The following is a 110,951-nucleotide window of genomic DNA, read 5'->3' on the forward strand; positions in this document are numbered from 1 at the left end:
GCCTGGCCCAGGCCGACTCGCCCACCAACCTGCTGTGGCGCCTGCAGAACCGCGCCGCGCCCAAGGCGGTGGCCGACGACCGCAGCCTGACCGACCAGGTCGACGAACCCACCTTCACGGACATCACGCTCGACGTCCGCTTCTAGTTTCCAGAGCCACTCCTTCCGACATGTCCCGCACCCTCCAGCTCGCCGAACAACTCATCTCGCGTCCCTCGGTCACTCCCGACGACGCGGGCTGCCAGCAGATCCTCGGCGAGCGGCTGGCGCAACTGGGATTCACGCTGGAGACCATCGAGAGCGGTCCCGCCGACTTCCGCGTGACCAACCTTTGGGCCGTGCGCCGCCCGGCCAACGCCGCCGCTGCGACAAAGACGCTGGTGTTCGCCGGCCACACCGACGTGGTGCCCACCGGCCCCGTCGAGCAATGGACCAGCCACCCGTTCACGCCCACGCACCGCGACGGCAAGCTCTACGGCCGCGGCGCCTGCGACATGAAGACCTCGGTGGCCGCGTTCGTCACCTCGATCGAAGAATTCCTGCAGGCCGTGCCGCAGCCCCGCCTCACCCTGGCCCTGCTGCTCACCAGCGATGAAGAAGGCCCCGGCGTCGACGGCACGGTCGTCGTCTGCAACGCGCTGGCCGCGCGCGGCGAGGTCATCGACTACTGCATCGTCGGCGAGCCCACGGCCGTGGAACGCTGCGGCGACATGATCAAGAACGGCCGCCGCGGCACCATGAGCGGCAAGCTCACGGTCAAGGGCGTGCAGGGCCACATCGCCTATCCGCACCTGGCGAAGAACCCGGTGCATGCCGTGGCCCCCGCGCTGGCCGAGCTGGTGGCCATCAACGCCGCCGGCGGCTGGGACGCCGCGAGCAACCCCTATTTCCAGCCGACCAGCTGGCAGATCAGCAATTTCCACTCGGGCACCGGCGCGAGCAACGTGATACCGGGCAGCGCGGTGATCGACTTCAACTTCCGCTTCTCGACCGAGTCCACGCCCGAGTCGCTGCAGCAGCGCGTGCACGCCGTGCTCGACGCGCACCAGGTCGACTACACCCTGGCCTGGACAATCGGCGGCCTGCCCTTCCTGACCACGCCGGGCGAGCTCGTCACCGCCGTGCAGGGCGCCATCCGCGACGAGACCGGCATCGAGACCGAGCTGTCGACCAGCGGCGGCACCAGCGACGCGCGCTTCATCGCCAAGATCTGCAGGCAGGTGGTCGAACTCGGCCCGGTGAACGCCAGCATCCACAAGATCGACGAGCACATCGACGTGGCAGAGATCGAGACGCTGAAGAACATCTACGTGCGCACGCTGAAGCAGCTCAATGCTGCGCTTGCCGCATGAACACCGTCATCGAGCTCATCGAATCGGGCGCGAAACAGCTCGAAGCCGCCGGCGTGGCTTTCGGCCACGGCACCGCCAACGCCTTCGACGAAGCCGCCTGGCTGGTGCTTTGGCGGCTGAAGCTGCCGCTGGACGACATCGACGCCGTGGCCGACACAACCGTGTCGCCCGCCGACGCAGCAAAGGTGGCCGCGCTGATCGACGAGCGCATCGCCAGCCGCAAGCCCGCCGCCTACCTCACGAAAGAAGCGTGGCTGCAGGGCGTGCCTTTCTACGTGGACGAGCGCGCCATCGTGCCGCGCAGCTTCATCGCCGAGCTGATTGCCGACGGCAGCATCGACTACTGGCTCGGCGAACACACCCGGCGCGTGCTCGACCTGTGCACCGGCAACGGCAGCCTGGCCGTGCTGGCGGCCCTCACCTATCCGGACGTGACCGTGGACGCAGCCGACCTGTCGACCCCGGCACTCGAGGTGGCGGCCATCAACGTCACCCGCCACCAGCTGGATGCACGCGTCACGCTGATCGAATCGGACGGCCTGAAGAACCTGCCAGGCCCTTACGACCTGGTGCTGTGCAACCCGCCCTACGTCAACAGCGCCAGCATGGCCGCGCTGCCCGCCGAATACCGCGCCGAGCCCGAACTGGCCCTGGCCGGCGGCACCGACGGCATGGATTTCGTGCGCCAGCTGTTCGCCGACGCGCCTTCGCGCATGAGCGAACAGGCGGTGCTGGTGCTGGAAATCGGCAACGAGCGCGACTACTTCGAGGCGGCATTCCCGCAGCTCGAGGTGGTGTGGCTCGAAACCTCGGCAGGCGAAGACCAGGTGCTGCTCGTGACCCGTGCGGCCCTGGCGTCGCTCATCGCGCCATGAGGGCCGGTGCCGGCGTGCGTTAGCTGCGCCAGTCCCGCCCCTTTCAGCCGCTTTCTCGCAGCAACTGGCTGCGAATCCCCATTTACCGGGCGATTCCCCCGCGCCTATGCCCCTTTTCGCCGAGCCGAAGGGGCCGGGCGGGATAATCGCCCCTACGGTTCTTTTTCATGATTACTCTCAAAAACGTCATTCTTCGCCGCAGCGCCAAGGTCCTGCTCGACGGCGCCACCGTCACCCTCAACCCTGGTGAAAAGGTCGGCCTGGTGGGTCGCAACGGCGCCGGAAAGTCGACGCTGTTCGCCCTGCTCAACGGCACGCTGCACGAAGACGGCGGCGACTTTTACGTGCCCAAACAGTGGCGCATGGCCCAGGTGGCGCAGAACATGCCCGAGACGGACGAGTCGGCCACCGACTTCGTGGTCGGCGGCGACACCCGCCTCACCGAGCTGCGCGAGGCGCTGGCCGCCATCGAGGCCGCCTACGCCGAGAACCCTGACGACGCCGACATCGGCATGCAGCTGGCCCACGCCTACACCGACCTGGCCGACGCCGGCGAGCACGACGCCGTGCCGCGCGCGCAGGCGCTCATCCTGGGCCTGGGCTTCAAGGCGCACGAGCTGGACGAGCCCGTCAACAGCTTCTCGGGCGGCTGGCGCATGCGCCTGCAGCTGGCCCGCGCGCTGATGTGCCCGAGCGACCTGCTGCTGCTCGACGAACCCACCAATCACCTGGACCTGGACGCCCTGGTCTGGCTCGAAGCCTGGCTGCAGAAGTACCCCGGCACCATGATCGTCATCAGCCACGACCGCGAGTTCCTCGACGCCGTGACCGACGTCACCCTGCACATCGCCAACGCCCAGCTCACGCGCTACGGCGGCAACTACAGCAAGTTCGAGGACATGCGCGCGCTGCAGATGGAGCAGCAGCAGCAGGCCTTCGTCAAGCAGCAGGACAAGATCGCCCACCTGCAGAAGTTCATCGACCGCTTCAAGGCCAAGGCCAGCAAGGCCAAGCAGGCGCAGAGCCGGGTCAAGGCACTGGAGCGCATGGAGCGCGTGGCGCCGCTGCTGGCCGAAGCCGACTTCACCTTCGAGTTCAAGGAGCCCGGCAACATTCCCAACCCGATGCTGTCGATCACCAACGCGAGCTTCGGCTATGAGATCGAGAACGAAGAGCCCAAGACCATCCTGCGCGGCGTGAGCCGCTCGGTGCTGGCCGGGCAGCGCATCGGCATCCTGGGCGCCAACGGCCAGGGCAAGTCGACGCTGGTGAAGACCATCGCGCGCGAAATGGGCGCGCTGGCCGGCCAGGTGACCGAGGGCAAGGGCCTGAACATCGGCTACTTCGCGCAGCAGGAACTCGACGTGCTGCGCCCGCAGGACACCCCGCTCGAGCACATGGTGCGCATGGCGCGCGAGCTCGGCAGCAATGCCAAGGAAGCCACGGGCGAGCAGGCCCTGCGCGGCTTCCTGGGCAGCTTCAACTTCAGCGGCGACATGGTCAAGCAGCCCGTGGGCACCATGAGCGGCGGCGAAAAAGCCCGCCTCGTGCTTGCGATGATGGTGTGGCAGCGCCCCAACCTGCTGCTGCTGGACGAACCCACCAACCACCTGGACCTGGCCACCCGCGAGGCCCTGGCCGTGGCGCTGAACGAGTTCGAAGGCACGCTGATGCTGGTGAGCCACGACCGTGCGCTGCTGCGCTCGGTGTGCGACGAGTTCTGGCTGGTCGGCCGCGGCGTGGTCGGCGACTTCGACGGCGACCTGGACGACTACCAGCGCTACCTGCTCGACGAAGCCAAGCGCCTGCGCGAAGAAGCCAAGGTCGCCACGCGCGAGGCCGTCTCGGCCGCGGCTGCCGCAGCCGCTGCACCGGTGGCCGCCCCCGCCGCGCCGCAGCAGCGCAAGCAGGACGCGCAGGAGCGCCAGCAGCGCAGCGACCAGGCCAAGCCGATCAAGCGCGAGATCGCCCAGATCGACGAGCGCCTGGCCGCCGCCGGCACCGAACGCGCCGCGCTCGAGGCCCGCATGAGCCAGCCGCTGCCTTCCGCCGAGATTGCCGAAGCCGGCAAGCGGCTGAAGGCCCTGAACGACGAAATCGGCCGTCTCGAGGAGCGCTGGCTGGCCCTGTCGGACCAGCTCGAAGCGCTCGCGGCCTGAACCTGGAACCTGAAAGGGGCACCGGATGCCGTCTGCCATCGAACTGGCCCAAGGTGACGAGAAGCTCGTCGCCGCCGTGCACCGCGCGCGCCGCCTGATCGGCCGCAAGGCCCTCATGGCGGCCGCGGCCAGCGCCGTTCCCCTGCCCGGCGTCGACTGGATGGCCGACGCGGCGCTGCTCTCGCGGCTGGTGCCGCAGATCAGCGCCGAGTTCGGCCTGTCGGTCACCCAGGTCGAACGGCTCGCGCCGCACCAGCGCGAGCGCATCCAGAAGGCCGCCACCACGGTGGGCGCCCTGCTGGTGGGGCGGCTGGTCACGCGCGACCTGCTGATCCGGTTGGCAAAGCATGCGGGCGTGCGCCTGACCGCCAAGCAGGCGACCAAATACGTTCCCATTGCCGGGCAGATCGTTTCGGCCGCCCTCGGCTATGCCGCGCTGCGCGCGCTGGGCGAGCAGCACATCAAGGACTGCGTGCGCGTCAGCGCCACTCTCGCCTTAGCGCCGCCCGAACCGCACGCGAGCGCCTGAGCGCATCGTCGTCCAGCAACACCAGCGCCACCTGCAGCGCTCCGGCCAGGCCGAACACGCCCGCGCCCGCGAAGGCCGGCCTCGCGGCGCACAGCCCGTAGATCAGCGACGCGGCCGACAGCAACGCCAGCAGCACGCACAGCATGCGGTCGAGGCACAGCCCCGACGGCAACGAAAGGCGGCGCACCGCTTCACTCGCCGGCCCGCTTGCGCGGCGTGTAGACCCGGGCCGGCTGCACGACCTGGCCCGTCACTTCCTGTTCGTAGACGTTCAGCAGCGCCAGGTAGTGGCGCGACATCACATCGCGCACACGCCCCAATCCGATCTTGCTGACGGTGGGCTGCGGGATTCCAGTCCTCGCCTCGATCTGCTTCTGCGTGAGCCCCATGGCTCTCAGCGCCTGCACCAACTCGCGTGGTTTCACGGCAATTTCCTCCCTGTTTTTCATATTCTAGAGTCCACGCCGAATATTCATTTGAGCTTAAATCCCCGCGCATGGAGAGCATTGCCAGCCGCGCCCTCGCAGCGCGCAAATTCGCGAAGATGACGCAGAAGCAGGCGGAAGCCGTGTCGGGCGTCAAGCAATCGAGCATTTCGAAGATCGAGCGCGGCGACACCAGCCGTTCGATGAGCGTGCTCGCCCTGGCGCGCGCCTACCGTGCCGACCCGAACTGGCTCGACACCGGCGACGGCCCCGCGCCCTGGGACGAAGACCAGGTACGCCCCGCGCGCGACCGCGCCGACGAGCCGCCCGGCCCCTACCGCGTGACCCGCACGCCCCCCGCCGGCCCTTCGTACAACCCGCGCACGCCGCAGACCGTGCCGCTCATCGAATGGCCGGACGCCGCACGATGGGACAGCCGCGAAGTGTCAGACCAGCCCCGGGCCGAGCGGTGGATTCCGTGCATTGCCCACCATAGCCTCCAAACCTACGCGCTGCGCATGCGCGGCGACAGCATGACCGCGGCCAGCGGCCACCTCAAGAGCTATCCCGCAGGGTCGATCGTCTTCGTCGACACCCAGCTCAAGACGCCGGCCGACGGCGAGCGCGTCATTGCCAGGCTGGAAGACAGCGGCGAAGTCACCTGCAAGGTCTACAAGGAAGAAGACGGCCGTCGCTGGCTGCTGCCGCTGAACCCGAAGCACGAGCCCATACGCACCGCTTTCACCGTGCTGGGCACCGTCATCGGCAAGTGGGAAGACGAAGACTGAATGCGCGAGCGGCGGGCAAAAAAAAGCCCGCACGAAGGCGGGCTTCAAGGTGACCTGCTGGAGGAGGGAGGATCAGAGGATTGCAGGCCACAGGGAGAAACTTGAATATCGCTTGCGAACCTGCTTGCAACCTGACCTCGCTCAAAGCTAATTCCAGGCTAATTCTTCTCCCGGGCCGCCTTACTTGGGCAGAAGCACCTTGTTGACCACGTGGATCACGCCGTTCGACTGGTAGACGTTGGGGATCGTCACCGTGGCGGTACCGCCCTTTTCGTCGGTGATCATGATCTTGCCGCCCTTTTCCTTGGCCACGAGCACGCCGCCGGCCACGGTCTTCAGCTCGGCGGAACCCTTGCCGGCCTTGATTTCCTTCTTCAGCTCGGCCGCGTCGAGCTTGCCCGACACCACGTGGTACGTCAGCACGCCGGTCAGCGCGTCCTTGTTCTCGGGCTTGAGCAGGGTGTCGACGGTGCCGGCCGGCAAGGCGGCGAAGGCGGCGTTGGTAGGCGCGAACACGGTGAACGGGCCCGGGCCCTTGAGCGTGTCGACCAGGCCCGCGGCCTTGACTGCGGCCACCAGCGTGGTGTGGTCCTTCGAATTGACGGCGTTGTCGATGATGTCCTTGGTCGGCAGCATCGGCGCACCGCCCACCATGACCGAAGCCGCGATGGCCGAAACGGCACCGGCGGACATGGCGAAGGCGAGAGTGACGGCTGCGAGACGATGAAGTTTGCGTTGCATGGAAATGCTCCAGGTTGTTGAATGGACCCCCGTGAAAATCGCGGCGGCTGCGATCAGTACGGCGCCATGTGCACAACAGATTCGGCCGGCGGGACAAAAAAGCCGGCCGAGCCCGTCCGCACTTGACACCGCTGCGAAGCATTTCGCGCCGTGTAATACCAATTTCGTCGCGCCGGCCTCGCGGCAAGAAGCGATTGCTGCGAGATTCACGAAAGAGTCAGGTCTCCCGGCGTTTCCGGGTGTACAACCGCTGCCCCATGCCAAATCAAGAAAACAAAGCGTCGGAGGATCACCCCATCAAGCCGCGCGCGGTCTCCGTGCGCCGCCTCGCGGGGTGGCCCGTTCAAGGTGCCGTGCTCGGCACCGCCTTGCTGCTGAGCGCCTGCGCGGTCGGCCCGGACTTCAAGACCCCGGAGTTGCCCGCCGCCGCCCAAGGGACTGACTACACGCCCGCGCCGTTGCCCTCGCGCACGGCCCAGGCCGACGGCCCGGCCGGACAGGCGCAGGAGCTGGTGGCCGGCCGCGACATTCCCGCCCAGTGGTGGGACGTGTTCCGCTCCGAGCCGCTCGACCAGCTCATCCGCGCCTCGCTGGCCCAGAGCCCCACGCTCGCGTCGGCGCAGGCCGCGCTGCGCCAGGCCGAGGCCACCTACGAGGCCAAAACGGGCAGCCTGTGGCCGCAGGTCTCGGCCCAGCTCGGCGTGCAGCGCGAGCGCGCTTCCGAAATCACCAGCCAGGTGCCCGGCGGCCAGTTGCTCACGCTGTACAACGCCAGCGTCAACGTCTCCTACAACCTCGACGTGTTCGGCGGCACGCGCCGCCAGATCGAGGGCGCCCAGGCCGCCGTCGACACGCAGCGCTACCAGGTCGAGGCGGTGTACCTCACGCTCACCTCCAACCTGGTGACCACCGCCATCCGCGAGGCCTCGCTGCGCGCGCAGCTGCAGGCCACGCGCGAAGTGCTGCAGGCGCAGACCGCGCAGCTCAACGTGATCGAAAAGCAGTTCGACACCGGCGCGATCCCCAAGTCGATCGTGCTGCAGCAGCGCACGCAGGTCGCGCAAACGCAGGCCACGCTGCCGCCCATCGAGAAGGCACTGGCGCAGACCCGCCACCAGCTCGCGGTGTTCGCCGGCCGGCTGCCGTCCGAGGCGGGGCTGCCCGAGTTCGACCTCGCCAGCCTCTCGCTACCGCAGGCGCTGCCGCTGTCGCTGCCCTCCGAACTCGCGCGCCAGCGGCCCGACGTGCGCGCCAGCGAAGCGCAGCTGCACCAGGCCAGCGCGGCCGTCGGCGTGGCCACCGCCAATCTCTATCCGCAGATCCAGCTGAGCGCCAGCTACGGCAACAACGCGCTGCGCGCGCGCGACCTGTTCACCGGCCCGACCACGCTGTGGAGCATCGGCGCCGGGCTCACGCAGCCGATCTTCAACGGCGGCGCATTGCGGGCGCAGCAACGCGCCGCGGTGGCGGCCTACGACTCGGCGGCGGCGCAGTACCGCAACACCGTGCTCGGCGCCTTCCAGAACGTGGCCGATGCGCTGCGCGCGCTGGAGCTCGACGCCATCGCGCTGCAGAACCAGGCCGCGGCCGAATCGCTCGCCAGGCAGTCGCTCGACTTGTCGACCGCGCAGTTCCGCGCCGGCGCCGTGAGCTACGTCACGCTGCTCACCGCGCAGCAGGCCTGGCTGCAGACGCACACCGCGCTGGTGCAGGCGCAGGCTGCGCGCTATGCCGACACCGCCGCGCTCTTCCAGGCGCTCGGCGGCGGCTGGTGGAACCGCGCCGAGCTGGCCAACGCGACCCTGGCGCCGACCGTGCCCGCCGCGCCCGCTGCCGCTGCCGCAACCGCGGCCCCCGTCCGGAACTGACCCCATCGACCCCGCGGCGGCACCACACTCCCCTGCCACCGCGCCCCAACCCCTCATCCATAACTCGAAGAGAAGCCTACCCATGACCCGGAGAATGATCATCATGATCGGCTGCGTGCTGCTGCTGGTCGCCGCGCTGGCGCTCGGCAAGTTCCTGCAGATCCGCGCGCTGATTGCGGCCGTGCCCAAGCCGGGTCCGCAGACCGTGTCGACCGCCGAAGTGCAGAAGCTGCAGTGGCAGTCGCAGTTCACCGCCGTCGGCACGCTCAACCCGGTGCGCGGCGCCGACCTGAGCACTGAAGTCGCGGGCCTGGTGCACACCGTGCACTTCAAGTCGGGCCAGGACGTGAAGGCCGGCGCGCTGCTGGTCGAACTCAACGCCGATTCCGACATCGCCCTGCTGCATTCCGCCGAAGCCGCCGCCGCGCAGGCCGCCACCGTGCTCAAGCGCGACCAGGCGCAGCTCGCGGTGCAGGCCGTGAGCCAGGCGCAGATCGACGCCGACACCAACGACCTGAAGGCCAAGCGCGCGCAGGTCGAGCAGCAGGCCGCCGTCGTGGCCAAGAAGTCCATCCGCGCGCCCTTCGCGGGCAGACTGGGCATCAGCGCGCTCAATCCCGGCCAGTACGTGAACGCCGGCGACAAGCTGGTCACGCTGCAGACGCTCGACCCGATCTACGTCGACTTCACGCTGCCGCAGCAGCAGCTCGCAGGGCTCGCGGTCGGCCAGGTGGTGAACCTCACGGTCGACACCTTCCCGGGCCAGACCTTCAGCGGCAAGATCAACGCGATCAGCCCCAAGGTGGACGCCGCCACGCGCAACGTGCAGGTGCAGGCCACCATCGCCAACCCCAAGCAGGTGCTGCTGCCGGGCATGTTCGCGAACGTGAAGATCGACATCGGCGGCATACAGGAATACCTGACGCTGCCCTCCACCGCCGTGACCTACAACCCCTACGGCTCGACCGTGTACGTGGTGAAGCCGGCCGATCCGCCCAAGGCCGGTGCACCGGGTACGCCCGGCACGCCTGCACCGGCGCCCGCCACCGACGCCTCCGGCAAGCCCCAGCTCGTGGCCCAGCAGATCTTCATTGAAACCGGCCCGACGCGCGGCGACCAGATCGCCATCGTCAAGGGGCTGCAAGCCGGCCAGGTGGTGGTGAGCAGCGGCCAGAACAAGCTGAAGAACGGCACGCCGGTCACGGTGGACAACAGCGTCAAGCCATCCAACGACCCGGCGCCGACGCCGCAGGAAAAGTGAGGCCCCGCGCATGAACTTCACCGACATCTTCATCCGCCGGCCGGTGCTGGCGATGGTGGTGAGCCTGCTGATCGTGGTGCTGGGGCTGCGTGCGCTGGCGGGCCTGCCCGTCAACCAGTACCCCAAGACCGAGAACGGCGTGGTCACCATCAGCACCGCCTACTACGGCGCGGACGCGGCCACGGTCGCGGGCTTCATCACGCAGCCGCTCGAAGCCGCCGTGTCGCAGGCGCAGGGCATCGACTACCTGTCGTCCTCCAGCAGCCTGGGCGTGTCGACCATCACCGCCACGCTGCGGCTGAACTACGACTCCAACCGCGCGCTGACCGAGATCAACACGCAGGTCAACTCCGTGCGCAACCAGCTGCCGCCGCAGGCGCAGCAGCCGGTGCTCACGGTGGCCACGGGCCAGACGACCGACGCGATGTACATCGGCTTCTACAGCGACACGCTGCCAAACAACAACGTGACCGACTTCCTGGTTCGCGTGGTGCAGCCCAAGCTGAACGCCATTCCGGGCGTGCAGACCGCGGAAATCCTGGGTGCGCGCACCTTCGCGCTGCGCGCCTGGCTGGACGCGCAGAAGATGGCCGCCTTCGGCGTGACCGCCACCGACGTGAGCGCGGCGCTCTCCGCCAACAACTACCTGGCCGCCGTCGGCCAGAGCAAGGGCCAGATGGTGAGCGTGCCGCTCACGGCCGGCACCTCGCTGCACAGCGTGGACGAGTTCAAGCAGCTGTCCATCAAGAGCAGCAACGGCGCCATCGTGCGGCTGCAGGACGTGGCCAACGTGACGCTGGGCTCGGAGAACTACGACTTCAACGTCGCGTTCAACGGCGTGCGCTCGGTGTTCATCGGCATCAAGGTAGCGCCCGAGGCCAACATCCTGGACGTGGCCAAGCAGGTGCGCACCGTGTTCCCCGACCTGCAGTCGCAGCTGCCCTCCGGGCTGACCGGCAAGATCGTCTATGACTCGACCGACTTCATCAACACCTCCATCAGCGAAGTGATCAAGACGCTGGTCGAGGCGCTGGTGATCGTGACGGTGGTGATCTACCTGTTCCTGGGCAGCTTCCGCGCGGTGGTGGTGCCCGTCATTGCGATGCCGCTGTCGCTCATCGGCACCTTCTTCATCATGCTGGTACTGGGCTACTCCATCAATCTGCTCACGCTGCTGGCGCTGGTGCTGGCGATCGGGCTGGTGGTGGACGACGCGATCATCGTGGTGGAGAACGTCGACCGGCACATGCGGGAGGGCAAGTCGCCCATGCAGGCCTCGCTGCTCGCGGCGCGGGAGCTGGGCGGGCCCATTCTTGCCATGACGGTGGTGCTGGTGGCGGTGTACGTGCCCATCGGCTTCCAGGGCGGGCTGACCGGATCGCTCTTCACCGAATTCGCATTCACGCTCGCGGGCTCGGTGGTGGTGTCGGGCATCGTGGCGCTCACGCTGTCGCCGATGATGTGCTCGCGCTTCTTCAAGCCCGAGCAGGACAGTGGCAAGTTCGCGATGAAGATCGAGCACATCTTCGAGCGCGTGCACCACCGCTACCAGCTCATCCTGCGCAGCGTGCTCAAGACCTGGCCGGTGATGATCGTCATGGGCGTGATCCTGGTGGCACTGCTGTTCGTGATGTTCAAGATGTCGAAGTCGGAGCTTGCACCCGAGGAAGACCAGGGCATCGTGCTGTCGCAGGTGGTGGGCGCGCCCACGGCCACCATCAACCAGATGCAGACGTACGCGGACCAGATCTTCAAGGTCGCGCACGACACGCCCGAGTACGCGCAGCTGTTCCAGCTGACCGGCGTGCCCAGCACCAACGCGGGCATTGCCGGCGTGCTGCTCAAGCCCTGGGACGAGCGCACCCGCAGCGCACACGACATCCAGACCGACCTGCAGAAGCGCTGGAACGGCATTGCCGGCGCCAAGGTGGTGGCCTTCCAGTTCCCGGCGCTGCCGGGCGCCTCGGGCCTGCCGGTGCAGTTCGTCATCAAGACGACCGAGCCCTTCGAGAACCTGAACACCCTCGCGCAGCAGGTCATGGACAAGGCGCGCGCCGACGGCAAGTTCTACTACATCGACGCCGATCTGAAGATCGACCTGCCGCAGGCCACCGTGGTGGTCGACCGCGACAAGATCGCCACGCTGGGCATCACCCAGCAGGACGTTGGCAACGCCATGGGCGCGGCGCTGGGCGGCGGCTACGTCAACTACTTCTCGATCTCGGGGCGCTCGTACAAGGTGATTCCGCAGGTGCAGCAGGTCGACCGGCTCAACCCGTCGGACGTGCTCAACTTCTACATCAAGACGCCCAACGGCGTGGTGCCCGCGAGCACCGTGGCGAGCCTGAAGTACTCGGTGCAGCCGGAGACGGTCAACCACTTCCAGCAGCTCAACTCGGTGACCATCCAGGGCGTGCCCAGCGGCACCCAGGGCGAGACGCTGGAGTACCTGCGCGGCGTGGTGCAGCAGCTGGCGCCCAGCGGCTATTCGGTGGACTACTCGGGCCAGTCGCGCCAGTTCGTGCAGGAGTCGGGCAACTTCGCCATCACCTTCGTGTTCGCGCTGATCATCGTGTTCCTGGCGCTGTCGGCGCAGTTCGAGAGCTTCCGCGACCCGGTGGTGATCCTGGTGTCGGTGCCGCTCGCGCTCTTCGGCGCCATGATCTTCATCTTCTGGGGCTTCGCCTCGATGAACATCTACACGCAGGTGGGCCTGGTGACGCTGATGGGCCTCATCAGCAAGCACGGCATCCTGATCGTCGAAGTGGCCAACCGGCTGCAGAAGCAGGGCCTGAGCAAGCTAGACGCCATCGTCGAGGCGGCCGGCACCCGGCTGCGCCCGATCTTGATGACCACGGCCGCGATGGTGTTCGGCGTGCTGCCGCTGGTGATTGCCTCGGGCGCGGGCGCCGCCGGCCGCAAGGCGATGGGCATCGTGATCTTCAGCGGGCTGTCGATCGGCACGCTGTTCACGCTGTTCGTGGTGCCTGCGATGTACCTGGCCATCGCGGCGCGGCACCAGAAGGAAGAAAAGGAAGAAGAAGGCACCGCCACTGGCGCACCGGCACTGCCGGGCAGCGTGGCACCGGAGGCCTGAGCGCTGCGCTCATCCATTCATCCGGCATGAAAAAGCCCGTGGTCGAGAAGACCGCGGGCTTTTTTACTTCAATCGCAGCGGTAGAAGACCTCGCCCTCGGAAACGCGCCTGGCCGGGTCTTCCGCCCCCTGGTTGGCCAGGAAGCGCATCGGCGCGCCGAAGTTGCGGCAGTAGTTCTCGGCATCCTGCGCGGTCGGCGACTTGAAGACGCCGTTGCCGAGCGGTGTGTAGCGAGGGGCCGTGCGGGTGACGCACCCGGCGGCCAATGCAGCGGCCAGGGCGATGACGGAAAGAGAAATGAAGCTGCGCATCGGAAAGGTCAGTGGCCGCACGACGAGCCGGCCGAAGATGAGGAACGGGCGACTGTAGCCGCTTCCTCAGCCCGCGTAGCGCTTTTCGAGCGCGTCCAGCTCGGGCTTGCGCACCAGCCGCTGGCGCTCGGCGAAGGGCACGACCAGTGCCGGGTCTTCGTCCACGCGCCGGGTCTCGCGCAGCACCGTCAGCGCCTTCTGCATGCCGGCGACTGCGCCCTGCAGCGCCGCGTTCGCGTACAGCACGATGCCGTAGCCCAGGCCGGCCAGCTCCTCGGCGCCGAAGATCGGCGTCTTGCCGCCGATCACCATGTTCATCAGTTGCGGCTTGTTCAGGCGCTGCGGCAGCGAGCGGATTTCGTCGGCCGTGGTCACGGCCTCGACGAACAGGATGTCGGCGCCGGCCTCGCTGAACTTCTGCGCACGCTCGATGGCGGCATCGAAGCCCAGGGTGGCTGCTGCGTCGGTGCGGGCCATGATGAGCAGGTCGGGGTCGGTGCGCGCATCGACGGCGGCCTTGATCTTGTTCACCGCTTCCTCGGTGGAGATCACATCCTTGCCCGAGAAATGGCCGCAGCGCTTGGGCGCCACCTGGTCTTCGAACTGGATGCAGTCGGCGCCGGCACGCTCGAGCACGCGCACCGTGTGGCGCACGTTGAGCGCGTTGCCGAAGCCGGTGTCGGCATCGACGATCAGCGGCAGGCCCACCGCGTCGCGGATGCGCGCCGTGTGGTCGGCGATTTCGTGCAGGCCCATGAAGCCCTGGTCGGGCAGGCCGAACCACATGTTGGTGACGCCCGCGCCGGTGACGTAAATGGCTTCGAAGCCCAGGTCTTCGATCACGCGCGCCGACAGCGCGTTGAAGGCACCCGGCACCAGCACGCCTCGGCGCGCCTCGGCCAGGGATCGGAGGGTCTTGCGAGTCGACATCGGTTTTTCCTGTGTATGAGTCGGTGAAAAAAGATCAGGAGGCGTCGCCGGGTATGCGGACCCAGCCTTCCATCAGCACGCGGGCGCTGCGGCTCATGACGGCCTTGGTCACTTGCCATTCGCCATCGACCTTGTTCGCCTGCGCCCCCACGCGCAAGGTGCCCGAAGGATGGCCGAAGCGCACGGCCTCGCGTTCGCCGCCGCCGGCCGCCAGGTTCACCAACGTGCCCGGAATGGCGGCGGCCGTGCCGATGGCCACGGCCGCAGTGCCCATCATGGCGTGGTGCAGCTTACCCATGGACAGCGCGCGCACCAGCAGGTCGACATCGCCCGCGCTCACCTGCTTGCCGCTGGAGGCGGTGTAGCCGGCGGGCTTTGCCACGAACGCGACCTTGGGCGTGTGCTGCCGGCCGGCCGCTTCGTCGATGTGCTTGATGAGGCCCATGCGCACGGCGCCGTGGGCACGGATGGACTCGAACTTCGCGAGCGCGGCGGGGTCGCCGTTGATCGCGTCCTGCAGTTCGGTGCCGGTGTAGCCGATGGCTTCGGCGTCGACGAAGATGGTCGGGATGCCGGCGTTGATCATCGTTGCCCGCAGCGTTCCCACACCTGGAACCTCCAGATCGTCGACCAGTTGGCCGGTCGGGAACATCGCACCGCCCGCGCCCTCTTCTTCCGCCGCCGGGTCCATGAATTCGAGCTGCACTTCGGCCGCCGGGAAGGTCACGCCGTCGAGTTCGAAGTCGCCTGTTTCCTGCACCGCGCCGTCGGTCATGGGCACGTGCGCCACGATGGTCTTGCCGATGTTGGCCTGCCAGATGCGCACCACGGCCACGCCGTTGCGCGGCACCCGGCCGGCGTCGACCAGGCCGTTGCTGATGGCAAAGGGGCCGACGGCGGCCGAAAGGTTGCCGCAGTTGCCGCTCCAGTCGACGAAAGGCTGGTCGATCGACACCTGGCCGAACAGGTAGTCCACGTCGTGGCCCGGCCGCTCGCTCTTCGAGAGGATGACCGTCTTGCTCGTGCTCGAGGTGGCGGCGCCCATGCCGTCGATCTGCTTGCCGTAGGGGTCGGGGCTGCCGATGACGCGCAGCAGCAGCGCGTCGCGTGCCTTGCCGGGCACCCGGGCCGCGTCGGGCAGGTCTTGCAGGCGGAAGAACACGCCCTTGCTGGTGCCGCCGCGCATGTAGGTGGCGGGAATCCTGATCTGTGGTGCGGAAGCCATGATGCGTGCAATTGTCGGTTCAGGAGGCTGCGGAGGCAGGCACGGTAGAGGCCAGGAAGTCCTGCGCGAAGCGCTGCAGCACGCCGCCAGCTTCGTAGATCGACACTTCCTCCGCGGTGTCGAGGCGGCATGTCATGGGCACTTCGAGCCGTTCTCCGTTGCGCCGGTGGATGACGAGCACGAGGTCGGCGCGCGGCTTGCGGTCGCCTTCCACGTCGTAGGTCTCGGTGCCGTCCAGGCCCAGTGTCAGGCGGTTGGTGCCGGGCTTGAACTCCAGCGGCAGCACGCCCATGCCGATCAGGTTCGTGCGGTGGATGCGCTCGAAGCCCTCCGCCGCGATGGCTTCAACGCCCGCCAGCCGCACGCCCTTGGCGGCCCAGTCGCGCGACGAGCCCTGGCCGTAGTCGGCCCCGGCCACGATGATCAGCGGCTGCTTGCGCTGCATGTAGGTCTCGATGGCTTCCCACATGCGCATGACCTGCCCTTCCGGCTCCACGCGCGCCAGCGAGCCGGCCTTCACCGTGCCGTCGGCGTTGCGCACCATCTCGTTTCTGAGCGTGGGGTTGGCGAAGGTGGCGCGCTGCGCGGTGAGGTGGTCGCCGCGGTGGGTGGCGTAGGAATTGAAGTCTTCCTCCGGCAGGCCCATCCTGTGCAGATACTCGCCGGCCGCGCTGTCCATCATGATCGCGTTGGACGGCGAAAGATGGTCGGTGGTGATGTTGTCCGGCAGCACCGCCAGCGGACGCATGCCGCTGAGCGTGCGTTCGCCGGCCAGTGCGCCTTCCCAGTACGGCGGTCGGCGGATGTAGGTGGACGCGGCGCGCCAGTCGTACAGCGGCGTCACCTTCTCGCCGGTGTCGGGCTCAATGGCGAACATCGGCTCGTACACCCGGCGAAAGTGCTCGGGCTTGACGCTCGACTTCACGATGGCGTCGATTTCCTCGTCGGCGGGCCAGATGTCCTTCAGGCGGATTTCCTTGCCGTCGATCACGGTGAGCACGTCTTTCTCTATGTCGAAGCGCACCGTGCCGGCAATGGCGTAGGCCACCACCAGCGGCGGCGAGGCAAGGAAGGCCTGCTTCGCATACGGGTGGATGCGCCCGTCGAAGTTGCGGTTGCCCGAGAGCACCGCCGTCGCATACAGGTCGCGCTCGACGATCTCCTGCTGGATGACGGGGTCCAGCGCGCCCGACATGCCGTTGCACGAGGTGCAGGCATAGGCCACCACGCCGAAGCCGAGCTTTTCCAGCTCGCCCATGAGGCCCGCTTCCTGCAGGTACAGCGTCACGGCCTTGGAGCCGGGCGCCAGCGACGACTTGACCCAGGGCTTGCGCGTGAGGCCGACGCGGTTGGCGTTGCGCGCCAGCAGGCCGGCGGCGATCACGTTGCGCGGGTTGCTGGTGTTGGTGCAGCTGGTGATGGCCGCAATGATCACGGCGCCGTCGGGCATGCGGCCCGGCTCGTCTTTCCACGGCGCGGCGATGCCGCGGGCCGCGAGATCGGTGGTGGCCACGCGCGCATGCGGGTTCGACGGGCCGGCCATGTTGCGCACGACCGTGGAAAGGTCGAACTGCAGCACGCGCTCGTACTGCGCGTCTTTCAGCGCATCGGCCCAAAGGCCGGTGTGCCTGGCGTAGGTCTCGACAAGCCGCACCTGCTCGTCGGCTCGGCCGGTGAGGCGCAGGTAGTCGATGGTCTGCTGGTCGATGGCGAACATGGCCGCCGTGGCGCCGTATTCGGGCGCCATGTTCGAGATGGTCGCGCGGTCGCCGAGCGTGAGGCTCGAGGCGCCCTCGCCGTGGAACTCCAGGTACGCCCCCACCACCTTCGACTTGCGCAAAAACTCGGTCAGCGCCAGCACCACGTCGGTAGCGGTGATGCCCGGCTGCGGCCGGCCCGAGAGCTTCACGCCGACGATGACGGGCAGGCGCATCCACGAGGCGCGGCCCAGCATCACGTTCTCGGCCTCCAGGCCGCCCACGCCGACGGCGATCACGCCCAGCGCGTCGACGTGCGGCGTGTGGCTGTCGGTGCCGACCAGCGTGTCGGGGAAGGCCACGCCGTCCTGCGCATGCACCACGGGCGACATCCGCTCCAGGTTGATCTGATGCATGATCCCGTTCCCCGGCGGGATCACCTCCATGTTCTTGAAGGCCCGCTTCGTCCATTCGATGAAGTGGAAGCGGTCTTCGTTGCGCCGGTCCTCGATGGCGCGGTTCTTCTCGAAGGCATCCGGGTCGAAGCCGCCGCACTCCACCGCCAGCGAATGGTCGACGATGAGCTGCACCGGCACCACCGGGTTCACCTGGGCCGGGTCGCCGCCCTGCTGTGCAATGGCATCTCGCAGCCCGGCCAGGTCGACCAGCGCGGTCTGCCCGAGGATGTCGTGGCACACCACGCGCGCCGGGAACCACGGGAAATCGTGTTCCCTCTTTCCATCGACGATCTGCGTCAGGCTTTGCCGGAGGATGGACGGGTCGCAGCGGCGCACGAGGTTCTCGGCATGCACGCGCGAGGTGTAGGGCAGCGTGGCCCAGGCGCCCGGGCGGATGGCCTCGACGGCTTCGCGTGCGTCGAAATGGTCCAGCGAAGTGCCGGGGAGGTTCTTGCGGTATTGGATGTTCATGGGGCGGCGCTCGGGCCCGCACAACGCGTGCGGACTCGCTTTTTTCTCTTGTCTCTTCTTCTCTTTTTACTTCCGATCCTGGATCGGCGCGAACTTCAGGTCTTCCGGCCCGGTGTAGTTGGCGCTCGGCCGGATGATCTTGTTGTCGATGCGCTGCTCGATGATGTGCGCGGCCCACCCCGAGGTGCGCGCGATGACGAACAGCGGCGTGAACATCGCCGTGGGCACGCCCATCATGTGGTAGCTCACGGCGCTGAACCAGTCGAGGTTGGGGAACATCTTCTTGACCTCCCACATCACGCTCTCCAGGCGCTCGGCAATGTCGAACATCTTGGTAGAGCCGGCCTCTTCCGACAGCGATTTCGCCACGCCCTTGATGACCACGTTGCGCGGGTCGCTCACGGTGTAGACCGGGTGGCCGAAGCCGATCACCACTTCCCCGGCCTCCACGCGGCGACGGATGTCGGCCTCGGCCTCGTCCGGCGCGTCGTAGCGCTTCTGGATCTCGAAGGCCACCTCGTTGGCGCCGCCATGCTTGGGCCCGCGCAGCGCGCCGATCGCGCCGGTGATGGCCGAGTACATGTCGGAGCCGGTGCCGGCCACCACGCGCGCGGTGAAGGTGGAGGCGTTGAACTCGTGCTCGGCGTAGAGGTTGAGCGATGTGTGCATCGCCCGCTCCCAGCTCGCCGAGGGCTTGCGGCCGTGCAGCAGGTGCAGGAAGTGCGCGCCGATCGAGTCGTCGTCGGTTTCCACGTCGATGCGCTTGCCCTGCGTCGACCAGTGGTACCAGTACAGCAGCATCGAACCCATCGAAGCCATCAGCCGGTCGGCGATGTCGCGCGCGCCGGGCAGGTTGTGGTCTTCCTTCTCGGGGAGCATGCAGCCCAGCGACGAGACGCCGGTGCGCATCACGTCCATCGGGTGGGCGCCGGCGGGCAGTTGCTCCAGCGCTTCCTTCAGGCTCGCGGGCAGGCCGCGCATCGACTTGAGCTTCGCCTTGTAGGCGCGCAGTTCCGCGGCCGTGGGCAGCTTGCCGTGCACGAGCAGGTGGGCAATTTCCTCGAACTCGCAGACCTGCGCAATGTCGAGAATGTCGTAGCCGCGGTAGTGCAGGTCGTTGCCGGTACGCCCGACCGTGCACAGCGCGGTGTTGCCGGCGGTCACGCCGGACAGGGCCACGGATTTCTTGGGCTTGAAGCCGGGGGCGGCGGGGGTTGCGATGTCGTTCATGCTGCTTCCTTTTCTGGATTCGGGTGTGCTGGATATGCCTTGGGTATGCGCCTGGGCCGTCCGCTCTTGTCGACGACGACCATCTCGAAAAAGGAGCGCAGCGCCTCGCGCGGCGCCTGCCCCAGTTGCTCGAAGGTGCCGGCGACGCTGACCGTGAGCGAACTGCGGCCCTGCCGGCTGACCCATGCGCGCAGCCGCAGCACGCTGCCGACCGGCACGGGTGCCAGGAACTGCGCGTCGCCGCAGCCGGCCATGACCACGTCGGCCTGCGCGAAAGCCCGTGCCGCCAGGAAGGCCGCCTTGGACATCAGCATCAGGGCGTTGCCGCCGAACAGCGTGCCGTAGTGGTTGGCGTGCTCCGGGAACACGATTTCGGTGAGTTCGAGCGCTGTGTCCCGGTTTGTCATGGTTCGCAATTTACGCAAATGCACACCCATAATGAAGGCCTGAATTGGCCAATCATTGCGAATGAGAAACCCCTTTTTTGCAAATCTTGCGAATACTCAGCTTTCGCAAAACGGCGCGCATTCCGAAGGAACCTCACGATGAGCAAGACATTCATGGGCGTGCGGCTGCGCAAGCTGCGCGCCGAACGCGGCATGACGCAGGTGGCGCTTGCCCAGGCGCTGGGCCTGTCGCCCAGCTACCTCAACCAGCTGGAGCAGAACCAGCGGCCGCTGACCGTGGCCGTGCTGCTCAGGATCAGCCGCACGCTCGGCGTCGACGTGCAGCAGTTCTCGGAAGACGAGGAAGCCCGCCTCGTCTCGAGCATGCGCGACGCGCTGGCCGACAACCCCGGCGGAGAAGCCGTCGCCCTGCCCGAGCTGCGCGAAGTGGCCTCGCAGATGCCCGCCGTGGCGCGCGCGCTGCTCGCGCTGCACCGCCGCCACCAGGAAGCCATGGAGCGCCTGGAGATCATGGCCAACGAACTCGGCGACGGCCGAGGCGAGCTGACGAATGCGCGCCCCATGCCTTTCGAGGCGGTGCGCGATTTCTTCTTCGCGCACCAGAACCACTTCGAGGAACTGGACCTGCTGGCGGAAAAGCTCGCGGACGAAGCGCGCGGCCACGGCGGCTCGCTGTCCGAATGGCTGCAGTCGCGGCTCATGAATCAACACGGCGTGCGCGTGGTGCCCACGGACGACGACGCCATGGACAGCCAGCGCCGCTACGACCCCGCCAGCCGCGTGCTGCGCCTGTCGGGCAGCCTGGAGCCCGGCCAGCAGTCGTTCCAGCTGGCGACCCAATTGGCATTGCTGGAGCAGACGAAGCTGATCGAGTCGCTGCTGGAGAGCGCCAACTTCAACGACGCCCCGACGCATGCGCTGGCCCGCATCGGGCTGGCGAACTACTTCGCCAGCGCCGTGCTGCTGCCCTACGGAATTTTCCTGAAGGCCGCGGAAACCCTCCGCTACGACATCGACCTGCTGGCGCGCCGCTTCGGCGTCGGCTTCGAGACCATCTGCCACCGCCTGAGCGCCATGCAGCGGCCCGGCGCACCCGGCGTGCCGTTCTTCTTCATTCGCGTGGACCGCGCCGGCAACATCTCCAAGCGGCAGTCGGCCACGCACTTCCACTTTTCAAAGACTGGCGGCACCTGCCCGCTGTGGAACGTGTACGAAGCCTTCGCGCAACCCGGGCGCGTGCTGCGGCAACTCGCGCGCATGCCCGACGGGCGCACCTACCTGTGGGTGGCGCGCACGGTGTCGCACGGGCAGCGCGGCTTCGCCTCGCCCAGCAAGACCTTCGCCATCGGCCTGGGATGCGACATCCGCCATGCGCCGCGGCTGATCTACGCCAAGGGCCTGGACCTGACCGACCAGGACGTGCCCACCCCCATCGGCATGGGCTGCAAGGTGTGCGAGCGCGTGGCCTGCCCGCAGCGGGCGTTTCCGTTCATCGGGCGGGCGCTGGACGTGAACGAGAACGAAAGCCGGTTCACGCCCTACGCGGTGGCGGATACCTGAGCCTCCAAAAAAGCAGCCCGCACGGAGGCGGGCTGAATGGCCCCCATCTCGCAAAGGGCCTGTGGAGGGAGGTGCCCGTCGGAGGAATCAAACGGGCAGCGCGATGATCGCGGCCAATCTGGGAGACTTCGTGGAGGACGCCTGCGCCGGCGGCTATTTGCGGTTCGCGGCTCTTGTCGGCATCGCGACCCGCACTTCGGCCACTTCGGCCACTTCGGCCACTTCGGCGGCGCGCGCCCGCAGCTGGCCGCAGCCGCCGTCGACGTCCTGCCCCGCCGAATTGCGCAGCTTGGTCAGGATGCCGCGCTCGTGCAGCGTGCGGGCCATCTGCTCGCAGCGTTCCCACGACGGCCGGCTGAACGCCACGCCGTCGATCGCGTTGAAGGGAATCATGTTCAGCACGCAGTACTTGCCCGAAAGCAGCCGCACGATGCCATCGATCTCGTCCTGCCCGTCGTTCACGCCTTCGAGCAGCGTCCACTGGTACTGGATCGGGTAGCCGGTGGCCCGCGCATAGCGCTCGCCTTCGGCGACCAGTTCTTCGGGCGTCATGTTCGGCGCGCGCGGAAGCAGCTTCCTGCGCAGCTCGGCCTTGGTGGTGTGCAGCGAAAGCGCCAGCGCTGGCCTGACGCGCTCCTGGAGCAGCCGCTCGAACACGCGTGGATCGCCAACGGTGGAGAACACCAGGTTCTTGTGGCCGACGTTGCCAACCGTGCCGAGCAGCTCGATGGCTTCCAGCACGTTGTCGAGGTTGTGGGCCGGCTCGCCCATGCCCATGAACACCACCTTGCGCACCGGCCGGCGCATTCGCGCAAGCGCTACCTGGGCAATGATCTCGGCGCTGCCCACTTGCCGCAGCAGGCCGTCGCGGCCCGTCATGCAGAACTGGCACCCGACGGCGCAACCGACCTGCGACGAGACGCAAAGGCCGTCGCGCGGCAGCAGCACGCTTTCGACGGTCTGGCCGTCCGCGAGCGCCACCAGCAGCCGCTCGGAACCGTCGGCACCCGGGTGGACTGCATGGATGCGCGCCAGCCCCTCAAGTTCGGCTTCGATGGACGGCAGGGCTTCCATCAGCGACGACGGGAAAAAGCTCGCCGGCAGGCGCCTGCCGCTGTTGCGCGGCAGCGCATGGGACCACAACCGCAGGATCCGCTGCTCGTGGCTGGGGCCCGCGCCGGCTTCCCGGAGTCGTCGTTTCAGTTCGTGGATTCGCATGCAATGTGGGGGGCTGTAGGCCCCGGATTGTGCCCGGCGGGCGCAGCGCGCCGCTTTGGTGGCGGACAATCCGGGCATGGCCCAAGGCAAACGAATTTCAGTCGATATCGGGGAAGACGCTCTCCAGACCATCAAGGCGCTGGGCGCCGCAGCCAAGCTGGCGCGCACCAGTGCCGGCGAAGGCCAGGCCGCCGCGGCGGCGCGGCTGGGCGTGCATGTGCAGACGATTGCGCGGATCGAATCGGGGGAGCCCGGGGTTTCGGTCGGGCACATGGTGGGGCTGCTGGCGCTTTATGGGATCTCGGTGAGGCTGGAGCAGCCTGGGGCAAATGAATCGCGGGAGCCCTAGCGCAGCCCCGCACCCTCCTCCTTCGACAGCTTGGTAAACGACAGCAGCGACAGCAAAGTCATCGCGCCCACCACGCCGAAGGCCGGAGAAAAATCTTCCGCCGTGAGCCGATCCGCGCCGCTGCCGTTCCACCACGCCGCCAGCGTGACCAGCGTGGCGCCGAGCGTCACGCCCAGGCTCAGCGACAGTTGCTGCGCCATGCTGTTCAGCGTGGCCGCGTGGCTCATGCGCGGCTTGGGAATCTGCGAGAAGCCCAGTGTCTGCAGCGACACCATGGCCATCGAGTTCACCAGCCCGCCAAACAGCAGCGTGATGAAGATCTGCACATGCGGGGTGGTCGGGCGGAAGTGGCCGTAGCTCACGTAGCAAAGGCTGGTCAGGCAGGTCGCGCCGACCAGCAGCGAGCGGAAGCCGATCGTGCGTATCGCCTTGGCCATGACGGTGCGCGTGGCCAGCGAGCCCAGCGCGGTGGCCATCGTCAAACTGCCCGAGGCCAGAGGCGAGAGCCCGAAGCCCAGTTGCAGCATCAGCGGCAGCAGGAACGGCGAGGCACCGATCGCAATGCGCAGCGGCGTGCCGCCGATGATCGATGCGCGATACGTCGGGAACCGCAGAATGCCAAGGTCGATCAGCGGGGCCGCCTTGCTGCGGCTGCGCAGGTGATACACCAGCGACATCAGCACGCCGAAAGCCGCCATCGCCAGGATGGCCGGCACCGGCAGCAGTGACTTGCCCACCATCTCGAGGCTGCCGAGCAGCGCCGTCAGGCCCACGGCCAGCAGCACGAAGCCTTCGATGTCGAAGGGCGCGGGCGAGCTGTCTTCAGGCAGGTCGTTGATGAAGCGCAGCGCGCCGGCAATCGCAAGCAGGCCGAACGGGATGTTGACGAGAAAGATCCAACGCCACGAGGCCAGCGTGACGATGGCGCCGCCGAACAGCGGCCCGGCCAGCCGGCCGAACGCGGGCGGCACGGTGAACCACACCATGGCCGACACCATCTGCGCCGGCGGAACGCTGCGCAGCAGGATGAGGCGCCCCACCGGCAGCATCATCGCGCCGCCCAGCCCCTGCAGCACCCGGAACGCCACCAGCTGAGGCAGCGTCTGCGCCGCGCCGCACAAGGTGGAACCCAGCGAGAAGAAAGCCACCGCCACGCAGAACACCCGCCGGGGCCCGAAGCGCTCGGCCAGCCAGCCGCTGACGGGAAGGAACACCGCCAGGCTCAGCAGGTACGAGGTGATCGCGAGGTTCAGGTGCAGCACGCTCACGTCGAGCGCATTCGCGATGGTCGGCAGGGCCGTGGCCATCACCGAGGTGTCCAGGTTCTGGAGAAACAGTGGCGAGGCGACGATGAGGGGAACGATGCGGTGACGGGGCGGCATGGGGCCATTGTCGTTATACGCAGGGCTTGACAGGCCTGAACCCCGTCCACGCTGCCGTAAGCAATGGGGGACGGGCGCGCTCGACCGTATCGGCCTCAACGCGCCAATGGCGAGCGTCACCCCATGGCAGGCCTTGTCGGCGCGGGACCACACGGCTGTGCGCCGTGTGTCCTCACGGCGCGTCGCGCTGCGCGCTTACGGTGAATGTTCTTCCTGATCGCACACATCCACCGCGATTCCATTCCTTCGCTTCACTTTTCTGGAGTTCCGACATGACGACGACCACCACCGACCAACGCAAGCTCTGGGACCTCATCAAGGACACCCGCTTCGGCATGCTGACCCACCGCCACGGCGACGGCCAATTGCACAGCCATCCGCTGACCACGCAAAACAAGGACGGCGACGACGTGGGCACGCTTTACTTCTTCGTGCCGAAGAACGGCGACATCGCGCGCCACGTCGCCACCGACCCGGTGGTGAACATCGCGTATGCGAACACCGACGACGACAGCTACGTCTCGGTATCAGGCCGCGCCGCGCTGCTTGAGGACCAAACTAAGAAGGAGGCGCTCTTCAACAAGATGGCGCAGGCCTGGTTCCCCGACGGCCCGACAGACCCCAACCTCGGCCTGCTCGCCGTGACCGTGTCGGATGCCGAGTACTGGGACGTGGACGACAGCAAGATGGTGCAGCTGTACAAGATGGCGAAGGCTGCTGTCACGGGAGAACCGCCGAAGGATCTCGGTGAGCACAAGAAGGTCGCGCTCTGAGCAAAGGGCCGCAAGTTGTTCATACTGCGAGCTACTCCGCCGCAAAAAAAAGAGCGCTCGGCCTGTATGGCGAGCGCTCTGGAGTTCTGGTAGGACGTACTGGATTCGAACCAGTGACCAACGGATTAAAAGTCCGCTGCTCTACCAACTGAGCTAACGTCCCGGAACCAATTTTTGCTTCTTGCCGGCGTTGAATCCAGCAAAGCCTAAGATTATAGCGCGAGGTTAGAGGCTATTTTGTCGAGAGCCCAACCTGCCGCACACTGACCGAAAGTAGCGGTCACGCTGACCACCGATCCGTAGCCGTGGCAGTTGAGCGAACCGTCGCCTTCGATCGCGCACGAAGCATCGGGCGGCGCCACGCTTTCTCGGCTGAACACGCAGGTCACGCCGATCTTGCGGCCTTCGCGTGGAGCGCCATGCTCCTTGCGCAGGCGCTGGCGCAACTGGGCCAGCAGCGGGTCGTGCGTGACGAGCGACAGGTCGTCGATGTCGACCTTGTGCGCCTGTCGCTTGCCGCCCGCCGCGCCAACGGTGATGAAGGCGGCGCGCGATGCTCGTGCCCATGCGGCCATCGTCAGCTTGGCCTTCACCTGGTCGCATGCATCGACGACGGCCGTCACCGGCCCGTTCGTGGCCTGTGCGGCTTCGAGCACGGTCGTCCAGTTGCCTGGCTCCACGAACTCGTCGACCGCGAGCACCTTGCACTCGGGGTTGATCTGCGCAATGCGATCGCGCATGGCCTCGACCTTCGCCTGCCCCACGGTCGCATCGAGCGCGTGGATCTGCCGGTTGATGTTCGACTCGGACACGTGGTCGAAGTCGACCAGCGTCAGCCGCCCCACCCCGCTGCGTGCCAGCGCCTCGACCGCCCACGAGCCTACCCCGCCGATGCCGACGACCAGCACGTGCGCATTGCGGATGCGCGCGGCACCCGCCACGCCGTACAGGCGCTCCAGGCCGCCGAAGCGGCGCGCATAGTCAGGCGCCGCGGTGTCGATGACGACATCCGCGGCGGCAAGAGGAGTGGTGATTGCGGCAGTGATGATCGCGCTCAAGCGGAAAGCTCCGCCCGCATCAGCGCAAACGCGAGAGGCGTTCGCGGCCGGCCTGCGCGGCTTCGGACTGCGGGTAGGCCTTGGTCAGGTCTTCCAGCGTGCGGCGCGCGGCGCGCGTGTCCTTCAGTTCGATCTGGCAGTTCGCGATCGACAGCACGGCCTCGGGGGCCTTGGCATGGTCGGGCGCGAGCGAGAGCATCGAACGGAAATTCGCGATCGCCTCGTTGTAGTTGCGCGTGGCGTACTGGGCGTTGCCGAGCCAGAACAGCGCCGAGGCGTTGTAGCCGCTCTGCGGGTAGCGCTTGACGAATTCGGCGAACGCGGTCTGCGCCTGCGCGAACTGGCCAGAGCGGAATACACCAAGGGCGGCGTCGAAATCGGCTTTTTCCTTCGGATCGGCGTTGAACTCGCGGCCGTCCACCGACACCTTCGAGGGCTCGCTCTGCTTGAGCTTGTCGTCGAGGGTGGTCTGGCGGGACTGCATTTCGCTCACGGTACGCGTGAGCTGCTCGTTCTGGCCGGTCATGCGCGCCAAATCGCCTCGCATCTGCTCGATCTGGTTCTGCAGATCGAGCAGGCTGCGACGCAATTGCCCGTTCTCGTCGGTCAGTCGCTGGTCGGTTTGCTGGCGCATGGCCTCGACGCGCTGGCGCAAGTCGAGGATGGCGCGGCGAGCCTCGTCATCCTCGAACAGTGCGGCCTGCGACCCCACCGAGACACAAAGCAAGGCGGCAGCCAGCGCCGCGCCTCGCAATACAGCGCGGTGCATCACTGGCGGTACGTGATTTCGGCGCGACGGTTCTGCGCCCAGACTTCTTCACCCGAACCCTGGACGGCCGGCTTTTCCTTGCCGAAGCTCACGGCTTCGATCTGGTTGTCGTTCACGCCCAGCAGGGTCAGTGCACGACGCACGGCTTCCGAACGCTTCTGGCCCAGCGCCAGGTTGTATTCGCGGCCGCCGCGCTCGTCGGTGTGACCTTCGATCGACACGCGGCGCTGCGGGTTGGCCTTGAGGAAACGTGCATGACCATCGATGGCCGACTGGAACTCGGGCTTGACCGTGTAGCTGTCGTAATCGAAGTAGATGATGCGCGCCACGCCCACCGGACCTTGCGCGGTGCCCGCGTTCGGATCGATGGTCACAGGAGCCACGGCGCTAGCGCCACCTTGCTGGCCGCCGGCGGTGCCGGAGCGGTCGGTCACCGGCGTTTCGTTGAGCTTGGTGCCCGACGAGCAACCGGCAATAAGGGCCACGATGGCCAGCGAATAGATCGTACGTTTCAACATTTCGAACTCCTCAAGTAAACCTAATCATTGCTTTTGAAACGGACCCCAGTCCGGTTCTCTTATGTCTCCCGCCTGCCCAGCCAGTCGTGCCTTTATTTTTCCATCCAAAGTGGTCGTCATCAGGGCTTCGCGGCCTTGCAGCTGCGTGGCATAGACGATCAATTTGCTGTTCGGGGCAAAACTCGGGCTCTCGTCGGCGGTGGTGTCGGTGATGGCGCTGACATTGCCGGTGGCCAACTCCATAACATGGAGTTTGAACGCACCTCCCACGCGGGAGATGTAGGCCAACCACCGGCCATCGCCGCTGACAGCCGGAGAAATGTTGTAGGTGCCGCTGAAGGTCACCCGTGTCGGGCTGCCGCCGCTGGCGCCCATCTTGTAGATCTGCGGGGCACCGCCACGGTCGCTGACGAAGTAGATCGTGCTGCCGTCGGCGGAGAACGCCGGCTCGGTGTCGATGCTCGAGCTTTGCGTCAGGCGGCGCGGTTCGCCGCCGCCGGCCGGAATGGTGAAGAGCTGCGAGCCGCCGTCGCGGCTGAGGGTGACGGCCAGCGAATTGCCGTCGGGTGCCCAGGCCGGTGCGCTGTTCGATCCCTTGAAGTTCGCGAGCAGGCGGCGCTGGCCGCTGGCCACGTTGTGCACGTAGACGACCGGCTTGCGCGACTCGAAGGACACGTATGCCAGTTGCTGGCCGTTGGACGACCAGCACGGCGAGATGATGGGCTCGGGGCTGGCCAGCGCGGCTTGCGCGTTCTCGCCGTCGGCGTCGGCCACCCACAGCGAATAGCGGCTGCCGGCCTTGGTAACGTAGGCGATGCGCGTCGAGAAGATGCCCTTTTCGCCCGTCAGCTTTTCATAGACGTAGTCGGCAATGCGGTGCGAGGCCAGGCGCAGGTCGCCTTGCGGCACGGTGTAGCTCTGCCCGCCGAGATCCTGTCCCTTGACCACGTCCCACAGCCGGAAACGCACGTCGAAGCGGCCGTCCGCCAGGCGGCTGACGCTGCCCACCACGAGCGAGTCGGCGGTGCGCTGGCGCCACAGCGACAGGTCGGGGCGCGAGGCCTCGTCCAGCGCCTGGCCCGAGGCGTCGACGCCACGGAACTGGCCGCTTCGCTCCAGGTCGGCCTGGACGATGTCGGAGATTTTCTGCGGGGAGGATTCCTGTCCCTTGAAGGGAACGAGCGCGATCGGCAACTGCGTCAGCCCGACGCCCGACACTTCGACCCGGAACTGGGCCAGTGCAGGAAGCATGGGAGTGGCGGCTAGGGCCGCGATGAGAGTGCGGCGTGCAAATAGCGATGAAGAAGGAGTTGGAATTGGAGTTGGCAACGGCTTGTTCATGCGGTTCGGAGAGGTTTCCGGGTAAAAAGTTCTCCCCGGCTTGACGGGCCACATGTTACACACTGGTTTGGAGACGCCGTCACAAAACGTTTATCCAGCGGCGCGGTCCTACAGAATCAGTTCAGGAAGCCCGGAACAGGGGCACCCGTAGAATCCGCCGCCATGCAAGCTTCCCCCGGCGGCGAGACTCCTCGCCCTCCCCTGATGCGCCGTCTGGCGCGACTCATGACCTGGTTCGGCGGCTCGCGCCAATGGTGGGCCCTTGGATTGAGCGGGGCGATGCTGGCGGCAATCACCGAGCCGCTCATGGCCGCCCTGCTCAAGCCGCTGCTCGACCGCGGCTTCACCCGCGGCGAGATGCCGCTGTGGTTCGTGCCCGCCGCCGTGCTGCTGCTGTTTGCGGTGCGCGGCATTGCCCAGTTCATTTCCCAGTACGCCCTGTCGCGCATCGCCAATGAGGGCATGCAGAAGCTGCGGCGAGTGATGTTCGAGCGGCTGCTCGGCGCGGAACTCGCGCTGTTCGCGCGGCAGTCGGCCAGTGCGCTTTCGAACACCGTGGTCTACGAAGTGCAGACCGGCGCAATGCTGCTGGTGCAGGCGCTGCTCGGCCTTTCGCGCGACGGCTTCACGCTGATCGCGCTGCTGGGATATCTGGTCTACCTGAACTGGAAGCTCACCCTCATCGTCGCCTTCCTGGTGCCCAGCATCTCGTGGATCATGAAGGTGTTCTCCAAGCGGCTCTACCGGCTCACGCAGCAGGGCCAGCAGGCCACCGACGAGCTGGCCTATGTGGTCGAGGAAAACGTGCTCGCCCACCGCGTGGTGCGCCTGCACGGCGCAGAAGGCGCGCAGGGCCAACGCTTCGAACAGCTGAGCCAGCGCCTGAACCGCCTGGCCGTGAAATCGACCATCGCCCAGGCCGCGACCACGCCGCTCACGCAGATGATGGCCTCGCTGGCGCTGTCGGTGGTGGTGATGATCGCGCTGTGGCAGAGCGGCAAGCAGGGCTTTACGGTGGGCGGTTTCGTCGCCTACATCACGGCCATGCTGATGCTGATCGCGCCTATCCGCCGGCTGGCCGAAGTGGCCGGGCCGATCACGCGCGGCCTGGCCGCCCTGGAACGCGGGCTGGTGTTGATCGACGAGGTCGCGCCGGAGTCGCAGGGCACGTTCAACCTCGAGCACGCCCAGGGCCGCATCGAGTTGCGCAACGTGCAGGTCAGCTACCGCGGCGACGACGAACAGCGTGCCCTCGACGGCGTGAGCCTGACCATCGAGCCTGGCCAGGTCGTCGCCTTCGTGGGCCCCTCGGGGTCGGGCAAGACCACGCTGGTCAACCTGCTGCCGCGCTTCGTGCAGCCCAGCAGCGGCCAGGTGCTGCTCGATGGACACGACACCAGCGAATGGCAACTGAAGAGCCTGCGTGCGCAGTTCGCGATGGTCAGCCAGGACGTGGTGATGCTCAACGAGACCCTTGCGGCCAACGTGGCGCTGGGCTCGGAGATCGATCGCGAACGCGTGCTGCAGTGCATAGAGGCGGCCAACCTGAGCTCGCACGTGGAAAACCTGCCCCAGGGCATCGACACCGTGCTGGGCCACAACGCCACGCAGCTGTCGGGCGGCCAACGCCAGCGCTTGGCCATTGCCCGTGCGCTCTACAAGAACGCGCCGGTGCTGCTGCTCGACGAAGCCACCTCCGCGCTAGACACCGAATCGGAGCGCCTCGTGCAGGACGCCCTGCAGCGCCTCATGCAGAACCGCACCACGCTGATCGTGGCCCACCGCCTGTCGACCATCCAGCACGCGGACCGCATCATCGTGATGGAGCAAGGCCGCATTGCCGAGCAAGGCAGCCACGAGCAGCTGATGCAGCTCGACGGCCTCTATGCGCGGTTGCAGACGCTGGCGGTGCGCAGCGCACCGCCGGGGCAAGACCCGACGCTCTGACCAGGCCCTGGCGGGCAGGTCAGAGCAGCACGATGTCGTACTGTCCCTGCCCGATCGCCGGTTCGGACTGCAGCGAAATCGGCTTGCCGATGAAGTCGCTCAGGCCCGCCAGGTGCTGGCTTTCCTCGTCGAGGAACAGCTCGATCACCTGCGGCGACGACACGATGCGGAACTCGCGCGGCGTGAACTGGCGCGCCTCGCGAAGAATCTCTCGCATCACGTCGTAGGCCACGCTGCGCGCAGTCTTCACGATGCCCTGCCCGCCGCATGCTGCGCAAGGTTCGCACAGCATGTGCGCCAGCGATTCGCGGGTGCGCTTGCGCGTCATCTCGACGAGGCCGAGCTGCGAGAAACCGCCCGCCGTGGTCTTCACGCGGTCTCGTGCCAGTTGCTTGCGAAACTCCCCGAGAACCTGCTCTCGGTGGTCGTCGCGCCCCATGTCGATGAAGTCGACGATGATGATCCCGCCCAGGTTGCGCAGCCGCAGCTGCCGCGCAATGGCCTGCGCCGCCTCCAGGTTGGTCTTGAAGATGGTGTCGTCGAAGTTGCGCGCACCGACGAAGCCGCCGGTGTTCACGTCCACCGTGGTCAGCGCCTCGGTCTGGTCGACCACGAGGTAGCCGCCCGACTTGAGCTCGACGCGCCGCCCCAGCGCCTTTGCGATTTCCTCGTCAACCGAATACAGATCGAAGATCGGCCGCTCGCCTTTGTAGTGCTGCAGCTTGCCGGCCGCCTTGGGCATGAATTCGAGGCCGAACTTCAGCAGCACGTCGAACTGCTCGCGCGAGTCGATGCGGATGGTCTGCGTGTCTTCGCTGGTCATGTCGCGCAGCACGCGCTGCAGCAGGCTCAGGTCCTGATGCAGCAGCGACATCGGCGGCATGCGCATCGATGCCTCGCGAATGCGCGACCATGTCTTGCGCAAGTAGGCGATGTCTTCGGCCAGTTCGGGGTCGGAGGAATCCTCGCCGTTGGTACGCAGGATGAAACCGCCGGTGTTGGCCGGCACCACGCCGCCGCTATCGGCCGCCGCGGCCGCTTCGATCAGCGCCAGCATGCGGTTGCGCAGCGACTCGCGCTGGTCCGATGGGATCTTCTGCGACACGCCGATATGGTTGTCCTGCGGCAGGAACACCAGCAGGCGCCCGGCGATGCTGATCTGCGTCGACAGCCGTGCGCCCTTGGTGCCGATCGGGTCCTTGATGACCTGCACCAGCAGCGACTGGCCTTCGAACACCTGCTTCTCGATGGGCACCATCGGCCCGCCGTTGCGGTGGTCTCGTTCCGGCGCCGGCGCGCTGGGCCGCGAGCCCGGCGTGAACGGCGCCACGATGTCGGCCACGTGCAGGAAGGCGGTGCGCTCCAGGCCGATGTCGATGAAGGCCGACTGCATGCCCGGCAGCACGCGAGAGACCTTGCCGAGGTAGATGTTGCCGACCAGCCCGCGCTCCAGCGTGCGCTCGACGTGCAGCTCTTGCACCGCGCCGTGCTCGACCAGCGCCACACGGGTCTCTTGCGGGGACCAGTTGATCAGGATGTCTTGCATGGAATTCTTGTCAGGTATTGAAACCGGCGCCACGGAGCAGCTCGGCGGTCTCGAACATGGGAAGTCCCATGATGCCCGAATAGGACCCGCTGATGTGCTCGATGAACGCGGCCGCCGCGCCCTGGATGGCGTAGGCCCCTGCCTTGCCGAGCGGCTCGCCGCTGTCGGCGTAGCGGGCAATCTGCGCTTCGGTGATCTTCGCGAAGCGCACGCGCGAGACGCTGAGCGCGGCATGGCGCCGGTCGCCGTCCTGCAGCGCCACGGCCGTCAGCACGCGGTGCGTCGTGCCGGAGAGCGTGGCGAGCATGCGCGCGGCATCGGCGGAGTCCTCGGGCTTGCCGAGGATGGTGCGGCCCAGCGCGACGGTGGTGTCGGCGCAGAGCACCGGCGCATTGGCCAGCCCGCGCCGCTCCAGCCGCGCAACCGCCGCATCGAGCTTGAGGGCGGTCACGCGCTGCACGTAGGAGGCCGGTGCCTCGTTCGGCAGCACTGCTTCGAGCGACTCTGCATCCTCGCTGGAATCGGCGAGCAGCAGCGCATGGCGAATGCCGAGTTGGCCGAGCAGTTGGGCGCGGCGCGGGCTTTGCGAGGCGAGGTAGATGAAGTCGGACAAGGTTCGGTTCTCCTGTGACGCCTGCGCCGCAGGTTGCGCGCCGGCATAAGCGCATGGCCCTGTTCGTCGAGCAATGCGGCCTGCCCGTCGGCGCTGGTCATTCGCGGTGGTAAGGGTGGCCTGCGTTCACCGACCACGCACGGTACAACTGCTCGACCAGCAGCACCCGCGCCATCGCGTGCGGCAGCGTCAGGTCGGACAGCCGGATGCGCTCGTGTGCTGCGGCCTTGAAGGCCGGATCGAGCCCGTCGGGCCCGCCGATGACCAGCGCGACATCGTCGCCCTCGCCTTGCCAGGACTGCAGCCGCGCCGCCAGCGCCTTGGTGGTCAGCGCGGTGCCGCGCTCGTCGAGCACCACGATGCGCATGCCGCGCGCAATGGCGCCTTCGATGCGCTCGCGCTCGGCGGCGTACAGGGTTTCGAGCGACTTGGAGCCGCGCGGCTCGGTCTTGACCGCGCGCAGCTCGAGCTTGAGTTCAGGCGGAAAGCGCTTGGCGTAGTCGTCCCAGGCAGTCTGTGCCCAATCGGGCATGCGCTGCCCGACGGCGACCACCAGGAGCTTCATGCGCGGCGAGCTGGCGCCTTCTTGGCTGCCGCCTTCTTGGCAGCGGGCTTCTTGGCCGCCGGCTTGCCGACGACCTTGACCGGCACGCGCGCGGTGGTGGTGCCGGCCTTCTTGGCGGGCGCCTTCTTCGCTGCGGTCTTGGCCGTCGTCTTGGCGGCGGCCTTCTTCGCCGGCGCCTTCGCGGCCTTGGCTTCCTGCTCGGCCGCGCGGATCGCGGTCTTGGCGGCGCTCGAGCGGCGCAGCGTGGGTTCCTTGGCGGCGCCCTTCTTCTTGGTCTCGGGCTCTTCCTTGGTCGACGAACTCGTGGACGCAGCGGGCTTGGCACCGCCGAGCTTGGCGCGCACCGGCTTGTCGCCCCAGATCTCTTCGAGGTGGTAGTACTGGCGGATGGCCGGCTGCATGATGTGCGCGACCGCGGCGCCGCAGTCGACGATGATCCACTCGCCGTTTTCCTCGCCCTCGATGCGCGGCTTGCCGAAACCGGCTTCGCGCACGGCGTCGCGCACGCTGGCGGCGAGCGCCTTGGTCTGGCGGTTCGAGGTGCCCGACGCGACGATCACGCGCTCGAACAGCGGTGACAGATGCTCCGTGTCGAATACCTGGATGTCCTGCGCCTTGACGTCTTCGAGACCATCGATGATGGCTCGCTGGAGTTTCTGGGTGTCTTTTTTGGCGGCGGCTTCAGTGGTCATCAGGCAGAGCGGTAGAGGTGGTGTTGGTCAATATAGCGTGCAACCGTGGCCGGAACCAGCGAGGAAATGTCCACGCCAAGCGCCGCGCGCCGCCGAATTTCGGTGGCGCTGATGTCCATAGGTGGCAATTCGAGCGCCTCGAAACGCGCGCCGGCCGGGAGGCCAGGCAGCATTTTCGGATCAAAACGAGCAGTGTCGCCCGTCGATAATGCGCGATACGCTACAGAAACGATAGCAATGCCGAGTATATCCTGCCAGCCATGCCAGGTCGGCAGCGCGCTTGCCTGGTCGGCGCCCATGATCAGCACGAGTTGCGCGCCGGGTTGCTCTTTCTGCAGTTCGTGCAGGGTGTCGAGCGTGTAGGTCGGGCCGTCGCGCAGCACTTCGCGGCTGTCGACGACGACGGTGCCTTTCAGTCCCGCGAAGGCCAGCCGCGTCATCGCGAGGCGGTCTTCCTTCGGCGTGAGCGCCCTGCTCTTGTGCCAAGCCTGGCCGGTGGGAACGACATGCAGCTCGGCCAGATCCAGCTGCGAAAGCGCAGCCTCGGCCAGCGCCACATGGGCGTTGTGCGGTGGATCGAACGCGCCGCCGAAAACGCCGATGCGCGGCACCTTGCCGGAAGAAGAATTCACAGCCAGTCGCGCCGCACGATGAAGTCGCTGTACAGCGCGGCTTCGGGGCTGTCCGGCTCGGGCCGTTGCTGGTAGGCCCAGCTCGCCAGCGGCGGCATCGACAGCAGGATCGACTCGGTGCGTCCGCCGGATTGCAGGCCGAAGTGGGTGCCGCGGTCCCAAACGAGGTTGAACTCGACATAGCGGCCGCGACGGTAGAGCTGGAAGTTGCGCTCGCGCTCCGTGTACGGCATGGCGCGGCGACGCTCGACCACGGGCAGGTAGGCCGGCAGGAAGCCGTCGCCCACCGAGCGGATCATGGCAAAGCCGTTCTCGAAGCCGCCTTCTGAAAAGTCGTCGAAGAAGATGCCGCCGACGCCGCGCTGCTCGTTGCGATGCTTCAGGAAGAAATACTCGTCGCACCACGTCTTGAAGCGCGGGTACTTGTCGTCGCCGAACGGGGCGAGCGCATCACGGCACACGGTGTGGAAGTGCACCGCGTCTTCCTCGAAGCCGTAGCACGGCGTGAGGTCCATGCCGCCGCCGAACCAGCAGACCGGCTCGCCGCCTTCAGGCAGCGCCGCCAGCATGCGTACGTTCATGTGGACGATCGGCACGTAGGGGTTGCGCGGATGGAACACCAGCGACACGCCCATCGCCTCGAAAGGCGCGCCGGCGAGCTCGGGACGGTTCTGCGTGGCCGATGGCGGCAGCCTGGGGCCGCGCACCTGCGAGAAGCCGCAGCCGGCGCGCTCGAACAGTTCCCCGCCTTCGAGGATGCAGGTCAGGCCCTGGCCCTGCAGCGGCTCACCGGGCTCCTTTTGCCAGGCGTCGCGCACGCAGGCACCACCGTCGGCCTTTTCTACCGCTGAGATGATCGACTGCTGCAGTCCGCGCAGGTAGTCGCCGACCGCCGCCGGGTTGGTTTGCTGCATCAAGCGTTGGGCGTGTTGCGCGCGTGCACGGCGCGGAATCCGATGTCCTTGCGGTACTGGGCACCGTCGAAATTGACGCGCGCCGCCACCTCGTAGGCCCGCTGCTGAGCGAGCTTGACGCTGTCTGCCAGCACGGTCACGCAAAGCACGCGGCCGCCGCTGGTCTTGAGCTCGCCGTTTTCCAGCGTCGTGCCGGCGTGGAACACCACGGCGTCGGGCGCCTCGGCCGGAATGCCGGTGATGCGGTCGCCCTTGCGCGGCGACAGCGGGTAGCCGTGCGCGGCCATCACCACGCCCAACGCCACGCGGCGGTCCCACTGCAGCTCGACCTGGTCGAGCGTGCCGTCGGTGGCGTGCCAGAACACCTCGAAGAGGTCGGACTTCAGGCGCATCATGATCGGCTGCGTCTCGGGGTCGCCCATGCGGCAGTTGAATTCGAGCGTCTTCGGATGGCCGGCCGCGTCGATCATCAGGCCGGCATACAGGAAGCCGGTGTACGGAATGCCGTCTTTCTCCATGCCGCGGATGGTTGGCAGGATGATTTCGCGCATGGCGCGCGCATGCACCTCGGCCGTGACCACCGGCGCGGGCGAATACGCGCCCATGCCGCCGGTGTTGGGGCCTTCGTCGTTGTCGAGCAGGCGCTTGTGGTCCTGGCTGGTGGCCAGCGCAGTGACGTTCTTGCCGTCGCACAGCACGATGAAGCTGGCTTCCTCGCCCTGCAGGAATTCTTCGACGACGACGCGCGCGACGCCTTCGTTGTGCTGAATTCCCAATGGATTGCCGAACTTGTCGTCGACCAGCATGAAGTCGACCGCCTCGTGCGCTTCCTGCGCGGTCATGGCGACCACGACGCCCTTGCCTGCCGCCAGGCCGTCGGCCTTGACGACGATGGGCGCGCCCTTGGCGTCGATGTAGGCATGCGCCGCGGCGGCGTCGGTGAAGGCCTCGTACTCGGCCGTGGGAATCTTGTGGCGCTTCATGAACGCCTTCGAGAACGCCTTGGAGCTTTCAAGCTGCGCGGCGGCCTGCGTCGGCCCGAAGATGCGCAGGCCGTGCGCGCGGAACTCGTCGACCACGCCGGCCGCCAGCGGCGCCTCGGGGCCGACCACGGTCAGCGCGATCTTTTCCTTGATGGCCCATTCGCGCAGCGCGGCGGGCTCGGTGATGTCGATGCAGTCGTAGCGCTCGTCGCTCGCGGTGCCGCCGTTGCCGGGCGCCACGTACACGCGGCTCACCCGGGTAGCCTGCGCCAGACGCCACGCCAGAGCGTGTTCACGGCCCCCTCCCCCAATTACCAGTACCTTCATTCGCGGGCCTTCATTTCTCGCAGTGATTCAACAAACATTCATTCGTGCTTACTCGGACAGCGAGGCGTTGTGATAAACGTCCTGCACGTCGTCCAGGTCCTCGAGCACGTCGAGCAATTTCTGCATTTTCGCGGCGTCTTCGCCGGTGACTTCGATCGGGTTTTCCGCGCGCATGGTGACTTCGGCCACCTCGGGCTTCAGGCCGGCGGCCTCGAGCGCGTTCTTGACGGCTTCGAAATCGGCGACCGGGGTCAGCACCTCGATGGCGCCGTCGTCGTCGGTGACAACGTCTTCGGCGCCCGCCTCGAGCGCCACTTCCATCACCTTGTCTTCGTCGGTGCCGGGCGCGAACACGATCTGGCCGCAGTGCTTGAACTGGAAGGCCACCGAGCCTTCGGTGCCCATGTTGCCGCCGTGCTTGGAGAAAGCGTGGCGCACTTCGGCCACGGTGCGCACGCGGTTGTCGGTCATGGTGTCGACGATGATCGCCGCGCCGCCGATGCCGTACCCTTCGTAACGAATTTCTTCGTAATTGACGCCTTCGAGGTTGCCGGTGGCCTTGTCGATGTTGCGCTTGATGGTGTCGATGGGCAGGTTCACGGCCTTGGCCTTTTCCACCGCCAGCCGCAGCCGGGGGTTGGAACCCAGGTCAGCGCCGCCGGCGCGTGCCGCCACCGTGATTTCGCGAATGGCACGGGTCCAGAGCTTGCCGCGTTTTTCGTCCTGGCGGCCCTTGCGGTGCTGAATATTTGCCCATTTGCTATGTCCGGCCATGGCTTTCTATCTCGCTGTCTTGTGTTTTCAAAGCAAGCTCCGAGTTTACTGTCCGGCGCACACAACGCCCGGCGGCCCCTGGATTTCGCGCCCGGGCTTTTGGTGATAATCGTTCGATGACACCATCGCCTACAGGCGGCCCCGCGACACCCGTCGTCCTGCCGCCCCACGCTCCCCTGCCGCTGTACTACAGCAACGAGGCAGAGCACCAGGCGTTCCTGCGTCGCATCTTCGACAACACGGCGGCCGACTACGACCGCATCGAGAGCGTGCTGGCTTTCGGCACCGGCCCCTCCTACCGCCGTGCCGCGCTGCAGCAGGCGGGCCTTGCGCCCGGCGCCGAAGTACTCGACGTGGGCATCGGCACCGGGCTGGTGGCGCGCGAGGCGCTGAAGCTCATCGGCCCGGCCGGCAAGCTCGTGGGCGTGGACCCCAGCGCAGGCATGATGGACCAGGTGAAGCTGCCCGGCGTGGAGCTGGTGCAAGGCGTGGCCGAGGCCCTTCCCCGGCCCGACGCCAGCTGCGACTTCGTGAGCATGGGCTACGCCATGCGCCACATCAGCGACGTCGCCGCCGCCTTCGGCGAATTCCATCGCGTGCTGCGCCCCGGCGGGCGCGTGGCGGTGCTGGAAATTACCAAGCCCGAGGGCCGCGTCGCGACGGCGCTGCTCAAGGGCTACATGCGCGCCGTGGTGCCGCTGATCGCCCGCGTGGTCGGTCGCCGGCGGGACACCTCGGAACTGTGGCGCTACTACTGGGACACGATCGAGGCCTGCATTCCCCCCGAGCAGGTAGTACAGGCGCTGGCCGCCGCGGGTTTCCGCGACGTGCGCCGCCATGCCAGCCTCGGCGTGTTCTCTGCCTATACCGCCATCAAACCAGACCATATCGTCGAGGCAGGGTGACAGTGCAATTTAAGGACGGAACCTCTTCTTCCCATCTGCGCGTCGAGCGCCTTTCGTTGCCCGACAGCCTGGCGCTGGCCGCCAGGGGCAAGGCGCCCTTCGCGGCGCTGGGCTACGGCACGCCGCACGGCGTGGCGTGGATGCCGACAGTCAATGCGCGCGTGCTGTCCTCCAATGGCGCGATGGCCGACGTCTGGCACCTGACGGCGCCGCACATCGAGTCGGGCACCACCGGCATCGCGCGCTGGCGCACCGACGGCCAATGGTTGCTGGGCGCCATCGACCTCGACGAGGCGGCCGAGAAGCAAGGCCTGACCGAACTCGCGCGCCGCGCCTACAGCGACCTGTTCAAGACGCTCGATCAGGCCGGCACGCCGCACCTGCAGCGCATCTGGAACTACCTGCCTCAGATCAACGCCGACGGCGGCGGGCTGGAGCGCTACCGCCAGTTCAATGCCGGCCGCCAGGAAGCCTTCCTCGAAGCCGGCCGCGCCGCCTTCGAGGGCGCGCCAGCGGCCTGCGCGCTGGGCATCCACCAGGGTGCGCTGTCGATCCGATTCCTCGCGGGCCAGCAGGCACCGCTGCCGGTGGAAAACCCGCGGCAGGTGTCGGCCTACCGCTACCCCGAAACCTACGGTCCGCGCTCGCCCACCTTTTCGCGCGCGGCGCTGTCGGACATCGGCGACGGCAACGTCGCGCTGTTCATTTCCGGCACCGCGAGCATCGTCGGGCATGAAACCGTCCACCACGGCGACGTGCTCGAGCAGACCCGCGAAACGCTGCGCAACCTGCAGGCCGTGATCACCGCCGCCAACGAGCGCGGCAGTGCGAAGTTCGCGCTGGCCGATCTCGACTGCGTGGTGTACGTGCGCCACCCTTCGGACACCGAGGCGGTGCGCGGCATCATCGAGAGCACGCTCGGCGCCGACGCGCCGATGGCACGCCACGCGGTGTACCTGGAAGCCGACATCTGCCGCAGCGACCTGCTGGTCGAGATCGAGGCGCACACGGTTGCCGCCGGTCGATTGCGGGCCTGACTTGCCGGTGCCCGACCGACCGGCCGACGGCCCCGATCGCCCGACTGACTCAATGACCCGAGTGCTGCGTCTTCTCACGTCGATCCCGCTTGCGTTGATGCTTTACGCGCTGCTGATTTTCCTGGGCCTGATCTCGCTGGTCTGGAACTTAGTAGCCATGCTGATCTACCCCGTGATGCCCACGCGGCCGGCCCGCGCGCTGGGCCGCATGACCATCGCGTTCGCCTACCGCATGTTCTGGTGGCTGGCGTCGGTGACGGGGATGATGCGCATCGACGCCACCTGCCTCGACCCGATGCGCAACGAGCCCGGCGTGATCTTCGTTGCCAACCACCCGACCATGCTCGACGCCCTGCTGCTGGTGGCGCGGCTGCCGCGCAGCGCCTGCATCATGAAGGCCGACCTGATGGGCAACATCTTCCTCGGCGCGGGTGCGCGGCTGGCGCGCTACATCAGCAACAAGTCGGCCCGCATGATGGTGCGGCTGGCGGTGAACGACCTTCGCAACGGCGGGCAGCTGGTGATCTTTCCCGAGGGCACGCGCACGGTGACGCCGCCGCTCAACCCCTTTCGCCCCGGCGTGACGCTGATCGCCAAGCTGGCGCAGGCGCCGATCCAGACGGTGTTCATCGACACCGACTCGCCCTACCTCAGCAAGGGCTGGCCGCTGTGGCGCGTGCCGCCGCTGCCTATCGTCTTCACGCTGCGGCTGGGCAAGCGCTTTGCGGCCACGCAGGACAGCGACGTGCTGCAGGCCGACCTGGAACATTACTTTCGCCAAAACATGGAACAGCGCGCCAACGACGCGTCCCCCGAATGCCAGACGCCTCGCGCACCCACCTTGTCCTGATTCCCAGCTACAACACCGGAGAACGCGTGTTCTCCACGGTCGAGGCCGCGCGTGCGCAATGGAACCCGGTGTGGGTGGTGGTCGACGGCAGCGACGACGGCACGGGCGAGCGGCTGCAGCAGATGGCGGCCAACGACCCCGGCCTGCGCGTGTGGGTGTTGCCGCAGAACCAGGGCAAGGGCTCGGCGGTGCTGCACGGGCTGCGCGCCGCAAGGGACGCGGGTTTCACGCACGCACTGACCATGGACTCCGACGGGCAGCATCCGGCGGACCTGATTCCCGCGTTCATGAAGGCCTCGCTGGACCGGCCCGAGACGATGGTGCTGGGGCGTCCGGTGTTCGACGCAAGCGCGCCGCTGTTGCGTGTGCGCGGACGGCGCGTGTCGAACGGGTGGACGCAGCTGGAGACCTTGTTTGCGGGCGTGGGTGATTCGCTCTACGGCTTTCGTGTTTACCCGGTGAACGACCTGATCGCGGTGATGGCGAAGCAGCCGTGGATGCGGCGCTTCGACTTCGATACCGAAGCCGTTGTTCGGCTGGCCTGGCGCGGTGTCAAGCCGGTGAACATCGATGCGCCCGTGAAGTATCTGACCGCGGAAGAAGGCGGCGTTTCGCACTTCCGCTATGGGCGGGACAACGTGCTGTTGACGTGGATGCACACGCGGCTGATGGTGGAGTTCGTGCTGCGGCTGCCGGGGCTGGTGTTTCGGAAGCTGGCTGGGAAGCCGCCGTTTCAGGACTGAGTTTTTGCCTTGTTGGGGGGGCCCGGTACGCGGTACGGCGCAGTCAGCCCCACTGCGCCGGCCCTTCGGGCTGCCCTGCGGTGCTCGCGTTTCGCGGGGTCTCGCAGAACTCGCTGCGCTCAAACAGCTGCGAGCCCTGATCCGCGAAACGCTGTGCTCCTCGGCGGCACAGAGGGGCTGACTGCGCCGTACCGCATACCGAGCTTGTCGTGTCGTTCGCGCCGCGGCCCTCACCCCGACCCTCTCCCGGACGGAGAGGGTGCAAGACTCAGATCATCCCGCCGTTGACGGAAATCACCTGCCCGGTGATGTACCCAGCCTCGTTACCAGCCAGGAAAGCGGCCAAAGCAGCCACCTCTTCCGGCGTCCCGGCCCGCTTCACAGGCACCATCTGGTTGATGACCGCCGGATCGAACACCGCATCCGCCATGGGCGAGGCAATGATCCCCGGCGCAATGGCGTTCACCGTAACGCCGCGCGACGCCACTTCCAGCGACAGCGCCTTGGTCGCGCTGTTGAGCGCACCCTTGGCCGCCGCGTAGTTGACCTGCCCCCGGTTGCCCGCGATGGCGGCAACCGACGAGATGTTCAGGATGCGCCCCCAGCGCGTGCGCATCATCGGCAGCAGCAAGGGCTGCGTGACACGGAAGAAGCCGTTGAGCGACACGTCGATCACCTTGTGCCACTGCTCGGCGCGCATGCCCGGCAGCACCGCGTCGTCGTGCACGCCCGCGTTGTTGACGAGGATCTGGACCGGCCCGCCTTCGAGGATGCGCGCACATGCCGTTGCGCAAGCCTCGTCGCTGCGCAGGTCGAACACATGGCATTCGGCCTTGCCGCCCTCGGCCGAGATGGCCGCGGCCAGTTGCTCGACCGCCTCCGGCCGCGAGTTGGCGTGCAGCAGCACCGAGGCACCCTCGCGCGCGAAGCGCCGGGCCATGGCGGCGCCGAGTGCGCCGCTGGCGCCGGTGATCAGGGCGCGTTTTCCTTCGAGACTCATGACGATGTGCTTTCTTCCGCGGCCAGCGGCGTATTCAGGACCACCACGGCACGGCCCTCGGCCAGCGAGCGGCCGTCGTCGGCCTTCACCGTGAATTCATAGAGAACCTGGCGCTCGTCGCCGGACAGGCGCCTCGCCCTCACCTGCAACGCGCCCTGGACGTCATCGAGCCGCGCCACCGCCAGCTTGACGTTGCGTGCGCTCGCCAGGAAGCCGGCCGACGGCGTGCTGCCCTCTGCAGCCAGCAGGCCGCCGTGCAGCGCCATTGCCTGCGCGGCGTATTCGATGGCGTTCGGCGCGAGCAAGCCACTCTCGGTGCGCAGGGGGTTGCCGGCTTGCGCGTGCGTAGTGGTGCTGCAATGGATCGCGTCCGCGTCCCAGCTTTCGAGCCGCTCCAGCAGGCACATGCTGCCGCTGTGCGGAATGCGCTGCGCGATGCCGGCCCGGTCGAGCGTTTGCGGCGCGGTCATGCGGCCCGGCCCTCTTCGAGGTCGGCCACCAGCAGCACGTTGGCAAAAGGCGTGCCCTCGCTCATCGGAATGCTGTGCACGCGAAAGCCCAGGTGGTCGAGCACTGCGGTCCACTCGGCCAGCGGCCGGCCCCAGGTCGGCGAGACCTTGTGGCCTCGGATGCGCGTCACGGTGCGGTCGACCCACTGGCTGATCGCAAAGCCGCGGCGGCTCGACGCATCGCCCACGCGCAGCAGCAGGCGCGCCTGCGGGTTGCCGCCACGGCGCAGCGCGTCGCGCACGCGAAGCAGCACGCCCTGCTGCGCTTCGAGGTCCACGTAGTGCAGCACGTCGAGGATCACGACGAGGTCGCAGTCCGGCAGTTCGGCCGAGCACATGTCGGCGCAGACCAGCTTGGGCGCCGGTCGCAGATGGCCGATGGACGCCTCGGCGCGCGCCACGTCCTTGGGCATCAGTTCGATGCCGGTGTAGTCGGCGTTGTCCGGCGTGGCGGACCACGAGGCAGGCCAGCGGCCGTTTTTCTGCATCGCGCTCATCGACGCGAGCAGGCTGGCGAACAGGCCCTGCCCGCAGCCGATGTCGACCACGCGCCGGTGCTGCGCACCGATCAGGCCGCGCTCGAGCAGGCCGCGAAACACCGGGTCGCGACCCAGCTTTCCGCGCGCGAAGTGCCAGGCGAAGCTGCCGCCCTTCTTGTATGGGATGGTCGCGGCTTCGTGCAGTTCGCGCCACGCGTTGTCGGTCGAGCCCCGCGAAGGCAGCACCGCGCTCATGATTTCATGCCCTCGGGCAAGGTGACAGCGCGCAGTCCATCGGCGCGCAGACGTTCGAGCAACAAGGGCAATACCTCCAGCAAAACGGGTTGTCCTGCGGCGGTGCGTGCGGCGTTGCCGTCGTGCAGCAACAGGATGTCGCGCGCCTGCAGGTTGCGGCTCAGGCGCGCCATCACCTTGGTGGCGTCGCCTTCACGCGTGTCGAAGCCGCGTCGCGTCCAGCTCACCAGCGAAAGGCCGAGGCGGTGCAGCACGGGTTCCAGGAAAGGGTTGCGAAGGCCGGCCGGCGCGCGAAAGCATGTCGGACGCTGGCCGGTCGCGTCGCTCAGGATGTCCTGCGCGCGTGCGATTTCGGCGGCGAAGCCGCGCGGCCCCAGAAAGGAGAAGTTGTGCCGGTGCCGCGCCGTGTGGTTCTGGATGCTGTGGCCGCGCGCCACGATCTCGCGCGCCAGGGCGGGCTGAGCCAGCACGCGCTCGGCGATGCAGAAGAAGGTGGCGCGCTGGCCATGCGCGTCGAGCAGGTCGAGCACACGTGGCGTGACCTCCGGCTCCGGTCCGTCGTCGATGGTGATCGCCACCTCGCGGCGCTCGCCCGCCGCTTCGGGCAGGCGCGTGACGTTGGGGCCCAGCAGGCTGCTGCGCGGCGTCAGGCCGGCGCCGGTGATGAGCGCATGGTTCAGCACGATGGCACCCACGGCCCACGGCAGCGCGCCGGGCACGAGCACGCCCGCGCCTACGGCAGCCACATGCCATGCAGCACTGGCGCGGATGGCCGGCGGCCAGGGCCAGGATTCACGAGGGGCGGAGGCGGAAGGCATGAGACCGGATTTTCCCCTCATCGACCGCGCGGAGCCTTCGAAGGCCCCACGCTGCGTGCGAACGCCGCCGACAGCAGAAGCGCCAGCAGCGCGCCCGGCGCGACCACGCGGCCGATCGAAGACAACGCGGGAATGTCGGAAATCGCGATCAGCCCGAAGGACACCACCGTCGTCAGGTTGGCCAGCATGAGCGAGGCGAGCGTGTCCTCGTCGGCCCGGCCGGTGGTGCGCAACTGGTCGAAGAACAACGCGTAGTTGGAACCCACCGCCACGATCAGCAGCAGCCCCACCAGGTGCAGGATGCCCAGCGCCGCCTGCAGCACGGCCATGCCGCCCAGCGTGAGCACCACCGCGAACAGCAGCGGCTGGCACACGGCCAGCAGCCTGCGCCACGAGCGCAGGTAGATGCCCAGCAGCACCACCACCGCCAGCGCGCCCAGCAGCACTTGCACGAAGGCTTCGTGCAGGTAGCGTTGATACAGGCCGGCCAGTTCGCGGCCGACGTCGACCACCTGTACTTCAGGCAGGCCGGCCAGTGCGGTTTCAAGCCGCTTCTGGTCGAACCTGGTGCCCGGATGCAGCACCACCAGCGTGCCCCAACCGCCGCCCGGGCGCTGGTACATCAGCGTGTTGAGTACCGAGCCCAGCGGACCACCGGCCAGATCGGCGCGCTGCACGGGCTGCAGCTTGCGAGCCGCCTCCACTTCCTCCACGAAAGGCTCGAGGCGCGAAGCCGGCAGCGGAATTCCCTTCGTCGCTTCGACGAGATTGGCGCGCAGGACGTCGCTGGTCGGCAGGCTGGCGATGCGCGCCGCCTGGGTCTGCACGCTCGGCAGCACGCGCGTGACGGCCTCGTAGCCCACGAGCTCGCCGCTGTCCACCAGCGCGTCGAGCCGGGCCGCCGCTGCCTCTGTGTTGCGCAGCGCGGCCTGCTCGTCGCCGCCGTAGGCCACCACCAGCACGCCGCCGTCGCTGGCGCCGATGTCGTTGCGCAGCATCTCGTCCATTTGCTGGGCGGCCTTGGGCACCGGGCTCATCGCGCCGAGGTCGGCGCGCCACAGGTGGCCGCCCTGCCACAGCACCAGCCCCAGCGCGGCCACGCCAAGCGCGGCCAGCGGCCAGCGCAGGCGCGGCAGCCCGCGCACCAGCGCGCCCGCGAGTTGCGCCATGTGGCGTCGCATGCCCATGCCGGTGGCGCCGTCGGGCGCGAGCATCGGCAGCACGTAGCGCGTGGCCAGCGCGGCCGACACCAGCCCGGCGATGGAAAACACCCCCAGTTGCGCCAGCCCCGGGAAGCCCGAGAACACCAGCGCCGCGAAGCCGCACACCGAGGTCATCAACCCGAGCCGTACCGTCGGCCAGTTGAGGTCGCGCCAACGCTGCCAGCCGGTGCCGGCCACGGCGGCGCCGCGCGCCTGGATGAGGTAGTAGATGGCGTAGTCGACCGTCTCGCCGATCAGCGTGCTGCCGAAGCCCAGCGTCAGGCCGTGCACCGAGCCGAACACCAGGCTCACGCTGGCGGTGCCGACCACCACGCCCGTGGCCACCGGCAAAAAGGCGATGACCAGCGCACGCGGCGAGGCAAAAGCCAGCAGCAGCAGCCCGCCCATCACGATGCCGCCCACCACCGCGAGGTGGATGGCTTCGGTCTTGATCTTGTCGCGGCTCATCACCGAGAACACCGGCGGCCCGCTCAGCAGCAGCTTGGGCGCGTCGGCCCCCATGCCGCGCGAGGCGGCCTCGTAGGCCGCGTTCACCCGCGCGATGGCCACGGCCTGTGCGTCGAGGTCGCTGCCGGCGGCGCGCGTGCTGGCGACCATCAGCGCGCGCGGCGCGGTGCGGGACATCCACACGCCGTCTTCGCTGCGCGGCGCGCTCGCGGGCACCAGCTCCATCGCGATGCGCTGCGTCTCGCCGGTCGGGTCGCGGTCGAGGAGCGGCTTGATGACGTTGCCCGCCGGCGTCCCGAGCATCGACAGCGTCTCGTTGATCGCATCGCGCAGGCCTGCGACGGTGAACTGCCCCGGCACGACGCCCGGCGAGAGCTGGTAGCGATGCTGGAAGACCCAGGTGCCGGCGTCGCTCCAGTCGCTGACGTCGCCGTTCTGGACCAGGTCGAACAGCTGGCTCTCGCGCATGCTTTTGGCCACCGCGCGCGACACCGTGGCGCGCTGCTCGACACTGCCGCCCTCGATGCCGAGCATCAGCGTGCGCGAGGCCACACCGCTTTGCAGCTGCTCGATCAGCACGCGCTGGCGCACGTCGGGGCTCTTGGGCAGGAAGGCCGACAGGTCGGCGCCGATCTGCGTGCGTGCGATGACCACGGCACCGCACAGCAGCACCAGCAGCCATGCCAGCAGCACGACCGCCCTGCGCCGCCAGGTTGGCGGCCCGCTCGCCTGACCTACGGTCACGGCGTGCCGCGACCGGCCGCGCCGGAAGGAGCCGCACCGGCGGGCGCCGCATTGGGCCCGTTCGGCGAGATGTTCATGACCGAGCGGTCACCGCCGATGAATTCCATTTCGAGCCCCAGCACGTCGCTTGCGCGGCCGCTGATGCGCATGCTGCGCACCTGGGCGGCCAGCCTGCTGTCGAGCGGCACGAGGTCGAGCGTCCACTTGGCTGCGGAGCCCGTGACGGTGCTGCGAAAGTAGCGCTGCAGCGTGGCGCCGTCGCCGGTCAGCGTGCCGCGCATGGCTTCGACCAGGCCTTGCAGCTCGGGCATGCTGTCCAGCGCCAGCGTGCGGGTGCGTCCGCCGCGCGACAGGGTCAGCGTGTTGCCCTCTACCGCCATGGTTTCGACGCGCGGCGACAGGGTGCGGCGCACCAGCTTGTCGGGCGCGTCGAAGTTCAGCGTGCCACTGGCGTCGAGCGGGCCTTCCAGGCCATGCACGAAGCGTTGTTCCGTGAAGCGGGCCTCGCCGCTCTTCTGCTTGGCCAGCAGGGTCATCAACTCGGGCAGGTCGAACGCCGCCCAGGCCGGCACGGCGCAGAAGGCCAGTGCCAGCACGAATGCCTTGCAAAGCCGGTCAAGCCGCATCTTCGAGCCAGAAATCATGAAAATTGAACCAGTTGTAGGGATGGGCGCGGCACAGCGCCTCGAGCCGCGCGACATAGGCCTCCAGCGCGGCGCGGATGCGCACTTCGCGCTCCGCCATGCCCGACACCGGCTCGCCGAAGTCGGCCAGCGCATCGAACTGCACGTCGTAGCGCGCGCCGCCGCCGTAGAGGCCCGCCATGAAAAACACCTTGCGGCGCAACAGCGCCGCGAGCCGGAAAGGACCGTCGTTGAAGCACGCCGGCTGCCCAAGAAACGGCAGCACGATGTTGTTGCCTCGCTGTTGCGCCTGCTGGTCTTCGCCACCCGGCAGCGTGCGGTCGGCCAGCATGCCGGCCAGGCCACCGCCGTCGAGCCAGTCGCGCAGCGCCAGCATCGAATGCGGCCGGCCCAGCGCGATGACGTGCGGCCGCAGCTCGGGCACCGCGATGGCGTCGAGCGTGGCGGTGATGCGCCGCGCGTTGTCCGGGTACATCAGCATCGCGACGCGCAGGTTTTGCTGGTGCGTCTGCTGGCGGCAGGCACCCAGCGCCTCGAAGCTGCCGACGTGGGCGCCGAGCAGGAAAGCGCCGCGGCCTTGGGAAAGCTCGTTGTCGATCGGCAGATTGCCGTCGATCCTGACCTTGAAGAGATCCATGCGCCCGCGCAGGAAGTACACCCGGTCGAGCACCGTGGAGGCAAAGGCGTGCAGCAGGCGGTAGCCGTCGATCCAGCCGGCATGCGGGCCGATGGCCCTGAAAAGGTAGCGCTTGATGTGCCGCCGCTGCGCAGGCAGGAACAGCAGGAAGTACAGGCTGATGGGCGGCAGCAGCAGGCGCGTGACATGGCGCCCGCACACCAGCGCCATGAAGCAGATGAAGCGCAGCGCGAGCATGTTGCTGCGCTCGGGCGTGTGGGCCCAATCGCCCTTTTCGCTCTTTTCGCTCTTTTCCCCCTTCGGCGCGGACCGGGGCGCCTGGGCCGCCTCGTTCACGGCGCGCGCTTCGACATCGGTGTGCTTCATTACGCCGACTCTTGCACGGCCGTCCATCGTCCGCTGACAGCCACCACGCCGTCGCAACGCACGTCGAAACGCACGCCGCGACCCGCGCCGGCCTCCGGATGCAGCTCGATCGACAGCGTGCTGCCGGGCCGCACGGGCGCCAGGAACTTGGCGGCGGCCAGCGTCGGGTTGGCGCCCAGCCGCGTGGCCAGGGCCGGCACGCGCTGCACGGCCTCCAGGACTTCGGCGAGCAGCAAGGCGCCCGGCACCAGGGGCTGGCCCGGGAAATGGCCGGCAAAGACCGGGTGATCGGCCGGCACGGTGTGGGCCAGTTGCACCGGCGTGTCGTCTTCGGCGAGTTGCGCCAGCGCGAATTCGCGCAGCGCGCGCACCGTGAGCTTGCCGGTGCCCTCGCGCGGGAAGGCCTTGACCTGCACCACGCGGCGCGGCACGAACACGGCTTCGAGCCGCTGCCGCAGCGCGGCGACGATGTCGCCCGCCGAAAGCGTGGGCGCCACCACGAAGGCCACCGGCCGCACCACGCCGTCGGCCACCTCGTCGGGCAGCCAGAAGGCGCCGTCCTCGACGCCGGGAATGCTGTTGAGGTGGTAGTTGAGGTGCGCCAGCGAGCTGCGCCGGCCCGCCACGTGAATCAGGTCGTTGGCGCGCCCGAACAGGCGAAAGCGGCGCTCGTCCAGCAGTTCGAGCACGTCGGCCATGGGCGTGGGCTCGGGAATGAAGTCGCCGCTGAAGATGAAGCGCTCGGGCCCGCCCTCCTCGCCTGGCTCGGCGTGTACCCGGATGTCGCCGAAGGTTTCCCAGACTTCGCTTTCGGTCGTGCGGCGCGTGGCGACCTGGCCCGACTCGGTGCTGCCGTAGATCTCGAGCAGCACCGCGCCCATGGCCTGCTCGGCCTGCAGCGCAAGCTGGGGCGACAGCGGCGCGGTGGCCGAAAGAATCAGGTCCACCGGCGGCAGTGCGATGCCCGAGAGCAGCAGCGTCTTGAGGTGGAAGGGCGTGGTCACCAGCGCACGCGGGCGCGGGACCGAGGCCAGCGTCTGCGCCACATCGGCCGGAAAGAACGGCCGCCCGCTTTCGAAAGCCGCGCCGCCCAGCATGGCCAGCAGCGCCGAAGATTCGATCCCGTAGCTGTGCTGCACCGGCACGGTCGCGACCAGCGTCAGGCCTTCGAGCGAGGAACGGCCGAGCACGCGGCACAGTCGCTTGACCGCCACCGCCACATCGCCCACCAGCGTGCCCCAGGTCTTGGCGTGCGGCTGCGGCGCCCCGGTGGAGCCCGAGGTCAGCAGGCTGACCGCGTGCATGCCGGCATTGATCTGTGGCACGGCGCCGCTCGCGTCGCCTTCTAGGCTGGAGCGGTCTTCGATCAGCACGCGCCGCATGCCCGGGGTCTGGAGCTTCGGGTCGTCGACGAGCGTGAACAGCCGCGGCCCGCCGGATTCGGCCAGGCGCGCGAGCGTGTCGGGCCGGGCGTCGGGCGGCAGCAGGCTCGCATGGCCGCGCACCAGCGCAGCGCCCAGGCTCACGGCAAAGGCGTAGCGATCGACGCACAGGTTGACCGCGGGGCCGTCGTTCGGCAGTTCAGGGGCGAAGCGGGCCACGTCGGCCAGGAACTGCCGGGTGCTCACAGGCACGCCGGCACGCCAGGCCAGGGGGGCGTCGGGGTCGCGGTCCGCGAGCAGCGGCAGGAGGAAGTTGTCTGTCGTCGTCACGCGGGCAGCGCCTGTGTCATTGGCCGCCGGCGCTGGAATCCACCGACGATGTGCCATAGAACGCACGCACCGCATCGACCAGGCGCGTACGTTCGAATTCGGGATGCAGCCGGTAGCGCACCAGGTGTTCGCCGACGAAGAGCACGCCCACCATCACGGGGGACAGCACGTTGGCGAAAAGCGACCAGTCGGAGAAAGGCCGCGTCAGGTAGATGGCGATGGACGCCAGCACCACGACCGCGAAGTACGCCGTCCAGATGCGCGTGAGCTGCGTCGTGTAGGCCAGCATGTGGCCCTTGAGCGGGTGCACGCGCTGGGCGAACTGGGTGATCAGCGGCAGGCCCCGGCCGCGCAGCGTGGAGCCGAACCAGCCGCACAGCAACGCATTGATGGCCACGTGCTGGAGCACGTAGAGACGGTTCGGGTCGCCGGCCTCACCGAGGAAGACGAGCACGAAGCCGGCAATGCCCAGCAGAACCGCGCCGGCGCAGCCCCAGCGGCCGAAGCGGCTGGCGGCAAAGCCCACGGCGGCAAGCCACAGCGGCCCCAGCAACACCACCACCGCCCACGGCTCGGTAGCGTGGAACAGCGTCATCCAGTGGGAGAGGCCGGCATAAGCGACCCCCACCAGCAGCAGGAGCGCCAATCGCCATCGAGACATGGGACTCAGGTAGCGACGCGGTGCTGGGCGACGTGGGTCGCGAGCGTACGCAAGGACTGGAAGATCTGCTGGTTGCGCTCGTCGTCCGAGCGCAGCTGGAACCCGTAGCGGCGCGAGACTTCGAGCGCGACTTCGAGGATGTCGATCGAATCGAGCCCCAGGCCTTCGCCGTACAGGGGATCGGTGGGAACGATGTCCTCGGGGGCGATTTCGAGGTTCAACGCATTCACCAGCAACACGGCCAGCTCTTTTTCGGTGGGCGACTGTTCAGGCGAATCGCCTACGGCGGAAGAATTGGTTTGGACGGTCGAGGACAACACGTGCTCCGGTTTGCATTTGAATGAAAATTCGCCGTAATTGTAAATGCGGGGCTTGGATAGACTGCCCGCAAGCCAATATTTGAGGTCCCTATGACAGAGCCATTGTTGATCGCACGCCACGAGACTGTCGAGTGCGCCCTCCTGCCCGGCCTGGCCAACCGCCACGGCCTGATTACCGGGGCCACCGGCACCGGCAAGACCGTGACGCTGCAAACCATGGCCGAAAAGCTGTCCGGCATCGGCGTGCCGGTGTTCATGGCCGACGTGAAGGGCGACCTGACCGGCATCAGCCAGAAAGGCACCATCGGCGCCAAGCTGGCCGCCACGCTGAAAGAGCGCGGCATCGACGTGCCGGAGCCCTCCGCCTGCCCCGTCACGCTGTGGGACGTGTTCGGCGACCAGGGACACCCGGTGCGCGCCACCGTCTCCGACATGGGCCCGCTGCTGCTGAGCCGCATGCTCGACCTGAACGACACCCAGGCCGGCGTGCTGAACCTGGTGTTCAAGATCGCCGACGACAACGGCCTGCTGCTGCTCGACCTGAAGGACCTGCGCGCCATGCTGCAGTACGTGGGCGAAAACGCGAGCCAGTTCACCACGCAGTACGGCAACATCAGCGCCGCCAGCGTGGGCGCAATCCAGCGCGGGCTGGTGCAGATCGAGACCCAGGGCGGCGACAAGTTCTTCGGCGAGCCGATGCTCAACATCGCCGACCTCATGCAAACGGTGGGCGGCAAGGGTGTGATCAACATCCTGGCGGCCGACAAGCTCATGAATTCGCCGCGCCTCTATGCCACCTTCCTGTTGTGGATGCTGTCGGAGCTGTTCGAGCAACTGCCCGAAATCGGCGACCCCGAGCAGCCCAAGCTGGCCTTCTTCTTCGATGAAGCCCACTTGCTGTTCAACGAGGCGCCCAAGGCGCTGGTCGAACGCATCGAGCTGGTGGTGCGGCTGGTGCGCTCCAAGGGCGTGGGCGTGTATTTCGTCACCCAGAACCCGCTGGACATTCCCGACACGGTGCTCGCCCAGCTCGGCAACCGGGTGCAGCATGCGCTGCGCGCCTTCACCCCGCGCGACCAGAAGGCGGTGAAGGCAGCCGCCAGCACCATGCGGCAGAAGCCGGGCCTGGACATCGAGACCGCCATCACCGAACTCGCGGTCGGCGAGGCGCTGGTCAGCTTCCTCGACGAAAAGGGCCGCCCCAGCGTGACCGAGCGCGTGTTCGTGCTGCCGCCGGGCAGCCAGCTCGGTCCGATCACGCCCGACCAGCGCAAGGCGCTGATCGCCAATTCGCTGGTGGCCGGCGTCTACGAGAAGACGGTGGACCGCGAGTCGGCCTACGAAAAGCTCAAGGGCCGCGCCGAGAGCGCCCCCGATGCGCCGCCGGCCACGCTGCCGGGCGGCAAGCCGGCGGCCGAAGCCTCCGGCTCGGGCATGGGCGGCATGCTCAACGACATGCTGTTCGGCACCACCGGCCCGCGCGGCGCCAAGCACGACGGGCTGGTGCAGACCATGGCCAAGTCCGCGGTCCGCACCATGGGTACGTCGGTGGGCAAGGAGATCCTGCGCGGCGTGCTCGGCGGGATCTTCGGCAGCAAGAAGCGCTGAGCCCTGGCCGGGGCTTGGGTCCGGCGCCTACCAGCGCAGCAGGCGCGGGCCCAGCACGGCCCCCACCAGCACCGGCACGGCAATCCCGCTCACATACCAGACGGCAAGGAACGGCGCGGTCAGCTCCATGCAGTGCAGCGCATAGACCGCTGCGCCGACGCCCCCAGCCAGCGCCCCGGCGGCCGCCCCAGCCAGCGCCGGCCGCGTGGGCGCCAGCCCCCTGAGCGCCACCATCGTGGCCGCGAAGACAGGCAGCGCCATCAGCCCGATGCTGGCTGCGCAGATCCGCCACGACTGCCCCATGAGCGACGGCATGCGCTCCTGCGCCGGCACGATGAACCAGGCGATCACCGCCAGCAACCAGATGCCCATCACCGGCAGCGCCGCGCCGATCCACGCATGCCGCGCGGGCACGCCCGGCCGCGCGAGCCGCTGCACGGCCACGAAGCCGGCCGCCGCAATGCACAGCGGGAACGTCACCTTGACCCAGAACATCGGCCAGAACATGGCCTGCACGATGTCGCGCCGCATGCCGTATTCGGCGAACAGGATGAAGAGCGACACCGGCACCCCGGCCAGCAGCGCCAGGCCGATGCGCCCGCTCGCGCTTCGGCGCGGCACCGCCACGTCGCCGGTGGACAGCATCGCCACGAGGTCGTCGGTCTTCATGCGGCGCCTCCCCAGCGGTTGCCGAAGCGGGCGGCCAGCGCCTTCAGGCCGCGGTGGATGCCGACCTTCACCGCCGACTCCGACATGCCCGTGAGGTTCGCGGTCTCGGCCACCGAAAGGCCCTCGATCTTGACGTGCACGATCGGCAGGCGCTGCCGCTCGGGCAGGGATTCGAGCAGGCCGCCCAGGTCGCGCCGGGCGTCGCTGGCTTCCTCGGCCGAGCCGGCGAAGATGGCAAGGTCGTCGTCCAGCGGGTCATGCAGGTCTTCGCGGACCGACTTGGCGCGCAGCAGGTCGATCATCTTGTAGCGGGCAATGGCATGCACCCAGGCCGTCAGCGGCTGGTCGCTCTGGTAGGTGTGGCGCTGGTTGTGCATGGCGAGCAGGCATTCCTGAACAAGGTCTTCCACTTCATCGGGCCAGCCAAAGAGGCGCTTGCCCAGAAAGGCGCGCAGGTGCGCGCTGAGTTGCTGCAGGAAGTCGCGGTAGGCCTTCGCGTCGCCGTCCAGGCCGCGAAGGAACAGGCTGCGCAGCGCCGCTTCCGCGTCGCCCGGGTTCGTCTTGCTGCCTGTTGTGTTTCGTGCCATCCGGTCGGCTGGTTACAGCCTTGCCCAAAAAAGTTCCGGCCGATTGTGCCGAAGCCGTCTGCTTGCAAGCACCACGCACCATCGATACATTGTGTTTTTTGAGGGCCCCCAATGTCTGCAGACAGCACAACGATCCCTTCCTCCCCGGGCAGCACCACGCCCCTCCCCCCGCTCCACCCCTCGTCGTCGACCGGCCACATACGGCTGACCTCCCACGCCGGCGGCTTCGGCGCGCTGCCCATCCATTGGGGCGCGGCCACTCCCGCCGAGCGCGGCCCGGTGGTCGGCACCACCACCAAGCGGGCGCATCGCAACGTCATCGGCACGCACAGTGGCTCCTACAGCGTGTACCGCGCGCTGGCCGTGGCCTCTGGCGCGCTCAAGCGCGAGCACAAGGCCGACCTGACCAACACCTCCCCCACCGACGTGATAGGCCCCTACCCGCAGTGGAGCGAGCCGGGCCGCATCGTGTCGCTCGACCCCTGGGGCGCGCAGGTGGCCGATGTGTTCGCCACCGAGCTGGCGGCCGGCTACGACATCCGCCCGACCATCGCGATCACCAAGGCGCACGTGATCCTGCCCGAGGTGATCGAGGCGCTGCAGAGCGGCCGGCTCAAGGCCGACGGCCACTTCCTCACGTCCGGCGGCGCGGCCATGGTCACCAAGGCCGCGATCGAGCCCGTTTGGTACCTGCCCGAGGTGGCGCGCCGCTTCGGCTGCTCCGAGACCGACCTGCGCCGCACCCTGTTCGAGGAAACCGGCGGCATGTATCCCGAGCTGGTCACACGCTCCGACCTCGAGGTGTTCCTGCCGCCCATCGGCGGGCAGACGCTCTACATCTTCGGCAACCCGCGCGACCTGGCCAACCCCGAGGTCGAGCTCACCGCGCGCATCCACGACGAGTGCAACGGCTCCGACGTGTTCGGCTCCGACATCTGCACCTGCCGGCCCTACCTCACGCACGCCATCGAGGAATGCATCATGGGCGCCCAGCGCGGCGGCGTGGGCCTGATCGCCTACTCGCGCAAGGAAGGCCGCGCGCTCGGCGAAGTGACCAAGTTCCTGGTCTACAACGCCCGCAAGCGGCAGGTGGGCGGCGACACGGCCGACCAGTATTTCGCGCGCACCGAATGCGTGGCCGGCGTGCAGGACATGCGCTTCCAGGAGCTGATGCCCGACGTCTTCCACTGGCTGGGCATCAGGAAAATCCACCGGCTCGTGTCGATGAGCAACATGAAGTTCGACGCGATCACCGGCTCGGGCATCGAGATCGGCGAGCGCGTGAACATTCCCGATGCGCTGATTCCGGCCGACGCCCGCGTCGAGATGGACGCCAAGATGGCGGCCGGCTATTTCACACCCGGCCCCGTGCCGGACGCCGAAGAACTGAAAAAGGCCAAGGGCCGAGGACTCAGCGAATGACGACAAGCCGCAACAGCGATCCAGACATGCCCGTCGACGGCTCCGGCAGCCTGCCGCCCGGCGGCGCGGGCAAGGTCGATCCGTCGATCGAATTCACCGCCGACACCGCCCATCCGGCCGGCGCCGCCAGCCTGCTGCGCACCACAGCGGCCATCCGCCAGCGCGCCGGCGCCCTGCTGGCGCGCGCGCGGCGCGGCGAATCGCAGTGGTTCCGCATCGGGGAGGACGACAAGCTGGAAGACGCCGCGCGCAACGTGGCCGAGGTGACCCGCGAGCGCTACCCCTGGGACACCATTCCGTACCACAGCCGCTGGCGCCACTTCGAGGCCGGCGGCATCAACCGCATCGAGGAACTCGACACCCTGCTGGGCGAAGCCGACGCGCGCCAGCGCGCGCGCGCCCACATCGACCTGGTGCTGGTGAGCGTGCTGCTCGACGCCGGCGCCGGCCCCGACTGGCACTACACCGAAGCCGCCACCGGCGAGCGCTTCACCCGCTCCGAAGGGCTGGCCGTGGCCAGCTACCACGCCTTCATGGGCGGGCTGTTCTCGTCCGACCCCGACCATCCCTACCAGGTCGACGCAGCCGGCCTGCGCGGACTGGTGACCGACCGTCTGGGCGACGCCTTCCAGGTCAGCGAGGCCAATCCCCTGGTCGGGCTGGCGGGCCGCGCCACGCTGCTGCGCCGCCTGGGCGAGGCCATGAACGAACAGCCCGAGACCTTCGGCGACGAAGGCCGCCCGGGCCGGCTGTTCGACGCGCTGGTCGGCCCCTACGGCCCGGCCGCGCCGCCCACGGCCGAAATCACCGCGCACCAGATCCTGTCGTTGCTGCTCGATACGCTGTCGCGCATCTGGCCTTCGGCCAACTCGGTGGACAGCATCGCGGCCGACGGCAGCGACAGCCCTGGCGGCATCGGGTCGGGCGACCCCGCGCTGGCGCTGGGCGACTGCTGGCGCCACAGCGCCGTGAGCGGCCCCGGGCTCACCAACGGCTGGATGCCCTTCCACAAGCTGTCGCAGTGGCTCACCTACTCGCTGCTCGAACCCTTCGAATGGGCCGGCGTGAAGGTGCGCCATCTCGACGCGCTCACCGCCCTGCCCGAGTACCGCAACGGCGGCCTGCTGATCGACAGCGGCGTGATCGTGCCCAAGGATCCGGCCTTTCTCACCCGCCGATGGAAGGCGGGCGACGAGTTCATCGTCGAATGGCGGGCGCTGACCGTGGCGCTGCTCGACGAGCTCGCGCCGCGGGTGCGCAAGGTGCTCGACCGCACGGAAGAAGAACTGCCGCTGGCCTGCGTGCTCGAAGGCGGCACCTGGGCGGCGGGCCGGGCGCTGGCACAACGGTTGCGTAACGGTGCGCCACCGCTGCTGATCGAGAGCGACGGCACTGTCTTTTAGACTCCAGTGTTCACCAAGCAACGCCAAACACAATTCCAATGAGCAACGTCCACCTCGTCAACCACCCCCTCGTCCAGCACAAGCTGACACTGATGCGCCGCAAGGACGCCTCGACCAACAGCTTCCGCCGGCTCCTCAATGAAATCAGCATGCTCATGGCCTACGAGGTCACGCGCGACATGCCGATGCAGGACATCGAGGTCGAAACCCCGCTGGAGACCATGCAGGCCAAGGTCATCGACGGCAAGAAGCTGGTGCTGGTGTCCATTCTTCGCGCCGGCACCGGCATCCTGGACGGCATGCTGACCGTGGTGCCCGGCGCCCGCGTCGGCCACATCGGCCTCTACCGCGACCCCAAGACGCTGACGGCCGTCGAGTACTACTTCAAGATGCCCGGCGAAATGGAGAACCGCGACGTGATCGTGGTCGACCCGATGCTGGCCACCGGCAACTCGGCCGTGGCCGCGGTCGAGCGCCTGAAAGAGCTGAACCCGAAGTCGATCAAGTTCGTCTGCCTGCTGACCTGCCCCGAAGGCGTGAAGACGATGCAGACCGCGCACCCCGACGTGCCGATCTACACCGCCGCAATCGACCGCGAGCTGGACAGCCACGGCTACATCCTGCCGGGCCTGGGCGACGCCGGCGACCGGATCTTCGGCACGAAGTAGGGCTCGCCCCCAGGCTTCGCGCACTTCGTGTCGCTTCGCCTTCCCCCTACCGGGGGCAACACCTGAGGCCCGGCGGAGCCGGTTCCTCGGTGTTCTGGCCAGGACGGCGCGGTTTTTGCGAGCCGAAGATTTCCATAACTCGAGGAGAAGCACCGTGGCAGCACGCCGTCAATTGATCATCCGTTCCGTCGCCATTGCCGCCGCGCTCGCGGCCGGCGCCCCGGGCCTTGCGCTCGCGCAGCAGGCCAAGCTGAAAGTCGCGGCGGTGTACACCGTGCCTTTCGAGCAGCAATGGGTGGGCCGCATCCACAAGGCGCTGAAGGCGGCCGAGGCGCGCGGCGAGATCGAATACAAGGCCACAGAGAACGTCAGCAACGCCGACTACGAGCGCGTGATGCGCGAGTACGCCACCGGCGGCAACCAGCTGATCCTGGGCGAGGTGTTCGGCGTGGAAGCGGCGGCGCGCAAGGTCGCGAAGGACTTCCCCAAGGTCGCCTTCCTGATGGGCTCGTCACTCAAGCCGCAGGCACCCAACTTCAGCGTGTTCGACAACTACATCCAGGAGCCCGCCTACCTGAGCGGCATGGTGGCCGGCGGCATGACCAAGACCAACCGCATCGGCATGGTCGGCGGCTTCCCGATTCCCGAAGTGAACCGCCTCATGAACGCCTTCATGGCCGGCGCCAGGGAAACCAACCCGAAGGTCGAGTTCAGCGTGAGCTTCATCAACAGCTGGTTCGACCCGCCGAAGGCCAAGGAAGCTGCCTTCGCCATGATCGACAAGGGCGCGGACGTGATGTACGCCGAGCGCTTCGGTGTCTCCGACGCCGCCAAGGAAAAGGGCAAGCTCGCCATCGGCAACGTGATCGACACGCAGAGCCAGTACCCCGACACGGTGGTGGCCTCGGCGCTGTGGAACTTCGAGCCCGCGGCCGACCGCGCGATCAAGCTGGTCAAGGAAGGCAAGTTCGCGGCCGAGGACTACGGCGTGTACGCGCAGATGAAGCACAAGGGCTCCGAGCTCGCGCCGCTCGGCACCTTCGAGAAGAAGGTACCGGCCGACATCATCGCCAAGGTGAAGGCAAAGCAGGCCGACATCCTCGCGGGCAAGTTCACCGTGAAGGTGGACGACGGCCAACCCAAGTCCACCGCCAAGTAAACGCCTGCAAGTGCCCATGAATCCTGCGCGATGGCGGACCGCAATCCGGGGCATGGCGGTTGCGGCGCTGGCCGTCGCCGGCCTGGCCGCATGCCAGCCTGAATCCGCCGGCACGGCGCCACCGCCTGCCGCAGCCACACCTGCGGCCGCCGCGGCGCCCCCGCCGGCCGCCGCCGTTCCCGCAGGCATTCCGGCCGCGCTGCAGGAGCGCGCCGACGCCCTGCTCGCCGCCCACCGGCAGATGATCGTGCTGATGACCGGCGAGCGAACGCTCGACGCGGCCGAGAAGCGTGCCGTCGGCGCGGTCGGGCAACTGCTGTTCCACGACATGCAGGAGCGCCAGCAGGCCCTCATCGACCAGGCCGGCGAGATGACCGATCCGGCCACCTTGCCGGCACTGAACGCTCTGCTGGACCGCATCGAAAGCGAACCCGGCTGGTTCGACGCCGACCGCCTCGCGTTCAAGGAATTCCTCTCCGAGCTGAGCACGCGCTACGCCCAGGCGCAGTCGCTGCCCGGCCTCAAGCTCGGCCGCCGCGCCAGCGAAGACCTGGCCGTGCTCGCCGAGATCGAGCAGGCCTACGACCGCGAGCTGAAAGACGTGTTCGGCCGTTTCGCACAGCGCGGCATCGAGCCCCAGCGCGAGAAGTGGTCCGACTACGTGGCCAAGCTGCAGGGCCTGTATTCGCGCGAGAAGATCCTGAAAGACTTCGGCTCCATCGTTCCGTATACGCAGGCAACCCAGCCCGCCGGCAGCGGCGCCAAGGAAAAGGAAGGCGCCGACACCCGCGAGATCTTCGGCACCTCGCTGCCGCCGAAGACCGTGGTGCTGACCTTCGACGACGGCCCGCACGCCAGGCACACCGACGAGATCCTGGAGATCCTCAAGCGCTACGACGCGCCCGCCATCTTCTTCGAGCTGGGCCGCAACCTCGGCAAGCTCGACGCACAGGGCAAGGCGCAGCTGGGCGCCAACGGCGCGGTGGCCAAGCGCGTGCTGGCCGCCGGCCACGTGCTCGCCAACCACAGCTTCAGCCACGGCGTGATGGCCAAGATGAGCGACGACACGGTGCGCACCGAGGCCTCCGAGACCGAGGCCCTGCTCGACGCCACCGGCCGTCCGCAGTCCACACTGTTCCGCTTTCCGTACGGCGCGCGCAACGAGGACAAGCTGAGCACGGTCGAGGCGCTCAAGCTGCGCTCGATGCTCTGGACCGTCGACTCCATGGACTGGGCCGACCCCGTGCCCAAGTCGATCGCCGACCGCGTGCTGGCCGAGGTCGACAAGGCCAAGCGCGGCGTGATCCTGTTCCACGACATCCAGGGCCGCACCGTGCAGGCACTGCCCACGGTGCTAGACCAGCTGGTGGCCGACGGCTACCGCTTCGCCACCTGGCGCGACGGCAAGTTCGTCGTCAATGCGGCCAAGCGCCCGCCGCCGGACGACGGCGTGGCCGCCGCCGGCAGCGGCGACACGCTCTACCGAGACAGCCACGCGCTGGTGATCGGCATCGACAAGTACGCCAAGTGGCCCGGCCTGCACCATGCCGTGCCCGACGCCAAGTCGATGGAGCAACTGCTCGTCACCCGCTTCGGCTTCAAGCCCGAGAACGTGACCGCGCTGTACGACGGCGAGGCCACGCGCGCCAACATACTGCGCGTGCTCAACGACAAGCTCGCCGACACCAGGCGCGTGAAGCGCGACGACCGCGTGCTGGTGTTCTTCGCCGGCCACGGCAGCACCCGCAAGCTCGCGAGCGGGCGCGACGTGGGCTACATCATCCCGGTCGACGCGGCGCTGGACGACCTGGCTTCCGACGCCATCTCGATGCCGCAGCTGCAGGAGGTGGCCGAGGCGCTGTCGGCCAAGCATGTGCTGTTCATGGTGGACGCCTGCTACTCGGGCCTGGGCCTCACGCGCGGCGGTGCGCCGCGCGGCAGCAAGAACTTCCTGAGCGACAACGCGCGCCGCGTCGGCCGCCAGATGATCACCGCCGGCGGCGCCGACCAGCAGGTGGCCGACGACGGCCCCGGCGGGCACTCGGTCTTCACCTGGACCGTGCTGCAGGCGCTGTCGGGCAAGGCCGACCTGAACGGCGACGGCGTCATCACCGGCACCGAGCTTGCTGCCTATGTGGCGCCGGCCGTCTCGGCCATCGCGCGGCAGACGCCGGCGTTCGGCAGCCTGCCGGGCTCGGAGGGTGGCGAGTTCGTCTTCGAGCTGCCAACCGAGCGCGAAGGCCTCAGCGGCGACATCGTGCAGCTCGACGCGGCCGCCAGCCAGGTCAACAAGCGCATCGACGAGGCCAACGAGCAGGCCGTGCACACCACGGCGGCAACACCCAAGGCAGGCCCCGCCGCCATCGAGGTGGTGGTGAAGAACCTCGAAGGCGCCGACGCCAAGCTGACCATGCCGGCCGCGGCACCGGTCTCGCCGCGCGTGGCCGCCCAGCGCGCCAACGACCGCGGCCTGCAGCTGTACCGCGAACGCCGCTACGACGAAGCCGAAGCCGCCTTCACCGAGGCGCTGAAGCTGCAGCCGCGCTTTGCGCTGGCGGCCAACAACCTGGGCTTCGTGTACTTCAAGCGCGGCAAGCCGGTGGAGGCCGCGCGCTGGTTCGAGCAGGCCATCGAGATGGACGGCAGCCGCGCCCTCGCCTACCTGAACCTGGGCGACGCCTACCTGCAATCGGGCAACGACGCCAAGGCGCTGGCCGCCTACACCACCTTCGTCGGCCTTGCGCCGAAGCACGCGCGCGTCGCGTCGCTGCAAGCCTGGATCGCCACGCCCGACGCAGCCCACCGCCCGCAACTACCGACGAACTCATAATGACGAACCACACATCCTCCCTGCTGCGGCGCCTGCGCGCGCCCTTTCTGGCCGCCACGCTCGGGGTGCTGCTGGCGGGCTGCGCCGGCGTCTACAAGTCCGACGTGGTCAGCATCAACAGCAGCACGCGGCTTGACGACACGCCGCGCATCGCGGTGCTGTCGGCCTTCGAGCCCGAGCTGAAGCTGCTGCTGACCCGGCTGCAAGGCCCGGTGAAGCACAGCGTGAACGGTGTGGAGTTCACCACCGGCACGCTCGAAGGCAAGCCCGTGGTGCTGTTCCTGTCGGGCATCAGCATGACGAACGCGACCATGAACACGCAGCTGGTGCTCAACCGCTTTCGCATCACCAATATCGTGTTCAGCGGCATCGCGGGCGGCGTGAACCCGCAGCTGCACGTGGGCGACGTGACGGTGCCCGCGCAATGGGGCCAGTACCTCGAAGTGCTGATGGCGCGCGAAACCGCGCCGGGCAAGTACAGCGCGCCGCCCTTCATCACCGACGCCACGCTGCCCAACTTCGGGATGATGTTCCCGCGCCCGGTCGAGGTGCGCTCGGCCGCCAATCCGCAGATCGTGCGCAAGTTCTGGTTCGAGGCCGACCCGAAGATGCTCGAAGTGGCGCGCAGCATCCGCAACGTCGACCTGGCGAACTGCGGCGCCGGCAAGTGCCTGCCGCGCAAGCCGCAGCTGGTGGTGGGCGGCAACGGCGTGTCGGGCCAGGCCTTCATGGACAACAAGGCCTACCGCGAATACACCTACAAGACTTTCCAGGCCAACGTGCTCGACATGGAGACAGCCGCCGTGGGCATGGTCGCGTACAGCAACGGCGTGCCCTTCATCGCCTTCCGCTCGCTCAGCGACCTCGCGGGCGGCGGCGACGGCGAGAACGAAATGGGTACCTTCATGAGCATCGCGGCGGACAACTCCGCCAAGGTCATGCTGGCGTTCCTGGCCGCCTGGAAGTGACGGCGGCGCCTGCTGGCCTCATCCGCCTTGTTCTGCTTCCGGGCATGGACGGCACCGGCGAGCTGTTCGAGCCCCTGGCCCAGGCCATGGGGCGGCGCGACGCCATCGACGTGATGCGCTACCCCGGCAGCGAGCCGCTGGGCTACGACGAACTCGAACGGCTGGTGCGCGCGCAACTCCCCACCGGCCAGCCCTTCGTGCTGCTCGGCGAATCCTTCTCGGGCCCGCTCGCCATCTCCATCGCCGCGGCCCCGCCGCCGGGGCTGCGCGGGCTGATCCTGTGCTGCAGCTTTGCCCGCAGCCCCAAGCCGGGGCTGGCGCTGCTGCGCGGCGGCCTGCTCGAGCTGTCGATGAAGTTCATGCACTCCGGCCTGATGCGCGGCCCCATGCGCCGCATGCTGCTGGGCCGTTTTGCCACGCCGCGCCTTTCGGCCTTGCTGCAGGATTCGCTGCGGCAGGTGTCGACCGCCGTCATGACACGCCGCATGAGAGAAGTGCAGCGTGTGGACGTGGTCGACAAGCTCTCGCAGGTGCGCGTGCCCGTGATGTACCTGCAGGCCATCGATGACCGCATCGTTCCCGGCCGGGCCGCCCGTACCATACAGCGCGCGCTGCCGGGCCTTCGCATCGTCCGGCTGGAAGGTCCGCACGGCCTGCTGCAGGCCGCGCCCGCCGCTGCCGCCCAGGCCATCGAAAACTTTTGCCGCGAGCTCGGCAGCCCCGGGCCCGCCAACCCATGAACCCTCTTGTGCTCCGGCTCAGCGGCATCACCAAGCGCTTCGGCGCCCTGGTGGCCAACGACGCCATTTCACTCGACCTGCAGGCCGGCGAAGTGCTCGCGCTGCTCGGAGAGAACGGCGCGGGCAAGTCGACGCTGATGTCGATCCTGTTCGGCCACTACGTCGCCGACGAGGGCTGCATCGAAGTCTTCGGCACGCCGCTGCCGCCGGGCAACCCCAAGGCCGCGCTGGCCGCCGGCGTGGGCATGGTGCACCAGCACTTCACGCTGGCCGACAACCTCAGCGTGCTCGACAACGTGATGATGGGCACCGAGCCGCTGTGGCGCCCGGTGTCCCGCCGCGCGGCCGCGCGCGCCAGGCTGCTCGACGTGGCGCAGCGCTTCGGCCTGCCGGTGCAGCCGGACGCGAAGATCGGCAGCCTGTCGGTCGGCGAGCGCCAGCGGGTGGAGATTCTCAAGGCGCTGTACCGCGGCGCGCGCATCCTGATCCTCGACGAGCCGACCGCCGTGCTCACGCCCCAGGAGAGCGAGGCGCTGTTCGCCACGCTGGCGCAGATGGTGGCGCAGGGCCTGTCGGTCATCTTCATCAGCCACAAGCTCGGCGAGGTGCTGCGCGTGTCGCACCGCGTGGCCGTGCTGCGCGGCGGCAAGCTGGTGGCCGAGGCGCGCACGGCCGACACCACGCAGGCGCAGCTCGCGCTGTGGATGGTGGGCCACGCGGTCGAGGCGCCACAGCGCCGGCCCGCGAAGTCGGTGGGCGATGCGGTCTGCGTGCTCGACCATGTGAGCACCGCCGCCGGCAAGGACGGCGGGCAGGACCGGCTGCGTGAGGTATCGCTGACGCTGCGCGCCGGCGAAATCACCGCCATCGCGGGCGTGTCCGGCAACGGACAGGTCGCGCTGGCCGAGCTGCTGTGCGGCACGCGCCGGGCCTCCTCGGGCTCCGCGCAGCTGATGGGCCGCGCCTTGCCGCCCTCGCCCGCCCGGCTGGTGCAACGCGGCGTCGCGCGCATACCCGAAGACCGGCATGCAGTCGGCGTGGTCGGTGACCTGCCGGTGTGGGAGAACGCGGTGTCCGAGCGGCTGCGCAACCCGGTGTTCTCGCGCTGGTCTTTCCTCGTGAAGCGCGCCGCCGCGAAGCTGCATGCGCGGCGCATCGAAAAGGCGTTCGACGTGCGAGGTGCCGGCCTGATGGCCCCGGCCCGCTCGCTCTCCGGCGGGAACATGCAGAAGCTGATCCTGGGCCGCGCCCTGCTCTCTCCCGAGCAACCCGAAGCGGCCAAGGGCGACGACAACAAGAAATATCCGAACCGCGCACCGCGCCTCATCGTCGCGCACCAGCCGACCTGGGGCCTGGACATCGGCGCGGTCGCCTATGTGCAGCAGCAGCTCATCGCCGCACGAGACGCCGGCGCCGCCGTGCTGGTGATTTCGGACGACCTCGACGAAGTCCTGGCGCTCGGCGACCGCGTGGCCGTGATGCACGGCGGCCATCTGGGCGAAGCGCGCCCCGCCGCCGCATGGACGCGCGAGGCGATCGGCCTGGCCATGGCCGGCGCAACAACAGCGCCGCAGCGCAAAGGAGCGTCCTCATGATGCGGCTCGAAAAACGCCACGAAACCTCGCGAACGGCGCTGGTGCTCGCACCCGTCGGCGCGGTCGTGTTCACCATGCTCGTCAGCGCCCTGCTGGTGCTGTGGGCCGGCGCGCCGGTCGGCCGCACCTACGCGCTGCTGCTGCAGGGCGGCTTCGGCTCGGTGTTCGCCTGGAGCGAAACGCTGACGCGCGCCATTCCGCTGATCCTCACCGGGCTGGCGGCCACGGTCGCTTTCAAGGCGCGGCTCTTCAACATCGGGGCCGAGGGGCAGCTCTATGCCGGCGCGCTGGCCGCTGTCGCAGTGGGCGGCATGCATGGCGGCACGGGCTTCGAGCTGTCGCCCTGGCTGCTGTTCCCGCTGATGATGCTGGCCGCCGCCGTGGCCGGCGCGCTGATGCTGCTGGGCCCGGCGCTCATGAAGAACAAGCTGGGCGTGGACGAGGTCGTGACCACGCTGCTGATCAACTTCATCGTGCTGCTGGGCGTGTCTGCGCTGCTCGACGGGCCGATGAAAGACCCGAGCGCCATGGGCTGGCCGCAGAGCGTGTCGCTGCAGTCCGACCTGGAGCTGGGCAAGCTGGTCGCGCAGACGCGGGTGCACACCGGGCTGCTGTGGGCGGTGTCGCTCGCGGTGATGGTGTGGGCCGTCTTCAAGTACACGGTGCTGGGCTTCGACATCCGAGCGGTGGGCGCCAATGCGCGCGCCGCCGCCTTCGCGGGCGTGCCGGTGACGCGCACCGTGGTCATGGTGGCGCTGCTGTCCGGCGCGCTGGCCGGGCTGGCCGGCGCCATCGAAGTGGCGGGCCGCACCAGCTACGTCACGCTCGACATGTCGCCGGGCTACGGCTACACCGGCATCGTGATCGCGATGCTGGCCGGCCTGCATCCGCTGGGCGTGATCGCGGCCGGCGTGTTCGTGGCGGGCGTGCTGGTGGGTGCGGACACCATGAGCCGCGCGGTGGGCGTGCCGACCTATATCGCCGACGTGATCGTCGCGGCCTCGCTGATCGCGGTGCTGGTGGCGACGTTGCTGACGCAATACCGCGTGCGGATGAAGAAGTAAATGACCGACTTGCTCGACATCCTCGCCAACCCCGCCTTCTGGGTCGCGGTGCTGCGCATCGCCACCCCGCTGATCCTCGGCACGCTCGGCGTGCTGCTGTGCGAACGCGCGGGCGTGCTCAACCTCGGCATCGAGGGGATCATGGTCGCCGGCGCCTTCACCGGCTGGCTCGCGGTGTATGCCGGCGCGCCGCTGTGGGTGGGCGTCGGCGTGGCCGCGCTCACAGGCATGGTGTTCGGCCTGCTGCACGCGTTTTTGACCGTGGGACTCGCGCTATCGCAGCATGTGTCGGGGCTGGGCATCACGCTGCTGGCGACCGCGCTCAGCTACTTCGGCTACCGCGTGAGCTTTCCCAAGGTGAACACGCCGCCGACCATCACGCCCTTCGCGCCGATGGACTGGCTCCCGTTGCCCATCCTCAATGCGCAGACCGCGCTCACGCTGTTCGCGCTGCTGCTGGTGCCGGCGGTGGGCTGGGTGCTTTACCGCACGCCGCTCGGGCTGGCGCTGCGCATGGCCGGCGAGAACCCGCAGGCGGCCGAGAGCCAGGGCGTGTCGGTCGCGGCCACGCGCACCGGCGCCATCGTCGCGGGCTCGGCGCTGATGGGCATGGCCGGCTCCTTCCTCACGCTGTCGGCCTTCAACGCCTTCTTCTTCAACATGGTCAACGGGCGTGGCTGGATCTGCGTGGCGCTGGTAGTGTTCGCCTCGTGGCGGCCGGGCAAGGCGCTGCTCGGCGCGCTGCTGTTCGCGTTCTTCGACGCGCTGCAGCTGCGGCTGCAACAATCGGGCGATGCCGTGCTGCCCTACCAGCTGTACCTGATGCTGCCGTACCTGCTGTCGATCCTGGCGCTGGTGCTGGTGGCACGCAAGGCCAGCTATCCGCAGGCACTGATGAAGCCCTACCGCAAAGGGGAACGTTGACGATGAACGCGCCTTCCGCCATTCGAGCCCGGTTGCTCGCCGCCCTGCTGGTCGTGTGCGGCGGCGGCGCGCACGCGCTGGGAGCCGACATCACCTACGAGAATTTCAAGACGCCCGACGCGGTCGACTGGGTGCAGCTGTGCGGCACCTGGGACAACGACCACCAGGGCGTGTACCGGGTGATCCACGCCGAGCAGTTCGCGCAGTCGTTCCTTTACGTGCAATGGATGAAACGCGACGCCGAAGGCAGCCTGCAGGCCGCGCACACCGTGTCCATTGCGGAACTCGACAACGACCATGCGGAGATCGGCCTGTCGGAGCTCACCTGCCGGGCCACGCCGCGCGGCATCGTGGTGACGGCAAAGGCCAGCTCGGGGCACGACGACAAGCTGCGCCGCGTGACCATCGAGGTCGGGCCCAGGCCGGGGCAATACCTGTTCCGGGCGCAGCGCACCCGCTAGGCCCGGCCCATGACGCTGCCCCTGGCACTCGACGCCGCGACCGGCCGCATCGAAGTCTTCGGCGCCGTCATCGATGCGGACAGCCGGGCCGATGACGTTCCGCCCCTCTTCCTGAAGACCTGGCACATGGTGAACGTGGAAGGCCGGCAGATCGAATGCGTATTCGCCACCGCCAGCAGCACGGCCACCACCGACCGCAGCGGCGTCGAGCTGACCCTGCGCTTCGAGTACGAACGGCTGGCCAGCGCATTCATCACGCTGACGCCCCATCGCCACCGCAACCTGGACACCGAAGCCTTCCACGCCAGCGCCGACGACCGCTACCGCTTTCACGAGCGCTGGCTGGCGTCGGCCGGCGTGCCGCGCCAGCCGGCCACGTTTTCCTGGGGAGAAACCGGCGTCGCGCGCGACCGTAGCGAAAACGTGCACATCTATCTTCACTGGACGCCGCAGCCCATGCCTGGAGAAAGCGGCGACGGAAAATAGACCCCCGATCGATTCACAAGACCCACACGATGCTCGACCTCCTGATCACCAACGCCACCCTCCCCGACGGCCGCACCGGTATGTCGATCGCCGTGCAGGACGGCCGCATCGCCGAAGTCACCGAGGGCCTGGACGCACCCGCGCATGAAAAGCTGGATGCGCAAGGCATGCTGCTCGCGCCGCATTTCGTCGACCCGCATTTCCACATGGATGCCACGCTGAGCTACGGCCTGCCGCGCGTCAACCAGAGCGGCACGCTGCTCGAAGGCATCGCGCTCTGGGGCGAACTCAAGCCGCTGCTCACGGCGGAGGCGCTGATCGAGCGCGCGCTGGCCTACTGCGACTGGGCCGTGGCCAAGGGGCTGCTGGCGGTGCGCTCGCACGTGGACACCAGCGACCCGAGCCTGCTCGCGGTCGATGCGCTGCTCGAAGTGAAGCGCCTGGTGGCGCCCTACCTCGATCTGCAATTGGTCGCCTTCCCGCAGGACGGCGTGCTGCGCTCTCCCGGCGGCGTCGAGAACCTGGAGCGCGCGCTCGACAAGGGCGTGGACGTGGTCGGCGGCATTCCCCATTTCGAGCGCACCATGGCCGACGGCGCCGCCAGCGTGAAGCTGCTGTGCGAAATGGCCGCCGAGCGCGGCAAGCTGGTCGACATGCATTGCGACGAGTCCGACGACCCGCTGTCGCGCCACATCGAGACGCTGGCCTTCGAGGCACAGCGCCTGGGCATGCAGGGCCGCGTAACGGGCTCGCACTGCACCTCGATGCACTCGATGGACAACTACTACGTGAGCAAGCTGCTGCCGCTGATCGCGCAGAGCGGCGTGGCTGTCATCTCCAATCCGCTGATCAACATCACGCTGCAAGGCCGCCACGACAGCTACCCCAAGCGCCGCGGCATGACGCGCGTGCCCGAGCTGATGGCCGCCGGCGTGAACGTCGCCTTCGGCCACGACTGCGTGATGGACCCCTGGTACGGCATGGGTTCGGGCGACATGCTCGAAGTGGCGCACATGGGGCTGCACGTGGCGCAGATGACCAGCCAGGCGGGCATCCGCCAGTGCTTCGACGCGGTGACGACGAACGCGGCGCGCGTGATGCACCTGGAAAACTACGGCATCGAGGCCGGCTGCGACGCGAGCTTCGTGCTGCTGCAGGCGCGCGACCCGGTCGAAGCCATCCGCCTGCGCGCCACGCGGCTCAAGGTGTTCCGCAAGGGCCGGCTGCTGGCGCAGACGCCGGCCGCCACCGCGACGCTGCATTTGCCGGGGCGCGGCGGCGAGACCGGCTGGATGATCCCGAAGGCCTGACCGGGGAGCTTTTCTATGAAGCGCCTTCTGCCACATTGCATCGCCTGGCTGCTGACACTGGCGCTTGCTCCGGCATTGGCGCAAACCGACGTTCGTCGGCTGGCCGACCTGCCCTACGGCACAGACGCAGCGCAGCGCATGGACGTCTACCTGCCGCCCGGTGCGCACGGAGCGCCGGTACTGGTGATGGTTCATGGCGGCGCCTGGATGTTCGGCAAGAAAGACGCCGCTTCGGTGGTGGATCTCAAGGTCGAGCACTGGGTGCGCGAACAGGGTTTCATCCTGGTGTCGGTGGCCTACCGCTTCGTGCCGCAGGTCGATGTGATGCAGCAGGCGCAGGACGTGGCGCGCGCGGTGGCCGCAGTGCAGGCCGGCGCAGCCTCGTGGGGCGGCGACGCGGGCCGGCTCGTGCTCATGGGGCATTCCGCGGGCGCGCATCTGGTCGCGCTGCTGAGTGCATCACCCGGTATCGCGCGGCAGCAAGGCGCCCGGCCCTGGCTCGGTGCGGTCGCCCTCGACAGCGCCGCACTCGACACCGCGGCCCTGATGGAACGTCGCCATCCGCCCTTCTACGACCGCGTGTTCGGCAGCGACCCGGCCTTCTGGCGCACCGTGTCGCCGACCGATGCGCTGGCGCCCGGCGCGCCGCCGATGCTGCTGGTGTGCTCGACGCAACGCCGTGACGGTTCTTGCACGCAGGCCAGTCAGTTCGCAGCACGCGTCAAGGCCACGGGCGGACGCGCGGAGGTGGTGCCCGAAGACCTGTCGCATGCGCAGATCAACGCCGAACTCGGCCTGCCCGGCGCCTACACCTCAGCGGTGGACGCCTTCATTGCCTCTATCGACCGGCGGGCTCGCTGAGGCGGGCGACTCCAGGTCGCACCGCATATGGACCTTGCCGGGCAATTCGCCATCGACGTCGATGGCCAGCGGCTGGCGCTCCCGCTTTCGCACGCCGAAGGCGAGCCCCGCCGCACCGGCCAGCACGCCGGTGTCGTCAAGCCTTCCCGCTCCTGAACGGTGGAAGTGAAGGCGCTGGGGTGCGTGGCATAGGCGTCGAGCATCAGGGCACGGTAGGCCGCCGCATCGGAGGCCGTGAGCCGGCGAACGAGGTTTTTATCGTTGTCAGAAGCGGACACAGACGGATTGCCTTTCCTGCAGCACCGCCTCCTGCCCGAAGCGCTTGCGGTACGTGTCGAGGATGCCGGCAATGGCGGCATCGTCCTTGGCGCTGCGCGGGTGCAGCAGGACCACGAGCTTCGACGGCTCGCGCCCCACTTCGCCCGATGCGCCGCGCCATTGGCCGGCGGCGTCGATCACGCTCAGGCCCTGCGGAAACGCCGGGGTCACGGCGGTTTCGAGGAAATCGCTCCACTGTGCGTCGGAGACCTGCCCACCGGCGGGGATGGCACGGCCGAAATAGAGCGTGTCGCGCTCGGAGGCGTCGAAGCCGGAGGCGCATGATGCAGGCGGCACGGTGCCGCACGCGGAAAGCACGAGTGCCGCGGCACCGAACAGCCACGCGCCACGCATCACTCGACCCGCACCACGAGCGGCCGCGCCTGGCCTTCCTCGGCCGGCGTGCCGTGCTCGAGCACGCGCCAGCCCGGGCTCCATCGCACCACGCGCCCTTCGGCCACGGCGGCCTCCAGCAAGGTCTGCGCCTCTTCAGGCTTGCGCCAGTCGAGCGTGAGATGGCGCAGGTCCCAGTCCCACCACGGGCAAGCCTGGATGCGCTCGATGAGCGCGTCAGAAAAGCGGCGGCGAATCATGCGCGCGGGCACGCCGCCCATCACGGCGAACGGCGGCACGTCCTTGGTCACCACCGAGCCCGCTCCGATGATCGCGCCGTCGCCGATGGTCAGGCCGCTCTTCATGCTCACGCGCGAGCCGATCCACACATCATTGCCGATCACGGTCCGTTCGAGCTGCGGGTATTCGTGGGTGGACACATGGCTGAACGGCGGCGGAAAGAACGGCTGGTGGGAAACAGGGTGAGTCGTCAGCCAGTCCGACGGGTGCTGGGTCAGCACGTTCAGGTTGTCGCCGACCGAGCAGTAGCGCCCCATACGGAACTGATGCAGCTGCACGAGAGGCGCAATGTACGAATACGCCCCCATCGACACCCCGTTGGTGTGGACGTTCACGAACAGCCGCACTGGCGGCTCGAAGCGAAACGGCAGCGCCACCATCGCGCCGGTGGCGAGGAACAGGCCGTATTCCTCGAGGGCGGTCGACAGCTCGGGATTGATTTGCAGCATGGTTCGTTCGTTCTTCCGTTCGATCGGCCTGCAGGCCTCGGTCAGGCCTCAGGCGCAATCGCCTCTGCGTATTCATAGAGGGCGCCGAGGATTTCCTCGCCCCGCTCGTCGGCGTTCTCGGAGAGCGCGTCGACCTCGCTGAACAGCATCTCGATGGTGCGCGCCCCGCCCTCGCCCTTGAAGAGCTTTGCCACGCGCAGCGCTTCCCAGCGCTCGTTCTCATCTTCGCTCAGCAGCTCGGGCCAGTTGCGCGCGCGGTAGCGGAACAGGATCTCGTCGAGCCGCCCGTCGTCGAAGCCGGTGCGGTCCTTGGCCAGTTCCTCGGGCGACAGGCTGCGCAGCTGGTTCAGGCGGCGGCGATCGGCATTGCCGACAAAGCCGCCGTAGAGGTCTTCGTCGACATCGGGCGTTTCCTCCTTCGGGCGGGCGTAGACCTTCGACCAGATGGCGCTCATGTCGGGCAGGTCGCGCGCGATGGCCGCGTGGCGCATGGCGGTGTCGAGGTCGACACCCCAGCGCTCGGCCATGGGCGGCGCCAGCGTGCGCAGGTTGCCGACCACCATCGGCGACTTGTTCAGGTGAATGCCCTTCAAAGGCAGGCGCACCACGCCCTCGGGCAGGTCGGCCGTGCGGGTGAAGAGGCGCAGGCGCAGGGTGTCGGCGTCGATGTCGCGCAGTTCGCTTGGGTCGTGGGCCAGGTCCCAGGCCAGCAGCTCGTTCTTGTTGGTCGGATGGCTCGCCAGCGGCCACATCACGGCCAGGCAGCCGCGCTCGACCGGGAACATGCCAGAGACATGCAGGAAGGGCTTGGCGGTCTCGCGCATGGCGGGCAGGCCCAGTTCGACGGCCACGCGGTCTTTCTTGTGCAGGCCGAAGGCGAAGTCGAACAGCTTAGGCTGCTTGTCGCGGATCAGCCGGGCCAGCGCGATGGTGGCGCGCACGTCGGAGAGCGCATCGTGCGCCGACTCGTGCAGCAGGCCGTTGGCACGCGCCAGGTCTTCGAGCTTGAAGCTGGGCTTGCCGTCTTCCTTCTTCGGCCATTCGATGCCGTCGGGCCGCAGCGCATAGGTGAGGCGCACCACGTCGAGCAGGTCCCAGCGGCCGCAGTCGTTCTGCCATTCGCGCGCATAGGGGTCGATCAGGTTGCGCCAGAACAGGAAGCGCGTGACCTCGTCGTCGAAACGGATGGTGTTGTAGCCGACGCCGATGGTGCCCGGCTGCGAGAAGGCGCGCTCGATATGGCCGGCGAATTCATGCTCGGGAATGCCGCGCTCCAGGCACACCTGAGGCGTGATGCCGGTGATCAGGCACGCCTCGGGGCTGGGCAGATAGTCCGGCGCGGGCTTGCAGTAGATCATCAGCGGCTCGCCGACTTCGTTCAGCTCGGCGTCGGTGCGGATGGCCGCGAACTGCGAGGGGCGGTCGCGGCGCGGCACTGCGCCGAAGGTTTCGTAGTCGTGCCAGAGAAAGGTGTGGTTCATTCAGAGCAAGGGTGAAAACAGGCGCGCAATCGCATCGCCGAGACGACGCCAGAAGCTCAGGCGCCGGTTGGCGCGCACCGCGCCGGAACTGTGCAGATCGGTCTCGAACTGCGCCGCCAGCGGCAGGGCCAGTTCCGGACCATAGACCACGGCGCAGACCTCGAAGTTGAGCCGGAAGCTGCGGTTGTCGAAATTCGCGGTGCCGATCATCGCGCAATGGTCGTCGACCACCAAGGTCTTGGAATGCAGCATGCGGGCCTTGTACTCCCACACCTTCACGCCGGCGGCGATCAGCTCGTCGAAGTACGAGCGCGCGGCGGCGCTCACGATGGCCGAGTCGCTGCGGCGCGGCACCAGCAGGCGCACGTCCACACCGCGCAGCGCGGCGCTGGTGAGCGCCATGAGCGCGGGCTCGCCGGGCACGAAATACGGCGTGGTCAGCCAGGCCCGGTGGGTGGCCGAATGGATGGCTTCGACATGCATGCGGTGGATGGCTTCGAGCGCGTTGTCGGGGCCGCTGGTGACGATCTGCACGGGAATGTTGCCCGCCTCGAGCTGCGGGAGCATCGCGTCCATGGCGTCGTCCATGCCGCGCGGGTCTTCGCCGGTGGCGTAGGTCCAATCCTCGAGGAAGGTGGTCTGCAGCCAGCGCACCGCACTGCCCTCGATGCGCAGGTGCACGTCGTGGTAGGCGTCGGGGTTGGTGCGCTTGTCTTCCTCGTCGGTGATGTTCACGCCGCCCGTGAAGCCGACCCGGCCGTCGCACACCACGATCTTGCGGTGGGTGCGGTAGTTGGTCACCGGGCGCAGGCGGCGGCCGATCTTGGTGTCGTGGAACAGCGCCACCTTCACGCCGGCTTCGTGCAGCGGCGCCATGAATTTGCGGCCGATGCGCTTGGAGCCCAGCGCGTCGATCAGAAGGCGCACCGTCACGCCCTGCTGCGCGCGCTCGATCAACAGGTCGCGCAGTGCGGTGCCGATCTTGTCGGGCTCGAAGATGTAGTACTCGAGGTGGATGTGGTCTTGCGCGGCGCGCACCGCCTCGAAGATGGCATCGAAGGTGCGCGCGCCGCCTGAAAGCAACTCGACGCCGACGGCGCTCGACACCGGCACGCCGCAGGTGGCCATGCCCAGCCTGGCCATCTGCTGCAGGGCGGGCGGCGCGTGCTGCGCCGCATCGCGCAGCCGGGCCACGTCGGCCTGGGCGGAGGCGCCGGCGCGGCTGCGCAGGCGCTTGAGTCGCTGCTTGCGCAGGCGCTGCGGGCCGAGGAAGTAGTAGACGACGAAGCCCGCGAACGGCAGCAGCGCCAGCGACAGGATCCAGCTCATGGTGGACACCGGCGCGCGCTTCTGCATCACGATCCAGACCGACAGCACGGCGATGTAGCCGCTCCATGCCAGGGAGAGGCCGGTTTTCCATTCGGGACTGAGGACGGGGAGGATCAAGGCTTCAAACGGTGGGTGGATGCGCCGCGCCCAAAGAAAAAGGCCGGCAGCGCGATGCTACCGGCCTTTGGAGGCTGTTCCGTGGCCTCGTCGGCCACGGATTGCCTGCCTGGTTTATCAGCCTGCGGCCGTTTCCTCGGCCTCGGGCTTCGACTTGCCTTCCTTCTTCGGAAGCGGCTGGATGTCGAGCAGCACTTCGTCCTTGTCGTCGAGATCGACTTCGAGGCGGCCACCGTCGGTCAGGCGACCGAACAGCAGCTCGTCGGCCAGTGCACGACGGATCGTGTCCTGGATCAGGCGCTGCATCGGGCGTGCGCCCATCAACGGATCGAAGCCCTTCTTCGCCAGGTGCTTGCGCAGCTTGTCGCTGAACGTGACTTCCACCTTCTTCTCGCTGAGCTGGGTTTCCAGCTGCAGCAGGAACTTGTCGACCACGCGCAGGATGATGTTCTCGTCCAGTGCCTTGAAGTTGACGATGGCGTCCAGCCGGTTGCGGAACTCGGGCGAGAACAGGCGCTTGATGTCGCCCATTTCGTCGCCCGCCTGGCGCGGGTTGGTAAAGCCGATGGTCGCCTTGTTCATGGTCTCGGCACCCGCGTTCGTCGTCATGATGATGATGACGTTGCGGAAGTCGGCCTTGCGCCCGTTGTTGTCCGTCAGCGTGCCGTGGTCCATGACCTGCAGCAGCACGTTGAAGATGTCCGGATGCGCTTTCTCGATTTCGTCGAGCAGCAGCACCGCGTGCGGCTTCTTGGTGACGGCCTCGGTCAGCAGGCCGCCCTGGTCAAAACCGACGTAGCCCGGAGGCGCGCCGATCAGGCGGCTCACCGCATGGCGCTCCATGTACTCCGACATGTCGAAGCGGATCAGCTCGATGCCCATGATGTAGGCAAGCTGCTTCGCGGCTTCGGTCTTGCCGACGCCCGTGGGGCCGGAGAACAGGAACGAGCCGATCGGCTTGTCGCCCTTGCCCAGGCCCGAACGCGCCATCTTGACCGCCGAGGCGAGCACTTCGAGCGCCTTGTCCTGGCCGAACACCACGCTCTTGAGGTCGCGCTCGATGGTCTGCAGCTTGCTGCGGTCGTCGTTGCTGACGTTGGCAGGGGGAATGCGCGCGATCTTCGCCACGATTTCCTCGACCTCGGTCTTGCTGATGGTCTTCTTGCGCTTGCTCGGCGGCAGGATGCGCTGGGCGGCACCGGCTTCGTCGATGACGTCGATCGCCTTGTCGGGCAGATGACGGTCATTGATGTACTTGGCGCTGAGCTCGGCCGCGGCCTGCAGGGCCGCCACCGCGTACTTCACGCCGTGGTGTTCCTCGAAGCGCGACTTCAGGCCCTTCAGGATGTCGACGGTTTCCTGCACCGACGGCTCCACCACGTCGACCTTCTGGAAGCGACGCGACAGGGCCGCGTCTTTTTCGAAGATGCCGCGGTATTCGGTGAAGGTGGTGGCGCCGATGCACTTGAGCTGGCCGCTGGAGAGCGCCGGCTTGAGCAGGTTCGACGCATCGAGCGTGCCGCCCGAAGCCGCGCCCGCACCGATCAGCGTGTGGATTTCGTCGATGAACAGGATGGCGTTCGGCTTGTCCTTGAGCGACTTGAGCACGCCCTTCAGGCGCTGCTCGAAGTCACCGCGGTACTTGGTGCCGGCCAGCAGCGCGCCCATGTCGAGCGAGAACACGTTCGACTCGGCCAGGATCTCCGGCACGTCGCCTTGCGTGATGCGCCATGCGAGCCCCTCGGCGATGGCGGTCTTGCCCACGCCGGCCTCGCCGACGAGCAGCGGGTTGTTCTTGCGCCGGCGGCACAGGATCTGGATGACACGCTCGACCTCGTATTCACGGCCGATCAACGGATCGATCTTGCCGTCCTTGGCGAGCTGGTTGAGGTTCTGGGTGAACTGCTCGAGCGGCGATGCCTTCTCATTGCGTTCGCCGCCACCCTCTTCGCCCTCGCTCGAAGGCGCTTCGCCCGCGCCCTTGACGGCTTCCGGCGGATCGCTCTTCTTGATGCCGTGGGCAATGAAGTTCACCACGTCCAGGCGGGTCACGCCCTGCTGGTGGAGGTAGTAGACGGCGTGCGAGTCCTTTTCACCGAAGATAGCGACCAGCACGTTGGCGCCGGTGACTTCCTTCTTGCCGTTGCCGGTGGACTGCACATGCATGATGGCGCGCTGGATGACGCGCTGGAAACCCAGGGTCGGCTGGGTGTCGACATCGTCGGTACCCGCCACCTGGGGCGTGTTGTCCTTGATGAAGTTGGTGAGCGACGCCCGAAGGTCGTCGACGTTGGCCGAGCAGGCGCGCAGAACTTCCGCGGCGCTCGGGTTGTCCAGCAAAGCGAGCAGCAGATGCTCCACGGTGATGAACTCGTGGCGCTGCTGCCGGGCCTCGACGAAGGCCATGTGCAAGCTGACTTCCAGTTCCTGGGCAATCATGTGATTTCCTTTTGCCTTGCTGTAAATAAGTTCTCAGATGGGTTGGAGCTTGCGCAATTCAACAGGTTCACGCAACAGGTTCGCTGACACATTGCAGCGGATGCCCTGCTTGCTGAGCGGCTTCCATCACCTGATTGACCTTGGTGGCCGCCATGTCGCGGGAATAGACCCCACAGACACCGCGGCCATCGAGGTGGATCTTGAGCATGATCTGGGTCGCGGTTTCGCGGTCCTTGCTGAAGTATTCCTGCAGCACGACGATCACGAACTCCATCGGCGTGTAGTCGTCGTTCAGCATCACTACCTGGTACATCTGGGGCGGCGCAGTTTTCTGCGGCCGGCGCTCCAGGACGACCGAATCTCCGTCATCCCCGCCCGGTTTCTGGGCCGGTGGGGTGCTGGGAGTTTTGGGAATTCTCGTTGCCATGAAAAAGATTCTATAGAGCGTGCAAGCACCGTGCCGGCGCATGAAGACTTGGTGGCGCATATTCGACAAATCAAGGGGCTTGCGCCGGGTGCGACAGCCCAAGACGCATAAAAAAACCGGCAAGCTGCTCGTCTTTCTTATATCTCGCAAAGAAAAAGCCCCTGGATTCCTTTCGAAGATCCAAGGGCCTGGCTGCACGATGCCGCGAGACACCGGCAAGCGCTTCTTGCGAGACTACATGTTGTCGATCATGACCTGGCCGAAGCCCGAGCAGCTCACTTGCGTCGCGCCGTCCATCAGGCGCGCGAAGTCATAAGTGACCTTCTTGCTGGCGATCGACTTCTCCATCGAGCTGATGATCAGGTCGGCGGCTTCGATCCAGCCCATGTGGCGCAGCATCATTTCGGCCGAGAGGATCTCGGAACCCGGGTTCACGTAGTCCTTGCCCGCGTACTTGGGCGCCGTGCCATGGGTGGCCTCGAACATCGCGACGGTGTCGCTCAGGTTCGCGCCCGGGGCAATGCCGATGCCGCCGACCTGCGCAGCCAAAGCGTCGGACACGTAGTCGCCGTTGAGGTTGAGCGTGGCAATCACGCTGTACTCCGCGGGACGCAGAAGGATCTGCTGCAGGAACGCGTCGGCAATGCTGTCCTTGACAGTGATGTCCTTGCCAGTCTTCGGATTCTTGAACTTCATCCACGGGCCACCGTCGATCAGTTCGGCGCCGAACTCCTTGGCTGCCAGGTTGTAGGCCCAGTCACGGAAGCCACCTTCGGTGAACTTCATGATGTTGCCCTTGTGGACGATGGTCACGCTGGGCTTGTCGTTGTCGATGGCGTACTGCAGCGCCTTGCGCACCAGGCGTTCGGTGCCTTCGATCGACACGGGCTTGACGCCGATGCCCGAGGTGTTCGGGAAGCGGATCTTCTTGACGCCCATTTCGTCCTGCAGGAACTTGATGAGCTTCTTGGCCTTGTCGCTCTCGGCTTCGAACTCGATGCCCGCATAGATGTCTTCCGAGTTCTCGCGGAAGATCACCATGTTGGTCTTGTGCGGCTCACGCACCGGGCTGGGCACGCCCTCGAAGTAACGGATGGGGCGCAGGCAGACGTAGAGATCGAGTTCCTGGCGCAGCGCGACGTTCAGCGAGCGGATGCCGCCGCCGACCGGCGTGGTGAGCGGGCCCTTGATGGAGATCACGTACTCGCGCACGGCCTGCAGCGTTTCTTCGGGCAGCCAGACGTCGGGGCCGTAGACCTTGGTCGACTTCTCGCCGGCATAGACCTCCATCCAGTGGATCTTCTTCTTGCCGCCGTAGGCCTTGGCCACCGCGGCGTCCACCACCTTCAGCATCACCGGCGTGATGTCCAGTCCGGTCCCGTCGCCTTCGATGAAGGGAATGATCGGTTGGTCAGGCACATTGAGGGAGTTGTCAGCGTTGACCAAGATCTTCTGGCCTTCGGTCGGGACTTTGATGTGCTGATAGCTGGACATGAGGGGGTTCGGCTCCGGGGGAGTGGCGTAATTTTGACGAGTGTCAGCGAATTCAGACAGCCGCGAGGAATCGCTGTACAGGACGCGAACAAATCGCTGTACATTTTAGACGCAACCCATCAGCGAGGGTTTGTCAACCATCGGGCCAATGGCCCCGTTAGTGGCTGACCTTCTGCTCGCCGGGAGGCGTTTCCAATCAATTCTCGAATAGAGGAATCTCAATGAGCAAAATTCTCGCAGTCATGATCGCTGGCCTGTTCGCCGCTGGCGCCTACGCCCAAAACCCGGCCGGCACCACGCCCGAGCAAGGGAACGCCACCAACAGCAAGGCACAGCAACGCGCCGAAGCCAAGAAGGCTGCCAAGCCCGCCGGCCAAGTCAAGGCAGCTGCCGGCGACGAAGCCAAGACCCCAGAAGGCGGCGCCATCGGTGCCGACAAGGCTGCAGCTTCCGGCGAAAAGCGCGCTGAAACCCGCGACCAGCGTCGTCGCAACAAGGACGGCAGCGTCAAGCGCAAGTCGACCCAAGGCGGCACCCCGAAGTAATTCGGCCTGCCCCGCAAAAGAAGCGCTCTTCGGAGCGCTTTTTTTTGCCCGCAGCGTCCGCATGGCTGTCAACCGTGCGAGACGGCCTCCGTTGAATGTCTACCTTCCGCAGGGAGGGCAATCCAGATCAACGAATTTCAAAGGATATGTTTATGAACAAGCTGCTCGCAGCCTTGGTCGCCGGTCTCTTCGCAGTCGGCGCTTTCGCTCAACAAGCCGAACCCACCACGGCTGCTCCCGCCCCCGCTGCCAAGGCCGCCAAGCACGCTTCGGTCAAGAAGCATGCAGCCGCCAAGAAGCACAAGGTTCGCCACGTCGCCAAGGCCCACACGGCTGCTTCCAAGAAGGTGTAAGCTTTCAAGCTCACCGGCAATGCCCGCATCAGCGGGCATTTTCATTTGCATATTTGGTTGAGGCCGGACCCACCCAGTCCCCGCCCTGAAAGAGTCGTCCGATGTTCCAGCGTCTAGCCGCCCTGCTCCTCGTGTCCGCGTCCTTCATGATGCCGGCGCATGCCCAGCAGCAACCCCAGACCGATCTGCCGCGCACCCAGTTGTCGGTCGGCCTGTACAAGATCGATGCGCAGATCGCGCAAACCCCCTTGCAGCGCGAGATCGGCTTGATGTTCCGCAAGGAGATGCCGCAAGCCGAAGGCATGATCTTCGTGTTCGAGCAGCCTGCCACGCAGTGCTTCTGGATGCGCAACACGATCCTGCCGCTGACCGCCGCCTTCGTGGCCGACGACGGCCGCATCGTGAACCTGGTCGACATGCAGCCCATGACCGAGAACTCGCACTGCTCTCTCGAGCCGGTGCGCTACGTGCTCGAGATGAATCAAGGCTGGTTCGCCAAGAAGAACATCAAGAAAGGCGCGAAGCTCGGGGGAGAACTGTTCACAGCCAACAAGCGCTGAGTTGTTGCTGGCTTGAGCCCACAAAAAAAGCCGACCCACAGGTCGGCTTTCTTCATTGCAAGACCAGGGCTCAGCCGAAGTTCTTCTCGGCGAATTCCCAGTTGACCAGCTTGGCCAGGAAGGTCTCGACGAACTTCGGGCGCAGGTTGCGGTAGTCGAGGTAGTAGGCGTGTTCCCAGACGTCCACGGTCAGCAGCGCGGTGTCTGCAGTCGTCAGCGGCGTGCCGGCGGCGCCGGTGTTCACGATATCCACCGAACCGTCGGCCTTCTTCACCAGCCAGGTCCAGCCCGAGCCGAAGTTGCCCACGGCCGACTTCACGAAGGCTTCCTTGAAGGCGTCGTAGCTGCCCCACTTGGCTTCGATGGCCTTGGCCAGCGCGCCGGTGGGTGCACCACCGCCTTGCGGCTTCATGCAGTTCCAGAAGAAGGTGTGGTTCCAGATCTGGGCGGCGTTGTTGTAGATGCCGCCGCTGGACTTCTTGACGATCTCTTCGAGCGTCAGCGACTCGAACTCGGTGCCCTTTTGCAGGTTGTTGAGGTTCACCACGTAGGCGTTGTGGTGCTTGCCGTAGTGGTACTCGAGGGTTTCCTTCGAATACTCGGGTGCCAGTGCGTCGAGTGCGTACGGCAGGGGTGGGAGCACATGTTCCATGGTTTTTTCTCGTGGGTTGGTTGTGGGAATCGTGGATTCTAGGAATTAATTATTGAGGTCGCGTCGGACGTGTGCCCGTCACGCCGCCCGGAGAGACGGTCAGGTCGACCTCGCCGTCGGCGAGGCGCGCGACGACCGCGTCGCCCGGTGCCAATTGCTTCGCGCTGACGACTGCACGTCCGTCCGCATCCGTGAGCCAGGCATAGCCACGTTGCAAGACCAATGCCGGATCGAGCAGCCGCAGCCGCAGCGCCATGCGCTCCAGCCGGTCGTGGCGTTGCGTCACCGCGCGCTCGAGTTTCAGGGGAAAGTCGGCGGCTACGGCGCGCGGCACATGCGCCAAACGCTCGCGCCTGGATCGCATCGCGTATTGAAGGCGCTGTGCGTGGTGCGCCAGCCGCAGTTGCTGGCGCGCCACGAGGTTCGAAGGACGCCCGAGCCGCCCCGCCGCCTGGTCGAGCCGCTGCTCGAGCACATCGAGGCGGCCGCCCAGGGAATCGTCCAGCCGCTCTTCGAGCAGGTCGAGTGCACCGAGCCACAGGTCACGCGGCGCGCTGACGAGTTCTGCCGCCGCGGTCGGCGTGGGTGCGCGCAGGTCGGCACAGAAATCGGCGATGGTGAAGTCGGTCTCGTGTCCCACGCCGCTGATGAGCGGAACCGGGCTCTGCACGATCGTGCGCGCCAGGGTCTCGTCGTTGAACGCCCACAGGTCTTCGATCGAGCCGCCACCGCGCACCAGAAGGATCACGTCGACCCCCGGCTCAAGCACATAGAGCGAATGCAGCGCGCGAACGAGTTCGCCCGGCGCATTTGCCCCCTGTACGGCGGCGGGCGCCAGCATCACGGGAATGTGCGGCACGCGGCGCCGCAGCGCCGTCACGACGTCATGCAGCGCCGCCGCCCCAAGCGACGTGACCACGCCCACAGCACGCGGCATGGCGGGCAAGGCACGCTTGCGCGCCGGGTCGAACAGCCCCTCTGCCTCCAGACGCGCCTTGCGCTGCATGAACTGCTCGAACAGGGCGCCCTGCCCCGCGCGCCGCAAGCTCTCCACGACGAGCTGAAGATCGCCACGCGGTTCGTACACCGCGAGTCGGCCGCGCACCTCGACCTGATCGCCGTCGCGGGGCGAAAAATCGAGCAAGCCGGCGGCGCGGCGGAACATCGCACAGCGCAGCTGGCCCGATTCGTCCTTGAGGGCGAAGTAACAATGTCCACTTGAGGCGCGGGAAAAACCCGAGATTTCGCCGCGCACCGTCACCGGGTTGAAACGCGCGTCGAGCGCGTCGGCAACCGCATGGCACAAGGCGCCGACAGCCCAGACGCGCGGTCCTGGCGCGGAATTCATGTCACGCAAACTCACGAAGAGCACGCTCGGCCAGATGCCACTCTTCCACAACGGGCGGCCCGCCCCCTGCCGCCAGCGCCCAATGCGGGACAGGTGCACGGTTTTCCGTGCAAGCCATTGATTTCATTGAAAAAAGTGCTGCTCAAAATTCAGTCGTTCTAGCGGAAAGCCCATCCCATGCGGGTTGGGACACGTTGCGCAGCAGGTTAGTCACAAAGTTATCCACAGAATCTGTGCGTCCTTGCCGACACCAAAACAAGGCGCGTGGCGATGGTGGGCTCAGTGGATAATCGCCGCGCATTTGCAGTCTACGGGCCGGAGGATTTTCTTGTTTTCCATCATAGTTGCCGCGGGTTGGCCGATCTGGCCCTTGCTCGCTTGTTCGGTCATTGCGCTCGCGCTGGTTATAGAACGTTTCACGAGTCTGAAGACCGTGAGGGTACTGCCGCCGAAGCTGCTCGACGAAACCATTACTGTCTCGCAGGGAGCCATTCCCGGCCCCGACGTGGTGACCAAGCTCGAACGCAACTCGATGCTCGGCCAGGTGCTCGCCGCCGGCCTGCGCGCGCTGAACGCCAACCCCCGCTGCACCGAAGACGACCTGCGCGCCGCCATGGAAGCCTCTGGCCGCACCGTGGCGCACAAGCTGGAGCGCTACCTGCCGGCACTGGCCACCATCGCTTCCGCAGCCCCGCTGCTGGGCCTGCTGGGCACGGTGATCGGCATGATCGAGATCTTCGGCTCGCAGTCGCCCGGCAGCGGTGCCGTCGGCTCGGGCAACCCGGCGCAACTGGCACACGGCATCTCGATCGCGCTCTACAACACGGCTTTCGGCCTGATCGTGGCGATTCCGACGCTCATTTTCTGGCGCTACTTCCGCAGCCGGGTCGACGAATACCTGCTGAACCTCGAGCTGTCGGGCGAGCGTTTCGCCCGCCATCTGAACGCCCTGCGCAAGTGACGTCATGACCCGAGGCCGCATGCAGTTCCGCCATGGCGCGCGCGACGAGCCGGAGATCAACCTGATCCCGTTCATCGACGTGCTGCTGGTGATCCTGATCTTCCTGATGCTGTCGACCACGTACAGCAAGTTCACCGAAATGCAGCTGCGGCTGCCGACCGCGGACGTCGACGCGCAGCGCGACTATCCGAAGGAAGTGATCGTGGCGGTGTCGGCCGACGGCCGCTACTCGGTCAACAAGACGCCTCTGGCCGACCGCAATGTCGAAGCCGTGGCCGCCGCGCTTGCGGCCGCGGCCACCGGCGGCAAGGACAGCGTGGTGATCATCAGCGCCGACGCAACCAGCCCGCACCAGGCCGTCGTCACGGTGATGGAAGCCGCGCGCCGCGCCGGCCTGATGCAGATCACCTTCGCAGCCCAGTCGACGGCGCAAGCCGGGCGCTGAGTGCCGTCCGAAGGCCGCAGCAGCACGGAGGCGCCTGCCGCCTCGCGACTGCAGGAAGCGTGGCTGCGCCGCGGCCCGCTGGCCTGCCTGCTGTGGCCGCTGTCGCTGCTCTATGCGGCCCTCTTCGCCGTTCGGGGCTGGCTCTATCGCCTCGGATGGCTTCGCTCGGAACGCGTGCCCGTGCCGGTGATCGTCGTCGGCAACGTGATCGCGGGCGGCGCCGGCAAGACGCCGGTGGTGATGGCGGTGGTGCGGCATCTGCGCGCGCGCGGCATCCAGGTGGGCGTGGTGTCCCGCGGCTACGGCCGGCGCACCGACGACTGCCGCGAAGTGACGGGTGACAGCAATCCCAGCGACGTCGGCGACGAGCCCGCCCTGATTCACCACGCCACGAAGGCCCCCGTGTTCGTCGCGCGCAAGCGCATCGAGGCGGCCCGCGCGCTGCTCGAGCGGCATCCCAGCACGCAAGTCATCGTCAGCGACGACGGGCTGCAGCACCTGGCGCTGGCTCGCGACATCGAGATCTGCGTGTTCGACGACCGGGGCATCGGCAACGGCTGGCGACTGCCAGCGGGCCCCCTGCGCGAGGCGTGGCCACGTCGCTGCGATCTGGTGTTGCACAGCGGCGAACGCCCCGCATTCGCAGGCGGCTACACCGCTTCGCGCCGCCTCGCCGACTACGCCCTCACAAGCGACGGCCAACGCGTGCCGCTGAACACCCTGGCGGGCAGGCCAGTGACCGCACTCGCGGCCATCGCACGCCCGGAGGCCTTCTTCGCCATGCTCCGGGGCCGTGGCCTCACGCTCGCCGAAACCATCGCTCTACCCGATCACTTCGACTTCGACGCCTGGGAACGCTCGCTCAATGCCGACGGCCCTCTCGTCTGCACCGAAAAGGACGCGGTCAAGCTGTGGCACAAGGCACCCGGCGTGCTGGCCGTGCCCCTGCTCTTCGCACCCGTTCCGGAATTCTTCACTGCGCTCGACGCAAAGCTATCATCGCTCGATGGATACCAAGCTGCTTGAACTGCTCGTCTGCCCCGTCACCAAGGGTCCGTTGACCTGGAACCCCGAGAAGCAGGAGCTCTGCTCGCGCAGCGCGCGCCTGGCCTACCCGGTGCGCGACGGCATTCCCGTGCTGCTGGAAAACGAGGCACGTACGCTTTCCGACGAAGAGCTCGGGCTGTGAGCTTCACGGTTCTGGTGCCGGCGCGCCTGGCGTCGACAAGGCTCCCCAACAAACCCCTGGCCGACATCGCCGGCGTGCCGATGGTGGTGCGCGTGGCCCGGCGTGCCAGCGAATCCGGCGCCGTGCGCGTGGTGGTGGCCGGGGACGACGCATCGATCATCGACGCCTGCAAGGCGCATGGCGTCGAGGCGATCCTGACCCGCCAGGACCACCCCAGCGGCACCGACCGGCTGGCCGAAGCCTGCGAGCAGCTCGGCCTCGACGGCGACGACATCGTCGTCAACGTGCAAGGCGACGAGCCCCTGATCGACCCGGCGCTGATCGATGCCGTGGCCGCCACGCTGGCCACCCACGCAGAGGCCGCGATGAGCACTGCGGCCCACGAGATCGATTCGCTGGCCGACTTCATGAATCCGAACGTGGTGAAGGCCGTGCTCGACGCACGGGGCAACGCCATGTACTTCAGCCGTGCGCCCATCCCCTGGTGGCGCGACGGCTCCGCCAACGGCGCCGCGCCGACGGTGCTGCCCACGCCGGCTCCCCTGCGCCACATTGGCATCTACGGCTACCGCGCAGGCTTCGTGCGCAAGTTTCCGTCGCTGCCGCCGTCGCCAGTCGAGGCGACGGAAGCGCTTGAGCAGTTGCGGGCGCTATGGCACGGACACCGCATTGCCGTACACGTGAGCCACGTGGCTCCCGGCCCGGGTATCGACACGCCCGAAGACCTGGCGCGCGTGCGCGCGGTCTTCGCCGCCGGCCCGACAGCCTGAGGGGCTCGACGTGCCTGTCGGGGCAGCGGCAAATCCCGGGAAGCACGCGTGCTATCCTCGAAGCAACTCCGCCCTGCCCAAAGCCCCTGAAGCCGACGCCTGGCGCGACACAAAATCTAAGAACCGTCCGAGGACACCATGAGACTAATTTTGCTGGGCGCGCCCGGGGCGGGCAAAGGCACGCAAGCGGCCTTCATTTGCCAGAAGTACAGCATCCCCCAAATCTCGACCGGCGACATGCTGCGCGCCGCCGTCAAGGCCGGCACGCCGCTCGGTCTGCAGGCCAAGGCCGTCATGGATGCGGGCGCACTGGTCAGCGATGACCTGATCATCAATCTCGTGAAGGAACGCATCGCCCAGGCCGATTGCGCCAGCGGCTTCCTGTTCGACGGCTTCCCCCGCACCATTCCGCAAGCCGACGCCATGAAGGCGGCGGGCGTCAAGCTCGACTACGTGCTCGAAATCGACGTGCCCTTCGGCGACATCATCGAGCGCATGAGCGGCCGCCGCTCGCACCCGGCTTCGGGGCGCACCTATCACGTCAAGTTCAACCCGCCCAAGGTGGAAGGCAAGGATGACGTCACCGGCGAAGACCTGATCCAGCGCGAGGACGACAAGGAAGAAACCGTGCGCAAGCGGCTCGACGTGTACAGCCAGCAGACGCGTCCGCTGGTCGACTACTACTCGGCCTGGGCCAAGACCGATCCGGCCGCCGCGCCGAAGTACCGCGCCATCAAGGGCGTGGGCACGGTCGATGAAATCACCCAGCGCGCACTCGCAGCGCTGAGCAGCTGATTGCCGGCCGCCCTCCGACAGGGCGGCCACCACCTCACCCGAGCAACTCGAGCATCAGCGCGATACGCGCCTTCACCGGCGTGAGCGTGCCCGCGTCCCGCAGCCGGTCATCGGCTTTCGGCAGGATGCGCCCGTTCATGCAGCGCGTCGCACGAACCACCGCCACGCCCGCCTCTTGCGCCTTCAGCGCGGCCGCTTCGAGCGCGTGATGCAGCGTGCCGTTGCCCGTGGCGGCCAGCACCAGTCCACGGACCGGTTCGGCGTTGCCGGGTTGCAGCAGTGCCTCGACGACAGCACCGCTCGCACCGGCATGGCTCATGACGATCTCCACGCGAGGCCACCGAACGGGAGCCGCCTCGAAGATCTTCGAGGCCGGCAGCGCCTCGCCCTCGGGCCACGCCCTCACACGGCGGACCTCGCCCTCTTCCACATAGCCCACCGGGCCCGCGTCGCCAGATGCGAAGGCATCGAGCCTGTAGGTATGCACCTTCTGGACATCGGCGCCACTGTGGATCGCCCCGGCGCACACCACGGCCACCCCCTTAGCACCGGCTGCCAGAGCCACGCCGATGGCGTCACGCACGTTCTGCGGACCATCGGGCGACAGCGCGCTCGCCGGCCGCATGGCGCAAGTCAGCACCACGGGCTTCGCGGATGCCAGCACCGAATGCAGGAAGAAGGCCGTCTCCTCCAGCGTGTCGGTGCCGTGCGTGATCACCACGCCTGCCACGTCGGGCTCCGCAAGCCAGTGTGCGCAACGCTGCGCGAGCTTTTGCCAAGTCTCGAACGACATGTCCTTGCTGTCCAGTTGCGCGACCTGCTCCGCCACCAGCGTCACGCCCTGGGGGGCCTCGATGCCGCCCAGAAGGTCGGCCACGCCCACCTGCCCGGCCGTGTAGCCGATGTTGTCGCCGCTGCTGGCAGCCTTGCCGGCGATGGTGCCGCCGGTGCCCAGCACGACCACGCGGCGCAGTTCAGGCGAAGGGAAATCAGGCATGGCTTGTCAACTTTTTAAAACTGGTTAAAAATACAGGTACTGGATATCTAGCCAGTGCCGCAAGGAACCACATATGCAGTTCGCCGTGAAGCTTACAGCCCGCCAGCAGCAGATCCTGGACTTGATCCAGAGCGCCATCGCCCGCACCGGAGCGCCACCCACGCGCGCCGAAATCGCCAATGAACTCGGGTTCAAGTCGGCCAACGCGGCCGAAGAGCACCTGCAGGCCTTGGCCCGCAAGGGTGTCATCGAACTCGTCAGCGGCACCTCGCGCGGCATCCGCCTCAAGGGCGACGCCCTGCGGTCGCTGAACGAAACGCGCCACCGCGAAGGCGGCCAGTTCTCGCTCTCGCTGCCCGGCATGGCGCAACTGGCGCTGCCGCTCATCGGCCGCGTCGCTGCAGGCTCGCCCATCTTGGCGCAGGAGCACGTCGACCAGACCTACTACGTCGAGAACACGCTGTTCCAGCGCCAGCCTGACTACCTGCTCAAGGTGCGCGGCATGTCCATGCGAGACGCCGGCATCATGGACGGCGACCTGCTCGCCGTGCAGGCCACCAAGGAAGCGCGCAACGGCCAGATCGTGGTTGCGCGCCTGGGCGACGAAGTCACCGTCAAGCGCCTGAAGCGCAACAAGCAGGTCATCGAGCTGCACGCAGAGAACCCCGACTACCCGACCATCATCGTCCAGCCCGGCGAGCCCTTCGAGATCGAAGGCCTCGCGGTGGGCCTCATCCGCAACACCATGCTGATGTAGGCCTGCGGGCCTGCTGGCAGCAGCACTCATCCGGCCGCAACAGGTGGCGGGCGTATGGCGCGAAGTCGCCATCACCCTGTCGCGGCCGTTTCAAGAAATCCTGCCTGTGTTCAACCTCATACTTTTTTGGAGTTCACATGGGAATCGCCCTCCTCGCCATCGCTGATTTCTGGATGCCGCTGCAATCGCTCGCCAGCCGTTTGATCCCGGCGCGCCGCCCTCATCGCCACGCCTCGCTCGATCACAGCGAGACTTCCGCCGGCCTGCGCTACGTTGCGGTGCGTCCGACGTGCGGCTCGACGCCCCCGGTGGCTGAAGCAGCCCCGACCGTGCGCCCGCTGCGCGTGGTACGCGTGGTAGACGGAAAGGGCCAGCAGCGCAGCAGCAACCGTGTCTTGATTTCCGGCCGAATGGACGACGTGTGCGCGGAGCTTGACCGGCTGGCGGCTCTCGAAGCGGCCGAAACGATGGTCGCCGCGCACCGCTCCACACGCCTGCACTGAGGCCCGGCACCCCTGGGAGAGCCCGTCGGCAGTGGGTATCCAAACGTTCGGGGGTGCGACATCCCAATGCTGCGAGGCACAATGGCACGCCATGAATATTGTGATCCTCGACGACTATCAGGACGCCGTGCGCAAATTGCGCTGCGCCGCCAAGCTGGACGCGTACGCAGCCAAGGTCTATACCAACACGGTCAAGGGCATCGGGCAACTCTCGGTTCGCCTCAAGGACGCCGACGTGATCGTGCTGATTCGCGAGCGAACACAGATCTCCCGGCAGCTCATCGAGAAGCTGCCCAAGCTCAAGCTCATCTCGCAGACCGGTCGCGTCGCGGGCCACATCGACGTGGCGGCCTGCACCGAGCGCGGCATCGCCGTGGCGGAAGGCTCCGGCTCTCCCCAGGCACCTGCCGAGCTCACATGGGCGCTCATCATGGCCGCCATGCGCCGGCTGCCGCAGTACATCAGCAACCTCAAGCACGGGGCTTGGCAGCAGTCAGGGCTCAAGTCGGCCTCGATGCCGCCCAACTTCGGGCTGGGCTCGGTGCTCAAGGGCAAGACGCTCTGCATCTGGGGCTACGGCCGCATCGGCCAGTTGGTCGCGCGCTACGGGCAGGCCTTCGGAATGCAGGTCGTGATCTGGGGGCGTGAAGCCAGCTGCGCCAAGGCCCGTTCCGACGGCTTCCAGGTGGCGCAGAACCGCCATGAGTTCTTTGCAGCCGCCGACGTGCTCTCCGTCCACCTGCGGCTCAATGAGGAAACCAACGGCCTCATCACGCTCGAAGACCTCTCGCGCATGAAGCCGACGGCGCTGTTCGTCAACACCTCGCGCGCCGAGCTGGTCGAGGCCGACGCGCTGCTCGCGGCGCTCAACCGTGGCCGTCCCGGGCTGGCCGCCATCGACGTGTTCGAGAGTGAGCCGCCGCTGCAGGGCCATGCGCTGCTGCGGCTGGAGAACTGCATCTGCACCCCGCACATCGGCTACGTCGAGCAGGAAAGCTACGAGAGCTACTTCGGCCAGGCTTTCGACAACGTCGTGAGCTACATCAACGGCAATCCCACGAACATCGTGAATCCCGGCGCGCTGCAGGTTCGCCGGTGAGCCGGCCTGCGCCCAAGGGTGCGCTCTGGGCGCTGCTGGCCGGCAACTTCGTGATCGGCACGGGCGTGATGGTCGTGCCCGGCACGCTCAATGAAATCAGCGCCTCCCTGGCTGTTTCGGTCGCGACCGCCGGCCAGTTGATCACTGCCGCGGCAGCGGTGATGTGCATCGGCGCGCCGCTGCTGGCCGCCGCCGTCGCGGGCTGGGACCGCCGCCTGCTGCTCGCCCTTACCCTGCTCTGGTACGCGGCGGGCCACGCTCTCGCGGCGCTCATGCCCAGCTTCGGCGCGCTGCTGCCGGTGCGCATGCTCACGGTGATAGCCCCCGCCATCTTCACGCCCCAGGCGGCGGCCTGCGCCGGCATGCTGGTACCGCCCGAGCAACGCGGGCGCGCCGTCACCTTCGTTTTTCTTGGCTGGTCGATGGCCTCGGTGCTGGGCCTGCCTATCGGCGCGCTGATCGGCGGGCATCTGGGCTGGCGCATGGCCTTCGTGGCGATTGCCCTGCTCAGCGTCGTGAGCGCGGCGTCGATCTGGCTCACCTTGCCCAGCGGCATTCGCCCGGCGGCACTCACCGCCGCCGCCTGGTCGCGCGTGCTGCGCAGTCCGGTGCTGATGGGCATCGTGTCGGTAACGGCGCTGCAAGGCACCGGGCAGTTCGTGCTGTTCAGCTATTTCGGCCCCATCCTCAAGCAGAGCTTTGGTGCGGACGCGACCACGCTGAGCGTGATGTGGGCCCTGTTCGGCGCCTGCGGGCTCATCGGCAACATGGTGGTCAGCCGCTTCATCGACCGCGTCGGGGCCGGGCGCATGGTGCTGGTCACTACCGTGCTGATCGCGCTGAGCCTGCTCTTGTGGCCGACGGCTTCCACGCTCGCCTGGCTGGCCGTGGTGCTGGTGCCCTGGGGGTTGGGCTGCTTCGCCACCAATTCGGCCCAGCAGGCCCGCCTGGTAGGCCTGGCGCCGGCCCTCGCGCCAGGCTCGGTGGCGCTCAACAGTTCCGGCATCTACACAGGCCAGGCCGTGGGCGCGGCGCTCGGCGGCTGGCTGCTGGCGCACGACGCGGCGGCGTGGATGAGCTGGGTCGGCTTCGGCGTCATGCTGGTGGCCATCGCGCTGAGCATCGCCATCGACCGCAGCCGCCGCCCGGCCTGAAATCGCGCCCCCGCGTAAAACCCGTCACGCCCCGCCCTCGCGCAACTGCAAAATCGGAGGTGACGACAGCGCTTGCGTCGGCGCCTGCGCGGCAGGCCGGATACCCCTCAACCAGCGAAAATCTTCAGCAAATGACAGTGAACTACACCCGAATCGGCGTCATAGGCGCCGGCGCCATGGGTCGCGGCATCGCGCAGATCGCCGCCCAGGCAGGCAGCGAAGTGCTGCTGCTCGACAGCTTCGCGGGCGCCGCGGCGCGCGGCCGCGAAGCCCTCGCAGCCCAATGGAACAAGCTGCATGAAAAGGGCAAGATCGACGCCGCCGCGCGCGACGCATACATCGCCCGCGTCAAGGCGGTCGATTCGATCCAGGCGCTCGCCGGCTGCGGCCTGGTGGTCGAGGCCGTGGTCGAAGACCTGGAAGTCAAGCGCAAACTGTTCCGCGAACTCGAAGGCGTGGTGGCCGAGAGCGCCACGCTGGTCACCAACACCTCGTCGCTGTCGGTGACGGCCATCGCGGCCGGGCTCGCGCACCCCGAGCGTGTCGCGGGCTTCCACTTCTTCAATCCCGTGCCGCTCATGAAGGTGGTCGAGGTGGTCGCGGGCTTCAAGACCGCCCCCGAGGTCTGCGCGCAGCTGGCGGGCTACGCCAGGCAGATGGGCCACAGCGCGGTGCAGGCGCAAGACACCCCCGGCTTCATCGTCAACCACGCAGGCCGCGGCTACGGCACCGAGGCGCTGCGCATCGTCAGCGAAGGCGTGGCCGATTTCGCCACCATCGACCGCATCCTCAAGGACCAGGCGGGCTTTCGCCTCGGCCCGTTCGAGCTGCTGGACCTGACGGCGCTCGACGTGTCGCACCCGGTGATGGAGTCGATCTATCACCAGTATTTCGAGGAACCCCGCTTCCGCCCGAGCGTGATCACCGCGCAGCGCCTGGCCGCCGGCGCGCTGGGCCGCAAGACGGGCGAAGGCTTCTACCGCTACACCGATGGCGTGATGCAGCAGGCGCCCGAAGCCCCCGCGCCCGTGGTCGACGGCACGCCTTCGGTCTGGGTGTCGCCGCGTGCGGCACGCCGTGCGGAGTTGCTGCGCCTGGTGAACACGCTGGGCGCGCAGATCGACAGCGGCGCCGCGCCCGCGCCGCATTCGCTGATCCTGGTGGCACCGCTGGGCTTCGACGTGACCACCGTGGCCGCCGTCGAGCGCCTGGACGCCACGCGCACCATCGGCATCGACATGCTGATCGACGACGCTGCCACCAAGCGCCGCGTGCTCGCCACCAATCCGGCCACGCGCCGCGACATCCGCGATGCCGCGCATGCCCTGTTCGCGCGCGACGGCAAGGCGGTGAGCGTGATCCGCGACAGCGGCGGCTTCGTCACGCAGCGCGTGATCGGCACCATCGTCAACATCGCCGCCGACATGTGCCAGCAGCGCGTGTGCACGCCTGCCGACCTGGAGACCGCCGTGCAGCTGGGCCTGGGCTATCCACGAGGCCCGCTGGCCATGGGCAACCTCTTCGGGCCGACCAACATGCTCGAGGTGCTGTTCAACCTGCAGACGGTGTATGGCGATCCTCGCTATCGCCCGAGCCCGTGGCTGCGCCGCCGCGGCGCGCTGGGCCTGAGCCTGCTGCACGAAGAAGAATAAGAAAACCATGACCGCCGAACTCAAGAGCACCAGCGAAGGCAGCACCATGGTGCTGACCATCTCCAACCCGACCCAGCGCAATGCACTGGGCCCCGAGATCTACGCCGCCGGCATCGAGGCGCTCAACGGCGCCGAGGGCAGCGCGGAGATCCGCAGCGTCGTCATCGTGGGCGAAGGCGAATGGTTCTGCGCCGGCGGCTCGCTGCAGCGGCTGCTGGCCAACCGCCAGCTCGACCGCTCGGTGCAGGCCGAGAGCATCGAGGGGCTGCACAACTGGATCGACTCGATCCGCACCTTCCCCAAGCCGATCATCGCGGCGGTCGAGGGTGCTGCCGCCGGCGCCGGCTTCTCGCTGGCGCTGGCCTGCGATTTCGTGGTGGCGGCGCGCGACGCCATCTTCGCGGCCTCCTACAGCAACGTGGCGCTGTCGCCCGACGGCGGCCTGAGCTGGCACCTGGGGCAGCAGTTGCCGCGCCAGCTGGCGAGCGAATGGCTAATGAACGGCGAGCGCATCGGCGCGCCGCGCCTGCATGCGCTGGGCATGGTGAACGAGCTGACCGAGAACGGCCAGGCGCTGGCGGGTGCGCTGGCGCTGGCGGCCAAGCTCAATACCCGGGCGCCCAACTCGCTGGCCAGCATCAAGGAACTGCTGAGCGACGCGCGCGGCGCCACTCTGGCTTCGCAGCTCTCGCAGGAGCGCGACCACTTCGTGCGCAACCTGCACCATCCGAACGCGGGCATCGGCATTGCCGCGTTCCTCGAGAAGAAGCCGCCGCAGTACGAGTAACGGCGCGCCGCGTCGCTCCCGTGACACCCATCAGCTTTTCAGTCGCCGAGAGGACAGACCAATGGACGACCCCATTCTTACTATCGAAGAACGTGAAGCGATCAACAGTGGTCGCTGGTTTTCTTCCCTATCTCCTTCGCTACGGCACGACATCCTCCGATGTGCTTTCGTCAAACGCTACAAGGACGGCGACCTGATCGCCGCCCGCGGCGACCCGCCCGATCACTGGATCGCCTGCGCCAAGGGCGCGGTGCGCGTCAGCTCGACGGCGGTCTCCGGCAAGCAGGTGACGCTGACCTACGTGGAGCCGGGCATCTGGTTCGGCGACGTGGCGATGTTCGACGGGGACCGGCGCACGCACGACACCTACTCGCACGGCGACAGCACCATTCTTTGCGTGGCGCGCGCCGACTTCCAGAAGATCCTGGCGTCGCACGTGGAGCTGTACGAAGCACTGATGCGGCTGCAGGCGCGCCGCATCCGCACGCTGTTCGGGCTGGTGGAAGACCTCAACACCCTGCCCCTGCGGGCGCGGCTGGCCAAGCAGCTCATTCACCTCGTGCGCAGCTACGGCGTGCCCAACCTGGACGACGGCAGCCAGATGCGCATCGGCCTGCAACTGGCGCAGGAAGAACTGGCGCAGCTACTGGGCGCATCGCGCCAGCGGGTCAACCAGGAACTCAAGACGATGGAGCGCGAGGGCACCATCCGGATCGAGCCGGGCGGTCTGGTCGTGCTGGATCGCGCGGCCTTGATGCGCGTCTCGGAAGCTGAAAACTAGAACACAGACAAACCGACATGAGCCAGCAGGACTTCTCCAACTTCATCGGCACCCGCGCCGTCTCGCAACAGCACGCCTTCGACATCGATGCGCTCTCCGCCTGGCTCGAGAAGAACCTCGACGGGTTCAAGGGCCCGCTGACGGTGGAGATGTTCAAGGGCGGCCAGTCGAACCCGACCTACAAGCTGGTCACGCCTTCGCAGAGCTACGTGATGCGCGCCAAGCCGGGCCCGGTCGCCAAGCTGCTGCCCTCGGCCCATGCGGTGGAGCGCGAGTTCAAGGTCATGAGCGGCCTGGCCGGTACCGACGTGCCGGTGCCGCGCATGTACTGCCTGTGCGAAGACGAAGCCGTCATCGGCCGCGCCTTCTACGTGATGGAGTTCATGCAGGGCCGCGTGCTGTGGGACCAGTCGCTGCCCGGAATGAGCAATGCCGAGCGCGCGGCCCATTACGACGAGATGAACCGCGTGATCTCGGCGCTGCATACGGTGAAGTTCGCCGAGCGCGGCCTGGCCGACTACGGCAAGCCCGGCAACTATTTCGAGCGCCAGATCGGCCGCTGGAGCAAGCAGTACAAGGCCTCGACCGACGGTGCCGGCGAGCTTTCACAGCCCATCGAAGCCATGGAGCGGCTGATCGACTGGCTGCCCGCCCATATGCCGGCGAGCGCTCGCGACGAAAGCAAGGTGTCGATCGTCCATGGGGACTATCGCCTGGACAACGTGATGTTCCATGCCACCGAGCCGCGCATCATCGCGGTGCTCGACTGGGAGCTTTCCACGCTGGGCCATCCGCTGGCCGACTTCAGCTACCACTGCATGTCGTGGCATATGCCGCCCACCACCGGGCGCGGCATCGGCGGCGTGGACGTCGCCTCGCTGGGCATTCCCACCGAAAGCGAATACATCCGCCGCTATTGCGAACGCACCCGCATCAGCACGCCAGAGGCGCTGGCGCCCGACTGGAACTTCTACCAGGCCTACAACCTGTTCCGCATGGCCGCGATCCTGCAAGGCATTGCCAAGCGGGTCGAGGCCGGCACCGCATCGAGCGAGCAAGCCGTGGCTTCCGCCCGCGGCGCGCGCCCCATGGCCGAAATGGCCTGGCAGTTCGCCCAGAAGGCCTGACCGCCGACCCCACACCCACCAGGAGACGAAGATGGATTTCGAATACTCGGCCAAGACCAAAGACCTGCAGAAACGCGTCAAGGCGTTCATGGACGAAAACATCTACCCGGCCGAAGCCGAGTACAGCGCCGAGCTGGCCGCCAACACGGCCGCAGGCAAGCGCTGGACGGCGCTGAAGACGGTCGAGAAGGTCAAGGAGAAGGCCAAGGCCCAGGGCCTGTGGAACCTGTTCCTGCCGGTCGACAGCGCCTCGGCCTCCGGCTACTCCGGCGCCGGCCTCACCAACCAGGAATACGCGCCGCTGGCCGAGATCATGGGCGCGGTGCCGTGGGCCAGCGAGGCCTTCAACTGCTCGGCGCCCGACACCGGCAACATGGAAACCATCGCGCGCTACGGCTCGGAGGAAATCAAGGCACGCTGGCTCAAGCCGTTGCTCGAAGGCCAGATCCGCTCCGCCTTCGCCATGACCGAGCCCGACGTTGCCTCGAGCGATGCCACCAACATCTCCACGCGCATCGAGCGCCAGGGCGACGAATACGTCATCAACGGCCACAAGTGGTGGATTTCCGGTGCGGCCGACCCGCGTTGCGCCGTGTTCATCACCATGGGCAAGAGCGACCCCGACGCACCCCGCCACTCGCAGCAGAGCATGGTCGTGGTGCCGGCCGACGCCAAGGGCATCCGCATCGTGCGCCCGCTCAACGTGATGGGCTACGACGACGCGCCGCACGGCCACGTCGAGATGTACTTCGAGAACGTGCGCGTGCCGGTGGGCAACATCCTGCTGGGCGAAGGCCGCGGCTTCGAGATCGCCCAGGGCCGCCTCGGCCCGGGACGCATCCACCACTGCATGCGCCTGATCGGCCTGGCCGAGCGTGCGCTCGAGCTGATGTGCAAGCGCGCATCGTCGCGCGTGGCCTTCGGCAAGACCGTGGCCTCGCAGACCGTGACGCAGGAACGCATCGCCGAAGCACGCTGCAAGATCGACATGGCCCGCCTGCTCACGCTCAAGGCCGCATGGCTGATGGACGTGGCCGGCAACAAGGTCGCCAAGAACGAGATCGCGATGATCAAGGTGGTGGCGCCGAGCATGGCCTGCCAGGTGATCGACTGGGCCATGCAAGTGCACGGCGGCGGCGGCATGTGCGACGACTTCCCGCTGGCATACGCCTACGCCGGTGCCCGCACGCTGCGCTTCGCGGACGGCCCGGACGAAGTGCACCGCAACGCGATCGCCAAGTGGGAGCTGGGCAAGTACGCACCGAACAAGGCCGACGCCGAGATGCCGGTGACGCGCTTCTGATGGACTTGCCACCTCTTCCCTCGGGGAGAGTACTGGAGTGAGGGCCGACGGCGATCAACTCGCCTCGGCCCTTTTTCTTTTCAGAGCTTCTTCTGCAGGAACACCGCGTGCCCGAATTCCGGGTCGAGCTGGTAGCTCGCGAAGCCCTCGCGCTCGTAGGTGCGCAGCGCGGGCTTGTTGTTCGACAGCACTTCGAGCGTGAGCTTGCATGCGCCACGCCTGCGCGCCTCCTGCTCGACCCGAGCGAACATCTTCCGCGCAACGCCCTGGCCGCGGTGGCTGGGCAGCACGACCACGTCGTGCACATTGACCAGCGGCTTGCAGGCGAAGGTCGAGAAGCCCTCCAGGCAGTTGATGAGGCCCACGGGCTGCCCGCCCTCGAAAGCGAGCACGCTGAAGGCCTGAGGACGCGCCGCCAGGGCTGCCGGAAGATTTTCTCGGACCGCGGGGTCAAGAGGCTCGCCGCCGCCGGCAGGCTCGCTCGCATAGGCGTTGAGAAGATCCACCACGGCCGCGGCCTGAACCGCGTCACGGTAGTCGGCCAGGAAGACCTCGATCTGCGAGCCCGCCGTCATCGCGCGGGCTCCAGCGTGGCCGCCAGGCGCCTTGCGCAGGATTCGGCCACCTTCGCATCGCGGGCCTCGACCATCACCCGCACCAGCGGCTCGGTGCCGCTCGCGCGGATCAGCACGCGGCCGGCATCGCCGAGTTCGGCCTCGATGCGTTCGGTTTCGGCTGCCAGCGCCTTGTTGTCCTTCCAGTTCTGGTCGGGCGCGATGCGCACGTTGATCAGCGTCTGGGGGAACAGCGTGACGCCGTCGAGAAGTTGCGCCACGGTCTTGCCGCTGCGCACGCAGGCCTGCAGCACCTGCAGCGCACTGACGATGCCGTCGCCGGTGGTGTGGCGGTCGAGTGCCAGCAGATGGCCCGAGCCTTCGCCGCCCAGCAGCCAGCCGCGCTTGTCGAGTTCTTCGAGCACGTAGCGGTCGCCGACCTTGGCGCGCACGAACTCGATGCCGAGCCCGCGCAGGGCAACCTCGACGGCCTTGTTGGTCATGAGCGTGCCGACCACGCCCACGGGCTTCTCGCCGCGCGCGATGCGCTCCGCCACCATCAGGTAGAGCAGCTCGTCGCCGTTGAACAGGCGCCCGCTCGCGTCGACCAGCTGCAGGCGGTCGGCGTCGCCGTCGAGTGCGATGCCGTAGTCGGCCTTCTGCGCCGTCACGGCGGCCACCAGCGCTTCGGGATGGGTGGCGCCGAAGCCCTTGTTGATGTTCAGCCCGTCGGGCGAGACACCGATGCTGCTCACCTCCGCGCCCAGTTCATGGAACACGTTCGGCGCCACCTGATAGGCCGCACCGTGCGCCGCATCGACCACCAGCTTCATGTCGCGCAGGGTGAGGTCGTTGGCGAAGGTGCTCTTGCAGAACTCGATGTAGCGGCCAGGCGCGTCGTTGAGGCGGCGGGCCTTGCCGAGGTTCGCGGAGTCGACCCACACCGGGTCTTCTTCCAGCGCGGCTTCCACCGCCAGTTCCCAGGCGTCGTCGAGCTTGGTGCCCTGCGCGCTGAAGAACTTGATGCCGTTGTCGGGGTAGGCGTTGTGGCTCGCGCTGATCACCACGCCGAGGCTCGCGCGCTGGGCGCGCGTGAGATACGCCACGCCGGGCGTGGGCAGCGGGCCGAGCAGCACGACATCGACGCCCGCCGAATTGAAGCCCGACTCGAGCGCCGATTCGAGCATGTAGCCGGAAATGCGGGTGTCCTTGCCGATCAGCACCGTAGGGCGGGCCTGGCTCTTCTTGAGGACTCGGCCCACCGCGTGCGCGAGGCGCAGCACGAAGTCGGGAGTGATGGGCGCCTGGCCGACAGTGCCGCGGATGCCGTCGGTGCCGAAATATTTACGTGTCATGGTTGCTGTGTGTCTTGTTGTGTTTGTGTTGGCTGTTCCGCCCTCATGGCGCGCCATACGGCGATGGCTGCCACCGTGTCTCGCACGTCGTGCACGCGCACCACGGCTGCGCCGCGATCCACCGCCAGCACCGCCGCGGCGACGCTGGGCACGATGCGCTCGCTTGCCGCTTCGATGCCCGTGACGGCCCCGATCGACGATTTGCGCGACCAACCCAGGAGCAGCGGCAGGCCGCCCTCGAGCAGTTCGCGTTGCCGCGCCAGCAGCGCGAAATTCTGCACCACGGTCTTGCCGAAGCCGACGCCGGGGTCGAGCGTGATGCGCGAAGGCTCGACCTTCAGCGCGCGCAGCAGTTGCACCTGCGCCTGCAGGAAAGACAGCACTTCGGGGATCACGTCGCCACTCATCGGCACGGCCTGCATCGTTTGCGGGTCTCGGTGCATGTGCATCAGGCAGATGCCGCAGGACGGATGCGCCGCCACGGCCTCGCGCGCGCCAGGTTGGCGCAGCGCCCAGATGTCGTTGACGATGTCGGCGCCCAGGTCGAGCACCGCGCGCATGACCTCGGGCTTGTAGGTATCGATCGACAGCGGTACGTTGAGCTTGACGGCCTCGCGCACCACCGGCAGCACGCGCGCCAGTTCGGCGTCGAGCGGCACCGCCGGGCTGCCGGGGCGGGTCGATTCACCGCCGATGTCGAGGATGTCGGCGCCCTCTTTCAGCAGCTGCTCGCAGTGCCTGAGCGCAGCGTCGGTGGACGCATGCGCGCCGCCGTCGGAAAAGGAATCGGGCGTGACGTTGACGATGCCCATCACGCGCGGCTGCGCAAGGTCGATGCGAAAACGCGAGGTCTGCCAGACGGCAGCGCCACCATGAAAAACGGGGCCAGAGGCCCCGTCATCGCTTGAGATCAAGCCCACCTCAGGCCGCTGTGGGCGCCGGGTCGGGATTGACGGCCGGCGTGCCACCACTGCCACCGCTGCCCGAAGGCGGGATGCGCGGCGTCCAGTCCTTGGGCGGACGCGGAGCGCGGCCGGCCATGATGTCGTCGAGCTGTTCGCTGTCGATGGTTTCCCACTCGAGCAGCGCCTTGGCCATGGCGTGCATCTTGTCGCTGTTCTCCTCGATCAGGCGGCGCGCCAGGGCGTACTGCTCGTCGATGATGCGGCGCACTTCGGAGTCGACCTTTTCCATGGTCTGCTCGCTCATGTTCGTGGTCTTGGTGACCGAGCGGCCCAGGAACACTTCGCCTTCGTTCTCTGCGTAGACCATCGGGCCCAGTGCGTCGGTCATGCCGTAGCGCGTGACCATGTCGCGGGCGATGGAGGTCGCGCGCTCGAAGTCGTTGCTGGCGCCGGTGGTCATCTGGTGCATGAACACTTCTTCGGCGATGCGGCCACCGAACAGCATGCTGATCTGGTTCAGCATGTATTCGCGGTCATAGCTGTAGCGATCCTGCGACGGCAGGCTCATGGTCACACCGAGAGCGCGGCCACGAGGAATGATCGTGACCTTGTGGACCGGATCGCACTTGGGCAGCAGCTTGCCGATGAGGGCGTGGCCAGACTCGTGGTAAGCCGTGTTGCGGCGCTCTTCCTCGGGCATGACCATGCTCTTGCGCTCGGGGCCCATGAAGATCTTGTCCTTGGCCTTCTCGAAGTCCTGCATCTCGACCACGCGCGCATTGCGGCGAGCAGCCATCAGGGCGGCTTCGTTGCAGAGGTTGGCCAGGTCGGCGCCCGACATGCCGGGGGTGCCACGGGCGATGACGCTCGGATTCACGTCCTGGCCCAGCGGGACCTTGCGCATGTGCACGCCGAGGATCTGCTCGCGACCGCGGATGTCCGGCAGCGTAACGTACACCTGACGGTCGAAACGGCCGGGGCGCAGCAGCGCGGCGTCCAGGATGTCCGGGCGGTTGGTGGCAGCCACCACGATCACGCCGAGGTTGGTTTCGAAACCGTCCATCTCGACCAGCATCTGGTTGAGCGTTTGTTCGCGCTCGTCGTTGCCGCCGCCAAGGCCGGCACCGCGCTGACGGCCCACCGCATCGATTTCGTCGATGAAGATGATGCAGGGAGCGTTTTTCTTGGCGTTCTCGAACATGTCGCGGACACGGGCAGCGCCCACGCCGACGAACATTTCGACGAAGTCGGAGCCCGAGATCGAGAAGAACGGCACCTTGGCTTCGCCGGCGATCGACTTGGCCAGCAAGGTCTTGCCGGTGCCGGGAGGGCCGACCAGCAGCAAACCGCGGGGGATGCGGCCGCCGAGCTTCTGGAAGCGCTGCGGGTCTTTCAGGAAGTCGACGACTTCACGGACTTCTTCTTTTGCCTCGTCGCAGCCTGCGACGTCGGCGAAGGTGACCGTGTTGTTGTTCTCGTCCATCATGCGGGCCTTGCTCTTGCCGAAGCTGAACGCCCCGCCCTTGCCGCCGCCCTGCATCTGGCGCATGAAGTAGATCCACACGCCGATCAGCAACAGCATCGGGCCCCAGCTGACCAGCAGCGTCATGAGCAGAGAGCTCTCTTCGCGTGGCTTGACGTCGAACTTGACGTTGTGGTCGATCAGGTCGCCCACGAGGCCGCGGTCGAGCACCGTGGCGGTCGTGCGGATCTTGCGATCGTCGTTGGTGACGGCGATGATCTCGCCGCCGGCAGCGCCTTCGGGAATGACGGCGCTCTTGATTTGGTTATTCCGGACCTGGTCCAGAAACTCGGAGTAGCTGACTGCTCCCGAGCCGACGCCACCGCGGGTGTCGAACTGCTTGAACACAGTGAACAACACCATGGCAATGACGAGCCATACGGCAACTTTGGAAAACCACTGATTGTTCAAACGAAGCTCCAGTCGAAAGCGCGTGACGGGAAAATGAAAATACGCGCTGTGGGTACGCAATTGCGCCCCATTTTAGGCTTTTCAAGCTGCGAAAAGCGGGCATTTCCCTAAAGCAGCCATAGCCTGACAGGGGTTTGCGCCCTGTACGGGCAATCGGCGGCAAGGTATCAATGCGTATCTGAGGCCTTTAGACCCATTCCGACCAGGAAGGTCTCGGCCGATTTGTCCCGAGACGCCTTGGGCTTGAAGGGCTTCACGATGCGGAAATTGGCCTTGAAAAGCTTCACCAGATCGTCGTAGCCGCTGCCGTGGAAGAGCTTGGCCACCAGCGCGCCTTCAGGCTTCAGGTGATGCTGGGAGAAGTCGATTGCAAGCTCGATCAGGTGCGCCACGCGGGCGGCATCGGCCGAATGGATACCCGACAAGTTGGGCGCCATGTCGGACACCACCAGGTCAGCCTTGCGGCCGGCCAGCACGCCGAGCAACTGTTGCAGCAGCGCATCTTCGCGGAAGTCGCCCTGCAGGAAGGTCACGCCCTCGATGGGTTCCATCGGCAGGATATCCAGGGAAATGATGGTGCCGTTGAGTTCGCCTGCCGCAGCGCCATCGGGCGACATGCGCCTGCGCAGATACTGGCTCCAGGCCCCGGGCGTGGAGCCGAGGTCGACCACCAGTTGGCCCGGCTTGACGAGCCCGAGCGACTCGTCGATCTCCTTGAGCTTGTAGGCGGCCCGAGCGCGATAGCCCTCCTTGGTGGCGAGCTTCACGTAGGGGTCGTTGATATGGTCGTGAAGCCACGCTTTGTTGACTTTTTTGCTTTTGGCTTTGGTGCTCATGGGGGTCTTCGTGTACGCGTCGATAATACGGGGATGCCCGCCATTCAACTTACCCCTGCCGAGCGCAAGGTGCACCGCGCCGAAGCTCACCACCTGGATCCGATCGTCATGGTCGGTGGAGACGGGCTCACCCCTGCCGTAAAAAAAGAAGCCGACGCGGCGCTCAAGGCCCATGGCCTGATCAAGATCCGCGTTTTCTCCGACGACCGCCTTGCCCGCGACGCCATGCTGCGCGAGCTGGCCGATGAACTCGACGCCGCCCCTATTCAACACATCGGCAAGCTGCTGGTGCTGTGGCGCCCTAAGCCGGAAAAAGAGCGTGTGATCGATGAAGACCGCATGCCCGGCCCGCGCGACGTGAAGATCGTCAAGTACAGCAAGCGCGGCGGCCAGCGCCCTGAAATCAAGACACTGCGCGTGCTCGGCAACCAGCGCCTCACCCCCGGCGGCACCATCAAGCGCGCCAAGGCCAAGCGGCCGCTGTCGGCCAAGAAGCGCAACCAGTCGGACTGAGGCCGGTGGCAGTGCAAGGCGCCCAGCGCCATATCCTCTGCATGAAGTGGGGCACGAAATACGGCCCCGAGTACGTCAACAGGCTCTACGCGATGGTGCGCCGCAACCTCAGCGGCGACTTCAAGTTCGTGTGCCTGACGGACGACGGCAACGGCATTCGCCCGGAGGTGACATGCCTGCCGATTCCCCCGCTGAACCTCCAACTGGCTCCCGGCCAGCGCGATGGGGCCTGGAAGAAGCTCACCACCTTCGAGCAGGATCTGCATGGCCTGCGCGGCACGGCCCTTTTCCTGGATGTCGATGTGGTCGTCGTGGGCAGCCTCGATGCCTTCTTCGAGCAACCTGGCGAGTTCCTGATCATTCACGACTACGCCCGCCCCTGGCGGCGTGGCCGGATCACGGGAAATTCGTCGGTCTATCGCTTCGAGCTGGGTGCCCATGCCGACGTGCTGGCGTACTTCCGCGCCAACATGGACAAAGTCCAGGCCGAGTACCGCAACGAGCAGGCCTATTTGTCGGACATGCTCCACAAGCAAGGCAAGCTGGCCTACTGGCCCGCGGCCTGGTGCCCGAGCTTCAAGTACCACGGCATTCCGACCTGGCCAACCAACTACTGGGAAGAGCCCTTCGTGCCCGAGGGTGCGCGCGTCATGGTGTTCCATGGCGAATGCAACCCGCCGGACGCGCTGGCAGGCCGCCGCAACCGTGCCTTCCGGTTCATCCGGCCGGCAAGCTGGGTGGCGAAATACTGGAAAGAGTGAGGGATTGCGGAAGCGGCACCTGCCGCCTCCGCGCCGCGAATCAGCCCGGCTTGCGCTCGCCCATGCGCCAAAGCAGCGCACCGGCACACACCCACTGCACGAGGTACATCCCGCTGCCCACGGCGTGCCAGAGCTTGAGGTTGTCGCGCGCCACGATGCGCGGCGCCACGGCGTACTGCTGAAGCAGCGCCAGCAGCAAAGCCCCGAGAATCAGGAAAATCGCCGTCAGCGCCGGGCCGTCCATGCGGTCGTCGGCCTTGGCGCGAAAGTGGATCAGCAGGCTCAGCCCGCAGGCAACGGCAATCCAGCTCTGCGCCTCGAACAGCTGCGCCGCGAAGTTGCCCGCCACCGACGGATTGCCGAGCCTGGCGAACAGCATCGGCACCACCAGAAAGCCGATCGTGGTGAGGCTGCCCCACCAGAAGGCGGCCAGCATCAGCGCAACACGGTCTTTCATGGTTCGAATAGTCAGAGGTAGCGAACGGCCACGATCTCGTAGCGCTTCAGGCCGCCGGGCGCCTGCACTTCGGCGGTGTCGCCCTCTTCCTTGCCGATGAGCGCGCGCGCGATCGGGCTCGAAATGTTGATGAGGCCGAGCTTCAGGTCGGCTTCGTCTTCGCCGACGATCTGGTACTTCACGGCCTCGCCGGACTCCTCTTCTTCCAGTTCGACGGTCGAGCCGAATACCACCTTGCCGCCGGCGTCGAGCTCGCTCGGGTCGATGATCTGCGCGGCCGACAGCTTGCCTTCGACTTCCTGGATGCGGCCTTCGATGAAACCCTGGCGGTCCTTGGCGACTTCGTACTCGGCGTTCTCGCTCAGGTCGCCCTGGGCGCGTGCTTCGGAGATTGCATTGATGACCCAGGGACGGTCCACCGTCTTGAGCTGATGCAGTTCGGCGCGCAGTTTTTCAGCGCCGCGCTTGGTGATCGGAATGGTTGCCATGTTGTTGGTTCTCCATAAAGCGAAACCGCCGAACGCTGCCGTTCGGCGGTCGATTGAGGGAATTGATCAGACGAGTGTGCGTCCGGTCAGCCGGCTCAGAATAGCGAGCGGGCTCGAGTCGGGATTGTATTGCTTCGATGCAGCCAGATGAAGGGTCTGCTCGAGCATGTATTGCCCGGCCATCACTGCGTGCGAGGTCTGGTCGGAGAAGCACACCCACACCGAACCGGGCGGGAACTTGGCGGTCTCCTGCGGCGAGCTTTCCTGGTACGCCATGTCCGACTTCATGCCGTCGTGCAACTGCAGCATCAGGTGGTCGTACTCGCTGCGGAACGACTTGGTCACGTGCAGCGCCTGCAACAGCTTGGCCTGCCAGCGTACATAGGGCTTGGCGCGCGGCAGGAAGCGCTTGGCAATGTCCTCGAAAGGCTCGCCCACGCGCCAGACGCGCGGCGCGCCCTCGGGATTGACGTTGGTGAAAACACGCAGGATGCGTTCGCCGTAGTTGGGCCGCGACGGGAACGCATCGACATGCAAACGCCGGTCGTCCGCGCGCCATGACTGCACGCGCGTCTCGACCTGCGCCGGCCGGTAGCTGGTGGGCGCCAGCCGCAGGGCCGGCGTGTAGTGCGGCAGCAACCCGTGAATGAGCTGCGTGGCCTGCGCCCGGAAGCGCCCCACCATCGCGGCCGCCGTGCGCTGCACCGCCTCGTCGCCCACGGCGCCCTTGAGCTTGCCGTTGGCATCGAGGCTGATGTTGCGCACGTCGGGCGACAGCAGGCTCGGCGTCAGCAGGCTGCGCTCCTCGGGCAGCAGCTCGAAGCCCAGGCGCGGAAAGTACAGCACCTTGCCCGCTTCGAGCTCCGCGATCCACGCCTCGTTGGGCGTGGCCGCGTTCCAGTCCGTCAGGTCCAGTTCGACGAGCTGCGTTTCCATGATGACGACGCTCAGGCGGCTGCCAGTTGCGCGTGCATCTCCTGCACCGAGATCACGCCCAGCTCGTCCATGAAGCCCATGCCCTCGACCGCCGCTTCGGCGCCGAAGATCGTGGTGAACGTGGTCACGCGCGCCAGCAGTGCCGAGGTGCGGATCTGCCGCGAATCGGTGATGGCGTTGCGGCGTTCTTCCACCGTGTTGATGACCAGGGCAATCTCGTTGTTCTTGATCATGTCCACGATGTGCGGGCGGCCTTCGGTCACCTTGTTCACCGTCGCGCATTCGATGCCGGCGGCGCTGATCGCGGCGGCCGTGCCCTTGGTGGCGATCAGCTCGAAGCCCAGCTTGGCCAGGCCGCGCGCCACTTCCACCGCGCGTGCCTTGTCGTTGTTCTTCACCGAGATGAAGACCTTGCCCGACTTCGGCAGGTGCGTACCGGCACCGAGCTGCGACTTCACGAAGGCTTCGCCGAAGGTCTTGCCCACGCCCATCACTTCGCCGGTCGACTTCATCTCGGGGCCGAGGATGGTGTCCACGCCCGGGAACTTGACGAACGGGAACACGGCTTCCTTCACGCTGAAGTACGGCGGCGTGACTTCCTTCGTCACGCCCTGCGACTTCAGCGACTGGCCTGCCATGCAGCGCGCCGCCACCTTGGCGAGCTGGATGCCGGTGGCCTTGCTCACGTAGGGCACGGTGCGCGAGGCGCGCGGGTTCACTTCGAGCACGTAGATGACGTCCTTGCCGTCTTTCTGCTGGATCGCGAACTGCACGTTCATCAGGCCGACCACGTTCAGCGCGGCCGCCATTGCGGCGCTCTGGCGCTTCAGCTCGGCCACCGTGTCGGCGTTCAGGCTGTAGGGCGGCAGCGAGCAGGCGGAGTCACCCGAGTGCACGCCGGCCTGTTCGATGTGCTCCATCACGCCGCCGATCAGCGTGCCGCCTTCGGCGTCGCGGATGCAGTCGACGTCGCACTCGACGGCGTCGTTCAGGAAGCGGTCGAGCAGCACCGGCGAGTCGTTGCTGACCTTGACGGCCTCGCGCATGTAGCGCTCGAGGTCGCGCTGTTCGTGCACGATTTCCATCGCGCGGCCGCCGAGCACGTAGCTTGGGCGCACCACCAGCGGATAGCCCAGTGCCGCGGCCTTTTCGAGGGCTTCGGCTTCGGTACGCGCGGTGGCGTTCGGCGGCTGGCGCAGGCCCAGCTCATGAAGCAGCTTCTGGAAGCGCTCGCGGTCTTCGGCCGCGTCGATCATGTCGGGCGAGGTGCCGATGATCGGCACGCCATTCGCTTCGAGGTCGAGCGCGAGCTTCAGCGGCGTCTGGCCGCCGTACTGCACGATCACGCCGAGCGGCTTTTCCTTGTCGACGATCTCGAGCACGTCTTCGAGCGTGAGCGGCTCGAAGTACAGGCGGTCCGAGGTGTCGTAGTCGGTCGACACGGTCTCGGGGTTGCAGTTGACCATGATGGTCTCGTAGCCGTCCTCGCGCATGGCGAGCGCGGCATGCACGCAGCAGTAGTCGAACTCGATGCCCTGGCCGATGCGGTTGGGACCGCCGCCGAGCACCATGATCTTCTTCTTGTCGGTCGGGTCGGCCTCGCACTCGTCTTCATACGTCGAGTACATGTAGGCCGTGTTGGTCGCGAACTCGGCCGCGCAGGTGTCGACGCGCTTGTAGACCGGGCGCACGCCCAGGGCGCGGCGCTTCTCGCGGATGGCCGTGTCGGTGGTCTTCAGCTGGCGCGCGAGGCGGCGGTCGGAGAAGCCCTTCTTCTTCAGCGCAAGCAGCGTGTCGCGGTCGATGTCGCCGAGCGACTTGGTTTCCAGCTCGAGCTCGATCTTCACGATCTCTTCGATCTGCACCAGGAACCACGGATCGATCTTGGTCAGCGCGAACACTTCGTCCACGCTCAGGCCCATGGCGAAGGCATCGCCCACGTACCAGATGCGCTCGGGACCGGGCTCGCCCAATTCCTTCTCGAGCACTTCGCGGTCCTGCGTCTTCTCGTTCAGGCCGTCGACGCCCACTTCGAGGCCGCGCAGGGCCTTCTGGAACGATTCCTGGAAGGTGCGGCCCATGGCCATCACCTCGCCCACCGACTTCATCTGCGTGGTGAGGCGCGAATCGGCCTGCGGGAATTTCTCGAACGCGAAACGCGGGATCTTGGTGACCACGTAGTCGATCGACGGTTCGAACGACGCGGGCGTGGCACCGCCGGTGATTTCGTTGCGCAGCTCGTCGAGCGTGTAGCCCACGGCCAGCTTGGCGGCGACCTTGGCGATCGGGAAGCCGGTGGCCTTGGAGGCCAGCGCCGACGAACGCGACACGCGCGGGTTCATCTCGATGACGACCATGCGGCCGTCCTTCGGGTTGATCGAGAACTGCACGTTCGAGCCGCCGGTGTCGACGCCGATCTCGCGCAGCACGGCCAGCGAGGCGTTGCGCAGGATCTGGTATTCCTTGTCGCTCAGCGTCTGCGCGGGGGCCACGGTGATCGAGTCGCCGGTGTGCACGCCCATCGGGTCGAGGTTTTCGATCGAGCAGACGATGATGCAGTTGTCGGCCTTGTCGCGCACGACTTCCATCTCGTACTCTTTCCAGCCGAGCAGAGACTCTTCGATCAGCAGCTCGTTGGTGGGCGAGGCCTCGATGCCGCGCTTGCAGATGGTCTCGAATTCTTCCGGGTTGTAGGCAATGCCGCCGCCGGTGCCGCCGAGCGTGAAGCTGGGGCGAATGACCGTCGGGAAGCCCACGCTCTTCTGAACCGCCCAGGCCTCTTCCATCGAGTGCGCAATGCCGGAGCGGGCCGAGCCCAGTCCGATCTTGGTCATCGCGTCCTTGAACTTCAGGCGGTCTTCGGCCTTGTCGATGGCCTCGGGCGTGGCGCCGATCAGCTCGACCGGCTTGTTGGTGGCGGCGCCGGTGTACTTGTCGAGCACGCCGTTGCGCCAGAGGTCGAGCGCGCAGTTCAGTGCGGTCTGGCCGCCCATGGTCGGCAGGATCGCGTCGGGGCGTTCCTTGGCGATGATTTTCTCGACGGTCTGCCAGGTGATGGGCTCGATATAGGTGACGTCGGCCGTGGCCGGGTCGGTCATGATCGTCGCGGGGTTGCTGTTGATCAGGATGACCTTGTAGCCCTCTTCGCGCAGCGCCTTGCAGGCTTGCACGCCCGAATAGTCGAACTCGCAAGCCTGGCCGATGATGATCGGGCCGGCGCCGATGATGAGGATCGATTTGAGGTCTGTGCGCTTAGGCATTCTCTTTCTCCGTCTTTTCCGTCTTGTTCTTTTCCATGAGTGCCGTGAAGCGATCGAACAGGTAGCCGATGTCGTGCGGGCCCGGCGAAGCTTCAGGGTGGCCCTGGAAGCAGAACGCTGGCTTGTCGGTGCGCGCCAGGCCCTGCAGCGTGTTGTCGAACAGGCTGATGTGGGTGGGACGCAGGTTGGCCGGCAGCGACTTCTCGTCAACCGCGAAGCCGTGGTTCTGGCTGGTGATGCTCACGCGGCCGTTGTCGAGATCCTTCACCGGATGATTCGCGCCGTGGTGGCCGAACTTCATCTTGAAGGTCTTGGCGCCGGAAGCCAGCGCCATGATCTGGTGGCCCAGGCAGATGCCGAAGGTGGGAATACCCGTTTCGATCAGTTCCTTGACGGCGCTGATGGCGTAGTCGCAAGGCTCCGGGTCGCCGGGGCCGTTGGCCAGGAAGATGCCGTCGGGCTTGAGCTTGAGCACGTCGGCCGCGGGCGTCTGCGCCGGCACCACGGTGATGCGCGCGCCGCGCTGGGCGATCATGCGCAGGATGTTCTTCTTGACGCCGTAGTCGAAGGCAACCACATGGAACTTGGGCGTGATCTGCACGCCGTAGCCCGGCTTTCCGTTCAGGTTGACGAGCTTCCACTCGGTCTCGGTCCACTCGTAGGTCTGGGTGACCGACACCACCTTGGCGAGGTCGAGGCCGGCCATGCTCGGCGCGGCCTTGGCGGCGGCGATGGCCTTGTCGATCAACGCCTGCGTCACGGTCTCGCCTTCCGCGAGGCCCAGGATGCAGCCGTTCTGCGCGCCGTGGGTGCGCAGGTGACGCGTGAGCTTGCGGGTGTCGATGTTCGCGATGGCCACAGTCTTGCCGGCCACCAGATATTCGGTGAGCGTCGCGGTCTTGCGGAAATTGGAGGCGACGAGAGGCAGGTCCTTGATGATCAGGCCCGCGGCATGGATCTTGTCGGCTTCGATGTCTTCACCGTTGACGCCGTAGTTGCCGATGTGCGGATACGTGAGGGTCACGATCTGCTGGCAGTAGCTCGGGTCGGTGAGGATTTCCTGGTAACCGGTCATGGCGGTGTTGAACACCACCTCACCGGTCGTGGAGCCGGCGGCTCCGATCGAATTGCCTTGAAAGACCGTGCCGTCTGCGAGCGCCAGGATGGCGGGCGGGAAACTTCCCTTGAGAGACAAAAGCACTGGGTTCTCCGGATGGTTACGGTCGCCCGGAGCCCCAGGACACATTGCCTGCGAGCTGCTGCTTAAGGGGATTTTGGCGTTAAAGGCGGCCGGGCGACGCTGATTTGCGAGTAAGCCCCCGATTGTAGCTCGGACTGGGTGTGCTACTTGGCCTGCAGGGCCGCTCCGCTGGCATGCAGGCAAATTGCGGCGGCGGCGGCCACGTTCAGCGACTCCTCGCCGCCGGGCTGGGCAATGCGGATGTGGTGGGTGGCCCGGGCCTCCAGCGCGGCCGACACGCCCTGCCCTTCGTGCCCCATGAGCCAGGCGCAGGGGTGCGGCAAGTCGGCCTTGTGCAGCCACTCGCCGCGGTGCGAGCTGGTGGCCATGAGCGGCACCGTCAAGGCGTCCAGCGCCTCGGCTTCCACGCCTTCGATCAGCCGCAGACCGAAATGGGCGCCCATGCCGGCCCGCAGCACCTTCGGCGCCCACAGCGCGGCCGTGCCCTTGAGCGCGATCACCTGGGTAAACCCGAATGCCGCGGCGCTGCGCAGGATGGAACCGGCATTGCCGGCATCCTGCAGGCGGTCCAGCACTACGCTGGGCGCGTCGGGCAGCAGTTCGGGACGGGCCGGCAGGTCGAGCACGAAGCCCATGGGCGCCGGCGACTCCAGGCCGCTGACGCCGCGCAGAAGATCGTCGCTGACGACGGCTGTCCTGGCCGCGCCGCTGGCCCATTCGGCCGGCGCCTGCGGCCAGAAGGATTCGGAAAACACCGCAATCGCCGGCTTGACGCCGCGCGCCAGCGCAGCCCGGCACAAATGGTCGCCCTCGAGCCAGATGCGGCCCAGCTTGCGGTAGGCGCCCGGGTCCTGCGCGAGCTTGCGCAAATCCTTGAGCAATGGGTTGTCGCGCGAGCTGATGTGGCTGGCGCCGGTGTCGGAGGTCATTCGGGGTTCAGGGGGCGGCGTGCAGATCGAGGCGCACGGACTCGGTCACGCCGATGACCATTGCCGGCGGCACGGATTCCGCCTCGACGCTCCCGGCAGCCGTGCGGGCCAGAGCCGCCGCCACCGGGCTGAAAGACCTGCGATGGTGCACGCAGGCTCCGTGGCGCTTCAGCGCCTCCAGATGCTCGGGCGTGCCGTAGCCCTTGTGGCCGGCAAAGCCGTAATGGGGAAATTCGGTGTGCAGCTGCTCGCACAGGCGGTCACGGTGCACCTTCGCCAGGATCGACGCCGCCGAGATCGCCTTGACCCGGGCATCGCCCTTGACGATGGCTTCGGCCAGCACATCGAGCGTCGGCAGGCGGTTACCGTCGACCAGCACCTTCACCGGCTTCAGCCGCAGGCCTTCGACGGCGCGCCGCATTGCGAGCATGGTGGCCTGCAGGATGTTGTGGGTGTCGATTTCCTCGAC

At 67.3% G+C, this 110,951-nt stretch carries 109 protein-coding genes and 1 tRNA gene (2 of these 110 running past the window's edge); 52 read left to right on the forward strand and 58 right to left on the reverse strand.

What is annotated here, in order from left to right; all coding sequences use genetic code 11:
- The 5 genes from ACQY8B_RS11740 to ACQY8B_RS11760 all read left to right on the forward strand — a co-directional run.
- A protein-coding gene (locus ACQY8B_RS11740; protein WP_422086869.1) for a PilT/PilU family type 4a pilus ATPase crosses the window boundary here: on the forward strand, positions 1-146 show its 3' portion. It extends 1,003 nt beyond the left edge of the window; 146 of the gene's 1,149 nt are visible here — the last part of the coding sequence; its start codon lies off the left edge, out of view; its stop codon occupies positions 144-146.
- A gap of 23 nt (positions 147-169) precedes the next feature.
- Positions 170-1,351, forward strand: a complete 1,182-nt coding sequence (gene dapE, locus ACQY8B_RS11745; RefSeq protein WP_422086870.1) for a succinyl-diaminopimelate desuccinylase — start codon at positions 170-172, stop codon at positions 1,349-1,351.
- On the forward strand, positions 1,348-2,226 hold the full coding sequence (gene prmB / locus ACQY8B_RS11750; protein ID WP_422086871.1) for a 50S ribosomal protein L3 N(5)-glutamine methyltransferase: 879 nt from the start codon (positions 1,348-1,350) through the stop codon (positions 2,224-2,226). Before dapE ends, prmB begins: the two co-directional genes overlap by 4 nt.
- A 167-nt stretch (positions 2,227-2,393) precedes the next feature.
- Entirely contained in the window at positions 2,394-4,385 is a 1,992-nt protein-coding gene (locus ACQY8B_RS11755; protein ID WP_422086872.1) for an ABC-F family ATP-binding cassette domain-containing protein, read from the forward strand.
- Positions 4,386-4,410: 25 nt separating this feature from the next.
- Complete coding sequence (locus ACQY8B_RS11760; RefSeq protein WP_422086873.1) at positions 4,411-4,914, forward strand: hypothetical protein; 504 nt, start codon at positions 4,411-4,413, stop codon at positions 4,912-4,914.
- Here ACQY8B_RS11760 and ACQY8B_RS11765 read toward each other — a convergent pair.
- Complete coding sequence (locus ACQY8B_RS11765; protein WP_422086874.1) at positions 4,865-5,101, reverse strand: hypothetical protein; 237 nt, start codon at positions 5,099-5,101, stop codon at positions 4,865-4,867. The genes ACQY8B_RS11760 and ACQY8B_RS11765 overlap by 50 nt on opposite strands.
- A gap of 4 nt (positions 5,102-5,105) precedes the next feature.
- On the reverse strand, positions 5,106-5,339 hold the full coding sequence (locus ACQY8B_RS11770) for a helix-turn-helix domain-containing protein (RefSeq protein ID WP_422086875.1): 234 nt from the start codon (positions 5,337-5,339) through the stop codon (positions 5,106-5,108).
- A 71-nt stretch (positions 5,340-5,410) separates the two neighbouring features.
- Between ACQY8B_RS11770 and ACQY8B_RS11775 the strand changes: the two genes are divergently transcribed.
- Entirely contained in the window at positions 5,411-6,127 is a 717-nt protein-coding gene (locus ACQY8B_RS11775; protein ID WP_422086876.1) for a helix-turn-helix domain-containing protein, read from the forward strand.
- Between the two features lie 180 nt (positions 6,128-6,307).
- On the opposite strand, the gene ACQY8B_RS11780 is transcribed toward ACQY8B_RS11775, so the two are convergent.
- Positions 6,308-6,868 carry a fasciclin domain-containing protein gene (locus tag ACQY8B_RS11780; RefSeq protein ID WP_081270516.1) on the reverse strand — a complete coding sequence of 187 codons (561 nt, stop codon included), beginning with the start codon at positions 6,866-6,868 and terminating at the stop codon, positions 6,308-6,310.
- Positions 6,869-7,125: 257 nt separating this feature from the next.
- Between ACQY8B_RS11780 and ACQY8B_RS11785 the strand changes: the two genes are divergently transcribed.
- The 3 genes from ACQY8B_RS11785 to ACQY8B_RS11795 all read left to right on the forward strand — a co-directional run bounded on the left by ACQY8B_RS11785 (position 7,126) and on the right by ACQY8B_RS11795 (position 13,094).
- Entirely contained in the window at positions 7,126-8,736 is a 1,611-nt protein-coding gene (locus ACQY8B_RS11785; protein ID WP_422086877.1) for an efflux transporter outer membrane subunit, read from the forward strand.
- An 82-nt stretch (positions 8,737-8,818) separates the two neighbouring features.
- Positions 8,819-9,997, forward strand: coding sequence for an efflux RND transporter periplasmic adaptor subunit (locus ACQY8B_RS11790; protein ID WP_422086878.1), 1,179 nt, complete (start codon positions 8,819-8,821; stop codon positions 9,995-9,997).
- A gap of 10 nt (positions 9,998-10,007) precedes the next feature.
- Entirely contained in the window at positions 10,008-13,094 is a 3,087-nt protein-coding gene (locus ACQY8B_RS11795; RefSeq protein ID WP_422086879.1) for an efflux RND transporter permease subunit, read from the forward strand.
- Between the two features lie 68 nt (positions 13,095-13,162).
- Here ACQY8B_RS11795 and ACQY8B_RS11800 read toward each other — a convergent pair whose 3' ends face one another.
- From ACQY8B_RS11800 to ACQY8B_RS11825, 6 genes are all read right to left on the reverse strand, one after another.
- Entirely contained in the window at positions 13,163-13,405 is a 243-nt protein-coding gene (locus ACQY8B_RS11800; protein WP_422086880.1) for a hypothetical protein, read from the reverse strand.
- Between the two features lie 66 nt (positions 13,406-13,471).
- Positions 13,472-14,335 (reverse strand): isocitrate lyase/PEP mutase family protein, encoded by an 864-nt coding sequence (locus ACQY8B_RS11805; protein WP_422086881.1) that lies wholly within the window; start codon positions 14,333-14,335, stop codon positions 13,472-13,474.
- 34 nt (positions 14,336-14,369) lie between these two features.
- Positions 14,370-15,560, reverse strand: coding sequence for a 2-methylaconitate cis-trans isomerase PrpF (gene prpF / locus ACQY8B_RS11810; RefSeq protein ID WP_422086882.1), 1,191 nt, complete (start codon positions 15,558-15,560; stop codon positions 14,370-14,372).
- Between the two features lie 19 nt (positions 15,561-15,579).
- Complete coding sequence (acnD, locus tag ACQY8B_RS11815; protein WP_422086883.1) at positions 15,580-18,186, reverse strand: Fe/S-dependent 2-methylisocitrate dehydratase AcnD; 2,607 nt, start codon at positions 18,184-18,186, stop codon at positions 15,580-15,582.
- Between the two features lie 66 nt (positions 18,187-18,252).
- Positions 18,253-19,416, reverse strand: coding sequence for a bifunctional 2-methylcitrate synthase/citrate synthase (gene prpC / locus ACQY8B_RS11820; RefSeq protein ID WP_422086884.1), 1,164 nt, complete (start codon positions 19,414-19,416; stop codon positions 18,253-18,255).
- On the reverse strand, positions 19,413-19,823 hold the full coding sequence (locus ACQY8B_RS11825) for an acyl-CoA thioesterase (protein WP_422086885.1): 411 nt from the start codon (positions 19,821-19,823) through the stop codon (positions 19,413-19,415). Before ACQY8B_RS11825 ends, prpC begins: the two co-directional genes overlap by 4 nt.
- Before the next feature lie 138 nt (positions 19,824-19,961).
- Here ACQY8B_RS11825 and ACQY8B_RS11830 point away from each other — a divergent pair, with 138 nt between their 5' ends.
- Complete coding sequence (locus tag ACQY8B_RS11830; RefSeq protein WP_422086886.1) at positions 19,962-21,383, forward strand: short-chain fatty acyl-CoA regulator family protein; 1,422 nt, start codon at positions 19,962-19,964, stop codon at positions 21,381-21,383.
- A gap of 153 nt (positions 21,384-21,536) precedes the next feature.
- Here ACQY8B_RS11830 and ACQY8B_RS11835 read toward each other — a convergent pair whose 3' ends face one another.
- A complete protein-coding gene (locus ACQY8B_RS11835) occupies positions 21,537-22,601 on the reverse strand; it encodes an RNA methyltransferase (RefSeq protein ID WP_422086887.1) in 1,065 nt (354 codons plus the stop codon).
- Between the two features lie 76 nt (positions 22,602-22,677).
- On the opposite strand from ACQY8B_RS11835, the gene ACQY8B_RS11840 reads away from it, so the two are divergent.
- Entirely contained in the window at positions 22,678-22,950 is a 273-nt protein-coding gene (locus tag ACQY8B_RS11840; RefSeq protein ID WP_422086888.1) for a helix-turn-helix domain-containing protein, read from the forward strand.
- Here the strand turns inward: ACQY8B_RS11840 and ACQY8B_RS11845 are convergent.
- Positions 22,947-24,332, reverse strand: coding sequence for an MFS transporter (locus ACQY8B_RS11845; protein ID WP_422086889.1), 1,386 nt, complete (start codon positions 24,330-24,332; stop codon positions 22,947-22,949). The genes ACQY8B_RS11840 and ACQY8B_RS11845 overlap by 4 nt on opposite strands.
- A 272-nt stretch (positions 24,333-24,604) precedes the next feature.
- Here ACQY8B_RS11845 and ACQY8B_RS11850 point away from each other — a divergent pair, with 272 nt between their 5' ends.
- Complete coding sequence (locus tag ACQY8B_RS11850; RefSeq protein WP_422086890.1) at positions 24,605-25,105, forward strand: pyridoxamine 5'-phosphate oxidase family protein; 501 nt, start codon at positions 24,605-24,607, stop codon at positions 25,103-25,105.
- An 87-nt stretch (positions 25,106-25,192) separates the two neighbouring features.
- Here ACQY8B_RS11850 and ACQY8B_RS11855 read toward each other — a convergent pair.
- From ACQY8B_RS11855 to tolB, 5 genes are all read right to left on the reverse strand, one after another.
- A tRNA-Lys gene (locus tag ACQY8B_RS11855) sits at positions 25,193-25,268 on the reverse strand.
- A 49-nt stretch (positions 25,269-25,317) separates the two neighbouring features.
- Entirely contained in the window at positions 25,318-26,139 is an 822-nt protein-coding gene (locus ACQY8B_RS11860) for a tRNA threonylcarbamoyladenosine dehydratase (protein WP_422089184.1), read from the reverse strand.
- A 43-nt stretch (positions 26,140-26,182) separates the two neighbouring features.
- Complete coding sequence (gene ybgF, locus ACQY8B_RS11865; RefSeq protein ID WP_081270502.1) at positions 26,183-26,932, reverse strand: tol-pal system protein YbgF; 750 nt, start codon at positions 26,930-26,932, stop codon at positions 26,183-26,185.
- Entirely contained in the window at positions 26,932-27,450 is a 519-nt protein-coding gene (pal, locus tag ACQY8B_RS11870) for a peptidoglycan-associated lipoprotein Pal (protein ID WP_106934644.1), read from the reverse strand. Before pal ends, ybgF begins: the two co-directional genes overlap by 1 nt.
- 24 nt (positions 27,451-27,474) lie before the next feature.
- Positions 27,475-28,701 carry a Tol-Pal system beta propeller repeat protein TolB gene (tolB, locus tag ACQY8B_RS11875; protein ID WP_422086891.1) on the reverse strand — a complete coding sequence of 409 codons (1,227 nt, stop codon included), beginning with the start codon at positions 28,699-28,701 and terminating at the stop codon, positions 27,475-27,477.
- Positions 28,702-28,953: 252 nt separating this feature from the next.
- Between tolB and msbA the strand changes: the two genes are divergently transcribed.
- On the forward strand, positions 28,954-30,738 hold the full coding sequence (gene msbA, locus ACQY8B_RS11880; RefSeq protein WP_422086892.1) for a lipid A export permease/ATP-binding protein MsbA: 1,785 nt from the start codon (positions 28,954-28,956) through the stop codon (positions 30,736-30,738).
- Positions 30,739-30,757: 19 nt separating this feature from the next.
- On the opposite strand, the gene rng is transcribed toward msbA, so the two are convergent.
- The 8 genes from rng to ACQY8B_RS11920 form a co-directional block, all read right to left on the reverse strand.
- Positions 30,758-32,284 carry a ribonuclease G gene (rng, locus tag ACQY8B_RS11885; RefSeq protein ID WP_422086893.1) on the reverse strand — a complete coding sequence of 509 codons (1,527 nt, stop codon included), beginning with the start codon at positions 32,282-32,284 and terminating at the stop codon, positions 30,758-30,760.
- Between the two features lie 10 nt (positions 32,285-32,294).
- Complete coding sequence (locus ACQY8B_RS11890) at positions 32,295-32,897, reverse strand: Maf family protein (RefSeq protein WP_422086894.1); 603 nt, start codon at positions 32,895-32,897, stop codon at positions 32,295-32,297.
- A gap of 97 nt (positions 32,898-32,994) precedes the next feature.
- Positions 32,995-33,462, reverse strand: a complete 468-nt coding sequence (gene rlmH, locus ACQY8B_RS11895; protein ID WP_081270496.1) for a 23S rRNA (pseudouridine(1915)-N(3))-methyltransferase RlmH — start codon at positions 33,460-33,462, stop codon at positions 32,995-32,997.
- Positions 33,459-34,154: a ribosome silencing factor gene (rsfS, locus tag ACQY8B_RS11900; RefSeq protein ID WP_422086895.1), complete on the reverse strand. Its 696-nt coding sequence runs from the start codon at positions 34,152-34,154 to the stop codon at positions 33,459-33,461. The genes rlmH and rsfS overlap by 4 nt, the downstream gene beginning before the upstream one ends.
- On the reverse strand, positions 34,154-34,786 hold the full coding sequence (gene nadD / locus ACQY8B_RS11905; RefSeq protein WP_422086896.1) for a nicotinate (nicotinamide) nucleotide adenylyltransferase: 633 nt from the start codon (positions 34,784-34,786) through the stop codon (positions 34,154-34,156). Before nadD ends, rsfS begins: the two co-directional genes overlap by 1 nt.
- Positions 34,783-35,700, reverse strand: a complete 918-nt coding sequence (gene hemF, locus ACQY8B_RS11910) for an oxygen-dependent coproporphyrinogen oxidase (RefSeq protein WP_422086897.1) — start codon at positions 35,698-35,700, stop codon at positions 34,783-34,785. The genes nadD and hemF overlap by 4 nt, the downstream gene beginning before the upstream one ends.
- Positions 35,700-37,010, reverse strand: coding sequence for a phosphoribosylamine--glycine ligase (gene purD / locus ACQY8B_RS11915; protein ID WP_422086898.1), 1,311 nt, complete (start codon positions 37,008-37,010; stop codon positions 35,700-35,702). The genes hemF and purD overlap by 1 nt, the downstream gene beginning before the upstream one ends.
- Positions 37,011-37,058: 48 nt before the next feature.
- A complete protein-coding gene (locus ACQY8B_RS11920; protein ID WP_422086899.1) occupies positions 37,059-37,784 on the reverse strand; it encodes a YebC/PmpR family DNA-binding transcriptional regulator in 726 nt (241 codons plus the stop codon).
- 116 nt (positions 37,785-37,900) lie between these two features.
- Between ACQY8B_RS11920 and ACQY8B_RS11925 the strand changes: the two genes are divergently transcribed.
- Genes ACQY8B_RS11925 through ACQY8B_RS11940 form a run of 4 tightly spaced genes read left to right on the forward strand, consistent with a single transcriptional unit; the run spans position 37,901 to position 41,319 of the window.
- The gene (locus ACQY8B_RS11925; RefSeq protein WP_422086900.1) at positions 37,901-38,689 is read left to right on the forward strand and encodes a class I SAM-dependent methyltransferase; all 789 of its coding nucleotides are present in this window, start codon (positions 37,901-37,903) and stop codon (positions 38,687-38,689) included.
- Positions 38,686-39,726 carry a hypothetical protein gene (locus ACQY8B_RS11930; protein WP_422086901.1) on the forward strand — a complete coding sequence of 347 codons (1,041 nt, stop codon included), beginning with the start codon at positions 38,686-38,688 and terminating at the stop codon, positions 39,724-39,726. Before ACQY8B_RS11925 ends, ACQY8B_RS11930 begins: the two co-directional genes overlap by 4 nt.
- Positions 39,727-39,778: 52 nt before the next feature.
- Positions 39,779-40,576, forward strand: a complete 798-nt coding sequence (locus ACQY8B_RS11935; RefSeq protein WP_422086902.1) for a lysophospholipid acyltransferase family protein — start codon at positions 39,779-39,781, stop codon at positions 40,574-40,576.
- Positions 40,543-41,319 carry a glycosyltransferase family 2 protein gene (locus tag ACQY8B_RS11940; RefSeq protein WP_422086903.1) on the forward strand — a complete coding sequence of 259 codons (777 nt, stop codon included), beginning with the start codon at positions 40,543-40,545 and terminating at the stop codon, positions 41,317-41,319. The genes ACQY8B_RS11935 and ACQY8B_RS11940 overlap by 34 nt, the downstream gene beginning before the upstream one ends.
- Positions 41,320-41,587: 268 nt before the next feature.
- Here ACQY8B_RS11940 and fabG read toward each other — a convergent pair whose 3' ends face one another.
- The 10 genes from fabG to ACQY8B_RS11990 are packed head-to-tail and all read right to left on the reverse strand — an operon-like array spanning position 41,588 to position 51,131.
- Positions 41,588-42,319 carry a 3-oxoacyl-ACP reductase FabG gene (gene fabG, locus ACQY8B_RS11945; protein ID WP_422086904.1) on the reverse strand — a complete coding sequence of 244 codons (732 nt, stop codon included), beginning with the start codon at positions 42,317-42,319 and terminating at the stop codon, positions 41,588-41,590.
- A complete protein-coding gene (locus ACQY8B_RS11950) occupies positions 42,316-42,789 on the reverse strand; it encodes a hydroxymyristoyl-ACP dehydratase (protein ID WP_422086905.1) in 474 nt (157 codons plus the stop codon). Before ACQY8B_RS11950 ends, fabG begins: the two co-directional genes overlap by 4 nt.
- Entirely contained in the window at positions 42,786-43,562 is a 777-nt protein-coding gene (locus tag ACQY8B_RS11955) for a class I SAM-dependent methyltransferase (protein WP_422086906.1), read from the reverse strand. The genes ACQY8B_RS11950 and ACQY8B_RS11955 overlap by 4 nt, the downstream gene beginning before the upstream one ends.
- Positions 43,559-44,380 (reverse strand): polysaccharide deacetylase family protein, encoded by an 822-nt coding sequence (locus ACQY8B_RS11960; protein ID WP_422086907.1) that lies wholly within the window; start codon positions 44,378-44,380, stop codon positions 43,559-43,561. The genes ACQY8B_RS11955 and ACQY8B_RS11960 overlap by 4 nt, the downstream gene beginning before the upstream one ends.
- A gap of 17 nt (positions 44,381-44,397) precedes the next feature.
- Positions 44,398-46,794, reverse strand: a complete 2,397-nt coding sequence (locus ACQY8B_RS11965) for an MMPL family transporter (protein WP_422086908.1) — start codon at positions 46,792-46,794, stop codon at positions 44,398-44,400.
- Positions 46,791-47,438, reverse strand: a complete 648-nt coding sequence (locus ACQY8B_RS11970) for a LolA-related protein (protein ID WP_422086909.1) — start codon at positions 47,436-47,438, stop codon at positions 46,791-46,793. The genes ACQY8B_RS11965 and ACQY8B_RS11970 overlap by 4 nt, the downstream gene beginning before the upstream one ends.
- A complete protein-coding gene (locus tag ACQY8B_RS11975) occupies positions 47,410-48,441 on the reverse strand; it encodes an acyl-CoA synthetase (RefSeq protein ID WP_422086910.1) in 1,032 nt (343 codons plus the stop codon). The genes ACQY8B_RS11970 and ACQY8B_RS11975 overlap by 29 nt, the downstream gene beginning before the upstream one ends.
- Entirely contained in the window at positions 48,441-50,153 is a 1,713-nt protein-coding gene (locus tag ACQY8B_RS11980) for an AMP-binding protein (protein ID WP_422086911.1), read from the reverse strand. Before ACQY8B_RS11980 ends, ACQY8B_RS11975 begins: the two co-directional genes overlap by 1 nt.
- Before the next feature lie 16 nt (positions 50,154-50,169).
- The gene (locus tag ACQY8B_RS11985) at positions 50,170-50,814 is read right to left on the reverse strand and encodes a hypothetical protein (protein ID WP_422086912.1); all 645 of its coding nucleotides are present in this window, start codon (positions 50,812-50,814) and stop codon (positions 50,170-50,172) included.
- Between the two features lie 5 nt (positions 50,815-50,819).
- On the reverse strand, positions 50,820-51,131 hold the full coding sequence (locus ACQY8B_RS11990) for a phosphopantetheine-binding protein (RefSeq protein ID WP_237680277.1): 312 nt from the start codon (positions 51,129-51,131) through the stop codon (positions 50,820-50,822).
- Between the two features lie 93 nt (positions 51,132-51,224).
- Between ACQY8B_RS11990 and ACQY8B_RS11995 the strand changes: the two genes are divergently transcribed.
- Positions 51,225-52,742 carry a helicase HerA-like domain-containing protein gene (locus tag ACQY8B_RS11995; RefSeq protein ID WP_422086913.1) on the forward strand — a complete coding sequence of 506 codons (1,518 nt, stop codon included), beginning with the start codon at positions 51,225-51,227 and terminating at the stop codon, positions 52,740-52,742.
- A 27-nt stretch (positions 52,743-52,769) separates the two neighbouring features.
- Here the strand turns inward: ACQY8B_RS11995 and ACQY8B_RS12000 are convergent, their stop codons facing one another.
- Both ACQY8B_RS12000 and ACQY8B_RS12005 read right to left on the reverse strand, forming a co-directional pair.
- Positions 52,770-53,411 carry a DUF1109 domain-containing protein gene (locus ACQY8B_RS12000; protein WP_422086914.1) on the reverse strand — a complete coding sequence of 214 codons (642 nt, stop codon included), beginning with the start codon at positions 53,409-53,411 and terminating at the stop codon, positions 52,770-52,772.
- Entirely contained in the window at positions 53,408-53,998 is a 591-nt protein-coding gene (locus ACQY8B_RS12005; RefSeq protein WP_422086915.1) for a sigma-70 family RNA polymerase sigma factor, read from the reverse strand. The genes ACQY8B_RS12000 and ACQY8B_RS12005 overlap by 4 nt, the downstream gene beginning before the upstream one ends.
- Before the next feature lie 111 nt (positions 53,999-54,109).
- Between ACQY8B_RS12005 and ACQY8B_RS12010 the strand changes: the two genes are divergently transcribed.
- The 14 genes from ACQY8B_RS12010 to ACQY8B_RS12075 all read left to right on the forward strand — a co-directional run bounded on the left by ACQY8B_RS12010 (position 54,110) and on the right by ACQY8B_RS12075 (position 69,889).
- Positions 54,110-55,420, forward strand: a complete 1,311-nt coding sequence (locus tag ACQY8B_RS12010) for a GTP cyclohydrolase II (RefSeq protein ID WP_422086916.1) — start codon at positions 54,110-54,112, stop codon at positions 55,418-55,420.
- Positions 55,417-56,823: a URC4/urg3 family protein gene (locus ACQY8B_RS12015; protein ID WP_422086917.1), complete on the forward strand. Its 1,407-nt coding sequence runs from the start codon at positions 55,417-55,419 to the stop codon at positions 56,821-56,823. The genes ACQY8B_RS12010 and ACQY8B_RS12015 overlap by 4 nt, the downstream gene beginning before the upstream one ends.
- A 38-nt stretch (positions 56,824-56,861) precedes the next feature.
- Positions 56,862-57,491: a uracil phosphoribosyltransferase gene (upp, locus tag ACQY8B_RS12020; protein ID WP_081265876.1), complete on the forward strand. Its 630-nt coding sequence runs from the start codon at positions 56,862-56,864 to the stop codon at positions 57,489-57,491.
- A gap of 154 nt (positions 57,492-57,645) precedes the next feature.
- Positions 57,646-58,650 (forward strand): BMP family protein, encoded by a 1,005-nt coding sequence (locus ACQY8B_RS12025; RefSeq protein WP_422086918.1) that lies wholly within the window; start codon positions 57,646-57,648, stop codon positions 58,648-58,650.
- 52 nt (positions 58,651-58,702) lie between these two features.
- Positions 58,703-61,480, forward strand: coding sequence for a polysaccharide deacetylase family protein (locus ACQY8B_RS12030; RefSeq protein WP_422086919.1), 2,778 nt, complete (start codon positions 58,703-58,705; stop codon positions 61,478-61,480).
- Entirely contained in the window at positions 61,480-62,448 is a 969-nt protein-coding gene (locus tag ACQY8B_RS12035) for a 5'-methylthioadenosine/S-adenosylhomocysteine nucleosidase (RefSeq protein ID WP_422086920.1), read from the forward strand. The genes ACQY8B_RS12030 and ACQY8B_RS12035 overlap by 1 nt, the downstream gene beginning before the upstream one ends.
- Positions 62,449-62,492: 44 nt before the next feature.
- A complete protein-coding gene (locus ACQY8B_RS12040; RefSeq protein ID WP_422086921.1) occupies positions 62,493-63,188 on the forward strand; it encodes an alpha/beta fold hydrolase in 696 nt (231 codons plus the stop codon).
- The gene (locus ACQY8B_RS12045) at positions 63,185-64,783 is read left to right on the forward strand and encodes an ABC transporter ATP-binding protein (RefSeq protein ID WP_422086922.1); all 1,599 of its coding nucleotides are present in this window, start codon (positions 63,185-63,187) and stop codon (positions 64,781-64,783) included. The genes ACQY8B_RS12040 and ACQY8B_RS12045 overlap by 4 nt, the downstream gene beginning before the upstream one ends.
- Positions 64,783-65,847 carry an ABC transporter permease gene (locus ACQY8B_RS12050; RefSeq protein ID WP_422089185.1) on the forward strand — a complete coding sequence of 355 codons (1,065 nt, stop codon included), beginning with the start codon at positions 64,783-64,785 and terminating at the stop codon, positions 65,845-65,847. The genes ACQY8B_RS12045 and ACQY8B_RS12050 overlap by 1 nt, the downstream gene beginning before the upstream one ends.
- Positions 65,848-66,771 carry an ABC transporter permease gene (locus tag ACQY8B_RS12055; RefSeq protein ID WP_422086923.1) on the forward strand — a complete coding sequence of 308 codons (924 nt, stop codon included), beginning with the start codon at positions 65,848-65,850 and terminating at the stop codon, positions 66,769-66,771.
- Between the two features lie 2 nt (positions 66,772-66,773).
- Positions 66,774-67,232 (forward strand): hypothetical protein, encoded by a 459-nt coding sequence (locus tag ACQY8B_RS12060; RefSeq protein ID WP_422086924.1) that lies wholly within the window; start codon positions 66,774-66,776, stop codon positions 67,230-67,232.
- A gap of 9 nt (positions 67,233-67,241) precedes the next feature.
- Positions 67,242-67,718, forward strand: a complete 477-nt coding sequence (locus ACQY8B_RS12065) for a hypothetical protein (protein WP_422086925.1) — start codon at positions 67,242-67,244, stop codon at positions 67,716-67,718.
- A gap of 29 nt (positions 67,719-67,747) precedes the next feature.
- Positions 67,748-69,028 carry an amidohydrolase family protein gene (locus tag ACQY8B_RS12070; protein WP_422086926.1) on the forward strand — a complete coding sequence of 427 codons (1,281 nt, stop codon included), beginning with the start codon at positions 67,748-67,750 and terminating at the stop codon, positions 69,026-69,028.
- Between the two features lie 15 nt (positions 69,029-69,043).
- Complete coding sequence (locus tag ACQY8B_RS12075) at positions 69,044-69,889, forward strand: alpha/beta hydrolase (RefSeq protein WP_422086927.1); 846 nt, start codon at positions 69,044-69,046, stop codon at positions 69,887-69,889.
- A gap of 264 nt (positions 69,890-70,153) precedes the next feature.
- On the opposite strand, the gene ACQY8B_RS12080 is transcribed toward ACQY8B_RS12075, so the two are convergent.
- From ACQY8B_RS12080 to icd, 7 genes are all read right to left on the reverse strand, one after another.
- Positions 70,154-70,561, reverse strand: coding sequence for a DUF3574 domain-containing protein (locus ACQY8B_RS12080; protein ID WP_422086928.1), 408 nt, complete (start codon positions 70,559-70,561; stop codon positions 70,154-70,156).
- Entirely contained in the window at positions 70,561-71,289 is a 729-nt protein-coding gene (locus ACQY8B_RS12085; protein ID WP_422086929.1) for a CatB-related O-acetyltransferase, read from the reverse strand. The genes ACQY8B_RS12080 and ACQY8B_RS12085 overlap by 1 nt, the downstream gene beginning before the upstream one ends.
- Before the next feature lie 41 nt (positions 71,290-71,330).
- Entirely contained in the window at positions 71,331-72,770 is a 1,440-nt protein-coding gene (gene sbcB, locus ACQY8B_RS12090; protein WP_422086930.1) for an exodeoxyribonuclease I, read from the reverse strand.
- A complete protein-coding gene (gene cls / locus ACQY8B_RS12095) occupies positions 72,771-74,216 on the reverse strand; it encodes a cardiolipin synthase (RefSeq protein WP_422086931.1) in 1,446 nt (481 codons plus the stop codon).
- Between the two features lie 117 nt (positions 74,217-74,333).
- Positions 74,334-76,655, reverse strand: coding sequence for an ATP-dependent Clp protease ATP-binding subunit ClpA (gene clpA / locus ACQY8B_RS12100; protein WP_106934672.1), 2,322 nt, complete (start codon positions 76,653-76,655; stop codon positions 74,334-74,336).
- A gap of 67 nt (positions 76,656-76,722) precedes the next feature.
- Positions 76,723-77,082, reverse strand: coding sequence for an ATP-dependent Clp protease adapter ClpS (gene clpS / locus ACQY8B_RS12105; protein ID WP_093241028.1), 360 nt, complete (start codon positions 77,080-77,082; stop codon positions 76,723-76,725).
- A 234-nt stretch (positions 77,083-77,316) separates the two neighbouring features.
- Entirely contained in the window at positions 77,317-78,576 is a 1,260-nt protein-coding gene (gene icd / locus ACQY8B_RS12110) for an NADP-dependent isocitrate dehydrogenase (protein ID WP_422086932.1), read from the reverse strand.
- Between the two features lie 221 nt (positions 78,577-78,797).
- Between icd and ACQY8B_RS12115 the strand changes: the two genes are divergently transcribed.
- From ACQY8B_RS12115 to ACQY8B_RS12125, 3 genes are all read left to right on the forward strand, one after another.
- Complete coding sequence (locus tag ACQY8B_RS12115; RefSeq protein WP_422086933.1) at positions 78,798-79,121, forward strand: cell envelope biogenesis protein TolA; 324 nt, start codon at positions 78,798-78,800, stop codon at positions 79,119-79,121.
- A 152-nt stretch (positions 79,122-79,273) separates the two neighbouring features.
- Positions 79,274-79,474 (forward strand): hypothetical protein, encoded by a 201-nt coding sequence (locus ACQY8B_RS12120; protein WP_422086934.1) that lies wholly within the window; start codon positions 79,274-79,276, stop codon positions 79,472-79,474.
- Between the two features lie 101 nt (positions 79,475-79,575).
- The gene (locus ACQY8B_RS12125; protein WP_422086935.1) at positions 79,576-80,034 is read left to right on the forward strand and encodes a DUF192 domain-containing protein; all 459 of its coding nucleotides are present in this window, start codon (positions 79,576-79,578) and stop codon (positions 80,032-80,034) included.
- Between the two features lie 70 nt (positions 80,035-80,104).
- On the opposite strand, the gene ACQY8B_RS12130 is transcribed toward ACQY8B_RS12125, so the two are convergent.
- Positions 80,105-80,686, reverse strand: coding sequence for a superoxide dismutase (locus ACQY8B_RS12130; RefSeq protein WP_422086936.1), 582 nt, complete (start codon positions 80,684-80,686; stop codon positions 80,105-80,107).
- Between the two features lie 49 nt (positions 80,687-80,735).
- Positions 80,736-82,034, reverse strand: a complete 1,299-nt coding sequence (gene xseA / locus ACQY8B_RS12135) for an exodeoxyribonuclease VII large subunit (RefSeq protein ID WP_422086937.1) — start codon at positions 82,032-82,034, stop codon at positions 80,736-80,738.
- Positions 82,035-82,362: 328 nt separating this feature from the next.
- Between xseA and ACQY8B_RS12140 the strand changes: the two genes are divergently transcribed.
- The 6 genes from ACQY8B_RS12140 to adk all read left to right on the forward strand — a co-directional run bounded on the left by ACQY8B_RS12140 (position 82,363) and on the right by adk (position 86,194).
- Complete coding sequence (locus ACQY8B_RS12140) at positions 82,363-82,995, forward strand: MotA/TolQ/ExbB proton channel family protein (protein ID WP_081270371.1); 633 nt, start codon at positions 82,363-82,365, stop codon at positions 82,993-82,995.
- A gap of 19 nt (positions 82,996-83,014) precedes the next feature.
- Complete coding sequence (locus ACQY8B_RS12145) at positions 83,015-83,440, forward strand: ExbD/TolR family protein (RefSeq protein WP_422089186.1); 426 nt, start codon at positions 83,015-83,017, stop codon at positions 83,438-83,440.
- The gene (lpxK, locus tag ACQY8B_RS12150) at positions 83,441-84,466 is read left to right on the forward strand and encodes a tetraacyldisaccharide 4'-kinase (protein ID WP_422086938.1); all 1,026 of its coding nucleotides are present in this window, start codon (positions 83,441-83,443) and stop codon (positions 84,464-84,466) included. It abuts the gene before it with no gap.
- Entirely contained in the window at positions 84,447-84,629 is a 183-nt protein-coding gene (locus tag ACQY8B_RS12155; RefSeq protein ID WP_007836935.1) for a Trm112 family protein, read from the forward strand. Before lpxK ends, ACQY8B_RS12155 begins: the two co-directional genes overlap by 20 nt.
- A complete protein-coding gene (kdsB, locus tag ACQY8B_RS12160) occupies positions 84,626-85,399 on the forward strand; it encodes a 3-deoxy-manno-octulosonate cytidylyltransferase (protein WP_422086939.1) in 774 nt (257 codons plus the stop codon). Before ACQY8B_RS12155 ends, kdsB begins: the two co-directional genes overlap by 4 nt.
- Positions 85,400-85,537: 138 nt before the next feature.
- Positions 85,538-86,194, forward strand: a complete 657-nt coding sequence (gene adk, locus ACQY8B_RS12165; protein WP_081270374.1) for an adenylate kinase — start codon at positions 85,538-85,540, stop codon at positions 86,192-86,194.
- Positions 86,195-86,228: 34 nt separating this feature from the next.
- Here the strand turns inward: adk and ACQY8B_RS12170 are convergent, their stop codons facing one another.
- Complete coding sequence (locus ACQY8B_RS12170) at positions 86,229-87,191, reverse strand: asparaginase (RefSeq protein WP_422086940.1); 963 nt, start codon at positions 87,189-87,191, stop codon at positions 86,229-86,231.
- A gap of 73 nt (positions 87,192-87,264) precedes the next feature.
- Here ACQY8B_RS12170 and lexA point away from each other — a divergent pair, with 73 nt between their 5' ends.
- From lexA to ACQY8B_RS12215, 9 genes are all read left to right on the forward strand, one after another.
- Entirely contained in the window at positions 87,265-87,948 is a 684-nt protein-coding gene (gene lexA / locus ACQY8B_RS12175; protein ID WP_013541704.1) for a transcriptional repressor LexA, read from the forward strand.
- 137 nt (positions 87,949-88,085) lie between these two features.
- Entirely contained in the window at positions 88,086-88,451 is a 366-nt protein-coding gene (locus ACQY8B_RS12180; RefSeq protein ID WP_422086941.1) for a hypothetical protein, read from the forward strand.
- A gap of 91 nt (positions 88,452-88,542) precedes the next feature.
- On the forward strand, positions 88,543-89,550 hold the full coding sequence (locus tag ACQY8B_RS12185; RefSeq protein ID WP_422086942.1) for a D-2-hydroxyacid dehydrogenase family protein: 1,008 nt from the start codon (positions 88,543-88,545) through the stop codon (positions 89,548-89,550).
- Positions 89,547-90,704 (forward strand): MFS transporter, encoded by a 1,158-nt coding sequence (locus ACQY8B_RS12190; protein ID WP_422086943.1) that lies wholly within the window; start codon positions 89,547-89,549, stop codon positions 90,702-90,704. Before ACQY8B_RS12185 ends, ACQY8B_RS12190 begins: the two co-directional genes overlap by 4 nt.
- A 131-nt stretch (positions 90,705-90,835) precedes the next feature.
- A complete protein-coding gene (locus ACQY8B_RS12195) occupies positions 90,836-92,356 on the forward strand; it encodes a 3-hydroxyacyl-CoA dehydrogenase (protein WP_422086944.1) in 1,521 nt (506 codons plus the stop codon).
- Positions 92,357-92,363: 7 nt separating this feature from the next.
- Positions 92,364-93,143, forward strand: coding sequence for an oxepin-CoA hydrolase, alternative type (locus ACQY8B_RS12200; RefSeq protein WP_422086945.1), 780 nt, complete (start codon positions 92,364-92,366; stop codon positions 93,141-93,143).
- A 61-nt stretch (positions 93,144-93,204) separates the two neighbouring features.
- On the forward strand, positions 93,205-93,924 hold the full coding sequence (locus tag ACQY8B_RS12205; protein ID WP_422086946.1) for a Crp/Fnr family transcriptional regulator: 720 nt from the start codon (positions 93,205-93,207) through the stop codon (positions 93,922-93,924).
- Positions 93,925-93,941: 17 nt separating this feature from the next.
- On the forward strand, positions 93,942-95,051 hold the full coding sequence (locus ACQY8B_RS12210) for a phosphotransferase (protein ID WP_422086947.1): 1,110 nt from the start codon (positions 93,942-93,944) through the stop codon (positions 95,049-95,051).
- 31 nt (positions 95,052-95,082) lie between these two features.
- Positions 95,083-96,354, forward strand: a complete 1,272-nt coding sequence (locus ACQY8B_RS12215; protein ID WP_081270383.1) for an acyl-CoA dehydrogenase family protein — start codon at positions 95,083-95,085, stop codon at positions 96,352-96,354.
- A gap of 80 nt (positions 96,355-96,434) precedes the next feature.
- Here the strand turns inward: ACQY8B_RS12215 and ACQY8B_RS12220 are convergent, their stop codons facing one another.
- The 5 genes from ACQY8B_RS12220 to ACQY8B_RS12240 all read right to left on the reverse strand — a co-directional run bounded on the left by ACQY8B_RS12220 (position 96,435) and on the right by ACQY8B_RS12240 (position 101,937).
- On the reverse strand, positions 96,435-96,929 hold the full coding sequence (locus ACQY8B_RS12220; RefSeq protein WP_422086948.1) for a GNAT family N-acetyltransferase: 495 nt from the start codon (positions 96,927-96,929) through the stop codon (positions 96,435-96,437).
- Positions 96,926-98,263: a phosphoglucosamine mutase gene (gene glmM / locus ACQY8B_RS12225; RefSeq protein ID WP_422086949.1), complete on the reverse strand. Its 1,338-nt coding sequence runs from the start codon at positions 98,261-98,263 to the stop codon at positions 96,926-96,928. Before glmM ends, ACQY8B_RS12220 begins: the two co-directional genes overlap by 4 nt.
- Positions 98,260-99,075, reverse strand: coding sequence for a dihydropteroate synthase (folP, locus tag ACQY8B_RS12230; RefSeq protein WP_422089187.1), 816 nt, complete (start codon positions 99,073-99,075; stop codon positions 98,260-98,262). Before folP ends, glmM begins: the two co-directional genes overlap by 4 nt.
- Positions 99,076-99,184: 109 nt before the next feature.
- Entirely contained in the window at positions 99,185-101,101 is a 1,917-nt protein-coding gene (gene ftsH / locus ACQY8B_RS12235) for an ATP-dependent zinc metalloprotease FtsH (RefSeq protein WP_081267244.1), read from the reverse strand.
- A gap of 167 nt (positions 101,102-101,268) precedes the next feature.
- Positions 101,269-101,937, reverse strand: coding sequence for an RlmE family RNA methyltransferase (locus ACQY8B_RS12240; protein ID WP_422086950.1), 669 nt, complete (start codon positions 101,935-101,937; stop codon positions 101,269-101,271).
- Between the two features lie 33 nt (positions 101,938-101,970).
- Here ACQY8B_RS12240 and ACQY8B_RS12245 point away from each other — a divergent pair, with 33 nt between their 5' ends.
- On the forward strand, positions 101,971-102,450 hold the full coding sequence (locus ACQY8B_RS12245) for a YhbY family RNA-binding protein (RefSeq protein ID WP_422086951.1): 480 nt from the start codon (positions 101,971-101,973) through the stop codon (positions 102,448-102,450).
- Between the two features lie 41 nt (positions 102,451-102,491).
- The gene (locus tag ACQY8B_RS12250; RefSeq protein WP_422089188.1) at positions 102,492-103,211 is read left to right on the forward strand and encodes a glycosyltransferase; all 720 of its coding nucleotides are present in this window, start codon (positions 102,492-102,494) and stop codon (positions 103,209-103,211) included.
- A gap of 40 nt (positions 103,212-103,251) precedes the next feature.
- Here ACQY8B_RS12250 and ACQY8B_RS12255 read toward each other — a convergent pair whose 3' ends face one another.
- The 7 genes from ACQY8B_RS12255 to rnhB form a co-directional block, all read right to left on the reverse strand.
- Positions 103,252-103,668: a DUF4149 domain-containing protein gene (locus ACQY8B_RS12255; protein WP_422086952.1), complete on the reverse strand. Its 417-nt coding sequence runs from the start codon at positions 103,666-103,668 to the stop codon at positions 103,252-103,254.
- Positions 103,669-103,679: 11 nt separating this feature from the next.
- Positions 103,680-104,156, reverse strand: coding sequence for a transcription elongation factor GreA (gene greA / locus ACQY8B_RS12260; protein WP_056581276.1), 477 nt, complete (start codon positions 104,154-104,156; stop codon positions 103,680-103,682).
- Positions 104,157-104,222: 66 nt separating this feature from the next.
- Positions 104,223-105,092 carry a Kdo hydroxylase family protein gene (locus tag ACQY8B_RS12265; protein ID WP_422086953.1) on the reverse strand — a complete coding sequence of 290 codons (870 nt, stop codon included), beginning with the start codon at positions 105,090-105,092 and terminating at the stop codon, positions 104,223-104,225.
- Positions 105,093-105,103: 11 nt separating this feature from the next.
- A complete protein-coding gene (gene carB, locus ACQY8B_RS12270) occupies positions 105,104-108,352 on the reverse strand; it encodes a carbamoyl-phosphate synthase large subunit (RefSeq protein ID WP_422086954.1) in 3,249 nt (1,082 codons plus the stop codon).
- Positions 108,345-109,553: a glutamine-hydrolyzing carbamoyl-phosphate synthase small subunit gene (carA, locus tag ACQY8B_RS12275; RefSeq protein ID WP_422086955.1), complete on the reverse strand. Its 1,209-nt coding sequence runs from the start codon at positions 109,551-109,553 to the stop codon at positions 108,345-108,347. Before carA ends, carB begins: the two co-directional genes overlap by 8 nt.
- Before the next feature lie 143 nt (positions 109,554-109,696).
- Positions 109,697-110,482: a TrmH family RNA methyltransferase gene (locus ACQY8B_RS12280; RefSeq protein WP_422086956.1), complete on the reverse strand. Its 786-nt coding sequence runs from the start codon at positions 110,480-110,482 to the stop codon at positions 109,697-109,699.
- A gap of 7 nt (positions 110,483-110,489) precedes the next feature.
- Positions 110,490-110,951: the 3' portion of a ribonuclease HII gene (gene rnhB, locus ACQY8B_RS12285; RefSeq protein WP_422086957.1), read on the reverse strand. The gene runs 252 nt beyond the window's last position; only the last 462 of its 714 coding nucleotides appear in the window; the start codon falls outside the window, past its right edge — the gene reads right to left on this strand; it ends in the stop codon at positions 110,490-110,492.

This window comes from Variovorax sp. (genome assembly GCF_965279555.1).
Lineage (GTDB): Bacteria > Pseudomonadota > Gammaproteobacteria > Burkholderiales > Burkholderiaceae_C > Variovorax.

Bases quoted from the DNA above. Each gene is read 5' to 3' on its own strand.
- ACQY8B_RS11950 (WP_422086905.1), bottom strand. From the start codon at position 42,789: ATGACCGCGCCGCAAACGCTCGACCGGGCCGGCATCGCGCAGCGCATT.
- ACQY8B_RS12055 (WP_422086923.1), top strand. From the start codon at position 65,848: ATGACCGACTTGCTCGACATCCTCGCCAACCCCGCCTTCTGGGTCGCG.
- rng (WP_422086893.1), bottom strand. From the start codon at position 32,284: ATGCAAGACATCCTGATCAACTGGTCCCCGCAAGAGACCCGTGTGGCG.
- clpS (WP_093241028.1), bottom strand. From the start codon at position 77,082: ATGGCAACGAGAATTCCCAAAACTCCCAGCACCCCACCGGCCCAGAAA.
- ACQY8B_RS11805 (WP_422086881.1), bottom strand. From the start codon at position 14,335: ATGTCGACTCGCAAGACCCTCCGATCCCTGGCCGAGGCGCGCCGAGGC.
- ACQY8B_RS11755 (WP_422086872.1), top strand. From the start codon at position 2,394: ATGATTACTCTCAAAAACGTCATTCTTCGCCGCAGCGCCAAGGTCCTG.
- folP (WP_422089187.1), bottom strand. From the start codon at position 99,075: ATGGGCATCGTCAACGTCACGCCCGATTCCTTTTCCGACGGCGGCGCG.
- ACQY8B_RS11780 (WP_081270516.1), bottom strand. From the start codon at position 6,868: ATGCAACGCAAACTTCATCGTCTCGCAGCCGTCACTCTCGCCTTCGCC.
- ACQY8B_RS12255 (WP_422086952.1), bottom strand. From the start codon at position 103,668: ATGAAAGACCGTGTTGCGCTGATGCTGGCCGCCTTCTGGTGGGGCAGC.
- ACQY8B_RS11925 (WP_422086900.1), top strand. From the start codon at position 37,901: ATGACACCATCGCCTACAGGCGGCCCCGCGACACCCGTCGTCCTGCCG.
- acnD (WP_422086883.1), bottom strand. From the start codon at position 18,186: ATGAACATCCAATACCGCAAGAACCTCCCCGGCACTTCGCTGGACCAT.
- ACQY8B_RS11830 (WP_422086886.1), top strand. From the start codon at position 19,962: ATGAGCAAGACATTCATGGGCGTGCGGCTGCGCAAGCTGCGCGCCGAA.
- greA (WP_056581276.1), bottom strand. From the start codon at position 104,156: ATGGCAACCATTCCGATCACCAAGCGCGGCGCTGAAAAACTGCGCGCC.
- ACQY8B_RS12220 (WP_422086948.1), bottom strand. From the start codon at position 96,929: ATGACGGCGGGCTCGCAGATCGAGGTCTTCCTGGCCGACTACCGTGAC.
- adk (WP_081270374.1), top strand. From the start codon at position 85,538: ATGAGACTAATTTTGCTGGGCGCGCCCGGGGCGGGCAAAGGCACGCAA.
- ACQY8B_RS12130 (WP_422086936.1), bottom strand. From the start codon at position 80,686: ATGGAACATGTGCTCCCACCCCTGCCGTACGCACTCGACGCACTGGCA.
- lexA (WP_013541704.1), top strand. From the start codon at position 87,265: ATGCAGTTCGCCGTGAAGCTTACAGCCCGCCAGCAGCAGATCCTGGAC.
- ACQY8B_RS11790 (WP_422086878.1), top strand. From the start codon at position 8,819: ATGACCCGGAGAATGATCATCATGATCGGCTGCGTGCTGCTGCTGGTC.
- ACQY8B_RS11785 (WP_422086877.1), top strand. From the start codon at position 7,126: ATGCCAAATCAAGAAAACAAAGCGTCGGAGGATCACCCCATCAAGCCG.
- dapE (WP_422086870.1), top strand. From the start codon at position 170: ATGTCCCGCACCCTCCAGCTCGCCGAACAACTCATCTCGCGTCCCTCG.
- ACQY8B_RS12075 (WP_422086927.1), top strand. From the start codon at position 69,044: ATGAAGCGCCTTCTGCCACATTGCATCGCCTGGCTGCTGACACTGGCG.
- purD (WP_422086898.1), bottom strand. From the start codon at position 37,010: ATGAAGGTACTGGTAATTGGGGGAGGGGGCCGTGAACACGCTCTGGCG.
- glmM (WP_422086949.1), bottom strand. From the start codon at position 98,263: ATGACACGTAAATATTTCGGCACCGACGGCATCCGCGGCACTGTCGGC.
- ACQY8B_RS12045 (WP_422086922.1), top strand. From the start codon at position 63,185: ATGAACCCTCTTGTGCTCCGGCTCAGCGGCATCACCAAGCGCTTCGGC.
- icd (WP_422086932.1), bottom strand. From the start codon at position 78,576: ATGTCCAGCTATCAGCACATCAAAGTCCCGACCGAAGGCCAGAAGATC.
- ACQY8B_RS11970 (WP_422086909.1), bottom strand. From the start codon at position 47,438: ATGATTTCTGGCTCGAAGATGCGGCTTGACCGGCTTTGCAAGGCATTC.
- ACQY8B_RS12040 (WP_422086921.1), top strand. From the start codon at position 62,493: ATGGACGGCACCGGCGAGCTGTTCGAGCCCCTGGCCCAGGCCATGGGG.
- ACQY8B_RS12035 (WP_422086920.1), top strand. From the start codon at position 61,480: ATGACGAACCACACATCCTCCCTGCTGCGGCGCCTGCGCGCGCCCTTT.
- ACQY8B_RS12005 (WP_422086915.1), bottom strand. From the start codon at position 53,998: ATGGCACGAAACACAACAGGCAGCAAGACGAACCCGGGCGACGCGGAA.
- clpA (WP_106934672.1), bottom strand. From the start codon at position 76,655: ATGATTGCCCAGGAACTGGAAGTCAGCTTGCACATGGCCTTCGTCGAG.
- ACQY8B_RS11975 (WP_422086910.1), bottom strand. From the start codon at position 48,441: ATGAAGCACACCGATGTCGAAGCGCGCGCCGTGAACGAGGCGGCCCAG.
- ACQY8B_RS12245 (WP_422086951.1), top strand. From the start codon at position 101,971: ATGCCCGCCATTCAACTTACCCCTGCCGAGCGCAAGGTGCACCGCGCC.
- ACQY8B_RS12070 (WP_422086926.1), top strand. From the start codon at position 67,748: ATGCTCGACCTCCTGATCACCAACGCCACCCTCCCCGACGGCCGCACC.
- msbA (WP_422086892.1), top strand. From the start codon at position 28,954: ATGCAAGCTTCCCCCGGCGGCGAGACTCCTCGCCCTCCCCTGATGCGC.
- upp (WP_081265876.1), top strand. From the start codon at position 56,862: ATGAGCAACGTCCACCTCGTCAACCACCCCCTCGTCCAGCACAAGCTG.
- ACQY8B_RS11840 (WP_422086888.1), top strand. From the start codon at position 22,678: ATGGCCCAAGGCAAACGAATTTCAGTCGATATCGGGGAAGACGCTCTC.
- ybgF (WP_081270502.1), bottom strand. From the start codon at position 26,932: ATGCACCGCGCTGTATTGCGAGGCGCGGCGCTGGCTGCCGCCTTGCTT.
- ACQY8B_RS11835 (WP_422086887.1), bottom strand. From the start codon at position 22,601: ATGCGAATCCACGAACTGAAACGACGACTCCGGGAAGCCGGCGCGGGC.
- ACQY8B_RS11935 (WP_422086902.1), top strand. From the start codon at position 39,779: ATGACCCGAGTGCTGCGTCTTCTCACGTCGATCCCGCTTGCGTTGATG.
- ACQY8B_RS12250 (WP_422089188.1), top strand. From the start codon at position 102,492: ATGAAGTGGGGCACGAAATACGGCCCCGAGTACGTCAACAGGCTCTAC.
- ACQY8B_RS12060 (WP_422086924.1), top strand. From the start codon at position 66,774: ATGAACGCGCCTTCCGCCATTCGAGCCCGGTTGCTCGCCGCCCTGCTG.
- ACQY8B_RS11920 (WP_422086899.1), bottom strand. From the start codon at position 37,784: ATGGCCGGACATAGCAAATGGGCAAATATTCAGCACCGCAAGGGCCGC.
- hemF (WP_422086897.1), bottom strand. From the start codon at position 35,700: ATGCAGCAAACCAACCCGGCGGCGGTCGGCGACTACCTGCGCGGACTG.
- pal (WP_106934644.1), bottom strand. From the start codon at position 27,450: ATGTTGAAACGTACGATCTATTCGCTGGCCATCGTGGCCCTTATTGCC.
- ACQY8B_RS12215 (WP_081270383.1), top strand. From the start codon at position 95,083: ATGGATTTCGAATACTCGGCCAAGACCAAAGACCTGCAGAAACGCGTC.
- ACQY8B_RS11800 (WP_422086880.1), bottom strand. From the start codon at position 13,405: ATGCGCAGCTTCATTTCTCTTTCCGTCATCGCCCTGGCCGCTGCATTG.
- fabG (WP_422086904.1), bottom strand. From the start codon at position 42,319: ATGAGTCTCGAAGGAAAACGCGCCCTGATCACCGGCGCCAGCGGCGCA.
- ACQY8B_RS12210 (WP_422086947.1), top strand. From the start codon at position 93,942: ATGAGCCAGCAGGACTTCTCCAACTTCATCGGCACCCGCGCCGTCTCG.
- ACQY8B_RS12170 (WP_422086940.1), bottom strand. From the start codon at position 87,191: ATGCCTGATTTCCCTTCGCCTGAACTGCGCCGCGTGGTCGTGCTGGGC.
- ACQY8B_RS12030 (WP_422086919.1), top strand. From the start codon at position 58,703: ATGGCGGTTGCGGCGCTGGCCGTCGCCGGCCTGGCCGCATGCCAGCCT.
- ACQY8B_RS12280 (WP_422086956.1), bottom strand. From the start codon at position 110,482: ATGACCTCCGACACCGGCGCCAGCCACATCAGCTCGCGCGACAACCCA.
- ACQY8B_RS11995 (WP_422086913.1), top strand. From the start codon at position 51,225: ATGACAGAGCCATTGTTGATCGCACGCCACGAGACTGTCGAGTGCGCC.
- ACQY8B_RS12195 (WP_422086944.1), top strand. From the start codon at position 90,836: ATGACAGTGAACTACACCCGAATCGGCGTCATAGGCGCCGGCGCCATG.
- rlmH (WP_081270496.1), bottom strand. From the start codon at position 33,462: ATGAAGCTCCTGGTGGTCGCCGTCGGGCAGCGCATGCCCGATTGGGCA.
- ACQY8B_RS12120 (WP_422086934.1), top strand. From the start codon at position 79,274: ATGAACAAGCTGCTCGCAGCCTTGGTCGCCGGTCTCTTCGCAGTCGGC.
- rsfS (WP_422086895.1), bottom strand. From the start codon at position 34,154: ATGACCACTGAAGCCGCCGCCAAAAAAGACACCCAGAAACTCCAGCGA.
- sbcB (WP_422086930.1), bottom strand. From the start codon at position 72,770: ATGAACCACACCTTTCTCTGGCACGACTACGAAACCTTCGGCGCAGTG.
- ACQY8B_RS12115 (WP_422086933.1), top strand. From the start codon at position 78,798: ATGAGCAAAATTCTCGCAGTCATGATCGCTGGCCTGTTCGCCGCTGGC.
- ACQY8B_RS12240 (WP_422086950.1), bottom strand. From the start codon at position 101,937: ATGAGCACCAAAGCCAAAAGCAAAAAAGTCAACAAAGCGTGGCTTCAC.
- tolB (WP_422086891.1), bottom strand. From the start codon at position 28,701: ATGCTTCCTGCACTGGCCCAGTTCCGGGTCGAAGTGTCGGGCGTCGGG.
- ACQY8B_RS12000 (WP_422086914.1), bottom strand. From the start codon at position 53,411: ATGAAGACCGACGACCTCGTGGCGATGCTGTCCACCGGCGACGTGGCG.
- ACQY8B_RS12015 (WP_422086917.1), top strand. From the start codon at position 55,417: ATGACGACAAGCCGCAACAGCGATCCAGACATGCCCGTCGACGGCTCC.
- ACQY8B_RS12180 (WP_422086941.1), top strand. From the start codon at position 88,086: ATGGGAATCGCCCTCCTCGCCATCGCTGATTTCTGGATGCCGCTGCAA.
- carB (WP_422086954.1), bottom strand. From the start codon at position 108,352: ATGCCTAAGCGCACAGACCTCAAATCGATCCTCATCATCGGCGCCGGC.
- ACQY8B_RS11795 (WP_422086879.1), top strand. From the start codon at position 10,008: ATGAACTTCACCGACATCTTCATCCGCCGGCCGGTGCTGGCGATGGTG.
- ACQY8B_RS11845 (WP_422086889.1), bottom strand. From the start codon at position 24,332: ATGCCGCCCCGTCACCGCATCGTTCCCCTCATCGTCGCCTCGCCACTG.
- ACQY8B_RS12155 (WP_007836935.1), top strand. From the start codon at position 84,447: ATGGATACCAAGCTGCTTGAACTGCTCGTCTGCCCCGTCACCAAGGGT.
- prmB (WP_422086871.1), top strand. From the start codon at position 1,348: ATGAACACCGTCATCGAGCTCATCGAATCGGGCGCGAAACAGCTCGAA.
- ACQY8B_RS11955 (WP_422086906.1), bottom strand. From the start codon at position 43,562: ATGAGCGCGGTGCTGCCTTCGCGGGGCTCGACCGACAACGCGTGGCGC.
- ACQY8B_RS11985 (WP_422086912.1), bottom strand. From the start codon at position 50,814: ATGTCTCGATGGCGATTGGCGCTCCTGCTGCTGGTGGGGGTCGCTTAT.
- ACQY8B_RS11760 (WP_422086873.1), top strand. From the start codon at position 4,411: ATGCCGTCTGCCATCGAACTGGCCCAAGGTGACGAGAAGCTCGTCGCC.
- xseA (WP_422086937.1), bottom strand. From the start codon at position 82,034: ATGAATTCCGCGCCAGGACCGCGCGTCTGGGCTGTCGGCGCCTTGTGC.
- ACQY8B_RS12080 (WP_422086928.1), bottom strand. From the start codon at position 70,561: ATGCGTGGCGCGTGGCTGTTCGGTGCCGCGGCACTCGTGCTTTCCGCG.
- prpF (WP_422086882.1), bottom strand. From the start codon at position 15,560: ATGGCTTCCGCACCACAGATCAGGATTCCCGCCACCTACATGCGCGGC.
- ACQY8B_RS11940 (WP_422086903.1), top strand. From the start codon at position 40,543: ATGCCAGACGCCTCGCGCACCCACCTTGTCCTGATTCCCAGCTACAAC.
- ACQY8B_RS12050 (WP_422089185.1), top strand. From the start codon at position 64,783: ATGCGGCTCGAAAAACGCCACGAAACCTCGCGAACGGCGCTGGTGCTC.
- ACQY8B_RS12085 (WP_422086929.1), bottom strand. From the start codon at position 71,289: ATGCTGCAAATCAATCCCGAGCTGTCGACCGCCCTCGAGGAATACGGC.
- ACQY8B_RS11850 (WP_422086890.1), top strand. From the start codon at position 24,605: ATGACGACGACCACCACCGACCAACGCAAGCTCTGGGACCTCATCAAG.
- ACQY8B_RS12200 (WP_422086945.1), top strand. From the start codon at position 92,364: ATGACCGCCGAACTCAAGAGCACCAGCGAAGGCAGCACCATGGTGCTG.
- ACQY8B_RS11825 (WP_422086885.1), bottom strand. From the start codon at position 19,823: ATGACAAACCGGGACACAGCGCTCGAACTCACCGAAATCGTGTTCCCG.
- ACQY8B_RS12125 (WP_422086935.1), top strand. From the start codon at position 79,576: ATGTTCCAGCGTCTAGCCGCCCTGCTCCTCGTGTCCGCGTCCTTCATG.
- ACQY8B_RS12265 (WP_422086953.1), bottom strand. From the start codon at position 105,092: ATGGAAACGCAGCTCGTCGAACTGGACCTGACGGACTGGAACGCGGCC.
- ACQY8B_RS11775 (WP_422086876.1), top strand. From the start codon at position 5,411: ATGGAGAGCATTGCCAGCCGCGCCCTCGCAGCGCGCAAATTCGCGAAG.
- ACQY8B_RS12065 (WP_422086925.1), top strand. From the start codon at position 67,242: ATGACGCTGCCCCTGGCACTCGACGCCGCGACCGGCCGCATCGAAGTC.
- ACQY8B_RS12185 (WP_422086942.1), top strand. From the start codon at position 88,543: ATGAATATTGTGATCCTCGACGACTATCAGGACGCCGTGCGCAAATTG.
- ACQY8B_RS11960 (WP_422086907.1), bottom strand. From the start codon at position 44,380: ATGCCTTCCGCCTCCGCCCCTCGTGAATCCTGGCCCTGGCCGCCGGCC.
- ACQY8B_RS12010 (WP_422086916.1), top strand. From the start codon at position 54,110: ATGTCTGCAGACAGCACAACGATCCCTTCCTCCCCGGGCAGCACCACG.
- ACQY8B_RS12145 (WP_422089186.1), top strand. From the start codon at position 83,015: ATGCAGTTCCGCCATGGCGCGCGCGACGAGCCGGAGATCAACCTGATC.
- prpC (WP_422086884.1), bottom strand. From the start codon at position 19,416: ATGAACGACATCGCAACCCCCGCCGCCCCCGGCTTCAAGCCCAAGAAA.
- ACQY8B_RS12205 (WP_422086946.1), top strand. From the start codon at position 93,205: ATGGACGACCCCATTCTTACTATCGAAGAACGTGAAGCGATCAACAGT.